The sequence below is a fragment of the Paraburkholderia sp. MM5477-R1 genome (genome assembly GCF_050436385.1).
Taxonomy (GTDB): Bacteria; Pseudomonadota; Gammaproteobacteria; order Burkholderiales; family Burkholderiaceae; genus Paraburkholderia; species Paraburkholderia tuberum.
The window spans coordinates 1,151,759-1,267,101 of the sequence record NZ_JBNDMC010000005.1; the positions used below are offsets into that span (position 1 = coordinate 1,151,759).

The window sequence follows — 115,343 nt, forward strand, 5'->3', positions numbered from 1 at the left end:
AGGCGGCCATCGATCTGATCGTCCAGTTTTTTCACCCCGAGGGCATGCTTCCCTCAGGGGACGTCCCCTCTTTTTCTGGAGTTTTTAAAATGGGTATGGACGTCTTTGGAAACACCCCTCGTTCCGACAAGGGCACTTACTTCCGCAATAACGTCTGGTGGTGGCATCCGCTCTGGCACTACTGCGAGACGGTCGCGGCCGACATCATCCCAACCGGTAACCTCGGTCATTCAAACAATGGCTGGGGTCTGGACGACGATGGGGCCAGTGCGCTTGCAGAACGACTGGAGCTTGCCCTCCGCTCGGGTCACACACACAGGTACGCCGAGCTGTATCACCAGCGGCTCCTCTCTTTACCGTATCAACCCTGTACGGTGTGCGGCGCTACAGGTCATCGCGCCGAGCCACCTGCAATCGGACCTGGACCTTTGTTGTGTAACTCCTGCGATGGCAAGGGCGAAGTGCCCGATTTCGAGAGGCACTATCCGTTCGACGAGGACAACGTCCGCGAGTTCGCTGGATTCCTTCGAGTGTGCGGTGGATTCCGCATCTGTTAGGTCACGTGTCATCCGCGGTTGACCTTATCTACACCGCGGAACAACGGCCGGCCATTCCGATATTTCCCCCCGGGGCATTGCATCCCCTGGGGAGCACATGCCCCTTCACCCGTTCAAGGAGCATGTCATGTCTGTCTATTACTACGATGTCCCTGCTTCAGCTACGCCGTCTCCGGACCTTGGACTGACATCACGCGAGCAACGTCTGCGTGACGGCAGGCTGCTGGACCTGTCGCGCATCGCCTGTGAGGCCGGCTTCAGGGCACCTGTTGCGATTTCGAAAGAGGGGTTGGGTGCATGCCTCGCCGGTCTTACCGACGCGGGTCACGATGCCATTCACGCCCCGTGCTCATCATGCGTTGCAGCGCGGCGCATGTGGTCCGTTCTGCGGTCCGCAGCCGCCGAAGTCATGCATCGGCACGAAGACAGGACAGTCTATTTCAGTGCGCGCCTCGAGTCAGACGATGCCAATGCAGCACCGGCCTCCGAGGTTCATCTGAAACTCGTCATCGATGCGGGGACCACTGACCGGCCGGTCGCAACGATCCTGCTGCCCGACCAGGACTAGCCACATCGGGGTCGGCAACGGACCGACCGCTTCCCTTATTTACCGGTCGCGGGGATGCCTCCCCGCCAGGGGACATGCTCCGCGAATTTCTTGCTGGAGAACATCATGCAACCTGATTCTGAAGTCATGACCTCGAGCGCCGTCATCAAAGCCGTGCGTGTTCCTGAATCAAAGCGGATGAACACGCTGCCACGCTATTTGGGGCGGCGGTTGATGACGGGCGAGGCACTGGTTTACCAGTCGCTGCAATCCGTCTGTGATGGCTATTCAGGCGGTTTCTGGGACTTCTTCGAACTGTCCAACGGGGGCTTCTACATGGTCCCTCGCCTGCAGGAGCCACTGCGCATCCAGTGCGCCGGCAATGGCTTCGATGGCGAGATGTCGTGCGACGCCGCCGGCATCGTCGCCTGTCTGATGGCCTTCAATGCCCTTGCCTGGCAGACCCGCGAGGCGCACTTCGGTGAGCTCTTCTACCAGCTGCGCGACTTTGCCGCACAACACGTGGAAGCGCAATCGATTTTCGCCGCCATTGATTGACGCATTGACCATCTGCCTTCTTGTTTTAGTAGCTGCTGGACGGGCGCCCCACTCCGGGGCGCCGGACCAATGATGCAAACGGGGTCGCACACGACGTCCGCTGGAAGCCGGACTACGGGAAGCTGCGAGACGGTCCACGACGTCACACACATGGCAACGGCGATGTTGAATCACGCAGAGAGGCAAGCCGAAGTGGAAAAGGAGGTGGAAGGATGAAATGCATGACCGAAACGCATCAGATGGTCGAACGCGGCGCGCATCTGAGCGACTGCGGCACGTACCGCTACCGCCTCTGGCGTGAGTGGAACGCCTCACGTCCCACGCTGGCGTTCCTGATGCTGAACCCGTCGACGACCGATCACCTTGTCGACGACCCCACTGTCACCCGATGCTTTGCACGCGCCGTCGCGAACAACTTCGGCCGGCTTGAAGTTGCCAACCTGTTCCCGCTGCGTGCGACCAACTCTGACGAGCTCCTCACGCACCCTGACCCGCTTGGCCCCCGCAATCCGGCCAATGGCTCGATCCTCGATGTGGTCGATCGTGCATCAATGGTCATCTGTGCATGGGGCTCGCACAAAGCCGTGTCGACGCGCGCGCCTGATGTGCTGCACCTCCTTCGCATCACCAGCATGGACGGCAAACTGTTCCATCTCGGCCTGAATCTGGACGGCAGCCCAAAACACCCGCTGTACATCGCGGCTTGTGCTCAGACCATGCAATTCATGTGAAGCCCATCATGAAGACTCGCCTCGACGGGTGGCTCAGGTGCGAATTCGTGCTGCCCGCTGATGGCCGCGTTCGATCCGGTCTCGACGATTTCCGCCCACAGTGCGCTGTCCGTCAAGCCGTAGTCCTTCCTCAAGCTCAGGTGGCAACCGGGGCGTCCATGCACGTACATCCATCCAAGGGGCGTCAGGCAGACCGAAGGTGGAAGAGGCCGGCGCACGAGCACCTTGAAACACGCAAGAACGCCGCAGTGACTTCAATCACCTGTCTGCTCCAGCACGATCGGCCCATTCGGCTTGCCGACGTTCACAAGCCTGTTCCGTTGACCACAGTGCGGGCAGATGAAGTAGACAGCAAAGTCGTCGATACTCGGCTCAACATCATCGAAAGGGATCTCGACGTGACAACGGATGCACTTCCACATGTCCGTCTCCTGACATTCAAAGGAACAATACTATGAGTGAGACGGACAGTTTGCGCTGCGCCCAGCGGGGCACGGATCGGCGCTCACACCGGACGTCGCCAGTCACTGATCGCGGCATCCACGCGCCGGCGCGCATCGTCACACCAGTACGCGATTGCGCGCTCGATGGCAATTTCAACTCCTGCCGCAAGCATGCGGATCGGCAACTCGCGGAACAGCACCTCGCCGCCGCGTGCGCGGACGATCATCATACCGATCACTATCGTACCCCCGCCATTCAGAACGCCAGCGGATTTGGCGTGCTGAGCTGTGCCGTCGTTCCGCTCGGCGCGGCGAGACAGATCGCAGTTCTGATCAAATTGAGAACGATTGTCGGTGTCTACGCCTTTGTGTTTCCACTCACTGGAACGGGAAACGCTGAGTCCGGACAACCGATCGTTCCCAGCGGCCTGCCCGCGTACTGGCCGAATTGAGCGCATTGCGTGAGCCGAGGTATATCATGCAATCGCTTACCCTGTCTGAAGCTGAAATCGTTGAGGCCACTGGCTACCGTCAACCGTGTCGCCAGCTTGCTGCACTTCAGCGTGTAGGTATTCCTGCGGATCGCCGACCAGATGGCAGCGTACGTGTCTGGCGCCACCACATTACAGGCATCGCCTCACAGGCCGCGCAGCAGCAGCGCCGTCGCGAACCGAAGCTCAAGTCTGACCGGGAGGCTAGATAACCATGATCGGAAGAAGAAAAAAGGCGTCCCCCCTGCCCGCGCGTGTCTACGAAAAGCACGGGTCGTACTGGTTCGTCGACGCGGCGCGCAAGTGGCACAAGCTCTGCCGCGTCACCGAAGGCCTCTCTGCGCTGTATACCGAACTCGCGAAGTGCACGCGCGGGTCAAACGAGCAGCCGACTAACACGATGCCCGCTCTGATCGACGACTGGATGCTGAAGAAGTTCGACAAGTACGCACTCTCTACGCGCGGAGAATACCGACGTATGGCCCTTTTCATCAAGAGTGAGTTCGACGACGAATGGCTGATCAGCGACGTGAAGCCCGTGAACATTGCCCGGTTCCTCGACAAGCACTTCGAGACGAAGCCCAACTCGAGCAACAAGTATCGCGCAGTGTTCTCGCTAATCTTCGCGCATGCGATCCGCAAGGGGCTGCGCGAGACGAATCCTGTATCGGAAATTTCCGGTGCCGAGGAAAAGAAGCGCGACCGATACATCACCGACGACGAGTTCGCGGCCGTGCGTGCCGCGGCGCTCACTGGGCGAGACGGCAAGCCGACGGATTCGGGTCCGGTGATAGTCTGCCTGATCGACCTGGCCTATCAGACCGCGCAGCGCATCAGTGATCTGCTCGCGCTCAACTGGCTGGACGTGTCCGACGAAGGCATTTACTTCAAGCCAGCGAAAACCGTGAACAGTAGCGGGGTGCGCCTGCTCATCGAGATGACACCGGACCTGCGCGAGACACTCGATGCTGCGAAGGCCGGCAAGGTCAAGGGAATCGGACCGGTGATCTGCACGCAGGCCGGGAGCAGGTTCACTTACAGCGGAGCGCGGTCGGCATGGAAGCGCGCCTGTCAGCGCGCCCGGGAATCGTATGCCAGGAAGTGCAAGGAAGACAGCACCGAAGCCAGCGCGATCTACCTACGCGGCATGCACTTCCATGATCTGCGTGCGAAGGCTCTAACTGACAAGCAGCGCGTCGCCGGCGCCGAAGCAGCGCAGGCACTCGCAGGACATACGACGGCAGAAATGACGGCGCACTACACGAAGTCGCGCGAGGTCGAGCGGGTCAAGCCGGTAGCAATGTTGCGGATATCCTCGTAACGACGCAGTGTCCGGATAACGCCGCCCTGGCCCTTCCAAACTACCCGGTCCATCCTTTTTGGCAGCGCCCTCAGAATCTTCCCGACGATATGATGGTGCTTAACGTCTTTATGGACATGCTGTTCGAATAGTTTGTGGATTGGTAGGTAGTCTCTGCCAACTTCAGGCTGAACCGCGAGCAAGTAATCAAGGCGCAGTTCCATTTCCGCTGGTACATCAGAATACGGCCGAAAAAATCTCATGCCGAGCACTTTGGCGTCTGTGACATCTTTGAAGGACATCCCGGATCGTCACTGCCAAGTTAGACAATACAACCCAAGTTAGACAAAAGGCTCTCCGGGCAGAGCCCGGAGAGCCTTATCAGTCTTGCTCGGAGCAAGAGGATTTGAACCACCGAATCCCTGCACGCTCAGCAGATGCTCGCGCATGCATTGCGCGGCCGCATCCGCATCGCGCGCTTTCAGCGCATTGACGATCGCCTGATGCTGTTGCGCGAAAAACTGCCGCGTCCCCTGCGCGGACGTTTTCTCGCGCACCTCCGGCTTCACCCGCATACCGTTGATCACCTCCATCAATGCAATCAACGCGGGATTACGCGTGGCATGTCCGATCAGCAAATGAAAGCGATGATCCCATTGCTGCCACTCGTCGTCGTTTTTCGCGGCGGCATTTTTGCGTGCGCATTTCTCCAGTTCCTGCAGGTCGTCGCCACTCGCTTTCGTCGCGGCCAGCGCGGCCAGCGCCGGCTCGAACAGCAGCCGCATTTCGGCGATATCCGCGGGACTGGTGCCGGCGCGCAAGCCGCGCAGCGTCGGCGCAAACTTCAGCGGCCGCGCGCCCAGATAGGTGCCGCGGCCGACGCCGCGCCACACGCGCCCCGACGCCTCGAGCGAAGCGAGCGCCGCGCGCAGGTCGCGGCGGCTCACGTCCAGTTCCTCGGCGAGCTTTCGTTCGGGCGGCAGCGCGTCGCCGTCCTTCAACTGATGATCGGCGATGTAGTCGAGCAGCGCATCCAGTACCGGTTTGTCCATGTTGTCCACTGAACCAATTTGTATTGGTCCCAACGATACCAGAATCGCGGCGGCATGACATACCAGCACCCGGTGATTTTTGATTCGCTATACTGGGTCGCATGTTGATGGTTAACACCGGGTGCAACCCGGCTTCGTTAGTTTTACGCTTTCATTTTCTCCAATTGAACCACTCCATATTGGTTCTTCCATTCGGACCGTCGTCGCCAAGGAGTCGCCCATGTCGTTTACAACCCGTCCAGAACTGATCGGCACCTTCGGCATGGTGGCCTCGACGCACTGGCTCGCGAGCGCATCGGCGATGGCGGTCCTCGAAAAAGGCGGCAATGCGTTCGACGCCGCCGCCGCGGCCGGCTTCGTCCTGCAGATCGTCGAGCCGCATCTGAACGGTCCGGGTGGCGAGCTGCCGGTGGTGTTCTACAGCGCGCGCGAAGAACGCGTGCGCGTGCTGTGCGGACAAGGCGTGACGCCCGCGCGCATGACGATCGAGCGGATGCGCAAGATGGGGCTCGACGTGGTGCCGGGCACGGGCCTGCTGCCCGCGGTCGTGCCGGGCGCATTCGGCGCGTGGATGGCGCTGCTGCGCGACTATGGCCAGTTGCCGCTCGAAGAAGTGCTGAGCTATGCGATCGGCTACGCGGAAAACGGCTATCCGGTGCTGCCACGCATGGCATCGTCGATTCTCGCGATTCAGGACTTCTTCCGCACCGAATGGACGACCTCGGCCGAGCAATGGCTGCGCAACGGCGAGGCGCCGATGCCGAACCAGTTGTTCGCGAATCCCGCGATCGCCGAAACCTACAAGCGCATCCTGCGCGAGGCGAATACGCGCAGCGATCGCGCCGAGCAGTGCGAACGCGCGCGTGATGTCTTCTATCGCGGCTTCGTCGCCGACGCGATCGACCAGTACTTCCGTTCGACCGCCGTGCTCGACACCTCGGGCCTGCGCAATAGCGGTCTGCTCGATGCGGGCGATCTCGCGCGCTGGGAGCCAACCTACGAAGACCCGGTGTCTTACGACTACGCGGGCATGCGCGTGCACAAAACCGGCCCGTGGGGCCAGGGCCCGATGTTCCTGCAACAGCTCGCGCTGCTGAAGGGTTTCGATCTCGGCGCGATGGACCCCCTCGGGCCCGATTTCGTGCACACGGTGATCGAGTGCTCGAAGCTCGCATTCGCCGATCGCGAAGTGTTCTACGGCGACCCGGCGTTTTCGCATGTGCCGATGGACGTGCTGCTCAGCGACGCGTACAACGACGACCGGCGCCGCCTCATCGATCCGCGCCGCGCGTCGTTCGAATTCCGCCCCGGGCTGCTCGGCGACAGCGAGCAGCGCGCCGCGCGCATCGTCGCGAATGCCGGGCGCGAGCAGGCCGGCGGCTTTGGCCAGGGTGAGCCGACGTTCGCGCCGCTGCCCGAATTGCGCGGCGATACCGTGCATCTCGACGTGGTCGACCGCTGGGGCAACATGGTGTCGGCTACGCCGTCGGGCGGCTGGCTGCAGGCGTCGCCGGCGGTGCCGGGGCTTGGCTTCAACGTCACCACGCGCGCGCAGATGTTCTGGATGGAAGAAGGCCTGCCTTCGTCACTCGGCCCGGGCCGCCGGCCGCGCACCACGCTGTCGCCGACGCTCGTCACGCGCGACGGCAAACCGTACGCGGCCTTCGGCACGCCGGGTGGCGACCAGCAGGATCAGTGGTCGCTGCAGCTGTTCCTCAAGCACGTGCATGGCGGCATGAACTTCCAGGCCGCCGCCGATGCGCCCTCGTTCCAGACCGCGCACTTCCCCGGCTCGTTCTATCCGCGCGCGATGCAGCTCGGCAAGATGTCGGCCGAGTCGCGTTTTCCGGACAGCACGCTCGCCGAACTGCACGCGCGGGGCCACGACCTCACCGTCGCGGAACCGTGGGCGCTCGGCCGGGTCTGCGCGGTCGCGATCCGCAACGGTTTGATGCGAGGCGCCGCTACACCGCGTCAGATGCAGGCCTACGCAATCGGCCGATAAGCGGCTCGAAGCATCCATCAGCGCAGAACGCGCGGCCTCGCCGCGCCATTTCCTTCAGGAGAAGTTGCCGTGTCCGCCGTCGCCGCCCGTCTTGAAAGACTTCCCCTGTCGAGCTTTCACCGCAGACTGCTGCTGATCGGCGGGCTCGGGTACATGTTCGACGGGCTCGATTCGTCGTCGCTCGCGTTCCTGCTGCCGGTCGTCAGCAAGCTGTGGCAATTGACGAGCGCTGAGACCGGGCTCGTCGCGAGCAGCACCTATATCGGCTACTTTTTCGGCGCGTTCCTGTCGGGTGTGCTCGCCGACGTGATCGGCCGGCGCCGCATCATGATGAGCGCGCTCGCCATCTATTGCGTCGCGTCTCTCGCGAGCGCGACCGCGCACGACTGGCACACGTTCTTCGCGCTGCGCGTCGTCGCGGGCTTCGGTTCGGGCGCGGAGACGGTCGTGATCGCGCCGTTTCTCGCCGAGTTCGTGCCGCGCCGCTATCGCGGCATTTTCTGCGGCGCGCTGGTCGGCTTCATGTCGTTCGGCTATCTGACCTCGTCGATTCTCGGCTTCGCGGTGGTGCGCAACTTCGTCGACGGCTGGCGCTATCTGGCCGTGATCACGTCGCTGCCCGTCGTGATGCTGCTGTGGTGGCGCCGGACGCTGCCGGAATCGCCGCGCTGGCTCGAAAGCCAGGGCCGCGCGGCCGAAGCGAACGGCATCGTCGGCCGCATCGAAGCGGCGTTCGTCGAGCGCGGCATTGCGCTTGCGCCCATGACTGCGAACCACGCGCTTCACGCGCTGCCCACGTCGGCCTCGACGCCGGCGCGCGGCAACGCGTGGCGCAACGTGCTCACGCTATGGTCGCCGCGACTCGCGCGCACGACCGCGGTCAGCTGGCTGATGTGGTTCTCGGTCGCGTTCGCGTACTACTCGTTCTTCGCGTGGATCCCGAGCCTGCTCGTCAAGGAAGGGCTGACGATGACGAAGAGCTTCGGCTATTCGATTGCAATCTATGGCGCGCAGATTCCCGGTTACTTCTCGGCGGCGTGGCTCAACGAAAAGATCGGCCGCAAGGCGGTGGTCGCTTCCTACATGCTGTTCGGCGGCATCGCCGCGATCACGCTCGCGTTTTCTCACACCGGCATACAGATCATGACCGCGGGCATCGCGCTGTCGTTCTTCATGAACGGCGCATTCGCCGGCGTCTACGCTTACACGCCGGAAGTGTTTCCCACCGCGGTACGCACGACGGGCACGGGCTCGTCGTCATCGTTCGGCCGCATCGGCTCGGTCAGCGCGCCGATCCTCGTCGGCCTCGTTTATCCGCTGTCCGGTTTTCTCGGTGTATTCGCGATGACCACGACGGTGCTGGTGATCGGCGCATGCGTGGTGTTCTTCCTCGGCATCGAAACGCGCAACCGCTCGCTCGAAGATATCGAGGCGAGCGAACTCGAACCGGCTCGCGACGCGCGAGCCCAGTTGAACTCCACCCGCATGCACGGCTAAACGCACTGCGACTTTTCACACTTTCCGATGCAAACGCGATGCAAATGATGCAAGGCAACCTGACCGAACCCGCACCGTACGATACGCAGATGCTGGATATCGCAGACCTCGAGCGTCTCGCGCTGGCGATGCGCCTGAAGAACCAACCGCTCGAGCTGTTCCGCGCGGTTCACGCGGTGGCGGCAAAGGCGATAGGCCTAAGCCTGTTCACGATCATGTCCTACGATGCGCGGCGTCACGAGGTCGAACGGGTCTACACGAACCTGCCGGACATCTATCCACTGGGCGGCCGCAAGAAGAAGCAAGGCACCGAGTGGGCGCGACAGATACTTCAGGATCTGAAGCCGTTTCGTGCCGCCACGTCGCAAGGCATTCGCGAGGCCTTCGACGATCATGCGGTGATGACGGGTATCGGTCTCGGCTCGATCCTCAACATTCCGATCGCCTATGATGGCGTGTGCATCGGTACGATGAACCTGACCCACAAGGAAGGCTGGTACACCAGCCGTCATGAAAGCATAGGCCTCCTGATCGGCGCCTTCCTCGTCCCCGCTCTGCTCAAGCAGAATACGGCATCCCCCGCTTGCGCCGCCCGTTCATGAAAACACCATCCGACCTGCAAAACTATCGAGCGGTGACCCATTCCGCCGTCTCGCAAGGCCGCTGGGTGCTGGTCTTCGTGCTCGCCTACCTCGCGCTGATCGCCGATGGCGCCGACGTGATGATGTACGGCCTCACCCTGTCGCGCATCAAGGACGACTTCGGGCTGACCAATGTCGAAGCGGGCGCGCTCGGCAGTCTGACCTTGCTCGGCATGGCGATCGGCGGCATTGTCGGCGGCTGGGCGAGCGATCGTCTCGGCCGCGTGCGGGTCATCGCATGGGCGCTCGCGCTGTTCTCGCTCGGCGCGGGGATGCTCGGGTTCACGCACAGCTTCGTCGAATTCGCGGCGGTGCGCTTTATCAGTTCGCTCGGCATTGGCTGCATGGTGCTGGTCACCACGCTCGTAGCCGAATATGTGCCGACCGAACGGCGCTCGCTGGTACTCGGCATGCTGCAAACCGGCATTTCGGCCGGCTATATCGTCGTGATCGCACTCAGCAACTGGATCCTGCCGCAGTACGGCTGGCGCACGCTGTACTACGTGTCTGCCGTGCCGGTGCTGCTCGCATTCGCGATCAAGTTCGCGGTGCCCGAACCGGCGGCATGGCTTGCGAGCCGGGCTGCCGACCGTGCGAGCAAAACGCGGCTCGTCGACAATCGCTACGCGCAGATTTTCCGCGACCGCCAGGCGCGCACGATGTTCATCCTGTGGACCTTCGCGTCAGTCTTCGTGCTGTCCGGCTTTTACGGCCTGAACAACTGGCTGCCGACGTATCTCGAGAAGGAATTGCACATCAAGTTCAGCTCGCTGACCGGCTATATGATCGGCACATACGTGGTCGCCTTCATCGGCAAGATCTTCGCGGGCTGGCTCGGTGACCGCTGGAGCCGGCGCGGCGTGTTCGTGCTCGGCTGTGTCGGTGCGGCACTCTTTCTGCCCGTGATCATTTTCTGGCACACCCACGACAACATTTCCACGCTGATGCTTGTCTTCGGCTTTCTGTACGGCGTGCCACTCGGCACGATCGGCACATTCATGTCGGAGAGTTTTGCGACGTCGGTTCGCGGCACCGCGGTGGGCGGCTCGTATAATCTCGGGCGCTTCTGTTCGGGGGCGGCGCCGATCGTCATCGGTTTTATCGCGACGCAGTTCTCGATCGGACTTGGCTTTCTCGTGGTCGGCGCGGTGTTCTTTTTGAGCGGCGTGACTGCATTGTTCGTTCCCGACCGGCTATACGACACGCAGCATTAAATCGACGCGAAAATGACGAAATCATGTCGTGTCGATGAATGGCCCAGGTTCCGGCGCTAAAACTGGTCGCCGGATAGCCCGGGCACCACGAGGAAGCATTACTGGGTTCCGGCGACAATGTCTGAAATGGTCCAGTTGTTCGTCGTTACGAGCACATAGTCGCCATTGACACCCAGCCATTTGTGCCCGCGCGGCGGCGCATTGAGGCCGTGTCCGCGCCAGTCGTCCATCATGAAGTTGTAGTTACGGTATTCGGCCGGCACACGTTGACCTTTATGCCAGTCACGGTGCGGAATCGTCGGCATCACCTGCTGACGGCCCGTACCGGCCATCTGGCCGCCGCCCTGGTCCTTCATGGGCCCAGCCGCAATCGCGAGCGCGGACATACCGGCAAACGACAAGGCGACGAGTTGCGCAACAAAGCGATTATTCATATTCGAACCTCCGTGCGGTGGATGAAAGCTCCGAGCATTCACGCGATTGACGTGAAAAGTGATCGTCCAGCTACTCGCAGATTCATTAACTCGAACTTCATTGCAGCGATCGCTGGTCTATCGAATGTAATCCTTGCAAATCGCGAGATATCAAATTCGATAATTCAGGCGCGAAGTCGTTAAAAAGTATAGTAAAAGGAAGTTCGACTTCAAGCCGGACCTGCCCACCACTACCGCGTGCGTCAACCCGGCGATTAACGGGGCGATTCGATTCGTCGCGTCGATCGTCTGGACGGATCGCGCCGTTCCTGGCGGCGGCGGACGCGCGCGCGGCGCTGTCGCCCGCTCGCCACTTCAGCGAGCGGGCGACACTTTGCCAGTCACCGGCCAGATTGATTCGCTTGACTGATCAATAGTCGACCGCATCGCGGATGATCGGGCAGGTCATGCAGTGACCGCCGCCACGTCCACGGCCCAGCTCCGCACCGACGATCGTAATCACCTCGATGCCCTGCTTGCGCAACAGCGTGTTCGTGTACGTGTTGCGGTCGTATGCATAGACGACGCCCGGGGACGCGCACACGAGGTTCGCACCGCTATCCCACTGCGTGCGCTCGCGTTGATAGTCGCTGCCGCCCGCCTCGACCACGCGCAGATGCTTCAGCCCGAGCGCCTCGGCGACGACGTCGGTGAACGGCTTGTTTTCGGCGTGCAACTCGACGCCGCTCGGATGGCTGCTCGGCCGATACGAATAGGTGCGCGTCTTCGCCATGAAGTCCGGGGCGACCAGTACGCAATCGCGATCGGCGAACGTGAACACGGTATCGAGGTGCATTGCCGCGCGAATCTTCGGCATCGCCGCGACGATCACGCGCTCGGCCGCGCCCTTCTTGAACAGCATTGCAGCCAGTTGACTGATGGCCTGCCGCGAGGTGCGCTCGCTCATGCCGATCAGCACGACGCCCTTGCCGATCGGCATCACATCGCCGCCTTCCAGCGTGGCGAGACCGTGGTCCTGAGTCGGGTCGCCCCACCACACGTTGACCTTGCCCGCGAAATCGGGGTGGAACTTGTAGATCGCCGCGGTCAGGATCGTCTCCTCGTGGCGGGCCGGCCAGTACAGCGCATTCAGCGTGACGCCGCCATAGATCCAGCACGTCGTGTCACGCGTGTACAGCGTGTTCGGCAGCGGCGGCAGCAGATATTCGGTGCCGCCCGCCGCTTCTTTCGCGACCTCCAGCGCCTTGCCCCCGTGCGCTTCCGGGAAGTCGTGAGTGGATAGCCCGCCAATCAGCGTTTCGGCCAGCTTGCGATTGTCGAGCCCTTCCAGATAGCTTCTCAATTCATCGATAAAGCCGAGGCCGACCTGATTCGGCACCACCTGGTTGTCGAGAATCCACTTCTTGCCTTCGGGCACCGCGACCGTTTCGGCGAGCAGATTGTGCATCTCCACCACTTCGACGCCGCGGTCGCGCATCTTCGTGACGAAGTCGAAGTGGTCGCGCTTCGCGTTCTCGACCCACAGTACGTCGTCGAACAGCAGTTCATCGCAATTGCTCGGGGTAAGACGCTGATGCGCGAGCCCCGGTGCGCAGACCATCACTTTGCGCAGCTGCCCGACTTCCGAGTAGACACCCAATTCACCCGCTTTCGCGTCCGTGTTCGCCATGATGATCTCCTGAATGCCAATGTTGGCCCGCTCTGTTCAATCGGATTTCATTAAAGCTAAATCGCGATCCTTCCGGTTACGAGGCCATAGATGCCGATGATCGCGCCAATGATCGCAACGATAAAAATGATCCAGTCGGAAACGATGAAGACATTCTTGTTCTGCTCGCGCCGAGCCCAGATATAAAGCGCCGTTCCTGGCGCATACAGCACGGCGGAAAGCAGAATGAATTTCAGGCCACCCGCCCAGATCATGAAGACCGTATAGATCGAGGCGATTGCGGCCATGATGAAGTCACGCCGGCGCTCGTCGGCGCGCACGTCGTAACCGTCGCCGCGATTCGCGTTCATGCAGCCGAACGCCGCGACGAAGAGGTACGGAATCAACGACATCGCGCTCGTCAGATTCAGCATCAGCGCGAATGCATCGCGCGAGAAGTAGGTGCTGATGACGAGCAGCTGCACCACGATGTTGGTCAGCCACAATGCATTGGCAGGTACCTTGTTGGCGTTTTCCCTCGCGAATACAGCGGGCATGTCTTCGGTCTTTGCCGCCGTGAACAACACTTCGGCGCAGATCAGCGACCAGGCGAGATAAGCGCCCAGTACCGAAATCAGCAAACCTATGCTGACGAAAACCGCGCCCCAATGACCGACCACCGCTTCGAGCACCGCCGCCATCGACGGCTGCCGCATGGCCGCGATGTCGGCGCGCTGGAGCACTGCGTAAGGCAGCATCGTCACGAGCACCATCAGCGAGGTCACGACGACGAAGCCGAGAATCGTCGACTGGCCGACATCGGAACGCTTCTTCGCATAACGGGAATAAACGCTCGCCCCTTCGATACCGATGAACACGAACACCGTGACCAGCATCGTGGCCCGCACCTGCTCGAGGATATTGCCTTCGAGTCCTCCGCCGTAGAGGTTGGCCTGGAACAGGTCCAACCGGAAGCCGAAGATCAGGATCAAGATGAACACCAGAATCGGAATGATCTTGGCGACCGTGACGATACTGTTGATGAAGGCCGCCTGCTGCACGCCCTTCAGGATCATGAAATGAAATAGCCAGATGCCGATCGATGCAACGACGATCGCGACGACCGTATTGCCGTCGCCGAACACGGGAAAAAACGCGCCGAGTGTCGACTTGATCAGCACCCAGTAAGAAACGTTGCCGATACAGCTACCGATCCAATAGCCAAATGCGGAGAGAAAGCCCGGATAATCGCCAAAGCCCGCTTTCGCATACGCAAACACGCCGGCGTCCAGTTCGGGCTTGCGTTCCGCCAGCGCCTGAAATACGCGCGCCAGCATATACATGCCCGTGCCCGCAATCAGCCAGGCAATCACGGCACCCACCGGACCGGTGGCATTGGCAAAAGTGCGCGGCAGGGAAAATATTCCGGCTCCGACCATGCCGCCCACCACCATCCCGGTGAGTTGCATTTTTGACATCTTTTGTGGAGTGGACGCCATTCGGATTCCTTTTAGTTACCTTTTTAACAAGGATCTTTAATCAGATTCGAACGAAACGTGTCTCTCGGCCAATCTTGCTGTTGATCAGCCGCGCTACTCTGCAACCACCACACGAAAAGAATGGTCTGTCCATTGGCGTTTGTCAATTTATCGAAGACAAGGTAACGGACTGTGGCTCGCGATGCGATCGAATCCATCGATGCTGCGTTGCCGAATCTGGTTGAATTTGCGAATTAACAATTCACCACGCATCTGAATCGCTCGCATCGATAAGCCGCTTTGAATATCGATGATTTAACAATCATGCGACCTGCCGCATCATCGTCGCGGTTTTCTCAAATGATGGGGAATCGCAGAAGCGAGCTGAACCGGTGGTCGTTCAGAACTACTGAGAAGCACCAGAGCCACAGCTCGAAATGGCGCGCGGGGGTCATTAATAGTCCAAACCCGATGACGATTTCGTAATGGCGGGCTTTGTGAATTTTTCTGACGGAATCGTCTGCGTGTCCGCGCCGCAAGAGGTCCAACTATGATTCGCGCAACTTCCTCAACGTCAGCCGCGCTTCGAGACCGCCGCCGACGCGGTTGTGCAGCGTGAGCGTCGCGTCCATCGCGAGCGCGAGTTGTCGCGCAATCGCGAGCCCCAGCCCCGTGCCGCCCGTTTGACGATTGCGCGACCCTTCGAGCCGCACGAACGGCTCGAACACCGTCTCCAGCGACTCGACCGGAATGCCGGGACCGCGATCGAGCACCGACACGGTAGCCTCGCCATCGTGCAACGCCCCGATATCGATCTGCGCGGCGCCGCCGTACCTCAGCGCGTTATCGACCAGATTGCCAACGATGCGCTTCAACGCCTGCGGACGCATCGTCAGCGACTGGCCGAAATGGCCCTGCAGTGACACTTGCTGACCCGCGTCGACGTAATCGCAGACCAGGCTGTCGAACAGCGCATCGGGATCGATGCGGCGCGGCACCTCGGTCGTGCCATGCATCGTGCGCGCATAGGTGACCCCTTCCTTGACCAGCGCCTCCATTTCCTGCAGGTCCTGGCGCAGCTTTGCGGCCTCGCTGTCGTTGTCCATCGTGTCGACACGCAGACGCATGCGCGTGATCGGCGTCTGCAAATCGTGCGAAATCGCCGCGAGAATCTGCATGCGCTCGGTCATGTACGTGGCGATCCGGTCCTGCATCGCGTTGAACGCGCGCGCGGCGCGCGCCACTTCGGACGGACCGGCTTCGCGCAGACGCGCGGCCTTCAGGTCGGGGCCGAGCGTGTCGGCCGCGACTGCGAGCTGATTGAGCGGGCGCGTCGCGAGCCGTACCGCCAGCCAGCAGCAGGCCGCGAGCACGAGCAGCTGCAGCGTCAGCACGAGCGGCAGCCAGCGCGACAACGGGGCGCCGGGCATTGGCCGCAGGTCGATGGTGAGCGGCGTGCCGTCGCTCAGTTTCAGGTGCACCTGCAGACGCTCGCGATCGCCCGGCACTGCGTTGACGGTCAACGGATAACGCGTGCCGATGCCATCGCCGATCGACTGCGCGACGCGCGCCGACAGGCTCGCGTCGACCGGGGTGCCTGGCACGCCCGGGCCGAGCACGAACTCATAGCTGCGCCGCGCGAGCCGCGGCAGCCACTGGGCGCGCTCGTCGGGCGGCAGATGATCGAGCAGCGCGACCGAGCTCGCCACCTCGCGCTCGATGTAGCCCATCATGATGTTGGTCATCGTCTGGTCGCGCTCGGTCATCGTGAGCCAGAACGACAGCGCCTGCGCAAGCGCGAGCCCGACGAACAAAATCACCGCGAGCCGCGCGAACAGCGTGCGCGGCCAATGCGGCCAGCGCAGCAACGACGGTGATGGAGATGCGCTCATTGCGGATCTCCGATCGCGGTCACGGCCGCTGAAAACACATAGCCCTCGCTGCGCAGCGTCTTGATGTAGCGCGGCTCGCGCGCGCCGTCCCGCAGGCGTTGACGCAGGCGGCTCACCATCAGATCGATCGAACGGTCGAACGGATCGGCCTGGCGTCCCTGGGTGAGGTTCAGCAACTGATCGCGCGTGAGCACGCGCTGCGGATGATCGAGAAACACACGCAACAGACGGTACTCCGCGCCGCTCAACGCCACCTCGGTTCCGTCCGCGTCGAGCAGATGGCGCGCGGTCGTGTCGAGCCGCCAGTCGCCGAAGCACAGCATCGGCGCCGACTCCGTCACCTCCATGCCGGGCGGCAGCATGCGCGCGCGGCGCAGCACCGAACGGATTCGCGCGAGCAACTCGCGTGCGGCGAACGGTTTGATCAGGTAATCGTCGGCGCCCATTTCGAGGCCGACGATCCGGTCCGCTTCCTCGCTGCGCGCCGTCAGCATCAGGATCGGCACTGTGCGGAACTTGCCCGCGCGCAACTCACGGCACAGCACGAGGCCGTCTTCGCCGGGCAGCATCAGGTCGAGCACGATCAGGTCGGGCGCGCCGTTCTCGAGCGCGGCGCGCATCTGGCGGCCATTGGCCGCGAGCGAGACACGCACGCCGTTTTTCTCGAGGTATCCCGCGAGCAGTTCACGGATACCGCGATCGTCATCGACGATCAGTACGTGGTCGGAGGTTTCCATCGACGGATTATCTGCAGCGGCGTTTGAGTTGCACGCCGCTCGACTGGATCAATGAACACTGCAACGGATGCGCGAGTTCGGCCGCGAAGCCGCCCGCCACGAACACCGCGATGGCAAACAGGCGTTTCATGCGTCCTCCAGCACGGAAAGACTCGCGCCATCGGCCACGCCGGCTTCGAGCGCGTAAGGATCGACCCCGTCGAGGCAGCCAATATTGACGCGCCATTGCTGCGGATCCTTGCGCGTCTGATGAAAAGGATAGATGCCGCAATGCTTGCAGAAGTAGTGTTTCGCGACCTTCGTGTTGAACAGGTATAGCGTCAGCGAATCCTCGCCACTCAGAATCTTCAACTGACTGGCGGGAAAGAGCGGCGTCATCAGCGCGCCCTTGCGGCGGCACAGGCTGCAGTTGCAACGACCAGCCGGAACGATTTCGGTGCGAACTTCGAACTTGACGGCCCCGCAGTGGCAGGACCCTTGCAGCAACCCGGCGTTCATGATGCTCTCCGTGATTTGACGATGCCTGCTTTATAGCCCGGTTCATCAGTCGAATTATGTCGTAATGTATCCGGCGGCCGAGACGATACATTACATTGCAATACGCCGCGGCGATTAGCGCAAGGCGAAACAGCGAAGATATACACGCGAGTTAGCATTTAAGCGGCACGACGGGGCGCGCCGGCCGGCGAGCTAACGTCAAGAGTGGTGTATGAACATTTTGATGGCGGTCGATTTCAAGCGGCGAGTTTCTGCTGAACCGGTCGATCGTCTTGCACCGGTTCGCCGTCCTTGAAGGCCACACCCTCGAGCAACAGCTTGATCTTTTCCGGGCCGTTGATACGGCGCCAAGTTTTCTCGGCTTCCTCAATCAGCTTGAATGCCAGGCCGAGGAAGGTAGGTCGCGACACGCAGTTACGCGTACGTGTCGTACGGTGGCGCACCGTCGCGAACGTCGATTCAATCGCGTTGGTGGTACGCAGATGCTGCCAATGTTCGGCGGGGAACTCGTAGAAGGCCAGCAAGCTCTCTCGGTCCTTCTTCAGCGTCTCCGCCGCCTTCGGATATTTGGCCGCATAGATCGACACGAAACGATCGAACGCGGCATGGGCTTCGGCACGCGTCGCGGCCATCCAGATCGATTGCATGTCGGCCTTCGCGCGCGCCTGCTGCGACTTGGGCAGCGCGTTGAGCACGTTGCCCATCTTGTGAAACCAACAGCGCTGACCACGCGTTGTCGGAAACACTTCCTCCAGCGCCGCCCAGAAGCCCATCGCGCCGTCGCCGACCGCCAGCCGTGGACCCGCCTTCAGACCGCGCTTTTTCAGGTCGAGCAACAGTTCCAGCCACGATGCTTTCGTCTCGCGATACCCATCGCCGATCGCCACGCGCTCTTTGCTCCCATCCGGCCTCACGCCGATGATCACGAGCAAGCATTGACCGTCCGAGTTCTCGCTGCGCAGCCCGGTGTGAATGCCGTCCACCCACCAGTACACATAGTGTGATTCCGACAAGTCCCGCTTGCTCCAGGCCGCATGATCTTCAGCCCATTGCGCCTTCAGCCGACTCACCACGTTGGCCGACAAGCCCTTGGCGTCATCGCCCACGAGCACCTTTAACGCTTCGCCCATGTCGCCCGTCGAAATACCCTTCAGATACAGCCACGGCAGGGCTGCGCTTACGCGGGGCGACTTCCTCACGTACGGCGGCACGATCGTCGAGTTGAACTTCACGCCGAATCCTGATCGATCACGCACCTTCGGTACCTTCACCTGAATCGGCCCGGCCGCCGTCAACACATCGCGTTCCGGCAAGTAGCCGTTGCGGACCACCGCGCGCTGTCCATGCATGGTCTTGACGTTCGCGAACCGCTCCATCAGCTCTGCCAGCTCCGCTTCAATCGCTTGTTGAATCACTTGCCGTGCCCCTTGACGAACCAAATCGTCCAGCCCCAGGCCGGCGCCCAATAGACCGACAACTGCTTTTTCCGTATCCTTGCTCATGGTGGATGGTTTGTTGTTTGCTGGTTTCCGACTTCGACAATCAGATTCTCAGCTGAAACCTCCACCGCCTTCAACTTCCCGCCTCAACTCCCCCGTACACCAGATTCGACTTTAGCTCCCGGCCGGCCTCCTTACACGCTGTTTTTGACCTCGGCGTGACCAATCGGCTTTTCTATATTCCGCTTGAATGGCCGGCATTGCCAGGCACAATCGCGCGTGACCAGCAAGCGGGCGATGACGGCCACGAGCCGGTTGCTCGCAAGCTCCGTGAATCAAGTTGAATACGCTTGACTTTTAGTCACCGGCCACTTCCAATACCAATGGTGCAGTGCGATGTTTCGCCTTTGAAACACGCCTCACCTCATTCGGTAGTTCACAGCATTGGCCAGCAGTTCATTCGTCCGCCGTGCATGCGGCGTCAGCTCGCGAAATGGAGCACTCCTCACTACCGGAGTCGTCTTGGCTGCAACAAAAAACCAACCCACCCACCGCGAACCCGCCCTTATCGACCTCGCATTGCAAGGCGGCGGATCGCACGGTGCTTTTACATGGGGCGTCCTCGACCGTTTGCTCGAAGAGTCGTGGCTGCGGATCGAAGGAATATCGGGTACGTCGGCTGGCGCGATGAACGCCGCGGTGCTGGTGAGCGGCTATCAGGCAGACGGCGCGGCCGGCGCGCGCGCCGCGCTCGAAGCCTTCTGGCGGCGAGTATTCGAAGCATCGGTGTACAGCCCGTTTCGCCGTACCCCGTTCGACGTGTTGATGGGCCGCTGGACGCTCGACTACTCGCCGCTCTTCATCGCGATGGACCTCGCGGCGCGCGTGTTTTCTCCCTACGACCTGAACCCGCGCGGCGTACATCCGCTGGCGAAGATTCTGCAGGACTCGATCGATTTCGCGCATCTGCGCGACGCGCCGATCAAGCTGTTCATCACCGCGACGCGCGTGCGCACGGGCCAGGCGCGTGTGTTTCGCAATGGCGACCTGACGCCTGACGTGCTGCTCGCCTCCGGCTGCCTGCCCACGCTGTTTCAGGCCGTGCAGATCGACGGTGAAGACTACTGGGACGGCGGCTATGCCGGTAATCCGACCATGACGCCGCTGGTACGCGAATGCACGTCGAGCGACACGCTGCTGATCCAGGTCAATCCCGTCGTGCGGGACGAAACCCCGCGCACCGCGCGCGACATCATCAGTCGCCTGAACGAAGTTGCCTTCAACGCGCCGCTGCTGAAAGAGCTGCGCATGATCGCGCTGCTGCGCCGCGCGGCGGACCCCGGCAGCGACGAAGGCCGCCATTGGGCGGCGATGCGCATCCATCGGATCGCGAGCGAGCTGATGACCGAACTCGGCTACTCGTCGAAGCTGAACGCCGAGTGGAGCTTTCTGACGATGCTGCGCGACGAAGGCCGGCGTGCCGCCGACGCGTTCCTCGCCGAGCACGGCGATTCGATCGGCGTGCGCTCCTCGCTGGATCTCGACGCGTTGCTCGACGGAGTCTGACCATGGAAGTCATCACCCTGTCACCGCTCGCGATCGGTCTAGGGCTTTTCGGCATGCTCGCGAGTCTCGCGCTGCTGATCGGCTTCGCGTACCGCGGCTGGACCGTGCTGCTGCTCGCGCCGTTCGCCGCGATGCTGGCCGCCGCGATTTCGGGCGAACCGATTCTCGCGCATTGGACCCAGACCTTCATGCTCAGCGCCGCGCGCTTTCTCGCGCAGTTCTTTCCGTTGTTCCTGCTCGGCGCGCTGTTCGGCAAGCTGATGGAAGACAGCGGCTCCGTGAAGGCGATCGCCAGTTACATGACGGAGAAGCTTGGCGCGCATCGGGCGATTCTCGCGGTCGTGATCGGTGGCGCACTCGTCACCTATGGCGGCGTCAGCCTCTTCGTGGCGTTCTTCGTGCTCGCGCCGATGGCCACCGCCCTCTTCCAGGCCGCCAATATTCCGCGCCGTCTGATGCCGGCCGCGATCGCGCTCGGCACGTCTACGTTCACGATGTCCGCGCTGCCCGGCACACCGGCTATCCAGAACGCGATCCCGATGCCGTTCTTTGGTACGACGCCGTTTGCGGCGCCTGGGCTTGGCATCATCGCGAGTATCGTGATGGTGGTGTTCGGGCTCTGGTGGTTGTCCTTGCAGCAATCGCGCGCGAAGGCGGCCAATGAAGGATTCGACGGACTCGAGGCGGCGGTGAAATCCACGGGGGCGCCGGCCAGCGACAACCTCGTGCGCGAGCGCGCAAGCGTATCGCAGAGTTTCGATCCGGAGGAAGCGAAGCGCGGGCATGTCAGCGAGAGTCTGCCCTCGTTCGGCGTCGCGCTCACGCCGCTCGTGCTCGTCGTGCTGACGAACTTCGTGATGAACGTGATCGTGCTGCCGCGCATCGACGCCGACTATCTGACCGAGGTCCGTTGGGGCGAGACGTCGCTTGCGGCGGTCGGCGGTGTGTGGGGCGTGTGCGTGGCGCTCACCGTCGCGATCGTCGTGCTCGTGCTGCTCAATCGGCATCGCCTGCCAGCGCTGCGTGAGACGATCGATGCGGGCGCGAATGCATCGGTGCTGCCGGTGCTCAGCGTCGGCAGTCTGGTCGGCTATGGCGCGGTGATCGCCGCGCTGCCAGCGTTCGCGCTCGTGCGCGAATGGGTGCTGGGTATCGGCGGTGGTCCGCTCGTATCGCTCGCGGTCGCCACCAATCTGCTCGCGGCGCTGACCGGCTCGGCCTCGGGCGGTCTCACCATTGCGCTCGACGCGCTCGGCAGCACCTATCTGCAACTGGCTGCGCAATACGGCATCGACCCGGCGCTGCTGCATCGGGTCGCCGTGATTTCCTCAGGCACACTCGACAGCCTGCCGCATAACGGCGCGGTCGTGACGCTGCTTGCCGTGTGTGGGTCGAACCACCGCGAAAGCTATCGCGACATCGTGATCGTCGGGATTCTCGGCGCGTTACTCGCGCTGGTGGTGGTGATCGTGCTGGGCTCGCTGTTCGGGTCGTTCTGAGCGTCTGAAGTAGCAAAGGGTCTTGCACTGACGTTGCTATCCGTCAGTGCAAGACCCCTTTCTATTTGCCGGTCGGCTCAGTTTGGGCTGCTTTGCAGCCGATTTCCGGCTCACTTCACGCCGCCGCGCGCGCCGCATTCATCCGGCCGAATACGAACTGCCCCAGATACCAGACCAGCTCGGTATTCGCGAAAATTGCATCTTCGGTGACCGTCGACGGTTCGAGCTTCATCCGACGCAGCATCAGCTTGCCTTCGCGCGACGTCGTCCACGCATGCATCAGTTCCTTGCGCGTCTTCGCATCGGCGGCGTTGAAATGGTCGCGGCCCTTGCGCGAATCCTCGTTCATGCGCGCGCGCACTTCTTCTTCGCGCGTCGCGATGCTGTGCGCCACGGTCTTTCTCGTTTCGGTCTTGACCGCCTGTTCCTGCGTTTCGTCGGCGAGCAGTTTGGCCTGTACGTCGACCATCGTGCGCTCGGCGTCGGAGATCTTCCAGTTGTCGCGTAGCGCGCGCATCAGGTAGCCCGCGGGGCTCTTCTTGACCTGGCCGCGCTTGACCCTGAAGCGCGTGTATTCGACGGCCTGCTGGATACGTTCGTCGGTCCAGAGTTCGCGGTTCTCCGAAATCTCGCTGAACTGCTTGGTCGAGAGCCCGAATTCGTCGGTGAGAATCTTGTACAGATGGCTCGCGTCGGCGAGGCTCGCGAGTACCGCGTCGGCTGTGTCCTTGCGCTTGAGCAGGAAACGGATGCGGTCGATTTTCTTCGACGTCGTGGATGCAGTCCGCGTCTCATAGGACATCTCGACGTCCGACACTTCGTTGATCTCGCGCACCGCCGGCTCGAGCCAATCGCGCTTGAAGTATTTGAAGATGGCGGCATTCGCGCCCATTTTGCCGGGCCAGTTGCGCATTTCCTCGAGCTGGATCCAGTCGGTGCGTCCCGCGGGCACGTTGGGCAACACTTTGTCGTAGATCGCGCGCGCGAGACTGCGCGTGAACGCGGTGGAAATGCGCAAGCTCAGCCAATGCGATTTCTGCGGATCGCGGATATGCGGCACCAGCCGCGGATGGACGTCGAAACGCATACGTCCGCGATGAAAACCGACCATGCCGATCAACTGAACCTGCACCCACAGATCGTTTTCGTTGGGATCGCGGTCCGCGGGCGTATTCGTCACGCGGACTTTCGCGTTCTGAGCTTCGTCGGCGATCGTGCGCAAGTGCTTCAGGTTGCGGCTGTCGTAACGCATCAGCCACTTGAAGTAGTTGAGTTCGACGTCGTACTGATCGCGCTGCTCGGGCTCCTGCGCGACGATGAAGTACGCGGCATCGAGAAAGCGCCGCGCCGGCAGCCCCATATTGACGATTTCGGTGAAGAAATCGTTGCGCTGATAACCGATCTCGCGATTGGCCTCGTTGATGCGCAATCCCTGATCGAACATGTCTTCGAACAGCGCGAGCGCCATCTGGCGTGACGTCGCTTTCGACCTGCCCTCTTCCGGATTGTCCGCGGCCATGTTCTTCATCCACTTTTTTGCTCCCGGGACTGTAAGCATGCGGTGGTGAGCTGTCAACACACAGAACCTCACCATCAAACGACCGCGGCGGAGGCCGTTTCGGCGTCCCTTCCGCGTTTCGGCACACAGAACCTCACCATGCTCACAAAGAACCTCACCTTGCGGGCGGGCGTTCGCGCTGCAAGGCCTTATGCGAGGGCCCTTTTCAACCTCGTTCCCAGTAGCTGCACAACCCACCTCACCTTCGTGATTTGACGCAGCGGCAAACACATCGAACCGCACCTTGGTGGGGAATCGGTCTCACCTTGCTGCACAACCAACCGCACCTTTGAGCACAGCGAACCTCACCTTCGACACAACGCACCTCACCTTTTGGAACTTAAGTGCTTGAACGGATTGAATAGTGTTTGGTTGCGTTGGTTTGTGAGTTCGTTCTCGGTTTTAAAAAAACCTACCAACCCGGCACACACACATAAATGCGGCTGAAGATTGCGCGATGCAGCATGGTGAGGTTGATTGTGCGAAACGTTGAGCGGGTTTGGAAGAGCTTTGCCAAGGTGAGGTTGGTTGTGCTGCTACGGTGATTGGCAACCCTTGGCCATGAGCTGAACCTCTGGCTGACGGCCTGGCGCCGGTGTATCGCCGCTTCTGTGGGTGAGGTTGATTGTGCATTTGCGTTCTAAGTGCGGGGAGCTCTCGCAGGGAGGTGGCGAAAATCTAACAATGGTGAGGTCGGTTGTGCCAAAGATCGCCGGACCGGTCTTTCAGGAAATGAGAAAGTGCACAAATGACCTCACCAAGTGCCTAAGTCTCGAGCAGGAGTGCCGACTCCGCTACCCAGATTGCGAAGAAAGGTGAGGTCATTTGTGCCTTCGAGGACGCAGTGTTTCGAGGCTCGTTTGGTTTCCACGGCGATTCCGCCACCGAAAACGGTCTGGAAATACAGAAATTTGCAGAAAATCCGCATAAAAACAGTAATTTAAAAAGCTATTTTCAAGTATTTCCTGTATTCTGAGGTTTCTGGAATTTTATGGAAAAACCTCAGAATGGTCAGAACGAGCCAACTTCCTGCCGTAGACCGAACCGTTCACTTTGAGCAGATCAGTGAGTTCGCAGAAAAAGTCACCATTTTCACTAATGAGCTGCGTGACACGATTCTGGCTCCGCGTCCTCGAAAAACGGCTCCCGTTTTCAAGACCGGCGAGATTGCCGAGATGTGCAACGTCTCACACTCGCAGGTTCAGTATCTCGCGACAAAAGGCGACGGAGAACTGCCTTCGGGCACGGCGGCAGGCACGGGCCGTACCCGGACCTTCACGCTGGAAGAGGCGCGGATCTGGGTACAAAAGATTTCCGACATCTACCAGACTCCACTGGTCACGCGCCTGAAGGAGCCAGACGGGAAGATCATTATCACCGCGCAGCTCAAAGGTGGCTCCGCCAAGACGACGACGACGATGTGCCTCGCCCAGGGGCTGTCGCTGCGGGGACGCAAAGTGTTGGTGGTTGATCTCGACCCGCAGGCGTCGCTTTCGGAGCTGTGTGGACTGTACGCGGAAAAAGACGTGACGCCTGAAGACACAGTATTGCCGTACGTCTACGACCAGGACAGCGAAGGTGGCCTCGAGGGGCGGGTCCAGTCGACGTACTGGGATGGCATCGACGTGATTCCTGCGCACACGGAACTGATTGGAGCAGAGTTCCATCTGCCGGCGATGCAAAAGATGCGACCGGGTTTTCGCTTCTGGACCGTGCTTCGTCAAGGGCTCGAGCCGCTGCGCAAGAAGTACGACTACATTCTCATGGATACGTCGCCGTCGCTGTCGTACCTCAATCTGAACGCGCTGATGGCCGCGGATGCCATGGTGATGCCGATGGTGCCGGAAAACCTGGACTTCATCAGCTCGCTGTCGTTCTGGCGACTTTTCTCGGACGTGTCCAAAAGCTTTATCAAATTCGAGACGGACAAGAAGTACGACTTCGTGTCGCTGGTATTGTCGCGGGTCGATTATGGGCGGAACTCGTCGGCGCCGATCGTGCGCGCGTGGGCGCAAAGCGCGTACGAAAACTGGCTGCATTCGATCGAGGTACCGGCGAGCTCTGTGATGAGCACCGGGGCGTTGGCGTTCTCGACTGTCTTCGACATCAGCAGCAATCACAGCGCGGCCAAGTCGTTGCAACGCGTGCGGCAACCTCTCGTCGACTACTGTCGCTGGATCGACGAGATCTATTCGGAAAAATGGAGGAACGCGCAATGAGCAATATGCGAGAACAGTTGCTGGCCAAGACCTCGGGCATTCGCAAAACTTCGTCGATCAACGAGGACGAGGTGAAGCGCAGCAACCGCACGCAAACGGCGCCCGGCCTTGCCGGCGCGCTGGCCGTTGCGCAACTTCGCGTGCAGGAACTGGAATCGACTGGCGTCGCATCGCAACTGGCGGTTGCAGGCATCTTGCCGAACCCTTGGCAGCCGCGTCGCGTGTTCAACGAAGCAAAGTTAGCCGAGCTCGCGGAGTCGATCCGCGAAGTTGGACTGATGCAGCCGATCGTGGTCCGTCGTGTTGCGGACGACTATCAGATCGTCGCCGGGGAACGACGCTGGCGTGCGCACAAAATGTTGGGGCTGAACACGATCAAGGCCGTGGTTGCGGATTGCTCCGACTCGGATATGGCCGTGCTCGCAATGGTCGAAAACATTAGCCGCGACGACCTTGCTGACTATGAAATCGGCGTGGCGATTCGTCGATCGGAAACAGAGTTCCCGAATCGCAAGCGACTGGCGGAAGCGATGGGATTGTCGCGGGCAGGTCTGTATCAGTTCTTGTCGTTCGACAATCTGCCGGACTTCATCAAGAAAGATCTCGATATTCAACCGCGACTATTGGGCGGGACTGCGGCGCAAGCAATTGCAGCGGCTATCAAAAAGCATGGCGAGGATGGCGTTAAAGCCGCTCGCGAAATTTGGCCTCTGTTGGTGAGAGGTGAAATGGATCAGGGCAAGGTCGCGGCGGCAATCACCGCCCTGGCGACCCGGCAGACGACGTCGGGTGGTACCAGCGGACGCAGCATCGAGAAATTTTTCGCGGGACGAGAGCACGCTGGGAGCATCACCAAGGATGTGAGTAACTTCACGATCAAGATCAAGACCGGAGTGATCACCGAGGCGCAAGAAGTTCAGATACGACAGTTGATCGGACAGATGTTCCAATCGCAGCCGAAGACGAGCTAATCGGTGGTTCGGTTGTAGTGTTAAAAGGCCCGCTTAGTGCGGGCTTTTTTTTGGGTCAATCAAATCGGTCCACCGGATGGCGCAAAGGTAGGGCTGCGGGTGAGTGTCTAGACTCTAGACACTCTTCGAGGTGCCGCGTCCGCGCTGAACGCACATCGTTCGTGCCTTGCACGACCCGTGGAGCGATTCACGCAGTATTGCGTTCGCAGCGATCTCGCAGGCACCTGCGGCGGGGCAGCCGCTCGCCATGAGCGAGACAGCCAATGACTGGGGATTTCTGATGCATCCATTGAGCCGGGTTCGGCTGCTTCGTTGACGGTCGCATTACCCGGAGCACATACAAAATCGCACAGGCGACATATGACGGACGGGATGAAGGGCCAGCCCTCTTTCCTATAAACGTAAACTCTATTCCGGCAGACCATCCACGGTCATTCTCAACCCAACGCCGCATCAGCGCGTTTCCCCGAGACGACTCGACTCCGCTATCGTCGGTCCCAATCTTCTCAATGAGAAAGGCCGCGGCCCTTAGTGCGCGACGTGCATTGCACATGGGTGTCCATGAACAGCTGTGTTCATGATGGCGCTGTCGGCCGCAGCAAACCTCGGCGAAGATCGTCGACGTCCCGCAAGAATGCTTCACTCTCCCGGTGTACCTCAGGCAATGAACGCGCGCAGCGTTGAGGCCACCGCTTATCGACCGCAAAGTCGGCAGTCGTTCTGCCGGAAAAGCTGTTCCGTACGATTAGCAATGAAAGCGGCACGAACAAACGCGCAAAGGAAGGGCTGTGAATGGGGCTTGCCTCAGCGAACAGACGACATGCGTCAAGATCCGGCGGGAGCCAGTTATTACTGGAACGTCGCGTTAAGGGACGCCGAATCATGTATCGCGCGTTCTCTCAAACGGTGCAGTCGCCGTTCCGCAAACGGTGTTCGATCGACGACCTGAAAGTCAATCGCGAACGCCTGCCGGCCGCGATGAATTGGCCGTAATGGCATTAAACCAACATCCCCCCGTCGTCAAGAGAGGAAACTCTAAAGATAGTTGATGTCGGTCGTCACGCCTACCGATCTACCCACCCGCCGGGGAGACACCCAGATAGAAGTATTCGAAGGGATGCATTGCGACCGCGCCGATCATTTTTGGGCAAGCATCGGAGTAATGAGTGACTCGACCGCAACGAATGATCTCCGTCCGATCGTATGTCACGCCACCCGGATGGGCCTGCGTCAGACCACTCGTTCAGCGCGAAATCAACATCGCTGCTCTCAGATCATCCGCAAGAAATCCGTCGGACGATGGACGGCAGGATAGGTGAGGGCAAGCGCGGAAATCTCGCGAACGTAAAGAGTCTCTCCCGGCCCGCCCTGTGATATTGATTAGCAAGACGATCGCGCATCGGCAATGCGAGCGACTGTCAGTCGCCACGCGTCTGGCCAACTTGAACTTCAGCAGATGCAGCGGTCGCGCATCGGCGACCTAACAATATACGGGGACCGTACATACGGCCAACTTTTGCGAACTAAATATCGAAAAATGAGTGACTCTTAGCCAATACGAGCGAGAATTTTCGATTCTTCGGCCAATCTCGCCAACCGACACGGCGTGAAACATTGCGAAACGTCTTCTCTGCGTGTCAACCTATTGTTTTAAAAGACTTTTTTCACCAATGCACGCCATTGTTTCACGCTAATCAGTCAAATTGGTGCACGATACCGCATCACTCCCGCCAAACGGCGACAACGCGCCAGAATGAACACACGTGCCCCGCCAATCCGTAACGTTCAATACGTAATTTGTAGCGAAAGAATTTCCAGCGGCCGTCGCGATCTTTCGTGCGTTCCGCTGACCTGACCGCTCATTCGAACCAATCTTCCGCGCCTGCCTCGATCACACTGGCTTGATTCGGAACGCTGTACCAGTGAGTCGAACAGAGCCCAGCAACAGCAAGCTCGTCAAGTCCGAGCCCAAGTCCGAGCCGCCGCAAAAGACAGCTGGCCCCGCCGCCATCACTTCGCTATCCGAGCCTCCCCGCAAACCTCCCCGCGCTGATCGATCTGCGCAATATCCTCATGCAAGATCCGCCGAATCTCGAGGATCGCCCGCGGCGTCTCCTGCACACTGTGTCCAGCAACAATCACCTTCTCCGACAGCGCGCCCACGAGATGCGCGCTGCGATAAGGGACCACGCCATCGTCGGAATCTTCGAGCGGCCCGTTTTCGCGCAGCTGTTCGATGCTGCTAGGCACATGGAAGGTCCGTCCCTGCGGTTCGATGTTCGTCGCCGTCTGCATCACTTCCTCGATCTCGTTCAGCAGGGCAAGCGGCAGACGCACGAGGTTGGCCGCCCAGCGCGACAGCCGGTTGCTCGCGAACGGCGTGCCTCGATGGGGGGCCGCGATAAATATGGCGCGCTCGATTTGCGGCATCGGCGTGAAGTTCAGTAGCCGATCGGGCCGCTCGTCCTCGCGATCGATATCGGTGCCCTCGGGCACGTACTTGTCCTCGAACGTCGCCCAAAGCGCGTCGCCGGAAGTCGACACGAGCAGCCGCGCCAGAATGCCGCCCATGCTATGACCCAATCAACACCATGCCATGCGACGCCGGCGCAGTACCGTCTGGATCGAAGTGCGCGAGCGTCTGTTGCGTGGCGCGGCGGATGCGCGCGAGGTTGACCAGAATCGGCACGTTGGTCGGGTAGTAGACCTGCCACACCTGGAAATGCTGGCGAAGCACTTCATCGCCCTGAATATCGTTGGCGACGTTGACCCATGCCTCGGGGCTGCTCGCGAGGCCGTGCAGCATCAGAATGATCCGTCGATTGGGATCGAACGGTTGCATCATGTAGATGCCGGGCGTATCGATACCGTGTGCGCGTCCAAACAGCGTGCGCAACGATTGCCCGGCGAAGCCCGAGCGCGCGAGCCAGATGCCGTAGCCCGCGCTGAAGTTGGCCGAAAGTGGCACAGTCTGGCCGTGTCGCTCGACACTGTCTTCGCGATACGGATCATAGACGGACAGCACGACCTCATGCGAGGCAAGCACCTGTTCGAGCATGCCCTGGCTGAACCAGATCGACGCGGTCACGTTCGGCGACGGCATCTCGCGGAAAAAGCGCGACGCCGGCCTTGGCCGTCCCGCGGCTTCTGACGACACGCCGGAGTTGAACGGTGCGCTCGCGCGACCATCGACGCGGGTGGACACGCGCGTGTCGGCGCTGGCATTGCCACCCGCATCGACATCATCTTCAGGCGGAGGCAAGTTCATCACAGCAACGAGTTCCGCCTCCAAACCATCGCGTCGATAAATGCTACGTATCCCCGCGAACGACAGCCGCGACGCCGGGATGACTTCGCGCGGTTCGCGCACGCCTTCGGGTAGCCGGGTTCGGCTCAGGTCGGGATGAATGGGCCAGCCTGCGATGTACTGCGTGCCCGGCACGCCGTTGCCGGCATCGGTAGCGAGCGCGCCACGCAGAAGCAGCGCGTGGGCAAGTTCCTGCACCGCGTAGTTGTAGTAGTCACGGACCTGGGTCTGACGATCTTCGAATGCACGTTCGCCAGCAGTGCGTTCACCGAGGAACAGAAATGCATACGCGAATCGCGCGGCCCTGAGCCACAGATCGAATTGCGTCGCTCCAATCGCTGGCGTTGGCCGGCGTGTTGGTGATGGCCATCTGCAACGACAGTTCAGCGAGGCTCGACAATCGCCGGTCGGTATTGATTCCGCCGACGGTCAAGATCGTATTGATGCAAGCGAGCGGCTCACGTTGGCAGGTGTTCCCATCGAGTGCCGCGATGTGCAGCGTGCTCGCGTCGCGGCGCTCAGACGGCCGGTCGATAGAATGTCGCCGCGGCGCATCGCGATGTACTGCTCCGGGCCTTGCGAGCTGACGGTGACCATCGCGCAACCGCACAGAAGACTGCCAGTGAGCAGCGCGAGTGCCGCGCACCGCGATGTCCACGATGCGAGCGAGCGCGTCATGATGCGTCGAACCGGTTCGTGCGAGAGGGCAGCCGCGCTACGCCGATGCAAGCGATGAACGCTGGCGGCGGCCCGCGACGTCGCAATTGCCAACTTTCTTTTCACGCAGAGTTGCGTCACCCATCGGCGAAACAAAAATTCCTTGAAACCTATAGTACTTTTCCCCATGGTATTTCGTGACTAGTACAGCAGAATAGCCATGCTTATATTTCATCAACAGAAGCCGAAGCAACCATAGAACGAGTCGGTATGACCGTAGCAAGTCGCGAATCGATTGACGGCTTGCGCATTGTTCGGCCATGATGCCTGTGACGAACTGAAAGGGGCAATGACGCACGCATGACACGGGCAAACCACCAGTGAACTGCGCGAAGTCATGAACGCCTATGACGGCTTTGATATACCGCTTAAGGTAAGCAATCGATACGATCGTGCTGCGCCTGTGAGGCTCTTGACAGCGAATTGTTTGGGAACTTTAATAATTTTGCAGCAAGGTTCCATCGAAGGGATCTGATTCAACGCTGCAATCCGCCCGCATATTCATTCGTCTTCAGGTTTTGCGGAATCGTCGTGCATTCCATACAGGGCGGGTTCGTCATTTTCCTCAGTCTTGCTTCGGCATGGCGAAGCAGTTTGGCAGTTCGACAGGATGCCTGACGAACGGAGCCGGAATGACGACACATGGGTCGCGGCTGTAGTCCCGACGGCCACAACACCATTGTCGCCGATGGACTGGTTTGAACGACGTTGCCGGTCCGACAGAAGGGATGCCGCTGTTCCTCGAGTCTGACCTGGCCGTGGAAGTCGAAGCGGATGCACCCATCGGTCCACTGTTATGGGCCCCTATGAATTGCTGAGCAACCTGTAGGGTCTCGTATTCGCCGGCCCGTGAGCTACGTTGCCGCTGGGCTTACGACATGGGTTGCGCCAGCAGTCAGCCGAGAACGTCATGAATGCAAACCGCTCCGATGCACCGCGGCCTCGCCGATCAGGCGGAATCGCACTGACCGGCGCAGTGTCGTGCGCGTTGACCTGCGCGCTTGTCGTTTCACTGTCGGGCTGCCAACGGCAGACCGAAACACAGAGTGGCGATACGAGGCCAGCCGTGCAGCTCACTCGGGTCGAACCTGCCGACGCTTCCGCCATTCGCATTTTTACCGGGCGGGTCGAGCAGACCAGCATCTCGCCGCTCGCCTTCGAAGTATCGGGCCGCGTCGTGCAGATCGCGGTGCTCGAAGGCGCGTCGGTGAAACGCGGGCAACTGATCGCGCGGATCGACGAGGAACCCTACAAGCTGCAACTGCAACGCGCGAACGCGCAGTATCAGCAGCTGAGCGACAACCTGAAGCGCCAGGCGGTGCTGCGCAAGGACGGCATTCTGTCTCAGGCTGCTTATGAGCAGTTGTCGGCTTCCACCGATGCCGCACGCGCGGCACGCGACCTGGCGAGCCGCGACCTGCGCAATACCCAGCTCGTCGCGCCATTCGACGGCCGGATCGCTCGCCGCAACATCGAGATCCAGCAGGTCGTGCAGGCTGGGGCGCCCGCGTTCAATCTGGAAAACATCGGCCGTGCCGATGTCGGCGTCGATCTGCCTCAGAGCATTGCCGAACGGCTGTTCGTCGACAAGACGCTGAGAGCCGAGGCGTGGCTGCCCGGGCGGCCGCAGAACCGCTTCCCGCTCGTGTTCCGCGAACGGACCACGCAGACCTCGCCGACTTCGGCGGCCTACCGGCTCGTGTTCTCGATCGAAGGACCGCAAAGCGCGATGCTGTTCCCCGGCATGGCGCTGCGCGTACAGATTTCCGAAACGGCGCGTCAGGTCGCGCAAAACGACAACAAAGGGTACTTCGCGATTCCGATCGCCGCGGTGTCGATCGGCGCGGACGGTCAGCGCAGTCTGTGGCGCTACGACGCCGCGTCCGGCCGTGTGCATGCGGTGCCGGTCAGCGTGCGCGAAATTCGCAATGACGATGTGGTCGTCGCGGGGGCGGTTGCGGCGGGCGACCGCGTGGTGGCCGGCGGCTCGCAGTTCATGAAAGAGGGAATGGCGGTCCGTCCAATGGATGCGCCTCAATGAATCTCGCGCGCCCCCTTATCGAAAAGCCGCTGATCGCGTGGGTTCTGACGCTCATCTCGCTGTTGGGCGGCATCTTCGCGTACTACAACATCGGGCGGCTCGAAGACCCGAAGTTCACGATCAAGACTGCGGTCGTCGTGACGCTGTATCCGGGCGCGAGTGCGCACGAGGTCGAGCAGGAAGTGACGGACCGGCTCGAAAGCGCGATCCAGCAGATGCCGCAGGTCGACAGGCTGACCTCGCGTTCCACACCGGGCTACTCTGAAGTCCGCGTCGAGATTCGCGACCAGTACACGTCGGCGCAATTGCCGCAGGTGTGGGACGAGGTGCGCAAGTCGGTATCGGATGCACAGCCCCGGCTTCCGCCGGGCGCGGGACCGTCACTCGTGCTCGACCGTTTCGGCGACGTCTACGGGATGTTCTACGCGCTGACCGGCGAGGGCTACACGCAGGCGCAACTGTATGAGTACGCGCGCGAACTGCGCCGCCAACTGCTGACACTCGGCGACGTGTCCGACATCGTGATCGCCGGTGAGCAGCAGGAGCAGATCTCGGTCGACGTCGACCAGTCGCAACTGATCGCCAACGATCTGTCCACCGACGATCTTGCGCAGACGCTGTTCGTGCAGAACGAGGTTCGGCCCGCGGGACGCGAACGTGTCGGCGACCTGTCGTTGCGGATTGCGCCGTCCGGCTCGCTCGATTCGTTGCAGGCCATTCGTTCGCTGCCTGTCAACAATACGCCCGCCCCGCTGCTGCTCGGCGACATCGCGCGCGTAAGCCACGGCTACGCGACGATTCCGAACCAGGTCATTCACTATAACGGCCAGCCCGCGGTTACGATCGGTATCAGCGCGCGGCCGCGCGTCAATGTGGTGAGGGTCGGCGAGGAGCTCAAGGCGAGGCTTGCCGAACTCGAGCGTGACCTCCCGATCGGCATCAAGCTGCACTCGCTTTACGATCAGCCGCAGGTCGTCGACGAGAGCGTGCGCGGCTTTATCTTCGACGTGTTCCTGTCCGTGGCGATCGTCGGTGTCGCGCTGGGCATTGCGCTCGGCTGGCGCGCGGGCGTCGTGCTGGGCGTCGAGCTGTTCCTGTCGATCCTCGGCACGCTGCTGGTGATGTACGCGGCAGGCATCGAGCTGCAGCGTATCTCACTCGGCGCGCTGATCATCGTGATGGGCATGCTGACCGACAACAGCATCGTGGTGGTCGAGGGGATGCTCGTGAAGGTTCAACGAGGCATGTCGCATCTCCAGGCGGCGACCGAGATTCTCAAACAAAGCCAATGGCTTCTGCTAGCGTCGACCATTGTGGGGATTCTGGCTTTCTCGGGCATCGGCCTGTCGCCGGATTCGGTCGGCGAATTCTGTGCGTCGTTGTTCGCCGTCGCTGCGATTTCGCTGCTATTCAGCTGGGTGATCGCCATCGCCCTGACACCGCTGTTCGGCACGTATCTTTTCAAGCCCGCGGACATCATCGATGACGACCCGTTCAAGTCGAAGCTGTACAAGCGTTACGGCGAGCTGTTGTCATGGGTCACCCGACAGCGCGTGTTCGTGGTAATCGGCCTCGTCGCGCTGACCGTGCTGGCCGGGTGGGCGTTCCGTTTCGTCGAGCGGAGCTTCTTCCCCGCGTCGACCACGCCGATCTTCTATGTCGACATGCGTTTGCCGCGCGGCGCCGATATTCGCGCGGTGGTCGAAAAGAGCCGCGCGGTGGAGAAGGTGCTGCTCGAGCATGCGGACGTCACCAACGTGCAGACGTATATTGGCTCGGGCGCGACGCGCTTCTCCCTCGTCTACGATCCGGAAACGCGCAATCCGTCGTACGCGCAGTTCATCGTCGGCGCGAAGGACCAGAGCCTGATCGACGACATGATTCCGGACATCGAAGCGGACCTGAAGAGGCGCTTCCCAGAACAGCATTGGACGGTCACGCGGCCGAAGTTCGGTCCCGGCGGTGGCGCGGCCATTCAGGCACGCTTCTCCGGACCCGATCCGGCCGTGCTGCGCCGCTTGTCTCAAGAAGCACAGAATGTGCTGAAGGCGGACGGCCGCATCATCGCGATTCGCGACGACTGGGAGGACCCGATCAGCATCGTGCGGCCGGAATTCGACGAATCGCGGGCGCGCTCGCTCGGTGTGACGCGCCGTCAGGTTAGCGACACGATGGCTTATGCAAGCGAAGGCCTGCGGGTGGGCATCTATCGCGAAGGCGATCAGCTACTGCCGATCGTGCTGCGTTCGCCCGACTACACGCGTGGCGTCGCGGGTCTGCAGGACCTGCAGGTGTTCAGCGCGGGGCTGCGCCGTTACGTGCCGCTCGGCGACGTGGTCAACGGCTTCGCGGTCGGTACCGAGGAAGGCCAGATCGCGCGCGAAAACCGGATTCGCACGCTGACGGTTTCGGCCAACCCGATCTATGGGCAGAACAGTGTCGACGCGTTCAACCGCATACGCTCCAGCATCGAGAACATCAAGCTGCCACCGGGCTATAGCTTCGAATGGGGCGGCGAGCACGAATCGTCGACGCGCGCGCAGCAGAGCCTGTTCCGTCAACTGCCGCTCGGCTTCATCGGCATGGCGCTGCTCGTGCTGATGATGTTCGGACGCCTGAAGCCGGCGCTCGTCGTGCTGCTCGTCGTGCCGATGTCGATCGTCGGCGTCACGCTCGGTCTGCTGCTATTTCGCGGCGCGTTCGGCTTCATGGCGTTGCTCGGTCTATTGAGTCTGATCGGCATGCTGATCAAGAACGGCGTGGTGCTTGTCGAAGAGATGGATTCGCAGATCGCCGCGGGCGTGCCGCGCATGCAGGCGGTGACCCACGGCGCGATGAACCGTCTGCGGCCGGTGATACTGGGGGGCGGTACGACGGCGCTCGGCATGGCGCCGTTGTTGTGGGATCCTTTCTTCAAGGACATGGCGATCACGATTATGGCGGGCCTTGTTTTTGCCACCGTGCTGACGTTGGTCGCCGTGCCGGCGCTGTATGCGATGCTGTTCTCGATCAGGCAGGCGGAATGGGAGCCGGGTCGACACCCGGAAGCAAAATGATCCGCGCGCGCCCTTATCTTCTCGCCATCGCGGCCCTGCTGCTCGAAGCCGGCTGTACGGGTTCATTGCAGCTGCAAAAGCCCGCCGCGTTTCCGCCGCAGTATTCGGAAGCGCAACCGGGCGTGGCGACACCGATGTCCGGGCAGCAGCTCGCGGCATGGTGGACCCAGTACAACGACCCGACGCTGAACAGACTGATCGATCTCGCGCTCGCGCACAACTTCGACATCGCCACCGCTTACGCACGCGTCGATCAGGTGCAGGCCGGCATCCGCCTGGCCCGCTCGCAACTGTTGCCGTCGGTCGGTGCAAGCGTGAGCGCCGCGAAGTATCACGGCGCCGAGACGCAGCTCGAATTCGCGGAATTCCTCGGCATCAACAATACCGATGCGCAGTTCTGGCGTGTCGGCTTGCGGGCGCAATGGGAGATCGACCTGTTCGGTCAGGGACGCGCAAGGCTCTCGGCGGCACGCGAACAGGCACGCGCGGCCGCGGGCGACGCGGAGGCGGTCCGCCTGAGCGTGGTGTCGGGAGTCGCGGATCTGTACGTCACCTATCGCGGGCTGCTGCGTCAGCGCGCGATTTTGCTGCAGAGCCGCGCGATCGCGGACGACTTCGTCAACATCGCCGAGAAGAGCTTTAACGCGGGTCTCGTGCTGAGTACGGACATCGAAGCAGCGCGCGCCGGCCGCGCGCAGGTCGATGCGCGTTTGCAGGACGTGGAGAACGGCATCGCGCAGGCACGACTCAATTTGCAGAATCTATGCGGCGTGCAGCCCGCGGAATTCGCGGGGATTCTCGATGAAAGCGACACGCTGATGACCGCGCTGCCGCATATCGAGCCCGGCCAGCCGGTCGACCTGCTGATGCGGCGCCCGGATCTGATCGCGGCGCAGGCACGGGTGAATGCGGCGCTCAGGCAGTCGGATGTCGCGCGGCTCAACTACTGGCCGACCATGTCGTTGAGCGGTTTGCTTGCACGCAATGGTTGGGAGATCGCGGGTCAAAGCCTCGGGGCCAGCACGTTCTGGCTATTCGGCGCGGCGATGGCGCTGCCACTGATCGACTTTGGCGCGCGGCGCTCGCAGGTGGAGTCGTCGGACGCGCAGGCGCAGCAGGCCATGTCGAACTACGAAAAGACCGCGCTCGGCGCGTTCTATGACGTCGACCGTGCGCTGGCGCGTTTGAACCGGCAGGACGAGTTGTTCAAGGCACGCAATGAAGAAGTCACGCGTCGCACCACGCAGTTGAGCCAGGTGCGACGTCGCTACGAACTCGGCGATACCGGCCGCGTCGATATCGATCAGGTGCGGGTTGCGCTGCTCGAAAGCCAGTCGTCGCAGGCGAGGGAAGAGGTCGGCGAACTGCAGGCACAGTTCGCGCTGTTCAGGGCGTTGGGAGGCGGCTGGTTGGCCAATCCGCCAGTGGCCTCGAATACACGAGCGCCGACGGAACCCGCGCCCGCCACCGCACCGGCACCGGCCGCACAGTGAACGACCAGGAGGAGTGCGGTCCGGTACTCGCAAGGCCGTTGGCTTCAGTCGGGGAGGACTGACAGGAGATGCGCAATGCACGCGTACCTGCTCCGCGTCAGTCCCTTTCCGGAAGAAATCAGCTTCTCTGAAGGGTGGACGATGGCAAGCCAGGTCGAGACGAAACTGTCGTTGCCCGCATTGACCGCGATGGTCGTCGGCTCAATGGTGGGCGCAGGGATTTTCTCGTTGCCGCGCAATTTCGCGCGCGCGACCGGACCGTTCGGCGCGGTCATTGCATGGTGCGTGGCGGGCATCGGCATGTATGCGCTGGCGCGCGTCTTTCAGGCGCTCGCGCAGCGTCGGCCCGAGCTCGATGCGGGGGTGTTCGCATACGCGCGAGCGGGCTACGGCGATTATGCGGGCTTTCTATCCGCATTCGGCTACTGGATGGCCGGCTGCTTCGGCAACGTGTCGTACTGGGTGCTGATCAAATCGACGCTTGGCGCTTTCGTGCCGGCCTTCGGCAACGGCAATACGGCGAGCGCGATCCTCGTGTCGTCGGTGGGCATCTGGCTGTTTCATCTGGTGATGCTGCGCGGCGTCCAGCAGGCCACGATGATCAACACGATCGTCACGGTCGCGAAGTTGATTCCAATCGTGCTGTTCATCGTGATGCTGATCGCGTTGTTTTGCGCCGACATGTTTCGCGCGAATCTGTGGGAACGCAGCGATCAGATCGGCAAGGGCTTGTTCTCGCAGGTTCGCGCGACGATGCTCGTCACCGTCTTCGTGTTCGTCGGTATCGAAGGTGCGAGCGTGTACTCGCGCTATGCGAAAAAGCGCTCGGACGTCGGCGCCGCGACGATCACCGGCTTCGTCGCCGTGCTGTGTCTGCTGGTGCTGGTGACGCTGCTGCCTTACGCGACCTTGCCGCGCGCCGATATCGCGGTGATGCGCCAGCCGTCGATGGCCGCGGTACTCGGCGCGCTGCTCGGCCCATTCGGTGTCGTGTTCGTCAGCGCCGGCCTGATCATTTCGATCCTTAGCGCGTACCTCGCATGGTCGCTGATCTGTGCCGAGGTGCTGTTCGCCGCCGCGCGTCTCGAGACGATGCCGCGTATCTTCGCGCGACAAAACGAGCGCAAGCTGCCGGTCGCCGCGATCTGGCTCACGAGTACCGTGGTGCAGTGTTTCGTAATCAGCACGTACTGGTCGACCGACGCGTTTGCGCTGATGCTCAATCTCACGAGCTCGATGGTGCTGATTCCTTATTTTCTCGTGGCCGCATACGGCATCAAGGCCGCGCGTTACGATAGTGGACAGAATGGCGGCACCTTGAGCGGCGCGTTGCGCACCGAGTATTTCGTCGCGATGTTCGCGACGTTGTATACGGCGTTTCTGCTGTTCGCGGGCGGCCTGAAGTTCCTGATGCTATCGGCGCTGCTTTATGCGCCCGGTACGGTGCTGTATGTGGTGGCCAAACGCGAGCGCGGCCATCGGGTGTTTTCGAAAGTCGAGTGGGTCATCTTTGCCGTCGCGGCCTGCGGCGCGATTGGCGCGCTGATCGGCCTCGCGACCGGCACGATCGTCATCTGAGCGGTCGATCATCGTAGTCGCACGAGCGCGGCTCGATCGGAACGTGTTCGCGGGAGAGCGATCGCAGCAATGGACAAGCGCGTCAGACTTTCAGCGCCGGGCCTGATGGCGATGGTGATCGGCTCGATGGTCGGGGTGGGCGTCTTTTCGCTGCCGCAGGCGCTCGGCAAATATACCGGCGTAGTCGGTTCGTTGATCAGCTGGACCATCACCGGCTCCGGCATGCTGATACTCGCGCTGATCTTTCAACGGCTCGCATGGCGCAAGCCGGAACTCGACGCTGGCGTCTACACGTATGCGCGCGTCGGGTTTGGACGCTACACGGGATTTCTGTCGGCGTTCGGCTACTGGTGCGCCAGCTGTCTCGGCGACGTGGCCTATCTCGTGCTGATCAAGTCCGCGCTCGCGATCGTCGCGCCTTCATTCGGCGCTGGCAATACATTTAGCGCGATCGTCAGTTCCTCGCTGATGATCTGGGTGTTTCACTTTCTGATACTGCGCGGCGTGAAGGGCTCGTCGGTAGTGAATGCGTCGATGACGGCCGCCAAGTTGTTCGCGCTTGGACTGTTCGCGGTGCTCGTGCTATCGAGTGTCAAGTGGCAGTTGTTCGTCGCGAACCTGTGGACCGTTCCCGAGCCGTCGGCGACCGGTCTGTTCGGCGAGGTGCGCAAGACGATGTTGGGCACGGTATTCGTGTTTCTCGGCGTCGAAGGCGCGAGTGTCTATTCACGGCATGCACGCGAACGGCGCGACGTCGGGGTCGCGACCGTCCTCGGCTTTCTCTGCGTGCTTGCGTTGATGGTCATGGTCACGTTGTTGTCGTATGGCGTGTTGCCGCTCGAGCAGTTGGGCACGCTGAAAAATCCGTCGATGGCTGGCGTGCTGAGCGCCGCGGTCGGCGCCTGGGGCGCGGTCGCAGTCAAGCTCGGCCTGTTGATATCGGTACTCGGTTCTTATCTCGCATGGACGTTGCTCGCCGCCGAAATTCTGCACGCGGCGGGCAAGAGCCGCACGATGCCCGCGTTTCTCGGGCGAGAAAACCGCAACCACGTACCGGTCGCCGCACTGTGGATGACGAGCCTCGTGATTCAGGCCTTTCTGATCGTGACGCTGTTTTCGAAAGAAGCGTTCACGCTGGCCAAGGAGTTCACGACGTCGATGAACCTGATCCCGTATCTGCTCGTCGCCGGCTATGGGTTGAAGCTCGCAGCGAGCGGCGAATCGTATGCGGGGCAGCCGTGGTCACGGCGCATCGATTTCATGCTCGCGCTGCTGGGCTGCGGATACGCGCTCTTTCTCGTGTACGCGGGCGGCCTGCATTATCTGTTGATGTCGACCGTGCTTTATACGGCGGCGACCGTGTGGTTTTACATCGCCGAGCGTCGCAAGGGGAAACGGCCTGTGTTTACGCTGCTCGAACGCTGGCTGTTCATTGTGGTTCTGCTTACCGGGCTGGTCGCGTTCGTCGATCTCGTGCGCAATCATTTTGCGGCCTAAGGCTTCCGCTCGCGCGCCGCGCGGCTCACATGATCGCGGCCTGGCGAATGCAGCGGATGAAATAGTCGGCCGGGCGCCACCGTCGATGTCATCCGGCCATACACAACAGGAAAACGAAATGAACGCACAGAAATGGCTGAAGCTGGTTTGCGCGAGCGCGGTCGTGTTCCGCTTGCCTGACTGCGCACGCGCAGCCGCAAGCGGGCGGATCGGGTCCCGCGGCACAAGCTGCGGCGAGTTCGGCGCCAACCGCGGGCGAGATCAAGGCTACCAACCGGCAACTCGTGCGGGACGTACGCCGCGCATTCAGAAACGCACGAAGCCAGGGACTACGGGCCAGCAACATTACAGTGCGCGCGGATAACGGCGTCGTGACATTGACGGGCAGCGCGCCGACCGCGGACCTGCTGTCGCGCGGTCCGCTAGAAGAAACACGGCGGTGACGCCGGCGGCGATGGGGCATTGCGACGGGCCGACTGGGGTGGATGTTGAAAGCACTTCTTGCACCTATGACGCATATAGGACTCTGCTGATTTTTTGCTTGTTAGCGCATCGTACAATCCGCCTCTGCGCAAGGCGAAGACGTTTTAATTCCTCGCCGACGAGTTGGGGTGCGTTGCGCTATCCCATCTTCATGATTGATCCATGCTAGGTTGTATGCCCAAAAATTGCTTTGTCTTTACCAAAGCACACCGGCTTTCTCACCGATTTTGCATCGTTTTAAAAAACAGTGGTTCAAAAACTTCTATTTGCGTGGTGCCAAAATGCTTTTGTGGAACGATCAAGACAATTTGATATGCGCTATTTGGACTGCACCGACTGGTGCGCTTAGATGATAGGTGTTCCCGACGCCGTTCGCTTCATTAGAAGCAGGAAGGTTGCGGCTCTCGATCTTGCTGCTGAGGTGTGCGGCTAGGCCCACGCAAACGCAGCGTCCCGTGGCGACACACAGGATCAGGGAAGTCGACGAGCGGATGGGACGAGATGCCCTGCGCCTTTCTCATCATGTAACGGCGTGAAATGACATGGTACTTTGGTGACAAATCATGCAGGGTGTTTCGGCAAGGAAAAGGTATTCACCTGCGTGGTATGGAGTGTGAGTGAACAAAATAAGAGTGGGTATCGCCGACGATCATCCATTTATTCTCCTCGGCGTCGAGCATCTTCTTCAGCGTTGTCCTGACATCCAGGTCTGCTTCAAAAGCGAAAGTATCGGCCTGCTTCTTCAGCGGTTGCTTGAAGTGCCAGTCGATGTTCTTGTGTGCGACTACGAATTCGAAGGCGATCCGTATGCCGACGGTCTCAACCTTCTTGACCGGATCCGGCGTGTCGCCCCATCCATACGAGTAGTTTTCCTGAGCACGCATTCTTCCACGCACATCATTTCAGCTGCGCTCAACGCGGGGGCGGCCGGCTTCGTCGGTAAGGGTCCCGAGGGCTTTGTCAGCCTTACCGCTGCCGTCCGCGTTGCCAAAAATAAAAGCGTGTTTCTGCCTGATTCCATTGCGGACAAGATGTTGCGCGCAACGGGGCGCGCAGCGCAAGGCGGATCTTCTCTCAATTTGCTATCTGAAAAAGAATCGACGGTCGTGCGAATGATCTGCGACGGGATGTCGATCGCAACAATTGCCGAGCGGCTCAATCGCAGTCCGAAGACCGTGAGCAATCAGAAGAACGCTGGCATGAAGAAGCTCGGTGCCAGAAACGACGTAGAACTCGTCACGATCGTGCGCGAGTGGTCCTGCTCGTAGCAATTGCCGCGATTCTTAGGCGGATTCTGTCGTTCTCGTGGCGCCTTCTCCCTATCGTAGGGTGGTCCTGTGACCTGTTCAGTTCGAGGAATCGACACGTCGTTTCTCGACTGACCTATTTGGTCTTTCATTTTGGGTATTGGCCCATTAACACCGATCTTCTTCAATGAGATCATTCCTCTGCCTTGACGATCGCTGGACGTCCCGGCTTTACAAGGGTTTGTAGTTCTGAAATGGCAACAAAGAGGAATCTCATGAAAAAACAAGTAACGCAACTCATGATCGCGCTGATGAGCCTGTCCGTCGCGCCGATGGTTTTCGCTCAAGCTGTACCGGGCACAGGTCAGGTAACGTTCAATGGAGAACTGTATGACGACACCTGTGTGATCAACTCGGGTGACGAGGACCAAACGGTCACGCTGCCTCGGGTGTCTTCGCAGACGCTGCCTGCGGCTGGCGTAGTCGGCGGGTCCACGCCTTTCAACATTTCGGTGTCGCAGTGCCCGGCAACGCTGAAACAGGTCGCGGCGCATTTCGAGACCACGAACATGGACCCGGTTACGCGTAATGCCATTAACCAGGCAACTACCTCGCCGGCCCAGTACGTCGAAGTGCAATTGCTTGACCACAATTTCACGAATGGCGCGGCGCAGGTGCTTCCGCTGGGCAGCACGGGCGAGTTCGTTGATGTTGGGACCGACGGTACGGCAACGATGTACTACGCCGGCCAGTACTATGCAACAGACAGAGCCACGGCCGGTAACGTGACGGCTGTTGTTCGCTACACGTTGGCATACCAGTAAGCGAATCTAAGCCGAATGGCATCGGGTTGCTCTTCTAGTTCGAAGGCAACCCGAAGTGGCATTCCGCTTACCTGTCGCGTGGAGGAGCGAGTGTCTTCAATGAAGTTTCCAATGTTGTTCGCCGCAGCTGTCGCCTTAAGTGTGACCTCGTTCGCTGCACAAGCTGCTATCACCATTACCGGTACCCGAGTTATTTATCCGGCGCAAAACCGTGAAGTCAATGTTCGTTTGAACAATGTTGACAGCCGTCCGGTCCTGGTCCAGGCGTGGCTGGACGACGGCGATGCGGCCGCTGCCCCGAATGAAATCAAGGTGCCGTTCACGTTACTGCCGGCGGTATTTCGGGTCGAGCCTCACAGAGGGCAGGCTTTGCGCATCATGTTCACAGGCGGCGACATGCCGAAGGACCGTGAGGCTGTCTATTGGCTGAACGTTCTCGAAATTCCGCCGAAGCCCAAGGACGCTGATGACCGGAACATGATTCAGCTCGCGTTCCGAACGCGTATCAAGATGTTCTACCGGCCGGTATCGTTGCTCGATGACCCAACGGCGGGGCGGGCCCAGCTGAAGTGGCATGTCGAGGCAAATGACAAAGGTCAGAGCATCGTTCGTCTGGACAACCCATCGCCCTACTACATTTCCGTCGGCACGGCAGAGGTAGAAACGGCAGGCAGGAAAGTCGCTCTTTTGCCCGATATGGCACCGCCGTTCGGGCACGTCGATCTCCGTCCACAAGATGGAAAGCTGGATATCAAAGCTCCTGCCACCGTTTCCTATACGGTTCTGAACGACTTCGGTACAGCGATCAAGGACTCGGCGGAAGTGACAGGTGCTCAAAGCGCGGAAGCGCAAAAGAATCAATAATTGAAATACGGGATGTCGGGCGTGCGGAATAGTAAGACGGCGGTTGAAAGAGTATTCAGTGATGTCCCTTTCCGGTTTCACCCACTGGCTTGGGCGGCAATCATAGCGTCGGGCTGGGTCTTTTGCTCAAATTCCGCGGTCGCCGCGTGCGCGCCGGACTCAGCGGCGACGCCATCCAGCGACTGCTCGGCGTCCGAGTTGCCGCGACAGGAAGCCGGTGTCGACGGAGAGGCTGCGCGTACGGATGCGTCATCTACCACGGCGACATCAAATGCGCCCGCTGCGGAAGTTCCGCAAGAAGTCGAGTTCAATCCAGCATTCTTTACGGGCAACGTCGCCGATTTGTCACGCTATACGCGAGGCAATCCTGTTGCTCCCGGTGTTTATCCGCTCGAACTGCTCGTCAATGGTAAGAAGCGTGGACGCTTCGATGTCCTGTTTCAGGCAGTGCCGGGCTCGGATATCGCAACGCCCTGTTTCACGATGCCTGGCCTCGAGCGCGCTGGCGTAGATACCGAGCGCGTGGCCCAGCGGTTGAAGGAAGCAGGAAACGGCGACTTCGACGATATGGACGCGTCAGTGCAATGCGTCCCGCTGGTTGAAGCCGTACCGGGATCGGTTGCATCGTTCAACACCGCCGATCTGCAACTCGATCTGTCGATTCCACAGATCGAATTGCGCAAGGAGGCTGCCGGTTACGTTGATCCGTCCCGTTGGGACAACGGGATCAACGCAGGCTTCGTGCAATACAGTCTCGCCGGCTATACGACTCACCAGAACAATGGTAGCGGAGACTTCAGCAGTGTCTACCTCGGTCTGCAAAGCGGATTCAACGTGAACGGCTGGCGTTTCCGCCAGTGGTCCACGGTAAGCTCGCAGAACCGGGGTTCCGGCACGCATTGGCAAAGTGTCGCGCTGTTTGCGCAACACGATGTCACGGCGCTTAAGAGCCAACTGACGATCGGCGACAGCTCGACGAGCGGTGACGTCTTCGACTCATTCAACGTGCGTGGCGTCCAGCTTTCGAGCGACGACCGCATGTTGCCGGATTCCATGCGCTCCTACGCGCCGGTTGTGCGTGGCGTGGCTGATACCAATGCACGCATCATAGTGCGTCAGAACAACATCATCGTGGCCGAGACCAGCGTGCCGCCGGGGCCGTTTGAACTGAACGACCTGCCGGCTACGGGTTATGGCGGCGACCTTCAGGTCACTATTACAGAATCCGACGGCCGTCAGCGGACTTTTCTGGTGCCGTTTGCGTCCGTCCCGCAGTTGCTGCGGCCTGGTGTTGCACGTTTCAATCTGACGACCGGTGTCTATCGCGATACCGTGCTGAATAACCATCCGTGGGTGGCGCAGGCGGTTTATCAGCGCGGCCTGACAAACCTGTTGACCGGCTACACCGGTGCACAGTTTGCGGAAGGTTACTGGGCTGGCCTGGTGGGTGTCGCGCTCAATACGCCGCTCGGCGCATTCGCGTTTGACGTAACGGCGGCGGGAACGAATATTCCCGGCGTGTCTGGTGGTCGTCCCGGCTACAGTACGCGGATCAGCTACAGCAAGCTCCTTCCAGGGCCCAACACGAATTTTTCGGTTGCGGCTTACCGATACTCGACCTCACGCTTCTATAGCCTGCATGACGCGATGTACGCGCGATATGGCTCCCGAGACACCACGGGTCAGTATGACTACCGCACGCGCAGCCGTCTGCAGCTGAATATCAACCAGCCAATCGGCGAGTCGAGTTCTTTTTATATCGCCGGCAGTTCGCAGAACTACTGGGGCGCGTCGAAGGGCTACGATCTGCAATATCAGGTTGGTTTCAACAGCGCGTACAAGCGGGTGTCCTACTCGCTATATGCGCAACGCACGCGCCTGCAAAACTCGAAGATCAGCACGCAGGTAGGTTTGAACCTGACGATTCCGCTCGGCAAGGTCGACTCGAACGAGCATCATATGTTCGACTATCTGACCACCAACGTTTCGCGCGGCTCGAACGGGGATAGCACAATTCAGGCCACTGCGTCGGGCAACACGAGCGGAGCCACGCCGATCACCTACGGTGTCAACGCGTCACGGATCGTCGCCGGCGACAATCGGACCGTTTCCGCGGGTGGTTACGCGATGTATCGCGCGCCGTTCGCTACTTACAACGTCAATGCATCGATCAGCAATCAGACCCGTCAAGCCGCGTTCAACGCCGACGGCGCGGTCGTCGTTCACAGTGGCGGCATGACGCTGAGCCCGCCGCTTGGACAGGCGTTCGCGCTCGTCGAAGCGAAAGGCGCGGAAGGTGGCCGGATCATCAATGGCCAGGGTGCAAGGATTGACGCTAACGGCTATGCGGTGGTGTCTTCGCTGATGCCATACCGGGTCAACACGGTCGCGCTGGATCCGAGCGACGTGTCGCTCGACGTTGAACTGGGCAACACGAGTGAGGAAGTCGTGCCGCGCGCGAGTTCGCTCGTCAAGGTGAAGATTGCGACCACGCAGGGCACGCCGATTTTCGCCGAGGTTTTGGATCGGGAAGGCAAAGCCATGCCGATGGGCACCGAGCTATTCGACGAGTCCGAGAAATCGGTGGGCATCGTCGGTCAGGGGGGCCTCTCGTACCTGCGCGGCCTCGAGCACGAAGGCAAGCTGCTGGTGCGCTGGGGCAATCGCGCAGCGGAGCAGTGCGTGATGCCCTACACGGTGCCGGACGACGACAAGGCGGACAGCGGTCAGCGCGCGGGGATCGTTGCGCGCATCAAGCTGAGCTGTGATCCAGCGCTAGTCTGGTCTCCGCCGGCAAAGTCCGTAGCGCGACGTTCAGCGGGCGCGGCGCTTGTGAGTTCGCTTCGCTGAAGTGAAGGTCGATACCCGGTCAGCGCCAGCGCTGCGGCTTAGATGATTCCGCCGACAGTAGAGGTCAGAAAATGAAAAATATTTGTAGATACTTTCGGATTGCCGGACTAGTTTCCGGATTGATCGCAGGTGCGCTGTTGGGGTCGGTTTGCGTACATGCGCAAGGCTCGCCTTCGGTCACGCTCAATTTTAGTGGCACCTATAACGCGGAGACGTGTGCGTTGGTGAGTTCGCCCGACATGACGGTCACGTTGCCAACGCTTTCGACGCGATCGCTGCCGACGGCCGGAGTTATAGATGGCTCAAAGTTCTTTACCATCACGATTCAATGTCCAAGCGGTGTAACGGGGGCGCGCGTGTATTTCGAGAGCGGTTCGTCGACCGATCCCAACACCGGGAATCTGGACCTGCAGAATGCGAGCGGGGCGGCGTCGGCAACGAATGTACAGGTCATGCTGGCCAATCCGGACGGATCGCGGATCAAGGTCGGCGACCGGTCTACGATGAGAGTCGTTCCGATCACGTCCACGGATCCGACGCCGGTGGATTTCATTGCCAGCTACTACGCAACCGGTCGAGCCACGGCTGGCACCGTCAATACATTCGTCACCTATGTCGTCGAAATGCCCTGAGGGTGCCGGCGCGAATACGTTTCTTATTATGTTTGACTCAACAGTCGCGCTCATGCGAGCGACTGCGTTGCATGCAGCACTGCTGTCCGACGGCGCGGAGCTGCCGGCTATTCCTTTTTGGCGCGCGCGTTGCAGTACGTTGGTCGAGACGCTACAGCAGCAAATGCTGGATCGAACTTTTCCGGAAACGGATATCCGGGAAGTCAGCCTCGCACAATGCGTTCTGCTAGATGAACTGACGTTGCATGCATTGCCGTCCAGGCAGCGCGAGGAATGGTTGCGTGAGCCGCTGCAGATGCGTTTTCATGGCGTGCGTGACGGCGCCGCATGGGTATGGCACCGGATCGCGGCGGTGGTGGACGGCGGCGATCCGGACCCCGCCGGACTTGAGTTCTACACCATGTTGCTGGGGCAGGGCTTCGACGGCGGACGCGAAAACGCCAACGCATATCTGGAGCGTGCGAAATCGGCGTTGAACGGGCATCTGCGTCATAAGGCGGCGTTCTCCATACCCGACGCACCGGATAACGCCATGCCACTGACCAATTCGCTTCGGCCGTCGGACGTGTCACGCATCTCACATTCACGCAGAACCGCCGGCGGGGTGATTGCTGGTGCGGTTGCCATCGCGTCACTGTGGACGGCGATGGACCTTAGTCTGGACGTTGCGACACGCGGTCTACCTCAAACGTCGTCGCCGCAGAGTAGTCCTATGCAGACGGAGCGTTCGCAATGATTTCCGGAAACAGCTACCGGGCGGCGCTGATCTGGATCGCCGTCTCCGTAGTTGGACTGATATGGCTATGTTTGCCGCTTGCTCTCCAACCATCGTGGCCCGTTGTGCTCAGTCTTGTTCTGTTGACGGCGGTGGGCGCCGCCGTTTTGCCAGCTTACGGGCGATCGCATCCGACCCACGAGGATCAGGATTTTCAGCTCGGGAACGTGCGTCAGTTATCGATCGTTCTCGTCGTCGGGCCGCATGCCGGCGCGTTGTTTGCACGCGATGGCCAGACATCCACACTGCGACGTAACGGTGATGCGCTGTGGTTGCGTGTCCGGTCCCCGCAGCAGTTGTCCAGCGTGTTGGCCACGGTGATGGAGTCGCATCAACGTCCGCCGGATGCCGTGTTGATGCCCGTTGTTCCCGACGGTGAGTGCGACGATGCTGTGATTCGCCGCGAATTTTCCCGCTGGAAGCATCAAATCGACGCTTGCATCGGTCCCCGGGCGTTCGTATTACCCTGCTATATCGCGATCTACGCGTACCTCGGCTCGAATAGCGACCACGCAGTGGAACCGGTCTGGTTCGGCGATGCCATGAATATCTCGACGATGCAACCCGCGACCGCAACCGCGCGGCAACATGTGCAAGCGCTCAGGCAACAGCTGGATCAGGCTTGGCTCGCTGTCGCCCACCCGGAACGTGCGTCGCGTGCCGGTCTGGGGCATGCAGTGTTCGACTGGCTAGAAGATGAGGCGCTGCTATCGATACTTTCATCGCTCGCGAACACCGCGCCGTTCTCGCTGCGCGGCTTGCTGTTGGCCGACATAGGACACCCGCCGATGCGTCCAGGCGCATGGACGCGATGGCTCACCGGCAAGACCGCGCTGCGGCCGCTGCTGACGAGGCCGAAGGCTCAACCGAAGCCGCTGTCTCTGCCTTTACTTAAGACCATCGCGCGGAACGACAGATTCCGGGTTTCGAAGAGCGAGTGGGCCCGGTCGTATTCCGGAAGCTTGCACGCGTTGGCTGCGTCGGTGGTCGTCCTGATGGTGTCGATTGGTGTCTCCGCATGGTCGAACAGCAGGTTGGTCACGCGAGTCGCCGACGACCTCGAGGTCTACACGCATATACCCACAGCCCGTGCGGATGCGAAGCGTGAGCGATTCGAATCGTTGCGCAGACAATCCGCCGAGCTGGCTCGCTATGCGAGCAACGGTGTGCCGACCGGGCTCGGCTGGGGACTGTATCGGGGCAAGCAGTTGCAAGTCGCGCTTGAACGCGTGACCGCGACATCGCATTCCCCCACGATCGCCGCGCATTCCCCGCCCCTTGCTGTGACGATCGACAGCCTCTTGTTATTCGACAGCGGCAAGACGACGCTCAAGTCAGGTGCAGAGCCAAGGCTCCACGCGGTTCTCGATCTGATTCGCGCGAATCCCGACAAGCGAATTCTCATCGCGGGTCATACTGACAACGTGGGTGCCAGCGTCGCGAATCAAAAGCTCTCCGAGGCACGCGCGCGGGCCATCCGCGATTGGTTCGTCAACACGGCTACGTTGCCCGTCACACGTTTCGCAATTCAGGGGTATGGCGATACCCGGCCGATCGCCGGCAACGAAACTAGTCAGGGGCGCGAGATGAATCGTCGTGTCGAAATCACCGTTGTTCCCGATTCAGGCACGCACTGAAAGTACTCGTCGCGGGTAACCCTCTGGGAGCCAGCGTTCGCGCACGCCAACCCGGCCTCGCTTTTGCGAACGGGACAGACTTTTGGGCAACCGCCCATATCGCCGCGCTGTTCCGAGACATAACATCTTCAGCTTGCGGACTTCATACGAAAGCGAGCGGTGTCGCCGCTCCTTCTTTTACTTGAGCGAACAACCTCAGAGCACTATGTCGGCTTCTACCAGTTCTCAAAAATTCATCGCACGTAATCGTGCCCCCCGCGTCCAGATTGAATACGACGTCGAAATTTACGGTTCGGAAAAGAGAGTCGAACTCCCGTTCGTGATGGGCGTCCTCGCCGACTTGTCGGGCAAGCCGCTCGAACCGTTGCCCGCCGTTGGCGACCGTAAGTTCTTCGATATCGACATCGAGAACTTCGATGAGCGAATGAAGGCCATGAAACCGCGTGTCGCGTTCGCGGTGCCCAACACGCTGACGAACGAAGGTCAGCTGATGGTCGATATCACGTTCGAAAGCATGGACGACTTCTCGCCCGCAGCCGTCGCGAAGAAGGTTGACGCGCTTGCGCAGCTACTCGAGGCGCGTACGCAACTCGCCAATCTGCAAACGTATATGGATGGCAAAAGTGGCGCGGAAAACCTGGTCAGCAAGGTGTTGAGAGACCCAGCGTTACTCGAAGCGCTCGCAAAGGCGCCAAAGCCGGAAGCGGCATCCGCCGGCGAACCGGTGACCAACGAATGATTTTTGCTTTCCGCACGAAAGCACAGCCTGAAACAATGGGGAAATGATGGCCGAACTTCAAGCGAACACGCGCGCCAAGGCAACGGCGAGCGTGACCAGTCAGTCCGATTTCAACGCACTCCTATCGCGCGAATTCAAGCCCAAAACGGAGCGCGCGCGCGAGGCTGTCGAGGGGGCTGTCCGGACGCTCGCTCAACAAGCACTGCTTACATCGGCAACGGTGTCCGACGACGCATACAAAAACATAGAGTCAATTATTGGGGAGATCGATCGCAAATTATCCGAACAGATCAACCTGATTCTCCACCATGAAGATTTTCAGAGTCTTGAAAGCGCATGGCGTGGGCTTCATCACCTCGTCGCGAACACGGAAACGGATGAGAAGCTGAAGATCCGCTTTATGGATGTGTCGAAGGACGACCTGCGTCGCACGATGAAGCGCTATAAAGGGATTGCGTGGGACCAGAGTCCGTTCTTCAAGCAAATTTACGAGGAAGAGTACGGGCAGTTGGGTGGCGAGCCGTACGGCTGTCTCGTCGCTGACTACTACTTCGATCACACGCCCGCCGACGTCGACCTACTAGGCTCGATTGCAAAGGTGGCGGCAGCGTCGCATGCGCCGTTCATTACAGGCGCGGCACCGTCCGTGCTGCAGATGGACTCGTGGCAGGAACTCGCCAACCCGCGCGACCTGACGAAGATTTTTACGCAAAACCTCGAGTACGCACCTTGGAACTCGCTGCGTAGTTCGGAAGACGCGCGCTACATCGGCCTCGCAATGCCGCGTTTCCTTGCACGTCTGCCGTATGGCGTCAAGACGAATCCGGTCGACGAATTCAATTTCGAAGAGGCGACCGCCGGCGCGGATCATCAACGCTATGTATGGTCGAACGCGGCCTACGCAATGGCGGTGAACATCAACCGTTCGTTCAAGAACTACGGTTGGTGCACGCTGATTCGCGGCGTGGAAAGCGGTGGGGTAGTTGAAAACCTGCCGTGTCACACGTTCCCGACGGATGACGGTGGCATCGACATGAAGTGCCCGACGGAAATTGCGATCTCCGACCGCCGCGAAGCGGAATTGTCGAAGAGTGGTTTCATACCGCTCATTCACCGCAAGAACACTGACTACGCGGCGTTCATCGGCGCGCAATCGTTGCAGAAGCCGGTCGAGTACCACGATCCCGACGCAACTGCGAACGCGAATCTATCGGCACGTCTTCCGTATCTGTTCGCGTGCTCGCGCTTTGCGCATTACCTGAAGTGCATCGTGCGCGACAAGATCGGCGCATTCAAGGAGCGGGACGAAATGCAGCAATGGCTCAACGAATGGGTCATGAACTACGTTGACGCCGATCCCGCGAATTCGTCGCAGGAAACCAAGGCACGTCGACCGCTGGCCGCGGCCGAAGTGGTCGTCGAGGACGTCGAGGGAAATCCGGGATATTACCAGGCGAAGTTCTTCCTGCGTCCGCATTTCCAACTTGAAGGTCTGACGGTTTCTTTGCGTCTCGTCGCGAAGCTGCCGCTCGTGAAGGATGCAGCCTGATCTGACGTCTACCGTTCATTCGGTGATTGAGCGACGGACAGGCGCTCACTAAATATGCCTGACTTTCATTGAGCATCTTTAAAACTAATCGGTACCAAGGAGTATTTTTATGGCGCAAGACATCTTTCTCAAGATTAACGGGATTGATGGTGAGTCGGCAGACGCTAACCACAAGGACGAAATCGATGTTCTGAGCTGGGCGTGGGGCGTTACGCAGCAATCGAATATGCACGTTGGTTCCGGTGGTGGCGCTGGCCGAGCCACGGTCGACGACTTCACGTTTGAGCATTTCATCGATCGTGCAACGCCCAACCTGACGCAATACTGCCTGACCGGTAAGCACATCGACGAAGCCAAACTCGTCGTGCGCAAGGCTGGCGGTAATCCGCTCGAATACATCAAATTCACGATGAACGACGTGCTGGTTACCTCGGTGCATCCGTCCGGCGTCAGCGACAGTGAATCGCGTCCGTGCGAAACGGTGCGTCTGTCCTTTGCTCGCCTGAAGCAGGAATATGTGGTGCAGAACGCACAAGGCGGTAGCGGTGGTGCGATCACGGCGACCTTCGATATCAAGAAGAACACAGCCTAAATCGCACATTTTCCTGAATCTTGGCACGACGACCCTTTTGTCCGGGAAGCCGTGTCAAGATTGTTAACCGGGATGCCCGGCTGGATGCAGGCATCCCGGTTCATTCAGGGCGATGTGCGAGATCACCTTGATACCGTCAGATGGTTTCGATCTTTTTTTCCCGCTTCGCGATATGGCTGCGTATCGGAGGCTGGCTAGCCCTAAGCGGTGCGAGCGCATGGCTGTCCGGGTGCGCTACCGCGTCGGCTCCCGTTGTCAAGGAGCGAACGACCCTCCGGATTCAGATCGCGGCAAACGAGAACGTCAATCCGAACGAGTGGGGAACGGCGGCGCCGATCCTCGTGCAGGTCTACGAACTGAAGTCGCCGACGGCGTTTCAAACCGGCGACTTTTTCACGCTGCAAAGCGACGACAAAAAAATCCTTGGCGACGACGTGCTGGTCGTTGACGAATTTATTCTGCGTCCCGGCGATACACGCGAGATCGTCCGGAAGTCGAACCCCGCCACTACCGCAATTGGCGTGCTGGCCGGCTACCGGAATCTCGGGAAATCGGTCTGGCGCGCGGTTTACCGGTTGCCAATCGCGCCCGACGCCGCATGGTACAGGATGGCTCTTCCAGACAAGGAACAGAAGCTGACGATCCAGCTCGATCAGCGCACTGTTTCGATTTCAAAGTCAGACTAATTTCGATGAGTTGGTATAGCAAAGTTGTTTGGAGCGAAGGACTCTTCCTGCGCCCGCAATTGTTTCAGCAGCAGGAGCGGTATTTCGAGTCGTTCGCGCATCGCCGGAGCGCGCCGCTGAGCCCGTTTTTCTGGGGCTTCAGCCGTTATGAAATCGATCAGGAATCGCTCGCGTTCGGCAAGCTGGTGTTCAAGAGCGGGCTCGGCGTATTTCCAGACGGCACACCGTTCGAGGTGCCTGGCCTGACGCTGCCCCCGCCCCCACTGACGATCGGACCGGAACATCAGGAGCAGGTGATTTACCTGGCGGCCCCGCTTCGCTTGCCTAACACCGAGGAAACCGCCTTCACCGAGCAGAGCGGATCGCTGGCCCGTTACCATGCGTACGACGCGGAACTGCGCGACAGCAACGCGATCGGCCAGGGTCCGAAGCCCGTCCAACTCTCGAATCTGCGCTTGCGGCTGTTGCCCGAGAAAGAGCTGACGCAGTCGTGGATCGGGCTTGCGCTGACGCGCGTGAAGGCGCTGCACGCCGACGGCGCCGTGTCGCTGCACAGCGCCGACCACATTCCGCCCGTGACCGGTTACGGCGCGAATCCACTGCTGCGCGAATGGGCGATGCAGCTGCACGGCCTCGCGCGACTACGCGCCGACGCGCTCGCCGCCCGTCTGTCAGGTGCTGATGGCCGTACGGGCGCGGCGGCCGAAGTGGCCGACTATCTGCTGCTCCAGGTGCTCAATCGCTATGAGCCGCTGCTGGAGCATATTTGCCAACTCGAGGAGACCGCGCCGGTGACCCTGTATCGCGAGCTCGCGCTTTTCGCGGGCGAGCTTTCGACCTTCGTGCGTCCGCAAACGCGGCGTCCGCGGGCGGCGCCGGGCTATGACCATGCGCAGCTCTACCGCAGTATCAGGCCCCTCGTCGAGGAGGTTCACTATCTGTTGAACCAGGTGTTGATTCGTGGTGCGCAGCCCATTCCGCTTACGGAGCAGGCGCATGGCATTCGTACGGCCGCCATGCTGCCGAACGAATTGGCCGGCTATTCGAGCCTCGTGCTCGCCGTGGGCGCGCAGATGCCTTCCGAATTGCTGCAGCAGCAGTTTCTTGCCCAAACGAAGATCAGTCATCCGCAGCGCTTGCCGGAATTGATCCGTTCGCACCTGCCGGGTCTGGCAGTAGCGGCGCTGCCGGTTCCTCCGCGCCAGATTCCGTTCAACTCGGGCTTTATCTATTTCGAACTGTCGCGTACCGGACCGTTCTGGGAACAGATTGCGCGGCACGGAGGGCTTGCCATGCATGTCGCCGGGCACTTCCCGGAACTCAAGCTTGAGCTGTGGGGCGTGCGTCAAAAATGAGTACCGGTGCATACGGGGACGACGCGTTCGAGTTTCTGTTGAACCCCGACAACTCTGCTTCTGGCCAGAGCCAGCCGTCTGCCATTCCCGCTGGGCGTCCCACAACCGCGGGTGTCGCCAATCAGGAACCGGTGGTCGATGCGGCCGCGTTCGATCCGCCGGAACAAGTGCAGACGCGTCTGGAGCGCATGAAGGCTGCGCGCAATCCGTTGTGCGAAGCCGCGCAGCCTTTGTTGCGCATGCTGGCGGACATGCCGGCTTCGCTCGATTCGTTGGCTGCGGTCGCGAGCTTGCGCTCGCTGCTGGTGCGTGAGGTCGCCGCATTCCAGAAGGTCTGCGACAAAGCGAGTTTGCCGTGGAAGCACGTGGCGGCTGTCCGTTACGCGCTGTGCACCGCGCTCGACGAAGCCGCCAACCGCACGCGTTGGGGGAACGGTGGAATTTGGGCCGCGGGGGGGCTGCTGCTCAAGTTCGAAGGAGAAGTGGACGGCGGCGAGAAGTTCTTCCTGCTGATCGGCCGCATGGCAACGGATCCCCAGGAGTACATCGACGTCCTCGAGGTGTTGTATCGCATTCTCAGCCTTGGATTCGAAGGACGCTACAGCGTTGCCGCGGACGGTCCACGTCATCTGGAGCAGATCCGGCAGCGAATGCTGACGCTTATCAGCGGCACGCGGGACACGATGCGGCTCGAACTGTCGCCGCACTGGCGCGGCGAGGAGCCGGGCAGGATGCGGCTGCTGAAAAGCGTGCCGGTCTGGGCGACGGCGGGCGTCGCTGCGCTATGTGTGTTCTCGCTGTTCGCCTGGTACAAGTATCGGCTTCTGGCGCAAAGCAATGCGCTGGAAGCGAAGATTCTCGCGATCGGAGAGCCGATCAAGGTCGCGGCTCCGGTCGTTCACGAGCGCTTGCGCCTGTCGATTTTGCTGAAAGACGAGATCGCTCGCGGCCAGGTCTCCGTCGAAGAGAACGCGAGCAGCAGCCGGGTCGTGTTCCGTGGCGACTACGTGTTCCTGCCGGGGCAAAGCCGCATTCGACCGGAACTGGATCCGGTGTTGACCAAGGTCGCGCAGGAGGTCGTCCGGGTCGGCGGCAATGTCACGGTGACCGGGCACACCGACAACCAGCCGATTCATACGGCGGAATTTCCTGACAACCTGGTGCTATCGGAAAAGCGCGCCGCGTTCGTCGCCGACGTATTGAAGGCGCACGGCATGCCCGGCAATCGCATCGAGGCTGTCGGCAAGGGCGATACACAACCTGTCGCGGACAACAGTACAGCGGAAGGTCGTTCCCGCAATCGACGCGTGGAAGTCTTCGTCACGCATTAACGGGAAAGCCTTGATGTCTTATTTGAATCGCTTATCGAAACTTGTGCTCACGCGCCAGACGCTGGTGCTCGCCGCGATCCTCGTGACGGCTGTGGCCGTCTGGTTCGTGGGACCTCTGATTGCATTTGGCGACTACCGCCCACTCGAGAGCGTGCTCTCGCGCACGCTGTCGATCGTCGTGCTGTTATTGCTGCTGCTGTTCTGGCTGCTCGGCTGGTCGCCTGGCGTCATCGGCGTCGCGTTGCTGTGTCTCGCGCTCTGGTATTTCGGACCGATACTCGCGTTCGGCGAAACGCATCCACTCGGCACCACATGGTCCCGCGTGCTGCTGATCTCGGTGCTGCTTGCCTGCTACGCGATCTATGGGCTGTATCGTCTGTGGCGGGCAGTGCGCAGCGATGACGTGCTGCTGCAGCGCGTTCTGAACCCGTTCACGAAGAAGTCGGCCGCGACCCCTGTCGCACGAGACGAAATCCGCGCGCTTCACGCGGTCGTCGCGAAGGCCATCGACAAGCTCAAACGCATGCGCGGCGGACCGGCAGGGCTGCGTCGTCTGCTCGAAAGCCAACGCTACCTGTACGAACTTCCGTGGTACATGGTGGTGGGCTCGCCAGGCGCCGGCAAGACGACGTTGATCCTGAACTCGGGTCTGGATTTTCCGGAGGCGGATCAGATGGTCGCGGCGTCGCTGAGAAGCCGCGTCGAAACGGCGAACTGCGACTGGTGGTTCGCGAACGAAGCGGTGCTGATCGACACCGCTGGCCGCTATACGGTTCAGGACGCAGCGTCGCAAGACGCCGCGAAGGTTGACGTCGATCCGGAAGACCTGAAGAGCGTGAACGAGGCCGAGTGGCGCGGCCTTCTGGGGCTGCTTCGCAAGCGGCGCCCGCGCGCGCCGATCAACGGTGCGTTGCTGGTCGTTTCAATCGAAGAGTTGTTGACGCACCCAGCGCCCGAACGAAAGGCGCTCGCCGCGTCGATGCGCGCTCGGCTCGGCGAGTTGCGCCAGCAGTTGGGGATTCGATTCCCCGTCTACGTGCTCGTCACGAAGCTCGATCTGCTGCCCGGCTTCGGGGAGTATTTCCAGTCGTTGACGGCGGAAAGCCGCGCGCAGATTTTCGGCTTCACACTGCCTTATCAGGAAGCGGCGGAACAACACGGCCGCGACACACGGCGCCTGAACTGCGCGGCCGAAATGCGTGAGCTGGAGCAGGGACTCGAAGACGGCGTCAACACGAGGCTGCAAGAGGTGTACGAGGTCGATCTGCGCAAGAAACTTTATGCGCTGCCGTCAGAATTTCGTAGCCTGTGCGCGGAACTCAATGAATTGCTCGCGCTGGTGTTTCTCGATTCGAAATACGACGACACGCAGTTGAACAGCACGCTGCGCGGCGTCTATTTCACGAGCGCGGCGCAAACTCACGAGGCCGTGTCCGCCGACAGCTCCACGCTCTTGCAGCGGCTGCGTCGCGGGCTCGCGGGTTTATTTGGTGCCGCGCCGAATACGGTCTCGCCGTCGTCCGGCGACGCGACGCCTACCGGCTATCGCGGCTATTTCTTGCGCAATCTGTTTCAGCGCGTGATCCTGGCCGAAGCGCATCTGGTGCGGCCGAACCTGTACTGGGAAGTCCGCTTCCGCGCGTTGCGTCTTATCGGACATCTGCTCGCGATCGTCGTGGCGGTGTGGCTGATTGGTGCGCTCGTCGTGAGCTTCGGCAACAACCGCGAATATCTCGCCGCGATCGGTGGCGAGGCCAATGCGCTCGCCGCGCGGGTCTTGTCGCAACGGAAGGCGCCGCAGCCCGGGACGATGGGGACGCTTCTGTCGGCGTCGCGTGACCTGCCTCAGTTCGACGGCATGGACCTCGACAGTCCCGGTGTCGCATGGCACTACGGGCTCTACACGGCGCCCGCCATCCGCGCCGCCGCCGGCGAGACTTACAACAACCTGCTGAAACAGATGCTGCTGCCGCAAGTCGTCGGCCGGCTCGAAACGGTGCTCGATACGCAAATCGGCGTACAGGACGCGGACGGCGTTTATCGCACGCTGATGGTCTACCTGATGCTGTTCGATGGCTCGCACTACGACGCGAAAGCGATCAAGGCATGGGTGCTCGGCGACTGGGAACACGCCAACAGCGTCGCATCGCTCGGCGAGCGCAACGTGATGGCGCGTCACCTCGATGCGCTGATCGTGGAAGGGGTGCCCGCGGTGCCGGCAAGACCGGTGAATGCGCAGCTCGTGCGCCGCGCGCGCGAGTTCCTTGGCCGCAATCCGGCGTCCGGACGGCTCTACGAACGTGCGATGAACGCGATGGCTCCCGAGGCGCCCGAGAACGTCACGCTGCTGAGCGCCGCGGGTCCGCAGGCCACTACCGTGTTCATGCTGGCCGGCGGTTCGACGCTCGCGCGAGGTATCCCCGGTCTCTATACCTACGACGGCTATCACGCCGTTTTTAACAAGCGCCTCCCTGATTTTCTCGAGCAGGCGCGAAAACAGGACGCCTGGGTGATGGGCGAGGCCGATGCATCGGCGCGGTGGCGGCGGATGGCAAACGGCAACGCATCGCGCAAGGACAGGCTCGCCGACGATATCCGTCGCCAATACCTGACCGACTATGGCAATTACTGGAGCCAGTTTCTCGACGACGTGAGACCGGTGTCCGGCAGCGAAGGCACCCTGGCGCCCGATCTGCAGACGCTGCGTACGCTGGCTGCGCCGGATTCGCCGCTGGCGAGACTCGCGCGAACGGCCGCGCGCGAGACGTCGCTGTCGATCGTTGATGGCGCGGACGAGCCGTCGGCCGCCGGTAGTGCCATCAACGTGATCATGCGTCGCTCGCAGGCGGCGCGCGCAGCGAGCGCCGTGGCCGCAACCGCCACGATCGGTCAGCTCGCGCAACAGAAGATGGAACGTGAACTGGTCGACAGACGCTTTGCCGCGCTGCGCGAAGTCGTGACCGGCCAGGCCGATAGCGGGAGCGCGCTGCCCGGCGGCAGCGGCGTGCTGCAGCTGGGCGGCGTCATCGGGCTGATCAACGAGCAGTACACGCGATTGATGACGGCCGGCGACGTGCTCGCCACCAACAGCATGCCGCCCACGGATGACCTCGGCTCCACGCTGCAGCTCGAGGCGCAGAAGCTTCCGCCGCCGTTTCGGGCCGTGCTCGTGGGCCTCGCGTCGCAGTCGATGCGCAAGGTGGACCGCAATGTCGGCTCCTTGCTCACGATGCAGGTCGAATCGAGCGTTGGCGCGCAATGCCGCCGTGCTGTCGAAGGCAAATATCCGTTTGCCGCGAGCGCCCAGGAAGTCGACATCGACGATTTCAATCGCGTGTTCGCGGCCGGCGGCCTGCTCGACGACTTCTTCCACAAGACGCTCGCCAGCCGCGTCGATACGAGCATGCGGCCATGGCGCTATAAGCCGGTCAGCCCGGGCATGCCGCCCATGCAGGGACCGGGCCTCGAACCGTTCGAGCGCGCCGCGGCGATCCGTCAGACATTTTTCCGCGATCCCGGCGCGACCCGGATGTCGTGGAACGCGGGCCTCAAGGTCGTGTCGCTGGACCCCGAGATTACCGATCTGCTCATCGACGTCGACGGGCAAAACCTGCGCTATGCGCATGGTCCGGTCACGACGTCCCCGATCACCTGGCCGGGGCCGCGCGGCGGTTCGATGGCCGGCCTCACCGCGAATCCGCGCGTGCGTCCGGACACGTCGACCGTCATGACCGAAGGTCCGTGGGCGCTGTTCCGTCTGATCGACCGGGGCCGCGTGACGTCGACGTTGTCGTCGAGCCGCTCGGCGGTGGACTTCAATTTCGACGACCGGCACGCGGTCATCGAACTGACATCGGGCGGACAGTCAGGACCGCAACTCACGGCGTTGCTGCGCGATTTTCGTTGTCCCGGTAGCGGAAACGCGATGGGAAGGCGAGCGGACGCGTCGTCAGGCCCCGCATTCGCCGACGAGCTGTAGCGTCTTTTCGATATAGAGAATTTAGAGGAGTGCATGTCAAGTAATCCCTTGAACGCGATAAGTGTGCAAAGCCGCGCAGTGACCGTATCCAGCGCGGCGATACCGCGGTGGCCGGGGCAGACCGCGGACGGACAGACGCAGCCGGCGCTGGAGTTCATGTCACTGAACGGCGACGAGCATCTCGGCAAGCTGTTTGAGTACGAACTGCTGTTGCGCACGCCTGACGATTACACGGTACCGCTTGCCGTCAGTGCCAACCTCGACCTGAAGGCGCTGCTAGGCAAGGAAATGACCGTCGCGATCGACCTCCAGCCGAGCGCCGACACCGAAGCATGTCAGCGCGAAATCACCGGACTCGTCGTCGCCGCGCAATACCTGCGTCGGGACGGCCGCTACAACGTCTATCGTGTCGTGCTGAAGCCGTGGCTGTGGCTGGCGACCCTGACGACCGACTACAAGATTTTCCAGAACAGGACGGTCATCGAGATCATCGACGAGGTTCTGAAGGACTATCCGTACCCGGTCGAAAAGCGCCTCGACGTGAGCCGCTATGCGCTCGAGGGTGAGAGTCCGACCAACGAACCGCGCACGTTCCAGGTCCAGTACGGCGAGACCGATTACGACTTCATTCATCGCCTGATGGAAGAGTGGGGCATCTACTGGTTTTTCGAGCATGCCGACGGCAAGCACCGGCTCGTGCTGTGCGACCACATTGGCGCGCACCGCCACTCGCCGAACCCCTCATACCGGACGCTGGCGTTCCAACCGCAGGGCGGCAAGACCGACACCGAATACATCAGCGCGTTTTCGACGGCCGAAGTCTTGTGCACCGGTCACTACGTGACGAGCGACTTCGACTTCACGCGTTCGCGCGCCGACATGCGGGCGATCAATCAGCAACCGCGCGACACCAGTTGGAACCTGCTCGAGCGCTACGACTGGCCGGGCGACTACACCGACAGCAGCCACGGTGAACTGCTGGCGCGTACGCGCATGGAAGCACTGCGCGCGCCGGGTACGCGAGCGAAAGGCGAAGGTAACGTACGGGGACTCGCGTGCGGGCAGACGTTCGTGTTGACCAACTACGACTATACGGCCGCGAACTGCGAATACCTCGTCATCGGTACGAAGCTCGACCTGACCGGTACGCCGGACGAATCGGGTAGCGGCTACGAATACACCTGCAGCAACAAGTTCGACGCGCAACCGACAAGCGAAGTGTTCAGACTGCCGCGGGAGACCTCGAAGCCGATCGTCAACGGGCCGCAGTCGGCTGTCGTCGTGGGTCCCGAGGGCAAGGAACTGTGGACCGACGAATTCGGCCGCGTGAAGGTCCGCTTCGTCTGGGACCGTTACGGCCAAAACGTCGAAACCGACTCCTGCTGGGTCCGTGTGAGCCAGGCGTGGGCCGGTCAGGGTTTCGGTGGCATCTACATTCCGCGCATCGGCCAGGAAGTCATCGTCGACTTCTGGAACGGCGACCCGGATCGTCCGCTGATCACCGGGAGCCTGTACAACGCGGCGACGCGTCCGCCCTATGACTTGCCAGGCAACGCGACGCAGAGCGGTTTCATGAGCCGGTCGATGGAAGGGGGCCTGCAGAACTACAACAGCATCCGCTTCGAGGACAAGGCGGGTGCCGAGGAATTCACGTTGCAGGCGGAACGGGACATGAACCGCCTGACGAAGCTGAATGAGTCACACGTCGTCGGTGCCGACTACACGATCGGCGTGGCCGCGGCGCACAGCATGACCGTCGGCGCGACGTCCAGCACGATCGTCGGCGGCAAGTACTCGGTAAGGGTGAAGGGTGTCGCCTTCTATTCCGTGGGTCTTGCACACTTTGTCTCGATTGGCGGGGCGGAGGAGACCGCGGTTGGGGGGGCCTCCCTTCTGACGGTGGGCGGTGCACGTACGGTCACGGTTGGTGGCGCGTCGACGCACGCTGTAGGCGGAGCCTATTCGCTGTCGGCCGGGGGGGCGCTGTCTATCGTGTGCGGCAAGTCGTCGCTGACCATGAACAAGGATGGCGAGATCAAGCTCATTGGTAAGTCGATCCGCATCCAGGGTGACACCCGTGTCGTGGTGCAAGGCACGCCGCTGGACCTTAACCCCGGTGACAAGGAATGCGGCAGCTCAGTGACGGTGCCAGTTCCTGTAGTGGTGCTCGATGCGCTGGACGTTCCAGTTATTCCGCCACCTCCATCGGACGAGCCGCTTCCGACGATATGTCCGCTTCCGACGATATGTCCGCCGCCCTCGGAAGAACCGCCGCCATCGGAAGAGCCGGCACCGTCGGAGGAGCCGCCGCCGTCGGAGGAGCCGCCGCCGTCGGAGGAGCCGCCGCCGTCGGAGGAGCCGCCGCCGTCGGAGGAGCCGCCGCCGTCGGAGGAGCCGCCGCCGTCGGAGGAGCCGCCGCCCTCGGAAGAGCCGGCACCATCGGAAGAACCGCCGCCCTCGGAGGAACCGCCGCCATCGGAAGAGCCGGCACCGTCGGAGGAGCCGCCGCCGTCGGAGGAGCCGCCGCCCTCGGAAGAGCCGCCGCCATCGGAGGAACCGCCGCCATCGGAGGAGCCGCCACCGTCGGAGGAGCCGCCGCCGTCGGAGGAACCGCCGCCGCCGATCGAACCACCGCCCGCAACCGGCTCGGACGCGTAACAGCGTATTTCGCAATACCGTGCAGACGGCGAATGCCTTCGCGCATCGCCCTGCACGGACGTTCAGTTTCCATGAGGAGAAAATCGATCATGTTTCCAGCGGCTCGCAAAGGCGATGCGATCGGACATGGCGGTTCGATCGTCTCGGGCTCCCCGACGGTCTTCATCAATCGATTGCCTGCGGCGCTCGTCGGTATGAGCTCTGCCGTTTGCGCGCTGCACCCGTGCTCGCAAGCTGTGGTCGCGGGTTCGGGTACGGTGTTGATCAACAACGTGCCGGCGGCATTGGTTGGCGGCAAGGTTTCGTGTGGCGCGCCGTGTTCCGCTGGCTCGCCAGACGTGCGCATCGGTTCATGATGACGATGGGGGCCATGTGACGACGGGAGTCGCGGGAATCGGCGGCGAGCTGGTCGGCTTGCCCGGCGTCGTATTGCCCCTCGCCAGTGTCGGACCGTTGCTGGATCGCTGTGAGCGGCTCGGCGACGTCGTCGACCGCTTGCGGATGCGTCGTGCGCTGTCGGGCATTCTGTGCGGCTCGGTCGAGGTAATCAGCGGCAGCAAAGTCTGCCTACCTACCGACGAAACCGACTTCAGGCTGCGAGGCCGTCTTCCGCTCGTATGGTCGCGTTGTTATTCGAGCGAGCAGCACGCGCTCGGGCTGCTCGGCGTCGGTTGGCGCACGAGTTGGGAAGTCACGCTGCACAAGCGGGACGATCAACTGCTCTACACCGACGAATGCGGCAGCACGCTCAGCGTGCCGTTTCCCGAGCGCGGGTCGCAGGTGATTGCGTCGGCTGCGCAGTTGCACATCGCGCATCTGAGCGACGGACGCCTCGTCGTCGCTGATCTGACGCCGCATTACCGCGTGTTCGGCGACTTCGACGCGAACGGAATCGCACGGCTCAAATACGTCGAGGATCTTCGTCAGCAGCGAATCGGCCTGATCTGGGATCCCGGCGGGCGCTTGCTGCGCATGCGTGGAACCTGCGGCCACGAGCTGCGCATGCACTACGAAGCGCGGATGGGCGCGCGTCTGATTGCTGTCGAGTGTGTCGACGGCGGTCCCACCGGCGCGCTGGTCCAGTACGGCTACAGCCAGCGCGGCGAACTCACCGAGGTACGCAACCGGGTCGGCGAAATCGTGCGTCGCTTTGCATACCGCGATGGGCGGATCGTCGAAGAAGCAGACGCGCTCGGAATGGCGACACGCTATGTGTGGCAGACGATCGGCGGCGCCGCGCGCGTGATTCGACGAGTCACGTCAGAAGGCGCGCGTGAGCGCTTCGCCTACGACTTCGATAGCCGGACCAGTGAGGTCAGCGACGTCTTCGGCAACACGGCGCATTGGCAATACGACGAGCAGGGCCGCGTGCTGTCGCACACAGACTTCGACGACCGGCGCTACCGGTTCGACTACGGCGACGCCGTCGCGCCGCTCACCATGCAACTGCCCGGCGAGCGGCTGGTTCACGTCGAATACGACGGGCTCGGACGCGTCGCGTGTGAGACGGATCGCGAGGGCGCAACCCGCTCGACGCAGTATGCGTTTGCGTCACGCGAGCCCGTGTCAGTTGCGTTGAGCGATGGCCGTGTGTGGATGTGGGCACGCAACGATCGCTTGCAGCCGTTGCACTATCAAACTCCGTCTGGAGAATTCACGCGTTTCGAATATGGTGACGATGGCGATGTCGTGTGCTCGACGGATGCCCAGGGGATCGCCACGACCTTCGCGCATAACGCGTGGGGGCAGGTGACACGTCGCACTGGAGTTGGCGGAAGCACGACGGACTACGAGTATGACGTCAATGGTTACGTAGTCAGTGTGACCGACGCGCTCGGCGCGGTCACGCGAATCGAGCGCGATGGCCTCGGCCGACCGTTGACCATCACGCGTCCGGACGGACAGGCCGAGCGTCATGTGTGGAATGCGGCTGGCCAGCGGACGTCGTTCGTCGGCCCGAGTGGCCGAAGCCGGCACTGGGATCGAGACCGGCGCGGCAATGTCGTACGCGCGGTCGACGAAGAGGGGCACGTGATCGTGCGTCGATACGATGCGCATGGGCGCCCGGTTCGAATCGAAAGCGCGAACGGCGCGGTGCAGTTGCTTCGGTGGAATGCGAGCAGTTGCCTGTCGATCACGGATGCAGATGGCGTGGAACGCAACTTCGACTATGCGGATACCGGGCGGGTCCGTTGTCTCACGTGGAAGGCGGGCGCGCAACAGCGTCGCGAAACGTTCGACTACGACCGCGCGGGCCGTCTGATCCGGCGTGAGACCGCGCACAACCGCTATATGTATCGCTACGGGCCGCGCGGATTGCTCGACTGCGTGAGCCGCGAGCCAACACGAGAAGGCGAGCTACTCGGAATTGGAGCGGATGAGATCCGCTTCGAACACGACGCCGGTGACCGTCTGATTGCCGAGCACGGCGCAAACGGCACACTGCGCTACACGTACGACGTCGTTGGCCGCCTTGTCGCGATTCAACTGCCACAGGGGCAGGAGTTGCGTATGCGTCGCTTCGAAACTGGCGCTGTCGCGTTCGTCGAACTGGACGATCGACAGATTGCGCGCTTCTGGTATGACGCGATGAGGCGTCCGGTTGCGCGCACGCAAGGCCGTTTGCGCACGCATACGGGCTATTCGCCGCTCGGCTTGCCGGTGTGGTGGCGTTCGGTGACGGGGCGCGACGTGGATACGCCGGGCTGCGCGACAGAACCTGTCGCCGGATTGTGGCGCGAAGCGGATTACAGTCTCGCTGACGTGATCGTCAGGACGGGCGCCGAGGCCGACGGTCAGACGTGGTACGACTACGACCGGCGTGGCTGTCTGTTGCGCTCGGTGTCGGAGAAGGGGGACATCGAGTATTTCACCTGGGACGCCGCTGGCAATCTGCTCGATACGCCTGGCGGCAGCTGGTTCCCGGCCGTGTATCCCGACCACCGGTTACGGGAGTGCCGCGGACATCGTTATGACTATGATGTGTGGGGGCAATTGGTGCGTAGGCGTGGCCGCAACCATACGCTATCGCTCGATTGGGATGCGGAGGGGCACGTCATCGCCGCGCATCGCAAGGGCTATACCGTGCGCTATCAGTACGACGCGATCGGTCGACGTATCGGCAGGCGTGTCGAACCCGCTTCGTCACGGCGTGCGCAGCAGTCATCGACGCCGGAACAGGACGAGCTCACGCGCTATTTGTGGCAAGGACACAGACTGATCCAGCAGCAGCGCGCGATGGAACTGCGCACGTACCTGTATCAACCCGAGCCCGACCGCTCAACCGGCTTCGCGCCGCTCGCTTGCGTGGACCAGACCCTCACCGATGATGGCGCGATCAAGAACACGCAGGTCTATCACTATCACACTGACGTCGCCGGTACGGCCGTCGCGCTCACGGATGAGACCGGCCAGGTGGCATGGCGCGGGCGTTACCGGGCGTGGGGCAGTCTCGTGACGCCGGAGTGGCCAAGCAGCGACGCGTTTGCGCAGCCGCTTCGTTATGCCGGCCAATACGCGGACGATGAAACCACGCTGTACTACAACGGTGCGCGTTTCTATGATCCTCACGCGGGCCGCTACATCAGCCCCGATCACAACGGCGAAGGCGGAGCCAGTCCGTATCGCTACGCGCCGAATCCGCTGACGTGGTGCAATCCTGTCGGCCGCGCGACGCCGGAGGCGTTTCCGTGCGTCGTGGTCGCGGATGCGTCATGCATCGATGGCGCACCGGACCCGGCTCAATACCTTGCCGGCGTCGTCGAACAACTCCACGACGTAGCAGGCTGGGAGCTGGCCAAGTTCTGATTCGAAAATCACATGGAAGTCGAGCCAGCCGTTTTTCCGGTATCGGGAAAGACCGCTGCCGTCGACAGTCTCGCGGCGCAGTACCGTCTCGTCGTTGCCGTAAATCACGACGGTGCCTGACGTCGCGGCCCGCAGCGCGTGCTCGACGCCGGGCGTGACCAGATGCCTGTCGAATCCATTCTGATGCACGCACACACGGACGTCGTTTGCGCGTAGCAGAGAAGCTTTCCATGTCGCTTCGTCGGGACGTTGCGTGCCCGCGACTGGTGGAACATCATTCAATACCGACTGCTGGACACCGCGCCACTTGAAGCCGATGCCCGCGTAGGCCTCGTAATCGGCGAGCGTGCGTTCCGCTCCGAGTCCATACTTGCCGAACTCAACGTCAGCCAACGTTTCTCCGTCGATACCGAGCAGAGCACGATTGCGCTGCAACGAGCGCTCGTTGCGCGCGTGCCAGGGCTCGTCGATTTCACCCCGTTCCTTGGCCTCGTGATTGTGGTCGTTCCACATCTTGACGCGGTATGAGCGCAGATATTCGTGCCAACCGATCAGCCTGTGCGGACTGTACAGGTCATAGCCGTGGGTGAACGCACGGACGGCAAGCGAAATCTCCTCGCCGTGAAAGAAATAGTCAGGATCGTGCTGGACCGCCTGGGCAAAGTGACCGTCGGCAAATGCGAAGTGCGCGCTGAAGAAGCGCGAACGGACCGGGCGAATGCGCGTTCTCCAGTCGGAGAGTGTCTTCGAGCGAAACAGGACCACCCCTTCCCTGGAAAACCTTGCATAGGCCAATATGCTCGGCTCTTCGCTGGATCGAGCGTCGTCGTTCTCGGGGTCGTACATCGGAAGGTAGGCGGTCAGCACGGGTTTCGGACTTTCATCGCGTAAAGACTCCAGCATCTCGATTGCGAGCGTGTCCCATGCGTCGACGAAGCGGTGGTGCGAATCGAGTTGCAGCGTGTAGCGCTCTCCGCCGTATCGCTGTTGGACCAGATTGCGAGCCCAGCATGCGCCCTGCGTCATCATGTGGGGCACGTCGATCAATTCGATTTTCGCTTCACGATGACTGAGATGTTGGATGGTCCAGCTGTCGGTCTGCTCGGTTCGCCAATTGCCAAAGCCTTGCTGCCAGAACTGGATCATCGTCTCGTCGTGCGCATGCTGCCAGCAGACGATGATCCGTAGTAGATCAGGTTTTCTAGCTTTCTGGATCAAATCCAGCAGGGTGGGGATCAACTGCGGGTCGCGATAACTCGCGATTTGCACGAAGATCGAGTGCGGCGGTGTGACGGATAACTGGGTCATGCGCGTTGATTCTGGTGGACCTTCGTCGTCGAATAGTCGATTCAAAGAATGGTCATCGTGACTGTTGCGGTTGCCTGGATCCTGCCTGCGCTCGGCGTTGCTGTTCCGACGCGCAGCACCGTCGCCTCGAGTGCAAACGGCGATTGCATCGCGCCCTGCGGTGTGTGGACGAGGGTGCTCGTCGGATCGTTGGGCCTGAAGATTGTGTTGGTTGAAACATCCCGCAAACGAATCGCGAGATGCGTCGCGCCGGTGTTCTTCAACATACTGCTATCTTCTGTATCGGGGGTGCCGGAAAGTACGGCAGTAATCGAAGCCGGTGGCGTGGGCCCGGTGCAGAGCACCGTAAAGTCGACTGGCTGAGTTGGCCCGCTTGTGGTCGACACATCGCTTGGGCCGAACGTGCCGAAATCGATGTTCAGTGTGCTGGTATTGACCGAGCAACTTGGAAGAACCTTGACGTTGATGCTGCCGCCTGTGTTGGTCACGACCCGACTGCCGTCACCCTCGGCGACGCCGGCTCCCACGGTGTTGAGTATCACGTTGACGTTGCTTGCGATGTCGCCGGTTTTGACCAGTTCGATCTCGAATTGCGAGCCAATGCCGAAGCGCCCATACATAACCTGATTGGCTTCGCCCGCGGGAAAGGACGGCGTAAACGGAAGTGGCGAGTTCACGCCGGTTGCACGAAGATAGGTCAAACGAAAGCCGATGCCTGGGACGTTCGTGTTATAGACGGTAGCCCCCAATACAACGGACGGCGTTGCGTTGGAATACTGTATTGATACCGTGCCCCCGTCGGTGCAGTCCGCGAAGTTCGCATAGGTCGCGTACGCCGGCGACAAGCCCGTGGCGATCACCGAGCCGACCGGTAACGCCGGATCGATCGATACCGAGCTTTCCCGGAACGGTATGTTGACCGCTAATGGTTGTCCCGCGATGTAGCCTTGAGACAGCAGTTCGGAAATTTGCGAAGGCTTCAACTGGATGCAGGTGGCGAACGCGAAATGGGGTATCGCGAAGCAAACCAGGATAAGAAAATGAATGAGTCTTTTCATTGGAAGTTGTTGGTTGACCGGCGGACTGAATGGGCTGACAGTGGGGAAAGTCGCACATGCGCGCACATCGCCTCAACTGTCGGCTACGTCCCATTTAGCGAGTAAATCGGCGGGAATGATATGGGCGAGTTCTGAAAACCGTTTGCCCACCATTCGTTCCGATTGGCGCAGCAAAACAATGACAGGACTGCTCGGTTCGTTTTGCTCGAACCACATGCGTGTTTCCTGAATGGCTGCGAGCGCGCTCCAGCGATCCATTGGAGAAGGCGCAGTGATTGGCAGATCGGTCGGCGCGTCGGACTGCGGTAGCGTCGCCGCAGCCACGATCGCCGACGCCGATCCACGCACGCTGTCGTTGTCCTGCTTGTTGTCCTGCTCGTTGACGGCTCGGGCGGGCGCTGGCGCGGACCCGCCGCCGCCCACCCGATGCTGCGCGAATGGCTCCAGCGCTCGGGACAACGCGCCGAGATCGGGCGCGTCGGCGTCGAGCATCTCATCGCACCATGCGCCAATGTGCTGCGTCAGACACTGCGCTTCGACCAGTGCGGCCATTGCCGCGTCGCGTCGGCCCCACAATTCCTTGAGCAACCGGGCGACGGATTCAGGGGCGAGCGCGTCCTTCTGGCGCGGCGTCGCGAATGATTTTTCGATATCGCGCAAATGCAGTTGAAGCCCCGCGGCCCTCGGCATCGGGATGTCGCGCGCATCAGCCAGCGTGCCATCCGGTTCGACGAGTCCGCCGATCGCGTTGGCGAACATCGCCGGGTCTCGCTCGCCTTCGAACACGGGCAGCGGGTGGAGCGCTTCGCCATAGCATTCGAGCATCGCCATCAGCAATGCCAGTCCGTCGCGCAGGCCAGCCGCGCCGTCGAGCCGGGTTCGGCAACGCAGCAGGATCACCGCGAGGCGGATGTCTTTTGTCCGCAGCAGCAGCGCGCGGCAGTCGCGTTCAATGTCGGCCCAATTGGCCGTTGGCGGCACGTCGACGAAGTCGCCGTACTGCGCTTCGGCGCGTGGGGCCGCGGCCGCCTGCAGCATCACGAAGGCCGGATCGTATTCGAGATCGGGACCGCAAGGCGCGTGTGCGGAGACCGGTTCGAGCAGATCGGCGTAGCGCAGCACGACGGCGGGAGTGTTGGCGTTCATGCGAGGGAACTCCGGGGTCGGTCGTTGTACTGTTCAGGTTCGAAAACCATGCCGACGACCGGCAGGTCGTCGAGGGAATCACCGAGCCACGTCGAGTAGCCGAGTCTCTGCGACGTGCCGATGCAGGCGGGTGGCGCCGCGCGGGGGTTGACGAGCAGCTTGACCTCCCACGCGTATTCGTGGCCGACGAAGGCTCGCACCCATTCGACGAACGTCGGCAAGTCCTCGCCGTGCGGCGTGAGGCGCAAATACTGATCGAGGTCGAGCGGACCCACGACGAGCCGGAACTTGTGTTGCCGGTCGGGAATTGCCTCGCCGAGTTGGGCGCATTCACCGATGATCGCCGCGGGCCCCGGCACCCCGAGCCTCGTATGTTCCGATGCGCACAGATGGATCCAGTGCGGCACGAATTCTTCGATCGTCATCGGAACACCGAAGTAATGCGAGAGCGTCGCCGCGATGCCGTGCGGAGTCCGCGCCTCGCGCACGAGGTGCGCCGCCGCGCTGTAGCGCGAGTGCGTGGGCAGACAGGACCGCTCCGCCTCGGCCGGGTCGACACCGATCAGACTGGCGACGTAGAACGAAAACGTTTCGTCGCCGGCACGGTCGAGCGACGCGGTGGCTTGCCCCGATGCCCACGCGCGATAAAACTGCGACAGCGCGCGGTGATGGAACAGGTCGACCAGCCCGACGAGCGCATGATCCTGGTGGCTTTCCACACGACTGTGAGCCAGCTCCGTCATATGCAGCGGCAGCGGCCCCTGCGGCCCCCACAGGCCGAGCCCGAACAGCCGCACGTCGAGGCGACCGTCTCGCATGCCGAGCGACGCGATTTCGCGTGGCGCAAACGCCAGAGTGGGTTGCTGACCGATCCGGAACGGCTCTTCTTGCGGCAGACTCGCGGTGCCCGGCAACGGCATCAGCGGATTGCGCGCGGCGATAGCCCGCAGCAGGCTCAGGAAGCCGGACTGCCACGGCGTGTCCGGATCGAACCACGCGTCGAGCGATTGCGGATCGAGCGATGATCGCGTTGGCGCGACGGCGCTCGCCATTGCCCCATCCATGCTCATACCGCTCCGCGTCCGCCCATGCGTGGCCGCCATTGGGCGATCAGGCCACGTTGCATCGAACGAAGTTCGGTTTCGGTGAACACGTTGATCGAGACGTGGCGCGCGAGGTAATGCTCGAGCACGAGGCCGAGCAGATACGGGCTGATGCCTGAGAAGCCGGTTTCGTCGACCGTCAGTTCGCAGCGCACGCCACGCCCATACACGAGTAGTCCGTCGCCCGGCAGACGCCGGACCACCGGTTCAGTGCGTGCGCCGACGAGTGCCTCGATCTGCCGTGCCTGTTCGCGCTCGCCTGGGGCGATGAAGAGGCCGAGCATGTTGCGCAGCGCCTGGCCGCCGTCGCCGTGGTCGAGTTCGGCGAGCGGCATGTAGTTGAAGCTCAGCTGCCTGATCAGACGCCACGCCGTTTCACCGCTCGCGTACGGCGCGCGCGGCGCGCTCGGTGCATGCACGAGGCGCACGCCCTCGATCGGCACGGAGTCCGACATCGTGAGGTCGGTTTTGCCGTTACGCGGGATCAGGCGCGGCAGGTCACGGTTCGTGACCCACGCTTCGACCGACAGGTAGCGGATGTCGTCAGCGTACGGCGCCTCCGCCTGATCGACGAGCGACACGTAGACCTCGGTCCCGATATACGGCGTACGGGTGCCGTACTTGCGTGCATTGGCCGACAGCGCGCGCTGCTCACGGCGCACCGAAAAATAGCGGCCGTGGTTGCCCACGTCGCTATGCAGCGTCTGATAAAGCGGATTGAACTCGACTTCGAGCGATGTTTGCGCTCGCTGACCGAATACGCGCGACACCGAAAAAATCTCGTAGTCGAGCGGCCGGGTGCGGTCGGCGAGCAAATGAAAATCGGTTTGCGCGCGATTGATTTCGACGCGGTCGGTGCGCTTGCGAAACAGGTTGATGACCGGCGTACAGAACAGCAGGAAACGCGCTGCGTCGACGTGCGCGGCCAGCTCTTCCGGCAGGCGGTCGAGCAGCAGCACGACCTCGGCCTCCTTGCTGTCCACGCGCGCGAGACCCGCCGCGAGCTGCGTCAGCGCAAAGAAATAGAAGCGCTGGCGGCATGCGAAGTATTCCTGAAGCAGGTTGTGGCCGTGAAACGTATTCCACGTGAGCGGCAGCAGACCCTGTTGCGCTTGCAGACCTTCAAATTCGACCGGTGTTTTCGCGACCACGTGCCCTTCGTCTCTCGACGCGCCGTACGCGCGCACGACGGAGGCGACGCTACCGGCGTGGATCAGCTCGAACAGATGCGAAGCGATACGTTCGTCGCCACCGATGTAAATGGGCAGCCGGTCGAAGTCTGTCATCTGGTTGAACTTCACTTCGCCTGTTGTGCGCAGGCGCAGCCGTAACGCGCCGCGCAATTGCAGGTGCGGCAACAGATGGCGATCGGTGTCGGGGATATCCGGCGGCACGGCGCTGAGCCGGGCTTCAGCGATCTCGATAGGCCATAGCGTGACGTCCTGGCTGCTGCGGAATTCGCACGCGGTTTGCTCGCCGGGCGGGATCGCCGAGCGCAGCATGCTTTGCCGGGGCACCTTCAGCCCTCTCGTGAAATCGCCTTCGCGCAGGCTCGGACGCAACTGCGCGACGGCGATCGACGGCGTCGGCGCGACATAGTTCGGATAGACCACTTCGAGCAGGCGCTGCGTAAAGCGCGGAAATTCGGCGTCGAGTTTGATCTGCGTGCGCGCCGACATGAAGCAAAACGCCTCGATGAGCCGCTCCACGTAGGGGTCGGCAACGTCGATGCCCTCCATGCCAAGGCGGCGCGCGATTTTCGGGTGCTGGGCGGCGAACTCGCCGGCCATTTCCCGCATGTAGGTCAGTTCGCGGCTGTAGTAGTCGAGAAATCGTGGGTCCATGTCAACTTCCCTTGCCGGAGCCCAGCTCGAACGTGACGTGATTCATTTCGATGTCGAATGCACTCTGGATGCGAAATTCCAGTGGATAGGGCGACCAGCGCATGAGGCCATGAATCTCGAACGCGAGCTGGTTGTAGCGTACCGGGTTCTTGCTATTGAGCGGCCGGATGCGCAGCGACTCCGGAATCAGCCGCGGCTCGAAGCGAACGATCGCGTTGCGGACCGTCTTCTCGACGGTTTCCCAGTTGCGACTGGTGAGGTAGCTGCCGGACAACGCGGGAATGCCGTAATTGACGACCGACGCGGCTAGCATGGGGTAGCGCGCGATGTCCATTTCGTCGTCCAGGTTCGTCGTGTTGAGCAGCAGGCCGAGATCACGCTGGATGATGCGGCGCATGCCTTCGCTATTGGGCGCATAGGCCTCCGGCCGCTCGCTGCGCCGCGCGGGCGCATCGTCGAGCAGGCGGTCGATCAGCGACGGCATGTAGGCTTGCCGGTGTCGCGCGTCAGACGTGGTCATACGTGCTCGTCGTGATTGAACCGGCATTCGCCGATGTCGAGCAGGCCGACGTCGCCCTTGTCGGTGCTCCAGGTTTTCTGGCCGAGCGCGATCACGCCGGTTTCCCCTACGTCTTTCCAGGTTGTTTCGCGCGAGAGCCGGGTGGCGGCGGGACCACTTTCCGAGCCGGGATAGCGCACCGGCAGGTAGCCGCGCAGGATAGTCGCGTCGCGTAGGCCCACGACGGCCGAGCGCCAGACGAGGTCGGCCAGCGCGGTGACCGGACCGAGTGTCAGCGATTTCATCGAGTCGAACGGCACCCAGCGATACCCGCCCGCTACGGTCAGCTCACACACGGGGCCCAGCCGGCTATCGCTATCGGTCAGCCACTCGAATGCGCCGATCTGCGTGCTGTCGCCGCGCGTGGCCGGCGCGGCGTTCAACGCGACGCCGCGCAGTTCGTCGGCGGCGGCGAGGTTGCCCTCGCCCAGCTTGACGTTGGCTTGCAGCAGCGATTTCACCCACTCGGGCAGCGGATCGATCTCGCCCGGCGCGCGCTGACCCGCGAACACCTCGGCGCGGAACATCTCGCTGCGAATCAGCCCGCGATACATCTGGGCGCGCGATGTGCCTTCCGGCTCTAGCGTGGCCCAGGTTTGCAGCTGTTGTAACGCGCGTTTCCATTCGCCGTCGAGGCACAACAGCTCGAACAACAGCCAGCGTTCGCGCACGTTCGACGGATGCTTGCGCACGTTGTCGATGGTTTGCTCCTTGAGTTCGCAGTAAGTCTGCGCGTCGAGCAGGCTGCGAAGTGTTGGCGTGTCCGACTTGGGCAGGTCAGCGGTTATTTTCATCTGAAAATTCAGGCTCTTCGTATTCGATCGATTCAGGCATGGCGATGTGGCTGTCCATACTGATCATGTGATGTTCTTCGCGCGCAAGCTGCGCGGTTCTGCTCGCACGGTGCGCGGGAATTCCGCGCGGCGCGAGCAGCGCGAGGATCTCGTGCGTTTCGTCCGACTCGAAAATCTGCCCGGCACTGAACGAGTCAAGGCTATCGAGCAGGGTGTCGATGTTCTTCCCCTTCGTCAGCAGGTCGAACACCGACGCTCCAGCACGCGACGGATCGACAAGCTCGGCGAACGGGTCGTGAGGTGAGCCGATGATCGACCCGCCGTGATCTTCGGCCGACGCCTTGGGCTCGTGCGCATTGCCGCTCTTCTGGCTCAACAGCGCGTGACGATATTCCAGCGTGAGCGCGGCGAGCGGGTCCGCTGCGTCGATGTCGGCTGCCAGAAGCTTTGCCATGCCGTCGTGTGCGCCGGGTTCCGCTGGATTCGGTTCGCGCCGCAACTGCAGCGGATCGTTATCGTCCTCTTCGGCGAGTGCGATCAGGTCGCTGAAGTCATCCGGCTGCATGAGCACGGGCTCGATCCGGTCCGCCGGAGAATTCACGCTCGACGGTGGTGCCTGGACAAAGTCTCCGGACGCATTCGCTATTTCGAGAGGCGGGTTCCGTAATAAATCGGGCATAGGCTGAAGGTCGGTATGCGCGCTCGGCCTAGCGCGAGGCGAACACTCCACGCCGGCGTGACTGTTCTCGCCTACGAAGGCCCACTGGCTTGCCTCACTCATTTCCGACCGATCGATTCGCGAAACGGTTGGAGCGAGCCGGAAAGACTGGATCGTTCGTGCGAAGGTCCTGAGCGCGCTTGCTTCGAAGGGCGAATGGTCCCAGCGAGCGTGATATCCAGTCATGGCCTGACCCGTATGCAACGGCGAATGAGATTTGCCTGGAAAGCGCGCATTTGTAAAAACTCTCTCGCCGCAGAAATAAAAAAAAGGATCACCAACTGAAAATGCGGGTTGGCGCGTGGAAGATATGAATGCTACTTCGCGCTCCTCGAGTGGAATATGGGCGACGGCCCAAATACACGCAGCGATCGACCGGCTATCCTTTGTCGTTCGATCAGTCTGGCCGGCGCGCTTTGTCGGATACCTGCCCGCGGAGCGCGGGATGCCGACGCGAGGCCACGCCTTTCCGCTACAAACATCTTTACCTGCAACGTCATCATGTCCATTTCACGCCACGCGTTGTTCGGCAAGCTCGGCGCAACGCTCTTCAGGAGCATCGAATCCGCAACGGCGTTTTCCAAGCTGCGCGGCAACCCGTATATCGAGCTCGCGCACTGGCTGCACCAGTTGCTCGCGCAGTCCGATAGCGACCTGCACCGCATCGTCAGACACTGCGGCATCAGCCGCGAACTGCTCGAGCGGGACCTGCAGACCGCGCTTGCCGCGCTGCCGTCAGGCGCGAGCGCGCTCACGGATTTTTCGCATCACGTCGAGACGGCAATCGAGCGCGCGTGGGTGGTCGCGACGCTGGCATTCGGCGACGGTCGGATCCGCGGCGCATGGCTGATGGCGGCGCTTGTCGAGACGCCTGAGTTGCGGCGCTTGCTGCTGGCCATTTCGCCGGAGTTCGGCAAGATTGCCGTCGACGGCCTTCACGATGCGTTGCCGGCGTGGATTGCCGGCTCCCCCGAAGCGGAGGACACCCCGTACGACCAGAGTGACTTTTCGTCGGCGGTGCCGGGCGAGGCGTCCGGTGCGCTCGCTGCATCGGTGAAGGGCGCGGCACTCGCGCAGTTTTGCGCGGATCTGACCGCACGCGCGCGCGCCGGTGAAATCGATCCGGTGGTTGGGCGCGAAGTCGAGATTCGCACGATGATCGACGTGCTGTTGCGCCGGCGTCAGAACAATCCGTTGCTGACCGGCGACGCCGGGGTTGGCAAGACGGCGGTGGTCGAAGGCCTCGCGCGCGCGATCGCGGCCGGCGAAGTCCCGCCGAAACTTGCCGACGTGCGGCTGTTGAGCCTCGACGTCGGTGCGCTGCTTGCCGGCGCGAGCATGAAGGGCGAGTTCGAGGCCAGGCTGAAGTCGGTACTCGAGGAGGCGGCAAAGTCGTCGGCGCCGGTCGTGCTGTTCGTCGATGAGATTCACACGCTGGTCGGCGCCGGCGGCCAGGCCGGCACCGGCGACGCGGCGAACCTGCTGAAACCGGCGCTCGCCCGCGGCACGTTGCGCACGATCGGCGCGACGACGTGGGCCGAGTACAAGCGGCACATCGAGAAAGACCCGGCGCTCACGCGGCGCTTTCAGGTGCTGCAGATCGCCGAGCCCGAGGAGCCGTCCGCGATCGATATGGTCCGCGGACTCGCGCGCACGCTCGCGAGCCATCATGGCGTCGTGGTTCTCGACGAAGCGATTCGCGCAGCCGTGACACTGTCACATCGCTACATCCCGTCGCGTCAGTTGCCGGACAAGGCGATCAGCCTGCTCGACACCGCCTGCGCGCGCGTCGCGCTATCGCAGCATGCGCCGCCGCGCGAATTGCAGCGGATACGCGAGCGCTTGCAAGCCGCGCGCGTCGAAGCCGAGCTGCTCGGTAACGAGGTGCGCATCGGGCTCGGCAGCGAGGCTGCGCTGGCCGACGTCAAGGCGACCATCGCGACGCTCGAGCTCGAGGAACGTGTTGTCGAAGCCGCCTGGCAGGCCCAGTCCGATGTGGCGAAGGCGCTGGCGCACGCGCGCGAGGTCGAAAGCGAGCGCGCCGCCGCAGCCGGACCTGAGGCCGAAGTGCGCGATCGCGCGGCGACCGCGCTGGAAACGTTGCGCGAGCTGGAGCGGACGTTATCGAACCTGCAGGCGGATACGCCATTCGTGTTCCCGGAAGTCGGCGAAGCGATCGTCGCCGACATCGTCTCTGACTGGACCGGTATTCCAGTCGGACGCATGATCACCGATGAGGTCAGCGCCGTTCAGGTGCTGCCCGCCACGCTGGCGGCGCGCGTGATCGGCCAGCACGACGCGTTGCAGCAGATCGGCGAGCGCGTGCAGACGGCGCGCGCCGGGCTCGCGGACCCGCGCAAGCCACTCGGCGTCTTCCTGCTCGCGGGGCCGTCCGGCGTCGGCAAGACGGAAACCGCGCTCGCATTGGCGGAGGCGCTCTATGGCGGCGAGCAGAACCTCATCACGATCAACATGAGCGAGTACCAGGAGGCGCATACGGTCTCGGGACTCAAGGGCGCGCCGCCTGGCTACGTCGGGTACGGCGATGGCGGCGTGCTGACCGAAGCGGTGCGCCGACGTCCGTACTCGGTCGTGTTGCTCGACGAGATTGAAAAGGCGCACGGCGACGTGCACGAAATGTTCTACCAGGTCCTGGACAAGGGCTACATGGAAGACGGCGATGGTCGCTATATCGATTTCCGCAATACGACCATCCTGATGACCAGCAATGTCGGCTCCGATCTGAGCGCGAGCCTATGCGCGGACGAAATGCTTGCGCCGGACTTTGACGGTCTGCGTTCCGCGCTTTCGACGGAATTGCTGAAGGCGTTTCCGGCCGCCTTCCTCGGACGCGTGACGCTGGTGCCATATCGTCCGCTGGGCTCGGATTCGCTCGCGCGGATCGTGCGTTTGCATCTCGATCGAGTCGTTCGGCGGATGGCGGACAACCACCGCATCGCGCTGAGTTATGCGGCGGAGGTGGTCGACTACATCGTCGGGCGCTGCCTCGTGCAGGAGACCGGTGCGCGTCTTTTGATCGGCTTCATCGAACAGCACGTGCTGCCGCGCCTCGCCCGGCAGTGGCTCGATGCGTTTGCAGCGAAAAGCGCGCTCACGCATATGACGATCGAGGTGAGCGATCCGGCCGCGGCGCCTGTTGAAGCGCTCGTGGTTCGGTCGTCCTGCCAAGTGTAGTCGGCTTCGCACTCGGTGACCTGCATCGCGAATGACGAGTCGCGTTGATCGTGCAGCGGCGTGACGAGGCGCATAGCCGGCCGGTCAGGGGCTGCATGGATGCTTCGCAAACGTCTCTTTTGGCATTTTTTTTGCCGGGCAAAAGCGCTGGTTTTTTGACATCATTTTCACATATGCATGTTCAATGCCACGCGGCATGATCGCCACACCACCAGAAATCGTCAATCGAACGGAATCCTTAAAAATTGCTCGCGTTACACGATCGGGATAAGCTATAAAGACAAAAAGATCCGCATCATGCATTTGCGGCGCCCGAAGTGAGGAGCACAAATGAAAGACGTGACGAACAGCGGGTTTGCGGCTTTAAACGAGCCATTGAAACTCATGCATGTCTTTCATACAGTATGAATGCGCGTGCGAATCGACATGCGGTCATGGTAGGTTTTCGGCGCTGCCGTGCTGATCGTATGCGTCATCCATAGCGGGGCAACAATAGGTCGAAATCCGTTAAGCCGTTCAATTGCAACCGGAATGACTGGAGAACAACAATGCTTTTCTTTAATGATGGTTTCACATTCCCGAATTTTCTGGCCGACGTTTTCTCCATCTTCATCTTTATCCTGTGGTTCTGGCTGTTGATCACGGTGTCGAGCGACCTGTTCCGCCGCCATGACGTGTCCGGATGGGGCAAGGTTCTGTGGGTGATTTTTCTCATCATCCTGCCGTATATCGGCATCTTCGCGTATCTGCTCACGCAGCATCGCGGCATGGCGGAACGCGATCAGGCGCGGGCCAAGCAGGTGCGCGAAGATCTGCGCAATGTGGTGGGCTTCAGTGTCGCCGACGAAATCGAGAAGCTCGACAAGCTGAAAGCGTCCGGTTCGATTTCCGGGGAAGAGCACTCGCGTCTGCGCGCGAAGCTCGTGCAGTAAGCGTCGGTTACCTGACTGCAGCCATGGGCGAGCGGGCGCGTGGTCCGTGTCGCCTCGGCTTTTGCGCGGCGAAGGATCGTGCGATCGAACGTAACGGGAGGAACCCTTGCTTACCCGCCTCGCCCACGTTCGGAACGCTGCCGCGCGAACCGCGCGCGTGCCGCTGGCATTGCGCCGCGCCGCGCTCACGTGCGCGACGGCGTTGATGCTCGCGGCTTGCGCGCAACCGTGGCAGCAATTCCAGGCGGGTCAGGATCAAGCGGCGATCGTCGCCCGCATGGGTCCGCCGCGCGAAGTCTATGACTTGCCGGGGGGCGGCCGCCGACTGATGTGGCCGACCCAGCCGATGGGCTCGACCACCGTCGCCGCCGATATCGACGCTTCAGGCAAGATCGTGAACGTGCGTCAGGTCTTGCAGTTGAGCGAATTCAATCGCGCGGAAATCGGCAAATGGACGCGCGACGATGTGCTGATCAATTTCGGCCGCCCCGTGCAAACGCAGTTCTTCCGGCTCTCGCAACGCGAAGTCTGGTCATACCGTTATATCGAAAGCAACATCCACCACATGTTGTTCAATTTCGCGTTCGACACCAACGGCGTGTTGCGCGAGACGCAGCGCACGCCCGATCCCGTGCGAGATCGCGATTTGCGACGATTCTGAACTGTGAGCTATAGCAGCGACTGCTATAGCAGCGACTCAATTGGCATAATCGACAGCATCCAAACACCGAGCCGTGCGTACCACGTCGTATTCGGTTCGGTGTCGTGGCGGGTTTCGACGTCGCCGTTGGTTTCGATCCAGTACAGCTTGCCGTTTTTGTCGAGATGCACCGCGTACGCGACGCTCGGCAGTAGCGCGAGAAACTTGCGATCGACCCGCGTCGCGAGTTCGGTGCTGTCGATGACGAGTCCAAGCTCGGTATTCAGATGCGCGGAGCGCGGATCGAAGTTGAACGAACCGACGAAGACCCGCTGGGAGTCCACGATGAAAGTCTTCGCATGCAAGCTCGACCCGGAGCTGCCGAACGGCCCCGGCGACTGTTCTTTCTTGTAGGTGGCGCCCGCCACGCGCCGCAATTCATACAGGTGCACGCCGTTTTGCAGCAACTCGACGCGCCGCCTCATATAGCCCGAATGCACGGCGACGACATCGGTCGCTTCGAGCGCGTTCGTCAACACCCGCACGTCGACGCCCTGGGCGGCGAGCCCGCTCAGATACTGCGTGCCCGTGTTTGCCGGCACGAAGTACGGGGAGACGAGGTCGAGCGACTTCGTCGGCTGGCCCATCACTTCGCGGAGCTGGTGGGAAATCAGCGCTTCCGGCGGCGCGTTGTTCAGGCCTTTCGCGGGGTCATCGCTGATCATCTTCGTTTTGGCCCAGTCGATCGGCAGCTTGTCGTCGAGCAGGTTCTGCACGACGCGCGGGCCGCGCAGCGCTTGCTTGTATTCAGCGGCGGCAGGATCCTGCTCGATCGCCTGCGCATTACGCTCCAGCGTGGCCAGCTCATCGACGCTCTCGTGCGGCAGAATCTTCCCGACCGGATACGCCGACGCGCTTGCCCAGTAGCGGTCGAAATCGCGCGAGACGTCGGTCGCGGCCGGTCCGACCGCGAGTACGTCGAGGTCGGCGAAGACGACGCCGTCGGTGGCATCGAAGTACTCGTCGCCGATGTTGCGGCCGCCGAGGATCGTCGCGGTGGCGTCGGCGGTCAGGGACTTGTTGTGCATGCGCCGATTGGCGCGCGAAAAGTCGGTCACGAAGCCGAGGATTTTCGGGCTGCGCACGACGAACGGGTTGAACAGGCGCACCTCGATGTTCGGATGCGCGTCGAGCGCCGCCAGTGTCGGGTCGAGCGCGGAGGCGATGCCGAGATCGTCGAGCAGCAGGCGCACCCGCACACCCCGGTCCGCCGCTTCGTGGATCTGTTCGAGCAGCAGCGTGCCGGTCAGATCGTCGCGCCAGATGTAGTACTGGATGTCGAGCGTGCGTTGCGCGGAACGGATCAGGTCCATGCGCGCGGCAAACGCGACATGCGCATCCGCCAGCGGATAAATGCCCGCCAGCCCCGCGTGCGCGGCCAGCTCGGGCGCGACCGCGCGACCGAGATCCGTGGTGGCCGCCACCGCGGGCGACAACGCATGCGACGCCTGGCGACCCTCGAGCGACGGTAACGGCGCGCAGCCGGCCAGCAGGCTTGCGCACAGCAGCGCGCACAGCGCGCCTCTCCATCGGCGATGCGGGAACGACGGGTGGTGTATCTGCGCTTGCATGGAGTCCAGGTCTTCGTTTGGGTCGCGCGAGCCGGCCGGTTCCAGAATCGGAACATCGCGTGGCGTTGCTCGACAAAGCTTCGCTCGACCGCCTGTACTGACGGTGTCGCGCGCATGCTTGCACGCAACTTGCATTGGTTGAGAAGAATACTATGAGCGCATGCCCATCGGTGCGCCGCCCGACGCTCTTGTTGCGCAAAGCGCTTTGTCCGATGATACGAGCAGGCTGCGCGAATTCGAACGGGGGCCAACCCGGCCGCGCATCGACCGCATGGTTTCCATGCAATCGAGCGTGATCCGCTCCGTGTCAGCGCAAAGGGTCATAAAGGGTCCGGTTCACGGCGCCTTCGAGCGTTTCGCCCACTGTGGAGTCGAGCAACGTGAAGATCTCCCGCTTGCTGCTTGCTAGCGTGCTGCTTTTCGTGGTGGGCACCGCGCTGCAGATGATATGGCCGCTCGCGCAGCCGGCCTCGTATCACCACTTCGCCGATCAACGCTCGCTGGGGCCGCTGCACCATGCTGCGGACGTGCTGTCGAACGTCGTCATTCTGATCGCCGGTGTGTTCTGTCTGCGTTGGGTTCGGCGCCATGCGTCCGACCAGCCGGCGCAATTTCCCGGCATGGTCGTCGCCGCGCTCGGGCTGCTCTTCACCGCGTTCGGCTCGGCTTACTACCACATGGCGCCGAACGATGCGACGCTCGTCTGGGACCGCCTGCCGATGACCATCGTGTTCGCCGGCATCCTCGCCATGCTATGGACGTCGTGGAGCGGACAGCGCGTCGGCTGGGCGCAGATGCTGATCATGGTGGTCGTGTCGCCCGCCACCGTCGGCTACTGGCTCGTGTTCAACAGCCTGTGGCCTTACGCGATTCTTCAGTTCGGCGGGCTCATGCTGATCGTCGGCCTGACGCTCACGCGCAAGGTGGACGGCGTGATCGCATGGACGCTCGTGATCGTCTTCTACGGGGTCGCGAAGATTTTCGAAAGCCTCGATTGGCAGATATGGGAGCTGACGCATCACGTGATCGCCGGCCATGCGTTGAAGCACGTGGCGAGCGGTCTCGCCGGCGCGGCGATGATTCTGGTCGCGAACGCGGCGCCGCGCTCCGTCGCGGGCATCGTGCCGCGCGGGCCGGGCGGTATCGGGCATTCGGGTACGTCGCGTTGAAGCCGCGCCATGGCGAAGTGACGCGGCCTCCGGCCGACGTCACTGCGGTTCGTACCACGAATACGTCGCCAACGTGCTTACCGGCGGCGTACCGATTTGCAGCGTGATGTCGCGCAACGACGTCAGCTCGATACTGCGCAAGTCGCCCATATAGCGGCGCGAATCGCCGTTGTCGTTGATATACGCGACCACGTCGCCCATGATGCCCGCGACGTTCGTGTTCGTCAGCGGCTCGCCCCAGATATCGAAGAACTCGCCGAGCGTATAGGTCTTGAGGTTCGGCGCTTCGATATGGATGATGCCGGTGTTGTCGTGCGTATGCATCTCATACGTGCATTGCGACAGGATGCCGACGTTCATCGGCAACGCGAGCCACTGCCCGTCCTTGATGATCGCTAGGTGCGCGTGCACGTGGTACAGCACGCTCATGTCCGGCGCGCAGGTCAGGCCGTCGACCGGCGTGCCGGTGCCGCCCGTCGAGGTCGTGCCGTTCGGCCAGAACGACGAGCCGACCACGCCTCCGAAGACGAGCGTGATCGGGTTCGGGTCGAACGGCGGCGGATCGGTCCAGGTGTAGGTGGGCACTTGGGTGACAGGCGTGCCGACCATGACCGTGATTTCGGTGTGCGGCTTCAGCACGAGGCTCGCGGGGTCGCCCGTATATTGCGTGAGCGTGCCGCCGTCGTTCACGTAGATCGCGATTGGCGAGGCGGTCAATCCCGCCACGTTCGACGCACTCAGCGTCTCGCCCCAGATCGAGAAGAACTGGCCGAGCGTATAGGTCGCGCCGGTCGTCGCGTCCATATGAATCTTGCCGCTCGAATCGACCGTGTGCACCGGATATGCGCAGCCAGTCGGCGTGGTCAGGGTCGGCTCGACCATGCCGATGTTGGGTGGCAGCGTCAGCAGTTGCCCGTTCTGGTAGATCGACAGATGCGCGTATGTGTACGCGGTACTACGCAACCCGCAGTTCAGTCCGCTGACGGGCTGACCGGTTCCGCCCGAAGCCGTGACGCCCGCGGGCCAGATGGCGGCGCCGAGTGTCGTGCCGTCGATGATCGGCGTCGCGGCGGCGAGCTTCGGTGTCGTGGCGCTCGCGTCGGATGCGCTCGACGGGCTCGACGCGGGGGTCGGGCTAGATGCCGGTGTCGGACTCGACGCGGGCGCGGGACTCGATGCTGGCGTGGTCGCGCCAGCCGCGCCGTTCGAGCCGGTGCTGGCCGGGTCGGCGCCGCTGCCGCCCCCACCACCGCCACAAGCGGACAATGTCCACATCAGACCCACTGCGACGAATCGCGACCCCAGCCGTTGCAGCATCTCGTACTCCCATGTCGTGAGGTGAGAGGATGCGTGCAATCGGACATCACGCACAGATATAGCGCGGACATCGCACGGGCACGCGCGGCGCGGCTTCACTGCATGGATTCGGCCGTGCGCTGCCACCGCGTGACGCAGGCGCTCGCTTCGGATCACGTCAGGAGATCGAAACCGATTAGGGCAGCGTAGCAGATGGGTTTCACGAGCGAATCCGGCGCATCACAACGTTTCGCGACATTCTGCTGGCGCATTTGGAGGTGTCGACCCGGAGTTTGCCGGCGGAGCGATCTGGCGCGCTTTTTATGTGAGCTGTCATCGTTCTGTGCGAAGATCAGTGCTGTCCATCGCGCGACCGGCTGGTAAGGGGATCGCACGGCGGGCGCGTGCCCGGCCATCGCCTTCGTCCTCGGGTGACCTTGGGGTGACTCTCTGGCGCACCTGTTCGCGGATTCATGGAGCACTGACCAATGACCGACAGATTGCAAGCGTCCGTATATGTAGTGGTGCTGCTGCTGATTGTGGGCTGGGTGCTGTATATCGGGCGCGCGGTTTTCGTGCCGATCGTGTTCGGCGCGATCGCGGTATACGTGGTGGTCGACTTCACGCGGCTGCTGCAACGCATTCCGGTGATCGGCCCGCGGCTGCCGGTCCAGTTGCGCTACGGACTCTCGATGTTCCTGATCGGCGCCGCGATCTTCTTCGCGGTCGACATGCTCGTCGAGAACTACGACGCGCTCGTCGCGCTCGCGCCGCGCTACCAGGACTCGGTCCTGCTGATGATCCACAAGATTTCGACGCTGCTGCACCTCGAAAGCGAGCCGACGTGGGAATCGCTGCGGCGGAACATGCTCACACAGTTGAATATTCAGGCGATGGTGACCGGCATGCTGGCGTCGCTGTCGTCGGTGATCATCGACCTGTTCGTGATCGTGCTGTATGCGAGTTTTCTGCTGGTCGAGCGCCGGACGTTCGGCGACAAGCTGACGAACATGACCGCCAATTCGACCAACGCGGCGCGCATCCGGGGCGTGGTCACCGACATCAACCGGCGCATTGGCGCCTATCTCGCGCTGAAGACGTTCCTCGGCGTGCTGCTAGGCGGGATCTGCTGGCTCGCGATGCGCAGCGTCGGCCTCGAGTTCGCCGGGCTGTGGGCGATACTGACCGCGCTGCTGAACTACGTGCCCTATATCGGCTCGGTGCTCGCGATCGTGTTCCCGGTGCTGATGTCGGTGCTGCAGTTCGGCGACCTGAATTCGATCCTGGTCGTGCTGGTGTCGCTGACCGCGATTCACTTCGTGATCGGCAATATTCTCGATCCGTATCTGACGGGCAACTCCCTGAACCTGAGCCCGTTCGCGATTCTCGCGAGCATGGCCGTGTGGTCGGCTTTGTGGGGCGTGCCGGGCGCCTTTCTCGCGGTGCCGATCACCGCCAGCATGACGATCATTTTCTCCGAGTTCGAAATGACGCGGCCGGTTGCGGTGCTGCTGTCGAAAAACGGCCGGCTCACTTACGGCAAGACCGAACAGACCGCGTGAAGCGCCCACCATGGCGGACATGTGATCGACCCGGCGCATGAAATGAAAACGGCCCGTGCGGAATAGTCCGCGCGGGCCGTCGAATGAAACACGTCTATCTCGACGCGTGCGGCTTGCCGCCGCCGCACGCTGTTGCCATCAGCGTTTAACGCTTGCTGCTTACTGCGAAGAACCCGGCCACGTCTGGCCGGTCGTCAGCCGGTGCTGATGTTGTAGGCGAACACGACGTTCTTCAGGTAGCCGCCGAACGCGTCGGTGTTCTTCGCGGTATCGTCCACAGCACCGTTGTCATCTCTTTAAATAAATCGAAAAATTTTCGATCGGCCTTTGACGCGAGGTTCACGCAAAGCCGTGCAACAATGGCCTCGGCTTGCGGTCAGGTCCAGGGGACGCAGCTTGTGCGTCGTTCCATCAACACGAGGCCTGCCGCTCGATGACAAAGCCTGCCTGGACGCTCCTCATGGCCGCGATCGTTCTTGGCGCGGCGGCGGCCGGGCATCGGCTATCGGTTCTAACGCGAACATATGCCCGGCTCACACGACCCTGCAGTCCCGCCGACCCCCGTCTCGGGCGGCGCCGAAGCACTCGAAGACCCGGCTCTGCTGCGTCGCCTGCTGCGTGCGAAAGACCGCATCGATGCGGCCTCGCACGAAGCGTGGCCGGTGCGGCGCCTGGCTGAAGTCAGCGGCGTGTCGGAAGCGCACTTCGCGCGTTCGTTCAAGCGGGCCTTCGGCGTGCCGCCACACCGCTATCTGTTGACGCGGCGTATCGAACAGGCCACCACGCTTCTGCGTGACACCAACCTCGGCATTACGGACATTGCGTTCGCGACCGGCTGGGAAAGCCTCGGCACGTTCGGCCGCGTCTTTCGCGACATTACCGGCCTGAGCCCGAGCGAGATGCGCGTGCAGGCACGCGCCAATCCCGCTGAACTCGATCGCGTGCCCGCCTGCGTGCTGAAGGCCGCACAACGCCCCGATCTGACGACCGCAGTTCTGGAAAAGCGCCGCCGCGTGGTCGGCGACACTGTCGAGCCTCCTACCAGCGAGACTTCGTGAATGAGGGTATCGATGTGGTCGGCGCGCACGTCGACGATCAGAAGGGACGCAGCGCTCGCGTTCGACGCGCGAGCGCCGCGATGCCGATGCCCCGCTGCCTTTGCGAAGCGCTTTAGCGTCTCGCGGCCTCCGGCGGCGTCGCGTGGCCGACCGATCCGATCGGCGCGCTCGGTTACTCGGAGGACGAGATTCGCGCGGTCGTCGCCGAAACCGGCGCGCCAGCGTGCCGAAGGCCGGGCAAACGCCCGAACCTGCCGATCGCAGTTTTGGAGAAGCGCCGCCGCGTGGCCAGCGATACAGTCGAACCCTCAACCAGCGAGGGAGGAGTTATGAATCAGGGTATCAATGTGGTCGGTTTGTACGTCGACGATCAGGATGCGGCGCTTTCGTTCTACGTCGACAAACTCGGCTTTCGCGTCCACACCGACGTGCGCAACGGTGCTTACCGCTGGCTCACGGTCCAGCACCCGGAACAGCCGACTTTCCAGTTGGGACTGTTCGCGCCGGGGCCCCCGGTCCACGATGAAGCGACCGCGCAAACGCTGCGCGCGATGGTCGCGAAGGGGGCGATGCCGCCATTGGTGCTGTCCGTTGCCGACTGTCGCGCGAGCTACGAGCAATTGAAGGCGCGCGGCGTGGAATTCACGCAGGAGCCGGTGGATCGTTTTGGCAGCGTCGATGCGGGCTTTCGCGATCCGGCGGGCAATGGATGGAAGATGATCCAGGCGGCAACGGGCAAGTGAGCGTGAGCGATCCGCCGCGCGGGCGCGGCGCGCAGCCGCATACGGCCGGCGCTGCGTCGCACGATCGCGACGCAGCGCCGGCCGTCATCCCGGACCACTGGACTACCGCACTCTCACTGCTGATGCTGCTGCAGATACTGCCGAACGTCGTTCAACGTCACACGGCCCGAATGCGCGGTATCGATCTCGTCAAAATGCCTGGCGATATAGCCGAGCCCATTGCTTTGCGCCTGGGCCTTGGTGATCGACGAGCCGTTGCTGAGCACCGATTTCGCGCCCAGTCTGCTCTCCACACGCTGCTGAGCCTGCTGCTGCAGCGTCGAGCCGGTGGTCGGCGCGACCGCGTTGGCACGGTTATGAGGAAAGAACGGACCGTCCACGCCGTGTCCGCCGTTGGGTAGCGTCACGGGCGCCACCGGCTGGGGCGGCAACGCATGCGCACTGCCGACGATCACACCGAGGACGATCAACGCCAGAGTACGTCGCAAGATATCGATTGAAGACATGATCATTCGCCATAAAAAGTGGTCAGAGGGTTTCGCGCGAAGCGAAACCACCATCGATCAGGGCGCGGCCGCGGCGAGCGCCTCGCTCGTCGGCGTAGCGGCTGACGCTTCGTCGGCCCACGGCTGAGGCAGCGTCGCGAGCGTCAGCGCGCCCGCTATCGGCGTGCCGCCATAGAAGGCCGCGAGATCCGCCTTCATCTGCGGGCGCGCCACGTCATCCAGATAAATCATATGTCCGCCCTGGAAGAAGTTGACCTGCAGATTCGGGTTGAGACCCTGGACCGTCTTGAGCCGCGCGAGCTGCTTCTCGGTATTGAAGAACGGCGTGGCGAGATCGTGGAAGCCGTTTTCCGCCAGCACCTTCAGTTGCGGATTCAGCTTTAGCGCGCCGAGCAGATCGGGGATCGTGTCGGGCAGCGGCTGGCCGCCGTGCGAGAAATCCCACACCTCGATGATTGCGTCGTTCAGCGGCATGTACGCCGCGTTCGGCGCCGTGTAGCCGAGGTAATCCGGCATCTGTGTCGCCAATGCATTGGTGAATGGCAGTGAGATCAGGATGTCCGACGGGTCGCCGTCGCTCTGCAGACGCGAGTCCGAGTTGGGCAACGACACGCGACCATCGTAGCGGCCTATCGTCGAGCCTGGCACCAGCGTGAGGTTGAACGGATTGATGTTGAAGTAGCCCTGCATCGCCTGCAACGTGAGACCGGATTCGGCGTCCCAGAACTTCTCCAGCCACGTCGGCGGGAAGTTCGGCGGTCCCGCGTAGGTGGGCGCGCCGAGCTGGCTCAAGGTCCAGTACAGCGAATAATTCTTGAACAGGTTGTAGTTGGCGGTCACGAACGCCTCGCTGCGAAGCGCGTAGGTCGCCTGACTCACTGGCGCTGGCGATACCTGATTGTAGTACGCCGCGACCTCGGCATAGCCAGGCATGTAGCCGCTCAATGTATCGGTTTCGAGCGCGAGCTGGTCGGGCGAACCCGTGATTGCCACCGCCTCGATCGCATCCGCGAAGTAGTTCAGGATCGAAGACTGCAGCGTGATCCCCGTCAGTTGCACGCCGGCCGATTCGAGCGCGAGCGCGAGTATGTCGGTGCGAGGCGTGCCGTACGATTCGCCGTACAGATAGATCGGCGAGCTGCTGCGTGAATTGACCGTCAGGTAGCGGATGATGAAGTCGCGCATGATGTTCGCGTCCGCATCGGTGCTCCAGTAGGTCTGGTTCGTGTTCGGCAGGATCGCTTCGGAGAGGCCCGTGCCCGGCGGATCGATGAACACGAGATCGGTCGTGTCGATCAGGCTCTCGGTGTTGTTCACAAGCGGATAGTTCGGCCAGCTGGTGCCGTTCAGCAGCGGATCGGTGGTCGCGACGCGCGTCGGCGCGAACGATCCGAGACGCAGCCAGATCGACGAAGAACCCGGCCCGCCGTTATAGACGAACGTAACGGGGCGCGGTTTGCCATTCGTGCTCGGCGCCGTGTAGGCCACGTAGGACATCGTCGCTTCGGGTGCGCCGCTCGTCAGATCCATTGCGGTCAGGTGGCCGGTGGTCGTCGTGTAATTGACGGTGGTGCTGCCGGACGTCCATTGGTAATGCATGATCGCCGCTTTCTCCGCGACCAGCGACGCGGCTATCCCGGACGTCGCACTCGTCGAATAGGTGGTGAGATCGGTGTAGGGCTGATTGGCGGATGGCGTCTGCGGCGCCGACGCCGCTTGCGCCTGATTGGCGACCTGCGCCATGCCGCTTGGTACCGTCGACGCCGACGAACCTCCGTCGCCGCCGCCGCATCCGGCGAGCATAACGATTCCGAGTGTCAGCGCGCTTAGCGCGGCGAGCCGGCCATGACGACGGACGCGACCATCGTCGGTACTCCTTCTGTCTGGTTTCATCTCGTTCCCTGGTGAGTGATACCGCTACACAAAGGCCGCTTTTCGCCGGTCGCGCGCATTGGAGATCGAATAACCCGCACCGCACTCGATGGCACGCAGCGGTTGCATGGACAGCTTTTCGCAATGCATTAATTCAAAATACTTTCATTAATATTTCCATTCGCTTTCTGAAATTACTAATTGAATGGATAAAGGGATTCCTTGTCGATTTATCTCGACATTTCAAGAGAAATTTAAAATTTAATCTTTCCGATGCTTACAGCAAGAGTGAAAATAGGATGCGAAATGCGGTTTTGTCAAGGATCAAGCGGCAATTATGCGATTCAGAATAAAGTCGGATCTTGTGGGGGAGTAGCGCTTTGAGATCGAGCGCTGGCGCGGTCGCCGCCGCATGGGGGGGCAGAAAAACGCTGGTGGATTTATCCGAATTGCATTGAATGGCGACGAGGAACTGCGGATTTTCGTGGCTATGTTGTCGGAATTAATTGCGTTTGATAAATTAACTTAATGGTAAATTTAACCGGTGAAAATGCGTCCTCAATAGAATTAAAAAGGAGCAGGCTGGGGAATTTCCGTCCGGGCGGCGTCGATCGCTTCGGCGAGGGGGGCGGCGGAACGCCCGTCACGCTCGTGGCCGAATTCGGTACCACGTAACAATCACTGCCAGCAAGAACGCGACATAGGCGACTACGAACACCCAGCCCGGAAAGTCGTAATACAGCCAGGCGCTGACCCAGCGCTGTATGAACCCTTGCGGACCGACCGTTCCCGTGCGCAGACGATCCTCCAGAACGGTTAACGGGCACGGCACATTGAGCACCGCAAGGGTCGCCACGATACCGATGGCGAGAACATGTACCGTCCGGAATGTGCGATTGCGCGCCCACGGGAGTCCCAAACCGTGGGCGATCCAGATGGCGAACAGTCCGCCGACGATAAACACCACGATCAGCGCGTGCAGCACGAGAACAATATTGGCGAGCCAGATCATTCTGCTTCCATTGGGACTAGCCGCACGACACTCGCTTGACGATGCCGCGGGGACTCACTGCCCATTGCCATACAGATCGAGCAGCATCAACGTTACGCCATTGGTCCACCCGAAGCCGTCCTGCAGCGGATACTCGCCACCCCCGCCGCCGCCTTCGCCCGCGCCTTCCACGACGTACTTCTCGACGAGCTTGTGCTGCGTGTTGTAGACGTTCTCGACGTCCGCGAGAAAACGCGTGCCGATCGGTTGCGCGAGGTCGGCGCGTCCGTAGCGCTTGAGGCCCTGAATCGCGATCCAGTGCAACGGCGCCCAGCCGTTCGGCGCGTCCCATTGCTGCGTGGTGTTATAGGTCGACGTCGTGAGGCCGCCCTGCTTGAGCAGCACATTCTGCACGGTCTGGGCGGTCTTCCACGCGCGATCGGGCCACGCCACGCCGGCCATCAGCGGATACAGCATCGCCGGTGTCTGGTTGTCGCGCGCCTTGCCGAGTTGCCAGTCGTAGTCGCCGTAGTAGCCGTGGCTATTCCACAGATAGCGGTTGATGCCTTCCGCGCGCCGCGCCGCGTAGCCGATGAACTGCGCGACGCAACGGAAGTCGCGTGTCTCCGAGCAGCCGCGCGCGATCGTCGTCTCCAGATGGAACAACAGGCTGTTCAGATCGACCGGGATGATCGATGTCGTGCGCACCGTTGCGAGCGTCTGGTTGTCGCCGAACCAGCGTGAGCTGAAATCCCAGCCGCTTTCGGCGGTCGCGCGCAGATCGCGGTAGACCTGGTTGGCCGGCCGGCCGCTCGCCTGCGCGGTCTGCACGTCCTCGAGGTACGACTCGTCGCGCGGCGTGTCCAGATCGTCCCAGTAGCGGTTGAGCACGGTGCCATCGTTGAGCACGACCACATTGTGCGTAGCGCCGCCGGGCGGCGTGCTGGACGAGCCTTGCATCCAGTACGCGTACTCCTTGCGCAGCACGGGCAGGTACTTCTGATAAACCTTGTTGCCTTCCTTTTGCGCCGCGAGCTCCACCATATACGAATAGAACGGCGGCTGCGAGCGGCTCAGATAGTACGTGCGATTGCCGTTCGGTATGTGGCCGAACGTGTCGATCATGTACGCGAAGTTGTCGAGCATATCGTCGACGAGATCTTCACGCCCGGACTCCTGCAGCCCCAGCATCGTGAAATAGGTATCCCAGTAGTAGCCTTCGCGAAAGCGGCCGCCCGGCACGACGTATGGTTTGGGCAGCGGGATCAGCGAGCTGTAGTCGGGCGCGCTCGTCGTCGTGCGCGTGAGGCCGTCCCAGAGCCAGTCGATGTGCTCGCGCAGACTCTGGTTCGGCGGCGGCGTGATGCTCTGATCGGGCGGCGGCGTGAAGTACTGGCTGACGAATTTCTGCAGCGAAAAGCCGGGCTGGTTCTTCTGCGTTTCGTATAGCTGGACGATCGCGGCGGGATTGCCATTCGGCGTCGCGTCGACGAACGTCTTCTGGTCGGCGAAGATCTGCGCGGTTTGCACGGCGACGAACAGATCGCCGTACAGAATGTCGGGCGCCGGCGGCAGCGTGGCGCCCACCTGGGTATCGGCCAGACAGCTCGCGGATGAGAAGACGAGCGAGGCGATGCAGGCGACGCCGAGCGTGATCGGCGAACGCCGCGGCACGAAGTACTTACTTGAGCTGGGGAAGAGATGGGCGGTTGATGCGTTGCGGCTGCGAGACAGTGATTGAATGCTCATGATGCCTCCAAGGTTGTGGGCATTTCACTGGTCTCATCGCGTGCCATTCGCGGTCGTCTCCCGGCGACATGCGAGTCCGACACGAGGTGGCCGGATCAATGGCTCCGAAAGCATCGCACGCTTTCGAAGCATCAGGCAACTGCGGCGCAGCAGAGCGTGCATGCATTCAGCACGAAGAATGAAACGTGATGAACGAGGGAGAAGGTGCGCGTAATGGCGTATCCGCGCTTGCTTCGTGATTCGAAGCAATGGAAGCGTTGATCGCGAGCGATTGCGCGGCAGAAACCGCTCAGCGAGCAAGCGGCGTACCCGCGTCGACCATTCGGCAGCTCGGCGCGGGTACGCGAGAACAACGAGAAAATTACTGCGCGATAGGCTGAGTCACGTCCGTGCCGAACCAGTGCATCGAGATCTTCTTGAGCGTGCCGTCCTGCTTCATTTGGGTCAGCGCGTCGTCGAGTGCTTTCGCGAACTTCGGATTGTCCTTGCGGAACGGGATGCCCATTTCCTGCTCGGCGCCTTTCAGCACCGCGCCCGTACGCAACGGCAACTGCGAGTTCTTGATGATGTACGGCAGCATCAGCCGGTCGTCGATCGTCGCATCGATACGCCTGGCGGCGAGATCGCGCAGTTTCTCGGGCGCACCCGGATAAGTTTGCACGTTGATGCCAGGTACCGCGCGCGCCATCTGGTCGTAGTTGGTGCCGAGCGTCACGCCGATCTTCTTGTCGCCCTTGAATTCGTCGAGCGATTTGAACTCACGCTTGTCGTCCGCCCGTTGGATCAGCTGCGCGGCCGAGTACGTGTAGGGCTGGCTGAAATCAAGAACCTGTTTGCGTTGCGGGGTAATGGTGACCTGATTGATGATCACGTCGAATTTGCCGCTCTGCAGCGCCGCGATAATGCCGCTCCACTCGGTCGGAATGAATACCGGCTTTACGCCGAGCTTCGCCGCCACGGCTTTCGCGACATCGACGTCGAAGCCTTCGAGCTCGCCGTCCTTGTTGCGCGAGTCGAACGGCGGATAGGTGCCTTCGAGACCGATCTTCAGGACTCCGGCCTGTTTGACCGAGTCGAGCAGATCTTCGGCATGAGCCGCGACCGCGGTAAAGCTGAGAGCCGAGAGCGCCAACGCGTTTATAAGCAGCTTCGAAAGTTTCATTGAGTGTCTCCTCTGTACTTGAGTATCAGGCTGCACAACGCAACGATTTCACCATCGTGTCGGCAACCCGGCAGTGTCGCTTCGTGGAACAAGCCGGGTTGCGCGCGTCATCCTAGCACTTCAAAAGTCGCCTGTTTGATCTTTGTTCGGAAGCGGCCGCGCGCGGATGAAACTCCGGCTTCGAAAAATCGCAGCGGCGCGATCTCGTGGTGGATAGACTGAATGCGATCGATGGACTCTATTGTCCTCGTCCGACCGGCGCCTTCTATGTCTATCCGTCATGCGCGGATGTGATCGGGCGGCGTACGCCCGACGGACGCGTGATCCATGGCGCGCCACCCCTACGCTCTCACCACAGTCACCCCAGCCGCTTCGATCGGCTTCGTCAATTCCGCGCGGGTCTTCTTCTCGACCACGATGGTCTGCGCGAGTTTGATCTCGCCGATCACGAACCGCGATGCGGCGTTCAGTTTCGACGATGACGCGAGCACGACCGTTTCCGCCGCCCGCGCGGCGAGCGCGCGCTTGATCGCGGCTTCCTCGAAGTCACCGGTGCTCAGCCCAGCGCTGGGATGCACGCCGGTCACCCCCATGAAGTACAGGTCGGCATGGATGCGCGAAATGCCTTCCATCGCCGCGGCGCCGACGGCCACGATCGAATGTTTGTAAAGCCGGCCGCCAATCAGGATCACCTCGACACAAGGATGCGCGGCAAGCACCGTGGCGACGCTCGGACTATGCGTGACGATGGTCGCGTGCAAATCGGACGGCAGCGCCTGGACCAATAGCGCCGACGTGGTGCCGCCGTCGACGATCACGGTTTGCCCCGGCGCGATCAGTTCGACCGCTCGCCGAGCGATGCGCCGCTTGGCGAGCGTCTCGATGTCCTGACGCTGCTCGAATGACGCGAGCGCCGCCGACGCGGGCAACGCGCCGCCGTGGACGCGCTGCAAGCGCCCCTGCGCGGCCAGTTCGCGTAGATCGCGGCGGATCGTGTCTTCCGACACGCCAAACGCCGCGCTCAGCTCGCCTGCCAGGACCTGCCCGTTGCGCGCGAGTTCGTCGAGGATCGCTTTCTTGCGTTGGGTCGTCAACATTGCATTACACGAAATATCTTGAAATTGCACGAAGTTGCACGATACCATGAATCATTGTCCATGGTCGACAGGAGGCGCCATGACCGCAACGAAAGACCGGGTTCGCATCGTCGGAACGACCTTGCTATCCGACGACTGGTACACGCTGAAGAAGGTGACGTTCGACTTCCTGCGTCGCGATGGCACATGGCAGCGGCAGAACCGCGAGACCTACGATCGCGGCAACGGCGCGACAATCCTGCTGCACAGTCCGCGCACCGGCAACGTGATACTCACGCGACAATTCCGCATGCCCGCGTTCGTGAACGGTCACGACGGCATGATGATCGAAGCGCCGGGCGGGTTGCTCGACAACGCTTCGCCGGAAGAACGCATCCGGCTCGAAGTCGAGGAGGAAACGGGGTATCGCGTGGGTCAGGTCCACAAGATTTTCGAGGCCTACATGAGCCCGGGATCCGTAACCGAAAAGCTCTACTTCTATGTCGGCGAGTACGACGCGTCGATGCGGGTCAACGACGGCGGCGGCGTCGAGGATGAAGGGGAAGATCTCGAGGTGATCGAAATGCCGTTGCAAGCCGCGTTGCGAGCGGTCGACGCAGGGGAAATCGTCGACGGCAAGACGATCATGCTGTTGCAGTACGTCGCCTTGCGTGGGTTTGCGTCAGCGCGCGCAGCCTAGTTGCGTCGCGAGTTCGTGCAGATCGTCGACGATGAAGTCCCACGCCTCGTCTGCCTTCAGATCGCTCGCCTGTTGAGGGCCATGCTCGGTGGGCCGCACGACGAACGCGGTGCTCAAGCCGACGCGCCGGGCAGCGGCGAGATCGTTGTTGTGTGCGGCCACGAGGCATAATTCGCGTGGCGCAATGCCGAGAATTTCCGCCGTTTCGCTATAGACCAGCGGCGAGGGTTTATAAGCGCGGACGACTTCGGCACCGAGAATGGCATCCCAAGGCAGACCGGCACGCTTTGCGATGTCCACCATCAGGCGAATGTTGCCGTTGGATAGCGGTGCGATGATGAAGCGCGCCTTCAGGCGCCGCAATGCGTCGACGGCATCGGGCCAGGGGTCCAGCCGATGCCAGGCCAGGTTCAACTCATCGATCTCCGGTTCGGGAACGTTGGCGATGCCGAAACGCGCCAGCCCTTTGACGAGGTTTTCCCGGTGCAGCACGTCGAGACGCACATACGGTCTGCGTCCGCTACGCACTTCTTCCATCGCGGGCGAATACTCGCGTCGCCATGCGTCCGCGAAGTCGGATGCGTCGAGATTCGGCGCGTGCCGCTGCAGAAACGGTTGCGCTTCGCGCGCGACGCCGCTTCGCCAGTCAACCACGGTTCCGAAGACATCGAACACGAAAGCTTTGATGGCGGTTTGATGTGTCGAGTCGATGCCCATGACCTTCCTTTGTGGCTCTGACGGGAACCACCCATCTTAGATGCGTGTCAGGAACTTCGCGCCAGACCTGGTATCCTGGCGGCAGGAAAAAACGCGGGCCCTACCCAACGGATGTATTGGATGAAGAGTGGTATTTCGCTGCTCCGTATCTGACCTTGATGAGCAAAGACGCCCCGCAGCGCCGCTACGAATTGCGCGAGATTGAATCTCTGCGGCTGCCTCTCCCCGCCTTCTGACGATCATTCGAGGGTCGGCGACTTCGTGATTCGGACCGCGGGCGCCGGTACGAGATATCGCCCCCCCGGCACGGCGGCGGCGATATGCAACGCACGCGGTTTCGATACGGTCCAGCAAGCCGCGCAGTTTCAGGGCACGCTTTTCGACGCCATGCCACGACATCATTGCAAAGAGAAGTGTGAGGGCGAGGGAAATCGGAAAATGAACGTACCAGGTGAGGGCGGCCGGGGCAAGCATCGCGGCCACAGTTTGCTGTATCGGGAAACCGTAAAGAAAGATGCCGTATGAGTAGTCACCGCTTGCGACAAAGCGGTGGCGTCTTGGTTGCGTGAGTCCGAGAAAGACGGTCAGATAGGCGGCGGGCAGCGCCGCGAAGTAATCCGCGCCGCGAACGGATAGGCAAATCACTGCGACGAGGCCAGATAGCACACAGAGCCATGAACTCCAGACGATCCGGTTGCGGAACTGGTACGCGCAAACGCCATAGAAGAAACAGAGAACGAGCATCGGTCCGTGTACGGTCATACCAGCCGAACCGGAACGGTGCGCAAGCGCAACGAGTAAGACGTTCGCACCAATTGATGCGGCGAGTAAAAGATGCGGTCGTTGTGCCATGCCGGCATACGACGCAATAGTCAATGCGACGTAACAGGCTAGTTCGAACGGTAACGTCCACAATTGCTGATTGATTGCATCCGGCCAAGGATCGTTGGCGAACATACCTGGCAGCGCGAAATGGACGTCTCCGAGAATGTTCAGGAAGTACGCCCGGAACTCGGGATCAGTGAAATATTGATGAAGTGGAAGCGTGGTAAAGAACGGCCCGATCAGCAATGCGGCGATCAGCGTGTCGACCGCCAATGCGGGTAGCAGCCGCAGTACCCGCAGCCCGCAGAAGGAAACGATCGTGCGGCAACGTTCGAAGCTGCCGGCAACCAGGAAACCGCTCAGAGCGAAGAACATTGGCAAGATTAGCGCGAGCGGTGCTCGTGCAGGCCCGGACCATACCGCTTGAGTGAACTTGTGACCATAACAGACGTTAATGGTGTGGCTCGCGACCACGAGGACGGCGAGCACGAGACGCATGTAGTCGAAACCCGATGGCCTGTTTTTCGCATCGGCAAGCCGCGATCCGAGTGTCGTTGCGAGTGGGGACATCACTCCGTCCTCCGTGGGGATGGGTCTTGTACAGCGGTGGCGGGTAGCCTGACGGTGAATGGCATCAGCAGATAATCAACCAGACCGTCAGGCTCATCAGTGTAGTCAAGACCGACCTCGGGCCATTCGCCTTTCTTCGGGAAGTGTGCGGTCCCAAACAATACGTCCCATAAGGTCACGACTGCAGCGAAATTTCGGTTGTAATGGCGCAACTCGACTGAATGATGAATTCGATGAAATCGATTGTCTGGGAACAGATAGGAAATCGGGCCAAAGCTGATGCGTGTATCGGCGTGCTCGAAGGTGCCCTGAATGAGTATCACCATGCCAATCAACGACCATAGGAATGGAGGATGGAAGTCGATCAGTAGTGCCATTGGAAGCGTGACAACGAGGGGACGGAGCAACTCCTCCGATACATGCATATTGCAGTTCCACACATTCATCTCGCGAATCGAATGGTGGACCTGGTGGAACCGCCATAAGAAACCGAACGTATGCTGCGCGCGATGGAACCAGTAGTACAGCAAATCACCAATCAGTATCGCCCCAGCGATAGCAAGGGCGATGCTGGTGGCGCGCCAGACTGGCCGCGGCGAATCCAATACGCCGTCAAGCGATATCGAGAAAAGCGGTCGGATATGCAGTGCGACGATCACAGAATGATAAAGTTCGAAGAAAAGCCCACCTATAAACAAATAACAAATGTGAAACAGAATGCCGCGCGCGCGTGATGCAAACGACACCTTGCCATACGGCAGCATTATCTCGACGGCGACGCAGAGAATAGAGGCAACACCTACGCGCTCTCCCGCACGCAAGGTATGAGCAACATAAGTCAACACATCGAACGTTTGCATCTTTTTCCCCGATTCGAGATGTGGAGGTCTTCGAATGCTGTGCTGCACAACGCTGCCATGAGGATGAGGATAGTGGGACACGGGTGCTCTCGGGGGCGCATCACACCGTCAGTTTCGGCCATCATTCAGCGGGTATTCCCTATATGTAATACGAATTATGTTTTATGGCCGTACGTAAACGGCGGTTTCAAGGTCGAAGCGCAACGGCGGGTTTAATGTTTAGAGCCTTGATTGAGCTGCTGAAGCAAGTGTTGGGGCAAAGACCTCGAATGGCGAATGGAAGGCGCGTTTGATCGTTTCGTGACGGTCTACGCGGCGAAATATCCGAAGGCAACGGAAACGTTGAAGAAGGACCGGGAAAGCCTGCTGGCGTTTTACGACTTCCCGGCTGAGCACTGGCAGCATTTGCGGACCACGAATCCGATTGAGTCGACGTTCGCGACGGTGCGACACCGTACGACGCGCACGCGCAACTGTGTGTCGCGACCCACCTTCCTTGGTCTGGCATTCAAGCTGATCGAGGAAGCCGAGAAAGCCTGGCGCCGCGTGAAAAGATCAAGCTGTTGCTGGAAGGCATTGCCTTCAGGGATGGCGAACCGGTGAAAGACGATCAACCGGTTCAGCAGAAACTCGCCGCCTGAAGTCCCTGCTCATCAAGTTGCCTATACACCATGCATGGACGCCCCCGGCTTGCCAAGTTCTCATTTGCAACGGATTGAAGGTAACGATTGCAGCCATGCATCCGGACTTCAATGGCCGGCGTAGGCCGGCGGTCTCTGATGCGTTGCAATCATCGATCATCTAAAAAGGACGGGGACGCTATGGCGACCGGGGACGCTTCGACCGCAACGCAGTCCGTATGGGGCGATGCATCTGCTAAACGAGTGTCAACCCGTCTACGGGTTTTGCCTGGTCTCGTGCGTGTCGATTCCCGCAACGCGGGCGCGTCGTGACAGTATATTCAACCCCTCCCGTGAAAGGCATACTCATCATGGCTACCGGAACCGTCAAATTCCACCGTGTTTTGCGCACGACGCCCGAGCGTATCTATCGCGCATTCCTCGAACCCGCCGCGATGGCGAAATGGCTACCGCCGTATGGCTTCACCTGCGACGTGCGTCAGATGGATGCGCGCGTCGGCGGCACCTACAGGATGTCGTTTCATAACTTCGGCTCGGGCAAGGGGCACTCGTTCGGCGGCGAGTACATCGAACTGGTGCCGTTCGAAAAGATCCGCTATTCGGACCATTTCGACGACCCGAATCTGCCCGGTCAGATGCACACGACCGTTTCGTTGCGGCAGGTGTCGTGCGGGACCGAACTGAACATCGTGCAGGAAGGCATCCCCGAGATGATTCCGGTCGAGATGTGTTACCTCGGCTGGCAGGAGTCGCTCGCGCAACTGGCGAAGCTGGTCGAGCCGGAGATTGCGGACTGACATTCAATAACAGCCGCTTGCTCCGCCATCGAGCAAGTGGCCCGGGGCCACTTTATTCTCCCCGCCAAACGACCGTCCAGCGTTCAACCGCTTCGCGACGGATTGAATGCTATTCCCCGAGGTTTTCCGACTGGGCGCCGCCGAATCTCCGTTGCGGCGAGGCGTTCTCATCGTTGGCATTGTTTAAGCTTGAATTAAGCCACGCTACGTACTCTTCGGACCGAAGCATGAGACGACAACGGCCCGACGGGGCGCATTCTTTCCGTCGAGGTATGAGCGCGACAACTCGGGGCATTCCCAGACAGAAAGAGGTTGAGATGATGTACTTGATTACCGACCTGAAAATGGTCGAAAGCTACGGTCGCATCAAAGCTGACAGCGGCGATGATGCGCTGCATGAGTTTGCGCTCAGCGAGGGCTTCCTCGACCTGATGGAGTTCGCCTCCGCCCGACCCGCGTTCGCCAACGACTTGCTCGCTGTTCAACTGCAATAAGGGGACTGACGTGGCCATGACTTTGGGGCAGGCGCTGGTGCACGCCGAGCAGCTGGAAGTCTACGGTGTGATTTCCAGGGCGTCGCAGGCGCTCATCCGGCTGATGCAGGAGTACCGAGTCGTAGTCGGTGTGGAACAATACGAGCAGGTCGCAAATATTCGTCGCTTTTAAACCTATGCTTTTCTACGGGCATCGACTGGCCGGACGTCGTGCGAAATCGCCCCAACTGACGAATGGACCCTTTCACTCAACCGTGCGCGCGATGCGCTGACCTTGACGGCATCGCGCGCTGAACCTCCGCACCGGGACTCTTGCTCGGTACCCATCGAGCCGCTAAAAGATAAAACCGGTGTTCACGAACTTCGAGTGATGATTCGTGACGATCGTATCGAGCAGCGTCTTGTTCAGGTCGGTCTCTTTGGCCGCGACCATGGCGCGAATCGAGAACGCGCGCAACGCATCGGTGACCGATAGCGTACCTTCCGCAGAATCCTTGCGGCCGGCAAACGGAAAGACGTCTGGGCCTCGCTGGCACTGGCTGTTGAGATTGACGCGGCACACCTGATTGACGAGCGGGTCGACCAGCGAGCCAATTTGGGCAGCGTCGGTGCCGAAAATGCTGACCTGCTGACCGTGGTCCGAAGTGATGACATACTCGAGTGGTGTATCGATGTCATCGAACGGCACGACTGGGATGATCGGTCCGAACTGCTCCTCACGATAGAGCGGCGAATCTGGCCGATGGTGCCCTCGGCGATGACAAAGCGCGAGTTGCTATTGTCTAGCTCCTTGAGCGCCGAGATAGTGTCTTGCATATAGTTGATGGTGCGGTCGAACTCCTTCTGCGAATCGGCAAGGCTCTTGCCGATTTCCCATATGATCAGATTCACAATCTCATGGCGCGTGGCCGCCATGAGACGAATGAAGTCTTGCATGCAGCCGATGCGCTGCGCGACTGTCATCGTTGGCCACTCACCGCGGCCGTGATCGTAGGCTCGCACGGCCGCGTTCAGCGCGGCATCGCTCTCGACCTCGCCCATGACCGGATAACTGCCAATGACGACCTGTTCAGCGTCGCCGGAGGCTTGTCGCACGCAGACTGGCGACTGCACGTTCTTGCAGGCGCCATCCCATGCCTTCAATTCTCCATCGACGAGCGAGACGCGCTGATGAATCGGCTCCGCGAGGCGGACGGAATCGGGAATATCGTCGGTGACTGGAAACAACTGCCGGAGGTTCTCGAAGTCAATATTTGCCACCTTTCGCTCCTATGTTCGTGCAGTACGCGGTGGTCCGCCAGGTGTTGGGCATTGCTCGAACGCAATCAATACGACCGTGCCTGCCCGCTGGTGACGTAACGGTACCTGTCGGACCGATCATTGGGTCGTGCGCAAGCGACTGTGCCGGTGTTTGGTGGCCGTGCTTCGCGGCGGGCGCAAGACACAGAGAGAAGCATAGCTAATGGCAGAGAACAGAGTTGAAGACGAACCGTGTTCAACACCTGATGAACGGTGAAGTCGGTTCCGACAGTGATATCACGTGGCGTGGCGCGGCACCGCCGAGCTTGTGGGCGAGCTTAGTCAGCAGTTGCGGAAATGTCCTCGTAACCGGATTCGATTAGATTCGTCATCGTGGTCTGCAGTTCGACCAACGGTGTAGCGGTCACTGCGGTCGCTACCCCGTCGGATTTCGGAAGCAGTCCGGCGAATGCCGCCATTCCCGTCCCGCATGCTGTTAGGAGTATGGTGGCAGCAAGTACGGCTGCACTGCCGCGCAGCGCTTGCTTGGGAGCGAAGTCCGCAAAACATCGCATCATGGCTATCTCCGGTTGACGCAGTTTCTGGATGCAAAGACCGTGCCGACGGAGGGGCTGTCAGGCAAGCGTGCCGCTAACGGGCTGCGTAGGCGTTGAATGTTCGCGTGACAGTGGCGACGTGGACTCGGTGGTGGGACTCACCCTACACTTTGACCGGGCAGCGACGGTCCGAAACCAACATTTCGCTGCGGAGAATTGCGCGCGCATGTCTGAACATTGCCCGGCAAGCGTTAAGGGATTGTCCTGTGCCGCTCGCTTGACCAACCGTATGCGCGAGGCAGCGAGGAACCCGGCGATAGTTCACTTGTTGCGAAGTCCACGCGACACTTCTGCGGCGTGCGCACCGATATACTGTTTCCTCCTACCGAACAGCTGTACTAACATCGAGTAACGGTTCGAGCATTGACGCCCGGGCGGGGCCGGGGAGGCGAGTGTGTTTTCCCCTTGGAGAGCCAGGATGAAAGAAAACTCATCTCGTGAAATCGTCGAACTGCTGACAAAAGTGGTCGGGCGCAGCGCCACGCATGTACCCAGGGGGCAGAGCCGCCGCAGTGCCTCAAAAGCGATCGACCGGCTTGAAGAGATCAAACGGAACGCCGCGTTTGCTCGCCAATACGAATCAGCACCGGAACCGCTACGCGAATTGGTGATGAGGCGGGCCGTAGAAGTCCACGACCTGGCGATTGCACGAGATTACGCGAGCGCCCTCAATGCCCTCGGTGCGGTTGTCGATTTCCTCTATCAACATCTTGTAGACGACTCCGGCTCAGCAACGCCGCCGAGCAAACTGGCAAGCATCGATTTGAATGCGGTTCACCGGGCTCTTCAATTCGGAGGTCTTCCGGGACAGTCGCAGCAGGACCCAGATGACGACAACCCACCGCCAGTGCGTCGCTGAACTTGCCAAGGGATAATCTCCGATGCTCTCGGGCCTATCGAAACTGCTGGACAAAGCATTTATCCTCGGCTTCTTTTTGCCGGCCCTGCTTGGCTTTACAGGCTTTCTCGCGGCAAACGCCGATATCCCGGCATTTTGCGATTTGCTACACAAGGCGACCTCGGACAGCGACAAGGTTGGAAGCCTGTTCTCTTTCCTCATCATCGTATGGGTCCTATCGCTGATCCTGTTGGTATTGAACAACTGGTTTTATCAGGTTCTCGAAGGATACAAATGGCCATTCAATCGCGAGGCCTGGAAGCGCGATGAGCGAAATCGCCGCAATCGTCAGCTGGACCTCATAGAACGCCTCCGTACGGAACTCGCTACAGAGAACAGTACAATCGAGCGGCTTAAAGCCTCAAAGGAATCGTTGGAATACAGAAAGGCTGAATCGAACCGAGCCACCGTAAGGGCGAGGCTGTACCGCAACCAGGAGCGGAACGCCCGTGATTTCCCCCGGCATGAAAATCTCGTTCTTCCTACGGCCTTTGGGAACACGTTGCGTGCATTCGAGGGTTACTCGAGCGAAGTCTATAAGGTTGACAGCATATTCGTATGGCCGCGTCTTCTTGCAGTCATCCCAAAGGACTATCAGGCAATCATTGCGGATGCGAGAGCTCCAGTTGACTTTCTGGTCGGACTCGTCGTTCTGGGTACCTTTACGTCCATCTTTACCTTGGTGCGAGCGATTGACATCTGGCTTGCCGACGGACTGGCCGGTAATTACCTGTTGGCGGATCTTTTTCAGAACGCTGCGATTGCGGCCGCCATTGCGGCAATTGCGTATCGGCTTGCGATTCTAGAGGCAAGAAGCTGGGGCGACGTTGTCAAATCAGCGTTTGACCTTTATCTGCCGGCACTCGCTGAGAAGTTAGGTTTTGTTCTCCCGACGTCCCAGGCCGCACAGCGGGAGTTCTGGGCGGCATGGAGCACGCAGTTCCGCTTCCATGCACCGGCAAATACCGCGTGGTGGACACGTATCAAGCCGGTGACGCCAGCAGCAACGACGAAGGCGGATTGGGAGGCGACAGACTCGGCAGGCGAAACCGACGAGGTGCGCGGAGGTTGACTGTCGAATTCGCGATTCGTGTCGAGCAGCGCTTTTGCTTCCGGACTGACAGCGACAGCGACAGCGACCAGAGGCAATTGCGCTGCGTCTTATCCGACCTGGAGTTACGTGCATCATGACGCCACAGTTCGATACCGATTTACGGACCAGACTGGTCAGGGTATATGGCCACGTGCAGGGTGTAGGTTACCGGCAGGCTTGCATCAACGAGGCCACGGCTCGAGGCATCACGGGTTGGGTGCGCAACCGGATGGACGGTTCGGTCGAGGCTGTGTTGCAAGGACACGCTGAAGAACTCGAGCGAATCTGCGATTGGCTGGTTGACGGTGCGCATGCAGCTCTGGTGGACCGTCTGGAAGTCCAGGAACTATCGCCACCAGTAGCCAGGTTCGATGAATTCAAGCTCGCCGCGACGGTCTAGGTGAGTTGAGTCAGCCCGCTCGCCCTAAGGCTTGAGTGCGGAAGCCAGAACGCAGCTCATCGGAAGCCTGAGGTCCCCCGTATCGCTGCGATACGCCTGCGCCTCGTGTGCGACTGCCCGTTCAATAGACGCGAGCGCGGCCGGCGTCTGCGCGTGTAGCAACGCGGAAACCCGCACGCCACCACGCAGGAGTGCATGAAAAGGTGTAGTGGGAGCACGAAGCACGAGCGTGAGGTCCAACTCCCGCACCTCCGGTTGGACGAACCCGGCATCGAGCAACAGGCGCTTCGATTCCTCCCAATCGCTGAATCGGAAGAAGGGTGGTCCCGGCGGGACGGGTACGTCGGTCGTCCCGTGCTCCTCGATCGCCTTCAACACCATGCCGAAGCCAACCGCCTTGTTCGGTGTCGCCCATACCGTGAAGGCGATTCTGCCGTTAGGTTGCAGTACACGAAACGCCTCCGCGAGTGCGCGCTCGGGGTGCGCAAAGTGCAACATTCCGAAGCTGATCCCCACTGCCGAGAAGCTTGCGTCGGGAAATGGCAAATCCTCCGCGTCGCCGACGCGGAACTCAAGTGCCGGAAAGACGCGTCTCGCCTTGTCGACCATCGCGACCGAGAAATCCACGCCGGCGACATCCGCGCCGCTGCGCGCGGCGGCGGCCGCGAGGTAGCCCGGGCCGCAGGCGACGTCGAGAAAACGGGCTCCCCGCCGAATGCAGAGGGTTTCGAGCATGGCCTGGTTCGACTGGGCGGTCAAATCACCAAAATACTCATGATAGGCCTGCGCGACCCGCTCCCAACCTTCGTGCTCGAAGGTACTGAAGTCGAGTTGTCCCATGCTTACCCCCACCGGTTTTACACATTGGCGACCTTTAGCGCATGCCTATGTTCCTCGTAATCCGTATGTCTGGCTATCGGGGAAACAATCCAGGCCGGCGACGGAGAAAGCGAACGAATGTGTGGTGCGACGCACAACCAACGTCGTCTAAAGCCGCCAGACTTTCGCGCGTCGGCGCTGGCTGACGCACCCCCACGAACCGATACGCCTGCTTTCTCTCTGGCGCTTCGCATTTCAGCGCCAGGTCGCGAAACGCATCACTTGCGTTAGACTGGCTCGAGCAACCGGGAGGAGACCTGGATGATACGCAAGACGCTTAATGCCTCGCAGCTTCAGCAGGAGGTCAGTCGGCGACTCCATCGACTGCAGGAAATCGTCGAGGATGGCGTGAAGATTCGCGTGCCGCGGCCGCAATTGCAAGAGGCTGACAAGACAGGCTGCAACTGGAATATGGCCCACTTCGGTAACGCTATCGGCTTCGAGCGCGACATCGAGGGCGTACTCAAGGCCATGCGTGCGGAATACAACCTCAGTACCGAAGTGAAGGACACCAACAACCCGTTCGGGGACTAGTCGCGAAAGTTACAACCAGCGCGGGTCGCGCGTGGACGCCACCGTCAGCCAGCGGTCCGGGCCCGATTCGCCGATTGCGCGCGAGATCCTGTCGCGGATCTGGTCGAGATGGCGGACGCCGGCGTGCTCCATCGCCTCGGGCAACACGATATGCACCTCGACGAACAGGCCGCGGCCGACGCGCGTCGCGTAGTGCGAGTGCTTGACGAAGCCGTAGTCGGCGGTCAGTTGTTGCATCAGGTCGCGCAGCCCGCGCTCCAGATCCGGCGGCGTGATCAGCAACACTTCCTTGACCGCGCCGATCACGGTTCCGATCGGCATCGGGATCAGGACGAGCGTCAGTAGTGCGAGCACGCCGGGGTCGATGTACGGTGTCGGGTGGCCGTGCCCGATTCGTTTGAGCAGCCATGCAATCAAAACGCCAGCAACAGCGCCGCGCTGACGCACGCCGACATCAGCCAGCTCTTGATGTCGAGCCCTATCAATTCGGAGTCGATCGCGCGATTCACGCGCCGCTCGCGCAAGAACATGAGGAAGGCGAACGTGGCAACCACCACTGCGTAGAAGACACCCCAGCCGAACTCGGGCTCCATCGAGGAGCCCGCGTGCTTCATGAATAGAGGAGCCGGCTCAGGTCTGGTTGCCCCACAGATCGTCAATCGCGCGGATTGCTAGCAAGTATCCGTTTGCGCCAGCCCCGCAAATTACCGCGGTAGCCGCCACCGAAATCGTCGAGTGACGATATTCCTCCGAGCGTCGGTGGATGTTGGTGATATGCAATTCCACTACTGGTCGGCGGATGAGCTTGACTGCGTCGAGCACCGGAATCCGACCGAATGAAAAGCCGGCTGGATTGATGATCAGCGCGGCGTCCTGCAAGAACGCTTCCTGGATCCAGTCGATCAACTCGCTTTCGCTGTTCGTCTGTCGGAATACGCAGTCGAACTCGAGGGCGTCGGCCAGCGCGAGGCAGTTCTGTTCGATGTCCTTCAGCGTAGTGCTGCCATAAAGATGAGGCTCCCGCGCGCCCAGCATGTTCAGGTTGGAGCCATTGAGGATGTAGAGTTTGCGAGTCATGGTGTCAGTGTGTAGAAGAGCGTTCCAGGGGAGCTAACGTCAAGAGTGGTGTATGAACATTTTGATGGCGGTCGATTTCAAGCGGCGAGTTTCTGCTGAACCGGTCGATCGTCTTGCACCGGTTCGCCGTCCTTGAAGGCCACACCCTCGAGCAACAGCTTGATCTTTTCCGGGCCGTTGATACGGCGCCAAGTTTTCTCGGCTTCCTCAATCAGCTTGAATGCCAGGCCGAGGAAGGTAGGTCGCGACACGCAGTTACGCGTACGTGTCGTACGGTGGCGCACCGTCGCGAACGTCGATTCAATCGCGTTGGTGGTACGCAGATGCTGCCAATGTTCGGCGGGGAACTCGTAGAAGGCCAGCAAGCTCTCTCGGTCCTTCTTCAGCGTCTCCGCCGCCTTCGGATATTTGGCCGCATAGATCGACACGAAACGATCGAACGCGGCATGGGCTTCGGCACGCGTCGCGGCCATCCAGATCGATTGCATGTCGGCCTTCGCGCGCGCCTGCTGCGACTTGGGCAGCGCGTTGAGCACGTTGCCCATCTTGTGAAACCAACAGCGCTGACCACGCGTTGTCGGAAACACTTCCTCCAGCGCCGCCCAGAAGCCCATCGCGCCGTCGCCGACCGCCAGCCGTGGACCCGCCTTCAGACCGCGCTTTTTCAGGTCGAGCAACAGTTCCAGCCACGATGCTTTCGTCTCGCGATACCCATCGCCGATCGCCACGCGCTCTTTGCTCCCATCCGGCCTCACGCCGATGATCACGAGCAAGCATTGACCGTCCGAGTTCTCGCTGCGCAGCCCGGTGTGAATGCCGTCCACCCACCAGTACACATAGTGTGATTCCGACAAGTCCCGCTTGCTCCAGGCCGCATGATCTTCAGCCCATTGCGCCTTCAGCCGACTCACCACGTTGGCCGACAAGCCCTTGGCGTCATCGCCCACGAGCACCTTTAACGCTTCGCCCATGTCGCCCGTCGAAATACCCTTCAGATACAGCCACGGCAGGGCTGCGCTTACGCGGGGCGACTTCCTCACGTACGGCGGCACGATCGTCGAGTTGAACTTCACGCCGAATCCTGATCGATCACGCACCTTCGGTACCTTCACCTGAATCGGCCCGGCCGCCGTCAACACATCGCGTTCCGGCAAGTAGCCGTTGCGGACCACCGCGCGCTGTCCATGCATGGTCTTGACGTTCGCGAACCGCTCCATCAGCTCTGCCAGCTCCGCTTCAATCGCTTGTTGAATCACTTGCCGTGCCCCTTGACGAACCAAATCGTCCAGCCCCAGGCCGGCGCCCAATAGACCGACAACTGCTTTTTCCGTATCCTTGCTCATGGTGGATGGTTTGTTGTTTGCTGGTTTCCGACTTCGACAATCAGATTCTCAGCTGAAACCTCCACCGCCTTCAACTTCCCGCCTCAACTCCCCCGTACACCAGATTCGACTTTAGCTCGTTCCAGGGGCGTGTCTTTGGTTTCCCGAGATATTGCGATCATCAGGAAGGAGATCAGGTTCAGCGAGCCGCAGACCGCTACGATGGCCCAAGGGGAACCGTTAAAGGCATTGAGCAGCGCCACGGCGACGATTGGCATCGGGCCGCCGGTAAGCAGGTTGGCTCCCGAGTACGACAGTGCGGACCCCGTGTAGCGCGCATCGGTCGGAAACGACTCGGCGAACCACACCGGCTGGATGCCGCTCTGGAACTGTGTGAAGCCGAGGAAGGCGCCCATCACGGCCATCGTCATGGCGATCGAGTTCTGGTTGAGAATCGGAAAGTAGATCAGGCAGCAGATCAGCGTGCAGAACGAGCCGATCATCAGCGCACGTTTGCGTCCGATCCGATCGCTCAGATAACCGCCCGCCAGCGCTCCCGCGATGGCACAGACATTCGCAACCATCAGCAGCATGAAACCGGTCTGCTTTGGTACGCCGAGGTGTTTCGTCAGATAGCTGAGCGAGAAAACCACGATCAGATAAAACAGTGCGGCCGGGCCACAGAAGAACAGCGTCAGGCGAAGCGCGGTGCGCCAGTGATATTTGAAAACGGTGCCTAGCGGATTGGCAGCGCGTGTGGGCGAGCCAGTCTTCCTGAGCGCCTCGAAGGCCGGTGTCTCGCTAACCTTCCTGCGGATGTAGATACCCAGCAGCACCAGCACAAAGCTTGCGAGGAACGGGACTCGCCATCCCCAGGAGTCGAAGTCGTCCGATGAAAGCAACGCGGCCAGTGTAAAGAGCGAGAAGTTGGCGAGAATCTGGCTGAGTGGCGAGCAGATGCCAAGCAGGCCCGAATACCAACCGCGTCGGTTAGCAGACGCATGCTCGACCGCCATCAGTTGCGCGCCCGTCGACTCGCCGCCAAGCGCGAATCCCTGGATGATGCGCAGTGTCACCAGCAACGTCGGCGCGAAGATGCCAACCTGGTGGTAAGTGGGCAACAGCCCCATCAGGAACGATGAAGCTCCCATTACCGACACGGTGATAAGCATCAGTTTGCGGCGTCCCCAACGGTCCCCGAGCATCCCGCAGATCACCGCGCCTAACGGGCGTGCGGCCAGCCCTGCCCAGAAACTAGCCAACGACGCGAGCAACGAGGCGGTCGGGTCCAGCGATGGGAAAAACAGCTTTGGAAAGATCGTGGCCGCGACCACACCATACAGCGCGAAGTCGAACCATTCGAGCGCCGTTCCGACGGTTGCGCCTGCCACCGCCCGACGCGCCATCAAGTGAGCCTGCGCGGACTGTTGTTCCGCGGCAAGGCCTGAATCAGCAAAAAATGACATGTTGTCTCCTGAATTCCTCATATGTCGAACCGTTCGTTCTGGCGACGAACAAGTGCTATTGTTTGCGCTCGGAAAGCGAGGCGTTCCGCACCGGAACTGCATTGCACATAATGAAAGTCACGCGAAATGTCGCTCAAAAACGGCCTGAGAATTCTTGATTTCCTGGCGACGCAAGCCGAAGGCGCGGGTCTTCTGGCGATTGCCGACGCTTTGTCCCTGCCCCGCAGCACGTGCCACCGCGTGCTCGCCGAGCTCATCGAAGGCGGCTATGTCAGGCAACTGGTCGATCACAGCCGCTACATTCTGACAATGCGTATGACGTCGAACGGGCTGGAATTCCTGAGCCTGACGGGCATCGCGGATATCGCCCAGCCGATCATCGAACGCGTCGCTGCGCAGACAGGTGAACTGGCGCGGCTGTCGTTGGTGGACGGCGAAGCAATCATCTGGGTGGGGAAGGCGGACGGACAGCGCATCGGCTTTCGCTACGATCCTGACATGGGCCAGGCAGCACGACTTTCATGCACGTCGACCGGACACGCATGGCTGATGACAATGACTGACGAACAGGCGGCGGCACTGGTTTTGAAGCAGGGTTTTGGACAGCCCAATGAGTTTGGACCCAATGCGCCGACGACGCTCAAGGCGCTGCTGGGCTTCCTGCACGCTGCGCGCGTGCGTGGCTACGCGATGATCGACGAGGTGTTTGCCCCGCGCATGTCAGCGGTGGCGGTGCCCGTGGTGAGCGGCTCGCGTTGCGTCGGCGTCATCAGTTTGGCCGGTCCGCGGGTGCGGCTGACGACCGAGAAGATTCACGTGTACTCGATGCTGCTGCGCGAGGCGGCGAATGAACTGGCCCAGCTAAGCAATATGGCGGGATTCCCGAGTCGGCCGCCGCTCGGCAAGGGATGACGAGACACACGTGTAAAGCCATCCGACCGGCGAACTTCGTCCGCTTCGCGCCGAACTGCGGCCTCCGATACGTTGGCGCAGATGACCGAACGTCTTCCTGTCGGATGCGCAACTAACGGTCGGGCGCCATGCTGCCATCACACTCGGGCTTCGCCCCAAAACCCGCAAGTGGCCGGACTAGACCGTCGATCCTGTTGGATATGACCAGGTGAGATGGTGCTGAACGGAGGCTAGCTTGTTATTCCTTGTCATAACGGCGCACTGGAACGCGGCTATCGGCGCGAGCTACGATGAAGCACAACGACGGCGTGTAAATTACGCCTTTTTCACGTAGGCGTTACACCACCCTTTTGCGTCGACCAGCTTGCCCCCGTAGGTCGGACACGGCCCATTCGTGGAACCGGGTTTGCCTTGATACAGTTGGCAATTGGCGCAGGTCTGCCCTGTCTGGTACCGAGGGAATTTCGCCTTGTCGACCTTCGATGCGTCCATCTTGTATCCGAGGGCCAGTGCGGTCGGATCGTTTTCGGACAGCACAGGTGCGTCCGCGTTTGACTTTGTCGAGAGAACCGTCGTTGAGGCGACGGATGCGGCAAGTATCATGAAATGACGGCGAGAGAGCGACACGATCGAAACTCCTTTCGAGACCCAATCAGACGGTGGCAAAGTGACGGTGAACCGGTCAATCGCAAACCGCCTCGTCATAACATGAGCAATCAGCATACCTGTCGATTGTCGAACACCAGTTTCGCAGCCGGCCTGTTGGGTGAAATATCACGTGCGATATATTGAAAGCCGAGGCATGACCGAGCCACGGAGGGTCGATCGTGGAACTGGATGTGACGCAGAAGCTGATCGGTACGAGGAGCGGGATATGAAGATGACCTTGCGCGGCCCGCTATCGTTGTGAACCGGACCAAAGCGAAGTCCGGAGAACTCCAGAAGCGGCCCTGGGTCTCGCGCCGAGTTTTCGGCTGTGAGACCGCGCTCGCTTGAGTGCGCTGTGCCGCGTTACTCTCGTGTCATCCGTCTACCGGCGAACGCATGTCATTGCGGCTTGAGGTGCAGATCGTTGCTCACGGATTGCACCCCCGGCACGCCGTGGGTCACCGCAAGTGCTTCCAGAATCTGTGCCTCTGAATCCACGTATCCCGACAACTGCACGACGCCTCGATACGTTGCCACGCTCATCGGTAACGATCGTAGCGCGGGGTCCGCGACAAGCGCCTGCTTCACCCGGCGGGCGAGCGTAGCGTCGTCAGTGGCGATTGCCCCCGGCGCGGTCGCGGACGGTGTCGCCGTCGCCGTCGACTTACAGCCGTTGGTGAACACGAACGCGGGCAACGCGAACATCGCGACGATCAGCAACCGGCCTTTGATGTATGGCGCGTTTCGCATGTCGGTTATGACATCCAAATCCGTTCATTCGCACATTCAAACGTCGACACAAAAACATCGCTGCCGTGGCGCTCGCGGCAAAGAATGCACGGACGGCATGGGCCATGCTGATACGAAACCAGGCCTTTCAGGCTAGCCATGTACCTGCGCGATCCAGCGTGACGGATTGACAGATTCAGCGATTAGCAGCGAAACAGCATTCACTTCCCATCACAAGCTGTGTCATACGTTGGGCGGTACGTTTAACCTGCCGCATACGGCACACTACACCCACAGCGCCGCGCCCGATGCGCTTGCGCGCGTCGCACGCGCGCTCGGCGGCAAGCGCGCGGCCGACGCGGGTCCGCTGCTGTTCGAACTGAACCGCGCGCTCGGCATTCCGATGGCGCTCGCGCAGATCGGCATGCCCGAGCAGGGACTCGACGAAGCGGCCGATCTCGCGTGCAAGAATCCGTATGCGGACCCGCGTCGCGTGGCGCGCGACGCGATCCGCGCGCCGCTGCAACGTGCGTGGCAGGGCGCTGAACCCGCCTGAGCATTGGCCAACGCAGCGCCGCCAGAACAATCGATGGAGGAAGACATGTCGACAGACAGCAAAGAAGCCGAGCAGGCCCTGACCGAGCAGGTGGTAGCAAGCTTCGCGGGCACGCCCGACGAACGGCTGCGCACGCTGATGCAAAGCCTCGTGCGGCACATGCATGCGTTCGTGCGTGAAGTCGAGCCGACCGAGGCCGAATGGATGTCGGCCATTCGCTTTCTGACCGACACCGGCAAGATGTGCGATGACCTCGTGCGTCAGGAATTCATCCTGTTGTCGGATACGCTCGGCGTATCGATGCTCGTCGACGCGATCAATCACCGTCTCGCGACGGGCGCGACCGACACCACCGTATTCGGTCCGTTCTATATTCGCGGCATGCCCGAGCGCGCATATGGCGAGAACATCGCGTTCACGCCGGGCACGCCCGCACTCGTGCATGGGCGCGTGCTGTCGACGGACGGTGAGCCGGTCGCCAACGCGGTGCTCGACGTCTGGCAGACCGCCGATAACGGCATGTACTCGGGGCAGGACACCGAGCAGCCGCACGGCAATCTGCGTGGACGTTTTCGCACCGACGCCGAAGGCCGCTACGCGATTTCGACGATCGTGCCAGTCAGTTATCCGATTCCGACCGACGGCCCGGTCGGCCGCATGCTCGAAGCGACTGGACGGCATCCGTGGCGACCCGCGCATCTGCACTTCATGATAGATGCGCCGGGGCATCGGACACTGGTCACGCATGTGTTCGATCGCGAGGATCCGTATCTGGATTCGGACGCGGTGTTCGGCGTGAAGCCCTCGCTGATGGTCGACTATCGCGAGTGCTCCGCGGATCACGAACTCGCGCGCCGCTTCGGTTTCGATGGACCGTTCCGCGAAGCGCGCTACGACTTCATCCTCGATCGGAGTTGATGACGATGGCACGTTTTTTCGCGGTCTTCGCGACCGACAAGCCCGGCATGCGCGAAGTGCGCGAAGTGCGCGAAGTGCGCGAAGTGCGCGAACGGGTGCGTCCGGTGCATCGGACGTGGCGAGGTGCTGTGCTATCGCGCGCAGGTGTTGATGTGCGCGCATCACAGCGCGCTGTTCCGCTTCGAAGATGGACGCTGTATCGAGGGACCGTGCGCGGGGGCGAGCCTCGATGCGGTGAAGATCGCGGTCGACGGGAACGCATGGGTTGTGTCGAACCCTTAGTCGACGCTCGCCGGCGACGGACGACTCGCTGTGTCCCATCGCAACTACTTCAACCGCCCCGCCAAAAACTGATGCAACCGCTCGCTATGCGGATTCGTCAGCACCTCATGCGGATCGCCTTGCTCCTCGATCTTGCCCTGCTGCAGGAACACGACATGATTCGACACGTTGCGGCCGGCAAGCCCACCTTGGTCAGATGGCTGTCTGGACGTCCGGCCGCGAACCGGGTATTCCGCGCTATTGATGCGCAGGCGGCAGATACGTCATCTGCTCTTCGTCGTACAGCGCATAGATCAGTTCGAGCATGCGCTGGATGTCGGCCGATTCGTCGAGCATGCGCATGCTCATGATGATCGGCGACACGAGGTTCTGATCGTCGAGGTCCTTGTAGGCGACGTCGCCGCGCTGCAAGCCGTACACGCTCGCCGGCACGATCGAGATGCCTTCGCCCGCGCCGACGAGGCCGAGCGCGATCTGCAATTCGCGCGTCTCGTAGAGCCGCTGCGGCTTCAGACCGCGATCGTGAAACGCGGCGAGCACCTGGTCCGCGTAACTGGGCCGCGGCGCCTTCGGGAAAATGATCAACGTTTCGCCGGTCAGGTCGTGCAGCGACAGCACCGGCTTCGCGGCGATCAGCGGATGGCCGAGCGGCAGCGCGACGATCATCCGTTCTTCGCGCAGCACGACGCGCCGGATGCTCGGGTCTTCGTGACGGATGCGGCCGAAGCCGACGTCGATGCGGCCTTCCTTGAGCGCCTTGATCTGATCCATCGTCGACATCTCGTGCAGGCTCAGCTCGACGGTGCTGTTCTCGGTACGAAAGCGCCGGATGATTTTCGGCAGCATGCCGTACAGCGTCGAGCCGACGAAGCCCACCGACAAACTGCGCTCGATCTTGCCGACGCGCCGCGTCATCGCCTCGATTTCCGTCGTTTGCGCGAGCAGTTGCACGGCGTGCGAATAGAAGAAGCGGCCAGCCTCGGTCAGCTTCAGCGGCCGCGAGTTGCGCTCGAACAACTGCACGCCAAGGATGTCTTCGAGCTGCTGGATCTGCCGGCTCAGCGGCGGCTGCGCAATATGCAGACGTTTGGCGGCCTTGGTGACATTGCATTCCTCGGCGACGGCCACGAAGTAGCGCAGATGGCGCAGTTCCATAGAAATACCTTTTAAGTATCGTCGCGATACCAAATCAGTGTTGGACGATGCAAATGGCGTGGAACTATCCTTCAGTTACCGTAGACGCCCCACAAAATTATACCTCCCGAGCATCGATAACTCGGCCCGGTCTGAAGCGTCGGTCGGCCCCTGGAGACGGCGCAGGCAAATCCTCGCGCATGGGATCCAAGACCTAGAAAGAGTTCAGGAGCAGCAATGAGACATGCTGA

97 protein-coding genes and 6 pseudogenes (1 of these 103 cut by a window edge) are annotated in these 115,343 nt (G+C 61.3%); 58 read left to right on the plus strand and 45 right to left on the minus strand.

Features of this window, described 5'->3' with window-relative positions; all coding sequences use genetic code 11:
- The 4 genes from OKW35_RS17635 to OKW35_RS17650 all read left to right on the plus strand — a co-directional run.
- On the plus strand, positions 1–557 hold the 3' portion of the coding sequence (locus OKW35_RS17635; protein ID WP_429552712.1) for a hypothetical protein. It extends 43 nt beyond the left edge of the window; 557 of the gene's 600 nt are visible here — the last part of the coding sequence; its start codon lies off the left edge, out of view; the stop codon is at positions 555–557.
- A 127-nt stretch (positions 558–684) separates the two neighbouring features.
- Entirely contained in the window at positions 685–1,125 is a 441-nt protein-coding gene (locus OKW35_RS17640) for a DUF6573 family protein (protein WP_429355129.1), read from the plus strand.
- 105 nt (positions 1,126–1,230) lie between these two features.
- Positions 1,231–1,662 carry an antirestriction protein gene (locus tag OKW35_RS17645; protein WP_429355130.1) on the plus strand — a complete coding sequence of 144 codons (432 nt, stop codon included), beginning with the start codon at positions 1,231–1,233 and terminating at the stop codon, positions 1,660–1,662.
- 221 nt (positions 1,663–1,883) lie between these two features.
- Positions 1,884–2,393, plus strand: coding sequence for a DUF1643 domain-containing protein (locus tag OKW35_RS17650; protein WP_429552713.1), 510 nt, complete (start codon positions 1,884–1,886; stop codon positions 2,391–2,393).
- A gap of 254 nt (positions 2,394–2,647) precedes the next feature.
- Here OKW35_RS17650 and OKW35_RS17655 read toward each other — a convergent pair whose 3' ends face one another.
- Positions 2,648–2,815 (minus strand): hypothetical protein, encoded by a 168-nt coding sequence (locus tag OKW35_RS17655; RefSeq protein ID WP_429355132.1) that lies wholly within the window; start codon positions 2,813–2,815, stop codon positions 2,648–2,650.
- 32 nt (positions 2,816–2,847) lie between these two features.
- On the opposite strand from OKW35_RS17655, the gene OKW35_RS17660 reads away from it, so the two are divergent.
- The 3 genes from OKW35_RS17660 to OKW35_RS17670 are packed head-to-tail and all read left to right on the plus strand — an operon-like array spanning position 2,848 to position 4,648.
- Positions 2,848–3,288, plus strand: a complete 441-nt coding sequence (locus OKW35_RS17660) for a hypothetical protein (protein WP_429355133.1) — start codon at positions 2,848–2,850, stop codon at positions 3,286–3,288.
- 26 nt (positions 3,289–3,314) lie between these two features.
- Positions 3,315–3,539: a DUF4224 domain-containing protein gene (locus OKW35_RS17665; protein ID WP_429355134.1), complete on the plus strand. Its 225-nt coding sequence runs from the start codon at positions 3,315–3,317 to the stop codon at positions 3,537–3,539.
- A gap of 2 nt (positions 3,540–3,541) precedes the next feature.
- Entirely contained in the window at positions 3,542–4,648 is a 1,107-nt protein-coding gene (locus OKW35_RS17670) for a tyrosine-type recombinase/integrase (protein WP_429552714.1), read from the plus strand.
- A gap of 320 nt (positions 4,649–4,968) precedes the next feature.
- Here OKW35_RS17670 and OKW35_RS17675 read toward each other — a convergent pair whose 3' ends face one another.
- Positions 4,969–5,679, minus strand: a complete 711-nt coding sequence (locus tag OKW35_RS17675; RefSeq protein ID WP_429552715.1) for a FadR/GntR family transcriptional regulator — start codon at positions 5,677–5,679, stop codon at positions 4,969–4,971.
- 220 nt (positions 5,680–5,899) lie between these two features.
- On the opposite strand from OKW35_RS17675, the gene OKW35_RS17680 reads away from it, so the two are divergent.
- From OKW35_RS17680 to OKW35_RS17695, 4 genes are all read left to right on the plus strand, one after another.
- Positions 5,900–7,684 carry a gamma-glutamyltransferase family protein gene (locus OKW35_RS17680; RefSeq protein ID WP_429487723.1) on the plus strand — a complete coding sequence of 595 codons (1,785 nt, stop codon included), beginning with the start codon at positions 5,900–5,902 and terminating at the stop codon, positions 7,682–7,684.
- 69 nt (positions 7,685–7,753) lie between these two features.
- On the plus strand, positions 7,754–9,181 hold the full coding sequence (locus OKW35_RS17685) for an MFS transporter (protein WP_429552716.1): 1,428 nt from the start codon (positions 7,754–7,756) through the stop codon (positions 9,179–9,181).
- A gap of 38 nt (positions 9,182–9,219) precedes the next feature.
- Positions 9,220–9,783 (plus strand): GAF domain-containing protein, encoded by a 564-nt coding sequence (locus OKW35_RS17690; protein WP_184061757.1) that lies wholly within the window; start codon positions 9,220–9,222, stop codon positions 9,781–9,783.
- Positions 9,780–11,036, plus strand: a complete 1,257-nt coding sequence (locus OKW35_RS17695) for an MFS transporter (RefSeq protein ID WP_429552717.1) — start codon at positions 9,780–9,782, stop codon at positions 11,034–11,036. Before OKW35_RS17690 ends, OKW35_RS17695 begins: the two co-directional genes overlap by 4 nt.
- Before the next feature lie 98 nt (positions 11,037–11,134).
- Here the strand turns inward: OKW35_RS17695 and OKW35_RS17700 are convergent, their stop codons facing one another.
- From OKW35_RS17700 to OKW35_RS17735, 8 genes are all read right to left on the minus strand, one after another.
- Positions 11,135–11,470 (minus strand): RcnB family protein, encoded by a 336-nt coding sequence (locus OKW35_RS17700; protein ID WP_184061758.1) that lies wholly within the window; start codon positions 11,468–11,470, stop codon positions 11,135–11,137.
- A gap of 409 nt (positions 11,471–11,879) precedes the next feature.
- The gene (arcA, locus tag OKW35_RS17705; protein WP_429552718.1) at positions 11,880–13,139 is read right to left on the minus strand and encodes an arginine deiminase; all 1,260 of its coding nucleotides are present in this window, start codon (positions 13,137–13,139) and stop codon (positions 11,880–11,882) included.
- A gap of 56 nt (positions 13,140–13,195) precedes the next feature.
- Complete coding sequence (locus OKW35_RS17710; protein ID WP_429355141.1) at positions 13,196–14,617, minus strand: basic amino acid/polyamine antiporter; 1,422 nt, start codon at positions 14,615–14,617, stop codon at positions 13,196–13,198.
- A 527-nt stretch (positions 14,618–15,144) separates the two neighbouring features.
- The gene (locus OKW35_RS17715; protein ID WP_090810663.1) at positions 15,145–16,488 is read right to left on the minus strand and encodes an ATP-binding protein; all 1,344 of its coding nucleotides are present in this window, start codon (positions 16,486–16,488) and stop codon (positions 15,145–15,147) included.
- A complete protein-coding gene (locus tag OKW35_RS17720) occupies positions 16,485–17,225 on the minus strand; it encodes a response regulator (protein ID WP_429355142.1) in 741 nt (246 codons plus the stop codon). The genes OKW35_RS17715 and OKW35_RS17720 overlap by 4 nt, the downstream gene beginning before the upstream one ends.
- A 7-nt stretch (positions 17,226–17,232) precedes the next feature.
- Entirely contained in the window at positions 17,233–17,355 is a 123-nt protein-coding gene (locus OKW35_RS17725; protein WP_260321235.1) for a hypothetical protein, read from the minus strand.
- On the minus strand, positions 17,352–17,723 hold the full coding sequence (locus tag OKW35_RS17730) for a GFA family protein (RefSeq protein WP_429355144.1): 372 nt from the start codon (positions 17,721–17,723) through the stop codon (positions 17,352–17,354). The genes OKW35_RS17725 and OKW35_RS17730 overlap by 4 nt, the downstream gene beginning before the upstream one ends.
- A 236-nt stretch (positions 17,724–17,959) precedes the next feature.
- Positions 17,960–19,225 (minus strand): IS256 family transposase, encoded by a 1,266-nt coding sequence (locus OKW35_RS17735; RefSeq protein WP_090812446.1) that lies wholly within the window; start codon positions 19,223–19,225, stop codon positions 17,960–17,962.
- 459 nt (positions 19,226–19,684) lie between these two features.
- On the opposite strand from OKW35_RS17735, the gene OKW35_RS17740 reads away from it, so the two are divergent.
- Positions 19,685–20,728 carry a patatin-like phospholipase family protein gene (locus OKW35_RS17740; RefSeq protein WP_429447095.1) on the plus strand — a complete coding sequence of 348 codons (1,044 nt, stop codon included), beginning with the start codon at positions 19,685–19,687 and terminating at the stop codon, positions 20,726–20,728.
- Positions 20,729–20,730: 2 nt separating this feature from the next.
- Positions 20,731–22,227, plus strand: coding sequence for a GntP family permease (locus tag OKW35_RS17745; protein WP_429402068.1), 1,497 nt, complete (start codon positions 20,731–20,733; stop codon positions 22,225–22,227).
- A gap of 115 nt (positions 22,228–22,342) precedes the next feature.
- On the opposite strand, the gene OKW35_RS17750 is transcribed toward OKW35_RS17745, so the two are convergent.
- Entirely contained in the window at positions 22,343–23,746 is a 1,404-nt protein-coding gene (locus tag OKW35_RS17750) for a replication initiation protein (protein WP_167368809.1), read from the minus strand.
- Between the two features lie 1,046 nt (positions 23,747–24,792).
- On the opposite strand from OKW35_RS17750, the gene OKW35_RS17755 reads away from it, so the two are divergent.
- Positions 24,793–26,004, plus strand: a complete 1,212-nt coding sequence (locus OKW35_RS17755) for a ParA family protein (protein ID WP_184061762.1) — start codon at positions 24,793–24,795, stop codon at positions 26,002–26,004.
- Positions 26,001–26,975 carry a ParB/RepB/Spo0J family partition protein gene (locus OKW35_RS17760; RefSeq protein WP_429552719.1) on the plus strand — a complete coding sequence of 325 codons (975 nt, stop codon included), beginning with the start codon at positions 26,001–26,003 and terminating at the stop codon, positions 26,973–26,975. Before OKW35_RS17755 ends, OKW35_RS17760 begins: the two co-directional genes overlap by 4 nt.
- 2,010 nt (positions 26,976–28,985) lie before the next feature.
- On the opposite strand, the gene OKW35_RS17765 is transcribed toward OKW35_RS17760, so the two are convergent.
- The 3 genes from OKW35_RS17765 to OKW35_RS17775 all read right to left on the minus strand — a co-directional run bounded on the left by OKW35_RS17765 (position 28,986) and on the right by OKW35_RS17775 (position 30,940).
- A complete protein-coding gene (locus OKW35_RS17765) occupies positions 28,986–29,546 on the minus strand; it encodes a hypothetical protein (RefSeq protein ID WP_429552720.1) in 561 nt (186 codons plus the stop codon).
- A 1-nt stretch (position 29,547) separates the two neighbouring features.
- Positions 29,548–30,480, minus strand: a complete 933-nt coding sequence (locus OKW35_RS17770) for a hypothetical protein (RefSeq protein WP_429552721.1) — start codon at positions 30,478–30,480, stop codon at positions 29,548–29,550.
- A gap of 67 nt (positions 30,481–30,547) precedes the next feature.
- The gene (locus OKW35_RS17775; protein ID WP_221309191.1) at positions 30,548–30,940 is read right to left on the minus strand and encodes a hypothetical protein; all 393 of its coding nucleotides are present in this window, start codon (positions 30,938–30,940) and stop codon (positions 30,548–30,550) included.
- A gap of 1,125 nt (positions 30,941–32,065) precedes the next feature.
- Here OKW35_RS17775 and OKW35_RS17780 point away from each other — a divergent pair.
- From OKW35_RS17780 to OKW35_RS17890, 23 genes are all read left to right on the plus strand, one after another.
- Entirely contained in the window at positions 32,066–33,040 is a 975-nt protein-coding gene (locus OKW35_RS17780) for an efflux RND transporter periplasmic adaptor subunit (protein WP_184061764.1), read from the plus strand.
- On the plus strand, positions 33,037–36,096 hold the full coding sequence (locus tag OKW35_RS17785) for an efflux RND transporter permease subunit (protein WP_429552722.1): 3,060 nt from the start codon (positions 33,037–33,039) through the stop codon (positions 36,094–36,096). The genes OKW35_RS17780 and OKW35_RS17785 overlap by 4 nt, the downstream gene beginning before the upstream one ends.
- Complete coding sequence (locus OKW35_RS17790) at positions 36,093–37,589, plus strand: efflux transporter outer membrane subunit (protein ID WP_184061766.1); 1,497 nt, start codon at positions 36,093–36,095, stop codon at positions 37,587–37,589. Before OKW35_RS17785 ends, OKW35_RS17790 begins: the two co-directional genes overlap by 4 nt.
- A 141-nt stretch (positions 37,590–37,730) precedes the next feature.
- The gene (locus OKW35_RS17795; RefSeq protein WP_429552805.1) at positions 37,731–39,167 is read left to right on the plus strand and encodes a basic amino acid/polyamine antiporter; all 1,437 of its coding nucleotides are present in this window, start codon (positions 37,731–37,733) and stop codon (positions 39,165–39,167) included.
- A gap of 69 nt (positions 39,168–39,236) precedes the next feature.
- The gene (locus tag OKW35_RS17800) at positions 39,237–40,664 is read left to right on the plus strand and encodes a basic amino acid/polyamine antiporter (protein ID WP_429552723.1); all 1,428 of its coding nucleotides are present in this window, start codon (positions 39,237–39,239) and stop codon (positions 40,662–40,664) included.
- A 284-nt stretch (positions 40,665–40,948) separates the two neighbouring features.
- Positions 40,949–41,107 carry a BON domain-containing protein gene (locus OKW35_RS17805; protein WP_316251675.1) on the plus strand — a complete coding sequence of 53 codons (159 nt, stop codon included), beginning with the start codon at positions 40,949–40,951 and terminating at the stop codon, positions 41,105–41,107.
- Between the two features lie 657 nt (positions 41,108–41,764).
- Entirely contained in the window at positions 41,765–42,415 is a 651-nt protein-coding gene (locus OKW35_RS17810) for a response regulator (protein WP_429552724.1), read from the plus strand.
- A 254-nt stretch (positions 42,416–42,669) separates the two neighbouring features.
- Entirely contained in the window at positions 42,670–43,218 is a 549-nt protein-coding gene (locus OKW35_RS17815; RefSeq protein ID WP_429552725.1) for a fimbrial protein, read from the plus strand.
- A gap of 99 nt (positions 43,219–43,317) precedes the next feature.
- Positions 43,318–44,082, plus strand: a complete 765-nt coding sequence (locus tag OKW35_RS17820) for a fimbria/pilus periplasmic chaperone (RefSeq protein ID WP_260330353.1) — start codon at positions 43,318–43,320, stop codon at positions 44,080–44,082.
- A gap of 198 nt (positions 44,083–44,280) precedes the next feature.
- A complete protein-coding gene (locus OKW35_RS17825; RefSeq protein WP_429552726.1) occupies positions 44,281–46,932 on the plus strand; it encodes a fimbria/pilus outer membrane usher protein in 2,652 nt (883 codons plus the stop codon).
- A 71-nt stretch (positions 46,933–47,003) separates the two neighbouring features.
- Positions 47,004–47,564 (plus strand): fimbrial protein, encoded by a 561-nt coding sequence (locus tag OKW35_RS17830; RefSeq protein WP_429552727.1) that lies wholly within the window; start codon positions 47,004–47,006, stop codon positions 47,562–47,564.
- Between the two features lie 52 nt (positions 47,565–47,616).
- Positions 47,617–48,300, plus strand: a complete 684-nt coding sequence (locus tag OKW35_RS17835; RefSeq protein ID WP_429552728.1) for a DotU family type IV/VI secretion system protein — start codon at positions 47,617–47,619, stop codon at positions 48,298–48,300.
- Positions 48,297–49,976: an OmpA family protein gene (locus tag OKW35_RS17840; protein ID WP_429402043.1), complete on the plus strand. Its 1,680-nt coding sequence runs from the start codon at positions 48,297–48,299 to the stop codon at positions 49,974–49,976. The genes OKW35_RS17835 and OKW35_RS17840 overlap by 4 nt, the downstream gene beginning before the upstream one ends.
- Positions 49,977–50,181: 205 nt before the next feature.
- On the plus strand, positions 50,182–50,715 hold the full coding sequence (tssB, locus tag OKW35_RS17845; RefSeq protein ID WP_429402041.1) for a type VI secretion system contractile sheath small subunit: 534 nt from the start codon (positions 50,182–50,184) through the stop codon (positions 50,713–50,715).
- Positions 50,716–50,761: 46 nt separating this feature from the next.
- The gene (gene tssC / locus OKW35_RS17850; protein WP_187616474.1) at positions 50,762–52,264 is read left to right on the plus strand and encodes a type VI secretion system contractile sheath large subunit; all 1,503 of its coding nucleotides are present in this window, start codon (positions 50,762–50,764) and stop codon (positions 52,262–52,264) included.
- 109 nt (positions 52,265–52,373) lie between these two features.
- The gene (locus tag OKW35_RS17855; RefSeq protein WP_184023663.1) at positions 52,374–52,856 is read left to right on the plus strand and encodes an Hcp family type VI secretion system effector; all 483 of its coding nucleotides are present in this window, start codon (positions 52,374–52,376) and stop codon (positions 52,854–52,856) included.
- 140 nt (positions 52,857–52,996) lie between these two features.
- A complete protein-coding gene (gene tssJ, locus OKW35_RS17860; protein ID WP_429552729.1) occupies positions 52,997–53,542 on the plus strand; it encodes a type VI secretion system lipoprotein TssJ in 546 nt (181 codons plus the stop codon).
- A 5-nt stretch (positions 53,543–53,547) separates the two neighbouring features.
- Entirely contained in the window at positions 53,548–54,897 is a 1,350-nt protein-coding gene (tssK, locus tag OKW35_RS17865) for a type VI secretion system baseplate subunit TssK (protein ID WP_429552730.1), read from the plus strand.
- Positions 54,894–56,228, plus strand: a complete 1,335-nt coding sequence (gene tssL / locus OKW35_RS17870; RefSeq protein WP_429552731.1) for a type VI secretion system protein TssL, long form — start codon at positions 54,894–54,896, stop codon at positions 56,226–56,228. Before tssK ends, tssL begins: the two co-directional genes overlap by 4 nt.
- A 13-nt stretch (positions 56,229–56,241) precedes the next feature.
- The gene (gene tssM, locus OKW35_RS17875) at positions 56,242–60,207 is read left to right on the plus strand and encodes a type VI secretion system membrane subunit TssM (RefSeq protein WP_429552732.1); all 3,966 of its coding nucleotides are present in this window, start codon (positions 56,242–56,244) and stop codon (positions 60,205–60,207) included.
- A 33-nt stretch (positions 60,208–60,240) separates the two neighbouring features.
- Positions 60,241–62,865: a type VI secretion system Vgr family protein gene (locus OKW35_RS17880; RefSeq protein WP_429552733.1), complete on the plus strand. Its 2,625-nt coding sequence runs from the start codon at positions 60,241–60,243 to the stop codon at positions 62,863–62,865.
- A gap of 89 nt (positions 62,866–62,954) precedes the next feature.
- Positions 62,955–63,221, plus strand: a complete 267-nt coding sequence (locus OKW35_RS17885) for a PAAR domain-containing protein (RefSeq protein ID WP_090810707.1) — start codon at positions 62,955–62,957, stop codon at positions 63,219–63,221.
- A 16-nt stretch (positions 63,222–63,237) separates the two neighbouring features.
- The gene (locus OKW35_RS17890; protein ID WP_429552734.1) at positions 63,238–66,672 is read left to right on the plus strand and encodes an RHS repeat-associated core domain-containing protein; all 3,435 of its coding nucleotides are present in this window, start codon (positions 63,238–63,240) and stop codon (positions 66,670–66,672) included.
- Here the strand turns inward: OKW35_RS17890 and OKW35_RS17895 are convergent.
- The 8 genes from OKW35_RS17895 to OKW35_RS17930 form a co-directional block, all read right to left on the minus strand.
- Complete coding sequence (locus OKW35_RS17895) at positions 66,577–67,980, minus strand: GlcNAc-transferase family protein (RefSeq protein WP_429552735.1); 1,404 nt, start codon at positions 67,978–67,980, stop codon at positions 66,577–66,579. The genes OKW35_RS17890 and OKW35_RS17895 overlap by 96 nt on opposite strands.
- Before the next feature lie 41 nt (positions 67,981–68,021).
- Positions 68,022–69,038, minus strand: coding sequence for a fimbrial protein (locus tag OKW35_RS17900; protein WP_429552736.1), 1,017 nt, complete (start codon positions 69,036–69,038; stop codon positions 68,022–68,024).
- 72 nt (positions 69,039–69,110) lie between these two features.
- The gene (locus tag OKW35_RS17905; RefSeq protein WP_429552737.1) at positions 69,111–70,184 is read right to left on the minus strand and encodes an ImpA family type VI secretion system protein; all 1,074 of its coding nucleotides are present in this window, start codon (positions 70,182–70,184) and stop codon (positions 69,111–69,113) included.
- The gene (gene tssG, locus OKW35_RS17910) at positions 70,181–71,248 is read right to left on the minus strand and encodes a type VI secretion system baseplate subunit TssG (protein ID WP_429355274.1); all 1,068 of its coding nucleotides are present in this window, start codon (positions 71,246–71,248) and stop codon (positions 70,181–70,183) included. Before tssG ends, OKW35_RS17905 begins: the two co-directional genes overlap by 4 nt.
- Before the next feature lie 2 nt (positions 71,249–71,250).
- Entirely contained in the window at positions 71,251–73,131 is a 1,881-nt protein-coding gene (tssF, locus tag OKW35_RS17915) for a type VI secretion system baseplate subunit TssF (RefSeq protein WP_429552738.1), read from the minus strand.
- A gap of 1 nt (position 73,132) precedes the next feature.
- A complete protein-coding gene (gene tssE / locus OKW35_RS17920; protein WP_184061782.1) occupies positions 73,133–73,651 on the minus strand; it encodes a type VI secretion system baseplate subunit TssE in 519 nt (172 codons plus the stop codon).
- Complete coding sequence (locus tag OKW35_RS17925; RefSeq protein ID WP_429552739.1) at positions 73,648–74,484, minus strand: type VI secretion system accessory protein TagJ; 837 nt, start codon at positions 74,482–74,484, stop codon at positions 73,648–73,650. Before OKW35_RS17925 ends, tssE begins: the two co-directional genes overlap by 4 nt.
- Positions 74,468–75,049 (minus strand): TagK domain-containing protein, encoded by a 582-nt coding sequence (locus tag OKW35_RS17930; protein WP_429552740.1) that lies wholly within the window; start codon positions 75,047–75,049, stop codon positions 74,468–74,470. The genes OKW35_RS17925 and OKW35_RS17930 overlap by 17 nt, the downstream gene beginning before the upstream one ends.
- Before the next feature lie 654 nt (positions 75,050–75,703).
- Here OKW35_RS17930 and tssH point away from each other — a divergent pair.
- Positions 75,704–78,397 carry a type VI secretion system ATPase TssH gene (gene tssH, locus OKW35_RS17935; RefSeq protein WP_429552741.1) on the plus strand — a complete coding sequence of 898 codons (2,694 nt, stop codon included), beginning with the start codon at positions 75,704–75,706 and terminating at the stop codon, positions 78,395–78,397.
- A gap of 84 nt (positions 78,398–78,481) precedes the next feature.
- Here tssH and OKW35_RS17940 read toward each other — a convergent pair whose 3' ends face one another.
- Complete coding sequence (locus OKW35_RS17940) at positions 78,482–78,700, minus strand: hypothetical protein (RefSeq protein ID WP_143037291.1); 219 nt, start codon at positions 78,698–78,700, stop codon at positions 78,482–78,484.
- A gap of 245 nt (positions 78,701–78,945) precedes the next feature.
- Here OKW35_RS17940 and OKW35_RS17945 point away from each other — a divergent pair, with 245 nt between their 5' ends.
- The gene (locus OKW35_RS17945; protein ID WP_184045085.1) at positions 78,946–79,329 is read left to right on the plus strand and encodes an SHOCT domain-containing protein; all 384 of its coding nucleotides are present in this window, start codon (positions 78,946–78,948) and stop codon (positions 79,327–79,329) included.
- Between the two features lie 106 nt (positions 79,330–79,435).
- Complete coding sequence (locus OKW35_RS17950) at positions 79,436–79,990, plus strand: hypothetical protein (protein WP_429402012.1); 555 nt, start codon at positions 79,436–79,438, stop codon at positions 79,988–79,990.
- Between the two features lie 23 nt (positions 79,991–80,013).
- On the opposite strand, the gene OKW35_RS17955 is transcribed toward OKW35_RS17950, so the two are convergent.
- Positions 80,014–81,600 (minus strand): phospholipase D family protein, encoded by a 1,587-nt coding sequence (locus tag OKW35_RS17955; RefSeq protein WP_429552742.1) that lies wholly within the window; start codon positions 81,598–81,600, stop codon positions 80,014–80,016.
- Positions 81,601–81,980: 380 nt separating this feature from the next.
- Between OKW35_RS17955 and OKW35_RS17960 the strand changes: the two genes are divergently transcribed.
- Positions 81,981–82,769: a hypothetical protein gene (locus OKW35_RS17960; protein ID WP_187616462.1), complete on the plus strand. Its 789-nt coding sequence runs from the start codon at positions 81,981–81,983 to the stop codon at positions 82,767–82,769.
- Positions 82,770–82,808: 39 nt separating this feature from the next.
- Here OKW35_RS17960 and OKW35_RS17965 read toward each other — a convergent pair whose 3' ends face one another.
- Complete coding sequence (locus tag OKW35_RS17965) at positions 82,809–84,086, minus strand: hypothetical protein (RefSeq protein ID WP_429355173.1); 1,278 nt, start codon at positions 84,084–84,086, stop codon at positions 82,809–82,811.
- A 467-nt stretch (positions 84,087–84,553) separates the two neighbouring features.
- Here OKW35_RS17965 and OKW35_RS17970 point away from each other — a divergent pair, with 467 nt between their 5' ends.
- From OKW35_RS17970 to OKW35_RS17980, 3 genes are all read left to right on the plus strand, one after another.
- Positions 84,554–85,627 (plus strand): AI-2E family transporter, encoded by a 1,074-nt coding sequence (locus OKW35_RS17970; RefSeq protein WP_184061789.1) that lies wholly within the window; start codon positions 84,554–84,556, stop codon positions 85,625–85,627.
- 524 nt (positions 85,628–86,151) lie between these two features.
- Positions 86,152–86,685 carry a helix-turn-helix transcriptional regulator gene (locus OKW35_RS17975; protein ID WP_429355175.1) on the plus strand — a complete coding sequence of 178 codons (534 nt, stop codon included), beginning with the start codon at positions 86,152–86,154 and terminating at the stop codon, positions 86,683–86,685.
- A gap of 329 nt (positions 86,686–87,014) precedes the next feature.
- Positions 87,015–87,428, plus strand: a complete 414-nt coding sequence (locus tag OKW35_RS17980) for a VOC family protein (protein WP_090810736.1) — start codon at positions 87,015–87,017, stop codon at positions 87,426–87,428.
- A 113-nt stretch (positions 87,429–87,541) separates the two neighbouring features.
- On the opposite strand, the gene OKW35_RS17985 is transcribed toward OKW35_RS17980, so the two are convergent.
- The 6 genes from OKW35_RS17985 to OKW35_RS18010 all read right to left on the minus strand — a co-directional run bounded on the left by OKW35_RS17985 (position 87,542) and on the right by OKW35_RS18010 (position 94,805).
- The gene (locus OKW35_RS17985; RefSeq protein ID WP_184061791.1) at positions 87,542–87,940 is read right to left on the minus strand and encodes a 2-oxoglutarate dehydrogenase; all 399 of its coding nucleotides are present in this window, start codon (positions 87,938–87,940) and stop codon (positions 87,542–87,544) included.
- A 51-nt stretch (positions 87,941–87,991) separates the two neighbouring features.
- Positions 87,992–89,827 carry a S10 family serine carboxypeptidase-like protein gene (locus tag OKW35_RS17990; protein ID WP_429355177.1) on the minus strand — a complete coding sequence of 612 codons (1,836 nt, stop codon included), beginning with the start codon at positions 89,825–89,827 and terminating at the stop codon, positions 87,992–87,994.
- 622 nt (positions 89,828–90,449) lie between these two features.
- Complete coding sequence (locus tag OKW35_RS17995) at positions 90,450–90,818, minus strand: DUF2784 domain-containing protein (protein ID WP_187612313.1); 369 nt, start codon at positions 90,816–90,818, stop codon at positions 90,450–90,452.
- A gap of 54 nt (positions 90,819–90,872) precedes the next feature.
- Positions 90,873–92,546 carry an alpha,alpha-trehalase TreA gene (gene treA / locus OKW35_RS18000; protein WP_429552743.1) on the minus strand — a complete coding sequence of 558 codons (1,674 nt, stop codon included), beginning with the start codon at positions 92,544–92,546 and terminating at the stop codon, positions 90,873–90,875.
- Between the two features lie 361 nt (positions 92,547–92,907).
- A complete protein-coding gene (locus OKW35_RS18005) occupies positions 92,908–93,708 on the minus strand; it encodes a transporter substrate-binding domain-containing protein (protein WP_018422645.1) in 801 nt (266 codons plus the stop codon).
- 341 nt (positions 93,709–94,049) lie between these two features.
- Complete coding sequence (locus OKW35_RS18010) at positions 94,050–94,805, minus strand: DeoR/GlpR family DNA-binding transcription regulator (RefSeq protein WP_429552744.1); 756 nt, start codon at positions 94,803–94,805, stop codon at positions 94,050–94,052.
- A 79-nt stretch (positions 94,806–94,884) separates the two neighbouring features.
- Here OKW35_RS18010 and OKW35_RS18015 point away from each other — a divergent pair, with 79 nt between their 5' ends.
- Positions 94,885–95,484 carry an NUDIX domain-containing protein gene (locus tag OKW35_RS18015; protein WP_184023738.1) on the plus strand — a complete coding sequence of 200 codons (600 nt, stop codon included), beginning with the start codon at positions 94,885–94,887 and terminating at the stop codon, positions 95,482–95,484.
- Here OKW35_RS18015 and OKW35_RS18020 read toward each other — a convergent pair.
- The 3 genes and pseudogenes from OKW35_RS18020 to OKW35_RS18030 form a co-directional block, all read right to left on the minus strand.
- On the minus strand, positions 95,467–96,201 hold the full coding sequence (locus OKW35_RS18020; protein WP_429552745.1) for a haloacid dehalogenase type II: 735 nt from the start codon (positions 96,199–96,201) through the stop codon (positions 95,467–95,469). The genes OKW35_RS18015 and OKW35_RS18020 overlap by 18 nt on opposite strands.
- Before the next feature lie 456 nt (positions 96,202–96,657).
- Positions 96,658–97,596, minus strand: a pseudogene (locus tag OKW35_RS18025) (acyltransferase family protein); the annotation flags it as partial.
- Positions 97,596–98,537, minus strand: a complete 942-nt coding sequence (locus OKW35_RS18030; protein WP_311734787.1) for a sterol desaturase family protein — start codon at positions 98,535–98,537, stop codon at positions 97,596–97,598. The gene OKW35_RS18030 and the pseudogene OKW35_RS18025, both read right to left, overlap by 1 nt.
- A gap of 204 nt (positions 98,538–98,741) precedes the next feature.
- On the opposite strand from OKW35_RS18030, the pseudogene OKW35_RS18035 reads away from it, so the two are divergent.
- The 4 genes and pseudogenes from OKW35_RS18035 to OKW35_RS18050 form a co-directional block, all read left to right on the plus strand.
- Positions 98,742–99,097 (plus strand): annotated as a pseudogene (locus OKW35_RS18035) (transposase); the annotation flags it as partial.
- Positions 99,098–99,447: 350 nt separating this feature from the next.
- Positions 99,448–99,894 (plus strand): SRPBCC family protein, encoded by a 447-nt coding sequence (locus OKW35_RS18040; protein WP_429552746.1) that lies wholly within the window; start codon positions 99,448–99,450, stop codon positions 99,892–99,894.
- 272 nt (positions 99,895–100,166) lie between these two features.
- Positions 100,167–100,388, plus strand: a complete 222-nt coding sequence (locus tag OKW35_RS18045) for a hypothetical protein (protein ID WP_429552747.1) — start codon at positions 100,167–100,169, stop codon at positions 100,386–100,388.
- A gap of 10 nt (positions 100,389–100,398) precedes the next feature.
- Complete coding sequence (locus tag OKW35_RS18050; protein ID WP_184061799.1) at positions 100,399–100,560, plus strand: hypothetical protein; 162 nt, start codon at positions 100,399–100,401, stop codon at positions 100,558–100,560.
- A 162-nt stretch (positions 100,561–100,722) separates the two neighbouring features.
- On the opposite strand, the pseudogene OKW35_RS18055 reads toward OKW35_RS18050, so the two are convergent.
- Positions 100,723–101,648 (minus strand): annotated as a pseudogene (locus OKW35_RS18055) (aldehyde dehydrogenase family protein).
- Between the two features lie 1,014 nt (positions 101,649–102,662).
- Between OKW35_RS18055 and OKW35_RS18060 the strand changes: the two are divergent.
- The 3 genes from OKW35_RS18060 (at position 102,663) to OKW35_RS18070 (ending at position 104,635) form a co-directional block, all read left to right on the plus strand.
- Positions 102,663–103,103 carry a hypothetical protein gene (locus tag OKW35_RS18060; RefSeq protein ID WP_429355182.1) on the plus strand — a complete coding sequence of 147 codons (441 nt, stop codon included), beginning with the start codon at positions 102,663–102,665 and terminating at the stop codon, positions 103,101–103,103.
- Between the two features lie 22 nt (positions 103,104–103,125).
- Positions 103,126–104,214 carry a hypothetical protein gene (locus OKW35_RS18065; protein ID WP_429552748.1) on the plus strand — a complete coding sequence of 363 codons (1,089 nt, stop codon included), beginning with the start codon at positions 103,126–103,128 and terminating at the stop codon, positions 104,212–104,214.
- A gap of 115 nt (positions 104,215–104,329) precedes the next feature.
- Positions 104,330–104,635 (plus strand): acylphosphatase, encoded by a 306-nt coding sequence (locus OKW35_RS18070; RefSeq protein ID WP_090810768.1) that lies wholly within the window; start codon positions 104,330–104,332, stop codon positions 104,633–104,635.
- 24 nt (positions 104,636–104,659) lie between these two features.
- Here OKW35_RS18070 and OKW35_RS18075 read toward each other — a convergent pair whose 3' ends face one another.
- Positions 104,660–105,475, minus strand: coding sequence for a class I SAM-dependent methyltransferase (locus OKW35_RS18075; RefSeq protein WP_429332636.1), 816 nt, complete (start codon positions 105,473–105,475; stop codon positions 104,660–104,662).
- Positions 105,476–105,775: 300 nt separating this feature from the next.
- Here OKW35_RS18075 and OKW35_RS18080 point away from each other — a divergent pair, with 300 nt between their 5' ends.
- Positions 105,776–106,048, plus strand: a complete 273-nt coding sequence (locus tag OKW35_RS18080) for a hypothetical protein (protein WP_429355186.1) — start codon at positions 105,776–105,778, stop codon at positions 106,046–106,048.
- 9 nt (positions 106,049–106,057) lie between these two features.
- Here the strand turns inward: OKW35_RS18080 and OKW35_RS18085 are convergent, their stop codons facing one another.
- The 5 genes from OKW35_RS18085 to OKW35_RS18105 form a co-directional block, all read right to left on the minus strand.
- Positions 106,058–106,402, minus strand: coding sequence for a hypothetical protein (locus tag OKW35_RS18085; protein WP_429552749.1), 345 nt, complete (start codon positions 106,400–106,402; stop codon positions 106,058–106,060).
- A gap of 59 nt (positions 106,403–106,461) precedes the next feature.
- A complete protein-coding gene (locus OKW35_RS18090) occupies positions 106,462–106,662 on the minus strand; it encodes a hypothetical protein (protein WP_429552750.1) in 201 nt (66 codons plus the stop codon).
- 16 nt (positions 106,663–106,678) lie between these two features.
- Positions 106,679–107,125 carry a type II 3-dehydroquinate dehydratase gene (locus tag OKW35_RS18095; protein ID WP_090810774.1) on the minus strand — a complete coding sequence of 149 codons (447 nt, stop codon included), beginning with the start codon at positions 107,123–107,125 and terminating at the stop codon, positions 106,679–106,681.
- A 77-nt stretch (positions 107,126–107,202) separates the two neighbouring features.
- A complete protein-coding gene (locus OKW35_RS18100; RefSeq protein WP_090812446.1) occupies positions 107,203–108,468 on the minus strand; it encodes an IS256 family transposase in 1,266 nt (421 codons plus the stop codon).
- An 83-nt stretch (positions 108,469–108,551) separates the two neighbouring features.
- Positions 108,552–109,913, minus strand: coding sequence for an MFS transporter (locus OKW35_RS18105; protein WP_429552751.1), 1,362 nt, complete (start codon positions 109,911–109,913; stop codon positions 108,552–108,554).
- 126 nt (positions 109,914–110,039) lie between these two features.
- Here OKW35_RS18105 and OKW35_RS18110 point away from each other — a divergent pair, with 126 nt between their 5' ends.
- Positions 110,040–110,825, plus strand: a complete 786-nt coding sequence (locus tag OKW35_RS18110; protein WP_429552752.1) for an IclR family transcriptional regulator — start codon at positions 110,040–110,042, stop codon at positions 110,823–110,825.
- Positions 110,826–111,140: 315 nt separating this feature from the next.
- Here the strand turns inward: OKW35_RS18110 and OKW35_RS18115 are convergent, their stop codons facing one another.
- Both OKW35_RS18115 and OKW35_RS18120 read right to left on the minus strand, forming a co-directional pair.
- Positions 111,141–111,428 carry a high-potential iron-sulfur protein gene (locus OKW35_RS18115; RefSeq protein WP_221309201.1) on the minus strand — a complete coding sequence of 96 codons (288 nt, stop codon included), beginning with the start codon at positions 111,426–111,428 and terminating at the stop codon, positions 111,141–111,143.
- A 444-nt stretch (positions 111,429–111,872) separates the two neighbouring features.
- On the minus strand, positions 111,873–112,223 hold the full coding sequence (locus tag OKW35_RS18120) for a BON domain-containing protein (protein WP_429360188.1): 351 nt from the start codon (positions 112,221–112,223) through the stop codon (positions 111,873–111,875).
- Between the two features lie 208 nt (positions 112,224–112,431).
- Here OKW35_RS18120 and OKW35_RS18125 point away from each other — a divergent pair.
- The 3 genes and pseudogenes from OKW35_RS18125 to OKW35_RS18135 all read left to right on the plus strand — a co-directional run.
- A pseudogene (locus tag OKW35_RS18125) lies at positions 112,432–112,758 on the plus strand (maleylacetate reductase); the annotation flags it as partial.
- Between the two features lie 45 nt (positions 112,759–112,803).
- Positions 112,804–113,676 carry an intradiol ring-cleavage dioxygenase gene (locus OKW35_RS18130; protein ID WP_429401977.1) on the plus strand — a complete coding sequence of 291 codons (873 nt, stop codon included), beginning with the start codon at positions 112,804–112,806 and terminating at the stop codon, positions 113,674–113,676.
- 117 nt (positions 113,677–113,793) lie between these two features.
- Positions 113,794–113,958, plus strand: a pseudogene (locus tag OKW35_RS18135) (Rieske (2Fe-2S) protein); the annotation flags it as partial.
- 44 nt (positions 113,959–114,002) lie between these two features.
- Here OKW35_RS18135 and OKW35_RS18140 read toward each other — a convergent pair.
- Positions 114,003–114,143, minus strand: a pseudogene (locus OKW35_RS18140) (histidine/lysine/arginine/ornithine ABC transporter ATP-binding protein); the annotation flags it as partial.
- Between the two features lie 52 nt (positions 114,144–114,195).
- On the minus strand, positions 114,196–115,113 hold the full coding sequence (locus OKW35_RS18145; RefSeq protein WP_184061807.1) for a LysR family transcriptional regulator: 918 nt from the start codon (positions 115,111–115,113) through the stop codon (positions 114,196–114,198).
- Positions 115,114–115,343: the final 230 nt, after the last annotated feature.

Bases quoted from the DNA above. Each gene is read 5' to 3' on its own strand.
- OKW35_RS17640 (WP_429355129.1), top strand. From the start codon at position 685: ATGTCTGTCTATTACTACGATGTCCCTGCTTCAGCTACGCCGTCTCCG.
- OKW35_RS17645 (WP_429355130.1), top strand. From the start codon at position 1,231: ATGCAACCTGATTCTGAAGTCATGACCTCGAGCGCCGTCATCAAAGCC.
- OKW35_RS17650 (WP_429552713.1), top strand. From the start codon at position 1,884: ATGACCGAAACGCATCAGATGGTCGAACGCGGCGCGCATCTGAGCGAC.
- OKW35_RS17655 (WP_429355132.1), bottom strand. From the start codon at position 2,815: ATGTGGAAGTGCATCCGTTGTCACGTCGAGATCCCTTTCGATGATGTT.
- OKW35_RS17660 (WP_429355133.1), top strand. From the start codon at position 2,848: ATGAGTGAGACGGACAGTTTGCGCTGCGCCCAGCGGGGCACGGATCGG.
- OKW35_RS17665 (WP_429355134.1), top strand. From the start codon at position 3,315: ATGCAATCGCTTACCCTGTCTGAAGCTGAAATCGTTGAGGCCACTGGC.
- OKW35_RS17670 (WP_429552714.1), top strand. From the start codon at position 3,542: ATGATCGGAAGAAGAAAAAAGGCGTCCCCCCTGCCCGCGCGTGTCTAC.
- OKW35_RS17675 (WP_429552715.1), bottom strand. From the start codon at position 5,679: ATGGACAAACCGGTACTGGATGCGCTGCTCGACTACATCGCCGATCAT.
- OKW35_RS17680 (WP_429487723.1), top strand. From the start codon at position 5,900: ATGTCGTTTACAACCCGTCCAGAACTGATCGGCACCTTCGGCATGGTG.
- OKW35_RS17690 (WP_184061757.1), top strand. From the start codon at position 9,220: ATGCAAATGATGCAAGGCAACCTGACCGAACCCGCACCGTACGATACG.
- OKW35_RS17695 (WP_429552717.1), top strand. From the start codon at position 9,780: ATGAAAACACCATCCGACCTGCAAAACTATCGAGCGGTGACCCATTCC.
- OKW35_RS17700 (WP_184061758.1), bottom strand. From the start codon at position 11,470: ATGAATAATCGCTTTGTTGCGCAACTCGTCGCCTTGTCGTTTGCCGGT.
- arcA (WP_429552718.1), bottom strand. From the start codon at position 13,139: ATGGCGAACACGGACGCGAAAGCGGGTGAATTGGGTGTCTACTCGGAA.
- OKW35_RS17710 (WP_429355141.1), bottom strand. From the start codon at position 14,617: ATGGCGTCCACTCCACAAAAGATGTCAAAAATGCAACTCACCGGGATG.
- OKW35_RS17715 (WP_090810663.1), bottom strand. From the start codon at position 16,488: ATGAGCGCATCTCCATCACCGTCGTTGCTGCGCTGGCCGCATTGGCCG.
- OKW35_RS17720 (WP_429355142.1), bottom strand. From the start codon at position 17,225: ATGGAAACCTCCGACCACGTACTGATCGTCGATGACGATCGCGGTATC.
- OKW35_RS17725 (WP_260321235.1), bottom strand. From the start codon at position 17,355: ATGAAACGCCTGTTTGCCATCGCGGTGTTCGTGGCGGGCGGCTTCGCG.
- OKW35_RS17730 (WP_429355144.1), bottom strand. From the start codon at position 17,723: ATGAACGCCGGGTTGCTGCAAGGGTCCTGCCACTGCGGGGCCGTCAAG.
- OKW35_RS17735 (WP_090812446.1), bottom strand. From the start codon at position 19,225: ATGAGCAAGGATACGGAAAAAGCAGTTGTCGGTCTATTGGGCGCCGGC.
- OKW35_RS17745 (WP_429402068.1), top strand. From the start codon at position 20,731: ATGGAAGTCATCACCCTGTCACCGCTCGCGATCGGTCTAGGGCTTTTC.
- OKW35_RS17750 (WP_167368809.1), bottom strand. From the start codon at position 23,746: ATGGCCGCGGACAATCCGGAAGAGGGCAGGTCGAAAGCGACGTCACGC.
- OKW35_RS17755 (WP_184061762.1), top strand. From the start codon at position 24,793: ATGGTCAGAACGAGCCAACTTCCTGCCGTAGACCGAACCGTTCACTTT.
- OKW35_RS17760 (WP_429552719.1), top strand. From the start codon at position 26,001: ATGAGCAATATGCGAGAACAGTTGCTGGCCAAGACCTCGGGCATTCGC.
- OKW35_RS17765 (WP_429552720.1), bottom strand. From the start codon at position 29,546: ATGGGCGGCATTCTGGCGCGGCTGCTCGTGTCGACTTCCGGCGACGCG.
- OKW35_RS17785 (WP_429552722.1), top strand. From the start codon at position 33,037: ATGAATCTCGCGCGCCCCCTTATCGAAAAGCCGCTGATCGCGTGGGTT.
- OKW35_RS17790 (WP_184061766.1), top strand. From the start codon at position 36,093: ATGATCCGCGCGCGCCCTTATCTTCTCGCCATCGCGGCCCTGCTGCTC.
- OKW35_RS17795 (WP_429552805.1), top strand. From the start codon at position 37,731: ATGGCAAGCCAGGTCGAGACGAAACTGTCGTTGCCCGCATTGACCGCG.
- OKW35_RS17800 (WP_429552723.1), top strand. From the start codon at position 39,237: ATGGACAAGCGCGTCAGACTTTCAGCGCCGGGCCTGATGGCGATGGTG.
- OKW35_RS17815 (WP_429552725.1), top strand. From the start codon at position 42,670: ATGAAAAAACAAGTAACGCAACTCATGATCGCGCTGATGAGCCTGTCC.
- OKW35_RS17820 (WP_260330353.1), top strand. From the start codon at position 43,318: ATGAAGTTTCCAATGTTGTTCGCCGCAGCTGTCGCCTTAAGTGTGACC.
- OKW35_RS17830 (WP_429552727.1), top strand. From the start codon at position 47,004: ATGAAAAATATTTGTAGATACTTTCGGATTGCCGGACTAGTTTCCGGA.
- OKW35_RS17835 (WP_429552728.1), top strand. From the start codon at position 47,617: ATGCGAGCGACTGCGTTGCATGCAGCACTGCTGTCCGACGGCGCGGAG.
- OKW35_RS17840 (WP_429402043.1), top strand. From the start codon at position 48,297: ATGATTTCCGGAAACAGCTACCGGGCGGCGCTGATCTGGATCGCCGTC.
- tssB (WP_429402041.1), top strand. From the start codon at position 50,182: ATGTCGGCTTCTACCAGTTCTCAAAAATTCATCGCACGTAATCGTGCC.
- tssC (WP_187616474.1), top strand. From the start codon at position 50,762: ATGGCCGAACTTCAAGCGAACACGCGCGCCAAGGCAACGGCGAGCGTG.
- OKW35_RS17855 (WP_184023663.1), top strand. From the start codon at position 52,374: ATGGCGCAAGACATCTTTCTCAAGATTAACGGGATTGATGGTGAGTCG.
- tssJ (WP_429552729.1), top strand. From the start codon at position 52,997: ATGGTTTCGATCTTTTTTTCCCGCTTCGCGATATGGCTGCGTATCGGA.
- tssK (WP_429552730.1), top strand. From the start codon at position 53,548: ATGAGTTGGTATAGCAAAGTTGTTTGGAGCGAAGGACTCTTCCTGCGC.
- tssL (WP_429552731.1), top strand. From the start codon at position 54,894: ATGAGTACCGGTGCATACGGGGACGACGCGTTCGAGTTTCTGTTGAAC.
- tssM (WP_429552732.1), top strand. From the start codon at position 56,242: ATGTCTTATTTGAATCGCTTATCGAAACTTGTGCTCACGCGCCAGACG.
- OKW35_RS17880 (WP_429552733.1), top strand. From the start codon at position 60,241: ATGTCAAGTAATCCCTTGAACGCGATAAGTGTGCAAAGCCGCGCAGTG.
- OKW35_RS17885 (WP_090810707.1), top strand. From the start codon at position 62,955: ATGTTTCCAGCGGCTCGCAAAGGCGATGCGATCGGACATGGCGGTTCG.
- OKW35_RS17895 (WP_429552735.1), bottom strand. From the start codon at position 67,980: ATGACCCAGTTATCCGTCACACCGCCGCACTCGATCTTCGTGCAAATC.
- OKW35_RS17900 (WP_429552736.1), bottom strand. From the start codon at position 69,038: ATGAAAAGACTCATTCATTTTCTTATCCTGGTTTGCTTCGCGATACCC.
- OKW35_RS17905 (WP_429552737.1), bottom strand. From the start codon at position 70,184: ATGAACGCCAACACTCCCGCCGTCGTGCTGCGCTACGCCGATCTGCTC.
- tssG (WP_429355274.1), bottom strand. From the start codon at position 71,248: ATGGATGGGGCAATGGCGAGCGCCGTCGCGCCAACGCGATCATCGCTC.
- tssF (WP_429552738.1), bottom strand. From the start codon at position 73,131: ATGGACCCACGATTTCTCGACTACTACAGCCGCGAACTGACCTACATG.
- tssE (WP_184061782.1), bottom strand. From the start codon at position 73,651: ATGACCACGTCTGACGCGCGACACCGGCAAGCCTACATGCCGTCGCTG.
- OKW35_RS17925 (WP_429552739.1), bottom strand. From the start codon at position 74,484: ATGAAAATAACCGCTGACCTGCCCAAGTCGGACACGCCAACACTTCGC.
- OKW35_RS17930 (WP_429552740.1), bottom strand. From the start codon at position 75,049: ATGCAGCCGGATGACTTCAGCGACCTGATCGCACTCGCCGAAGAGGAC.
- tssH (WP_429552741.1), top strand. From the start codon at position 75,704: ATGTCCATTTCACGCCACGCGTTGTTCGGCAAGCTCGGCGCAACGCTC.
- OKW35_RS17940 (WP_143037291.1), bottom strand. From the start codon at position 78,700: ATGCATGATGCGGATCTTTTTGTCTTTATAGCTTATCCCGATCGTGTA.
- OKW35_RS17945 (WP_184045085.1), top strand. From the start codon at position 78,946: ATGCTTTTCTTTAATGATGGTTTCACATTCCCGAATTTTCTGGCCGAC.
- OKW35_RS17955 (WP_429552742.1), bottom strand. From the start codon at position 81,600: ATGCAAGCGCAGATACACCACCCGTCGTTCCCGCATCGCCGATGGAGA.
- OKW35_RS17965 (WP_429355173.1), bottom strand. From the start codon at position 84,086: ATGCTGCAACGGCTGGGGTCGCGATTCGTCGCAGTGGGTCTGATGTGG.
- OKW35_RS17970 (WP_184061789.1), top strand. From the start codon at position 84,554: ATGACCGACAGATTGCAAGCGTCCGTATATGTAGTGGTGCTGCTGCTG.
- OKW35_RS17975 (WP_429355175.1), top strand. From the start codon at position 86,152: ATGCCCGGCTCACACGACCCTGCAGTCCCGCCGACCCCCGTCTCGGGC.
- OKW35_RS17980 (WP_090810736.1), top strand. From the start codon at position 87,015: ATGAATCAGGGTATCAATGTGGTCGGTTTGTACGTCGACGATCAGGAT.
- OKW35_RS17985 (WP_184061791.1), bottom strand. From the start codon at position 87,940: ATGATCATGTCTTCAATCGATATCTTGCGACGTACTCTGGCGTTGATC.
- OKW35_RS17990 (WP_429355177.1), bottom strand. From the start codon at position 89,827: ATGAAACCAGACAGAAGGAGTACCGACGATGGTCGCGTCCGTCGTCAT.
- OKW35_RS17995 (WP_187612313.1), bottom strand. From the start codon at position 90,818: ATGATCTGGCTCGCCAATATTGTTCTCGTGCTGCACGCGCTGATCGTG.
- treA (WP_429552743.1), bottom strand. From the start codon at position 92,546: ATGAGCATTCAATCACTGTCTCGCAGCCGCAACGCATCAACCGCCCAT.
- OKW35_RS18005 (WP_018422645.1), bottom strand. From the start codon at position 93,708: ATGAAACTTTCGAAGCTGCTTATAAACGCGTTGGCGCTCTCGGCTCTC.
- OKW35_RS18010 (WP_429552744.1), bottom strand. From the start codon at position 94,805: ATGTTGACGACCCAACGCAAGAAAGCGATCCTCGACGAACTCGCGCGC.
- OKW35_RS18015 (WP_184023738.1), top strand. From the start codon at position 94,885: ATGACCGCAACGAAAGACCGGGTTCGCATCGTCGGAACGACCTTGCTA.
- OKW35_RS18020 (WP_429552745.1), bottom strand. From the start codon at position 96,201: ATGGGCATCGACTCGACACATCAAACCGCCATCAAAGCTTTCGTGTTC.
- OKW35_RS18040 (WP_429552746.1), top strand. From the start codon at position 99,448: ATGGCTACCGGAACCGTCAAATTCCACCGTGTTTTGCGCACGACGCCC.
- OKW35_RS18045 (WP_429552747.1), top strand. From the start codon at position 100,167: ATGAGCGCGACAACTCGGGGCATTCCCAGACAGAAAGAGGTTGAGATG.
- OKW35_RS18060 (WP_429355182.1), top strand. From the start codon at position 102,663: ATGAAAGAAAACTCATCTCGTGAAATCGTCGAACTGCTGACAAAAGTG.
- OKW35_RS18065 (WP_429552748.1), top strand. From the start codon at position 103,126: ATGCTCTCGGGCCTATCGAAACTGCTGGACAAAGCATTTATCCTCGGC.
- OKW35_RS18070 (WP_090810768.1), top strand. From the start codon at position 104,330: ATGACGCCACAGTTCGATACCGATTTACGGACCAGACTGGTCAGGGTA.
- OKW35_RS18075 (WP_429332636.1), bottom strand. From the start codon at position 105,475: ATGGGACAACTCGACTTCAGTACCTTCGAGCACGAAGGTTGGGAGCGG.
- OKW35_RS18080 (WP_429355186.1), top strand. From the start codon at position 105,776: ATGATACGCAAGACGCTTAATGCCTCGCAGCTTCAGCAGGAGGTCAGT.
- OKW35_RS18090 (WP_429552750.1), bottom strand. From the start codon at position 106,662: ATGAAGCACGCGGGCTCCTCGATGGAGCCCGAGTTCGGCTGGGGTGTC.
- OKW35_RS18095 (WP_090810774.1), bottom strand. From the start codon at position 107,125: ATGACTCGCAAACTCTACATCCTCAATGGCTCCAACCTGAACATGCTG.
- OKW35_RS18100 (WP_090812446.1), bottom strand. From the start codon at position 108,468: ATGAGCAAGGATACGGAAAAAGCAGTTGTCGGTCTATTGGGCGCCGGC.
- OKW35_RS18105 (WP_429552751.1), bottom strand. From the start codon at position 109,913: ATGTCATTTTTTGCTGATTCAGGCCTTGCCGCGGAACAACAGTCCGCG.
- OKW35_RS18110 (WP_429552752.1), top strand. From the start codon at position 110,040: ATGTCGCTCAAAAACGGCCTGAGAATTCTTGATTTCCTGGCGACGCAA.
- OKW35_RS18115 (WP_221309201.1), bottom strand. From the start codon at position 111,428: ATGATACTTGCCGCATCCGTCGCCTCAACGACGGTTCTCTCGACAAAG.
- OKW35_RS18120 (WP_429360188.1), bottom strand. From the start codon at position 112,223: ATGCGAAACGCGCCATACATCAAAGGCCGGTTGCTGATCGTCGCGATG.
- OKW35_RS18130 (WP_429401977.1), top strand. From the start codon at position 112,804: ATGTCGACAGACAGCAAAGAAGCCGAGCAGGCCCTGACCGAGCAGGTG.
- OKW35_RS18145 (WP_184061807.1), bottom strand. From the start codon at position 115,113: ATGGAACTGCGCCATCTGCGCTACTTCGTGGCCGTCGCCGAGGAATGC.